Annotated in this window: 99 protein-coding genes, 3 tRNA genes and 9 pseudogenes (2 of these 111 running past the window's edge); 63 read left to right on the top strand and 48 right to left on the bottom strand. The window is 71.7% G+C overall.

All coding sequences use genetic code 11. From position 1 onward, the window contains the following. Nucleotides 1–761, bottom strand: the 5' portion of a protein-coding gene (locus ENC19_RS08635; RefSeq protein WP_281602435.1) for a sodium:calcium antiporter. The gene continues 265 nt to the left of window position 1, outside the view; 761 of the gene's 1,026 nt are visible here — the first part of the coding sequence; the start codon lies at nt 759–761; its stop codon lies off the left edge, out of view. A 117-nt stretch (nt 762–878) separates the two neighbouring features. On the opposite strand from ENC19_RS08635, the gene ENC19_RS08640 reads away from it, so the two are divergent. After that, nucleotides 879–1,658: a hypothetical protein gene (locus ENC19_RS08640; RefSeq protein ID WP_164446597.1), complete on the top strand. Its 780-nt coding sequence runs from the start codon at nt 879–881 to the stop codon at nt 1,656–1,658. 109 nt (nt 1,659–1,767) lie between these two features. Then, nucleotides 1,768–2,349, top strand: a complete 582-nt coding sequence (locus ENC19_RS08645) for a DUF1349 domain-containing protein (RefSeq protein ID WP_164446598.1) — start codon at nt 1,768–1,770, stop codon at nt 2,347–2,349. Between the two features lie 100 nt (nt 2,350–2,449). Here ENC19_RS08645 and ENC19_RS08650 read toward each other — a convergent pair whose 3' ends face one another. Further along, complete coding sequence (locus ENC19_RS08650) at nt 2,450–3,502, bottom strand: DUF2332 domain-containing protein (RefSeq protein WP_164446599.1); 1,053 nt, start codon at nt 3,500–3,502, stop codon at nt 2,450–2,452. A gap of 45 nt (nt 3,503–3,547) precedes the next feature. After that, a complete protein-coding gene (locus ENC19_RS08655) occupies nt 3,548–4,276 on the bottom strand; it encodes a TetR/AcrR family transcriptional regulator (protein WP_164446600.1) in 729 nt (242 codons plus the stop codon). Between the two features lie 92 nt (nt 4,277–4,368). Between ENC19_RS08655 and ENC19_RS08660 the strand changes: the two genes are divergently transcribed. Both ENC19_RS08660 and ENC19_RS08665 read left to right on the top strand, forming a co-directional pair. Next, the gene (locus ENC19_RS08660; RefSeq protein ID WP_164446601.1) at nt 4,369–5,085 is read left to right on the top strand and encodes a DUF4386 domain-containing protein; all 717 of its coding nucleotides are present in this window, start codon (nt 4,369–4,371) and stop codon (nt 5,083–5,085) included. 148 nt (nt 5,086–5,233) lie between these two features. Next, complete coding sequence (locus ENC19_RS08665) at nt 5,234–5,719, top strand: hypothetical protein (protein ID WP_164446602.1); 486 nt, start codon at nt 5,234–5,236, stop codon at nt 5,717–5,719. A gap of 11 nt (nt 5,720–5,730) precedes the next feature. Here the strand turns inward: ENC19_RS08665 and ENC19_RS08670 are convergent, their stop codons facing one another. Beyond that, on the bottom strand, nt 5,731–8,109 hold the full coding sequence (locus ENC19_RS08670; protein ID WP_164446604.1) for a glycoside hydrolase family 65 protein: 2,379 nt from the start codon (nt 8,107–8,109) through the stop codon (nt 5,731–5,733). A gap of 57 nt (nt 8,110–8,166) precedes the next feature. After that, nucleotides 8,167–8,970, bottom strand: a complete 804-nt coding sequence (locus tag ENC19_RS08675) for a prepilin peptidase (RefSeq protein WP_164446605.1) — start codon at nt 8,968–8,970, stop codon at nt 8,167–8,169. Nucleotides 8,971–9,554: 584 nt separating this feature from the next. Here ENC19_RS08675 and ENC19_RS08680 point away from each other — a divergent pair. The 12 genes and pseudogenes from ENC19_RS08680 to ENC19_RS31765 all read left to right on the top strand — a co-directional run bounded on the left by ENC19_RS08680 (nt 9,555) and on the right by ENC19_RS31765 (nt 18,595). Further along, nucleotides 9,555–10,124 carry a hypothetical protein gene (locus tag ENC19_RS08680; RefSeq protein WP_164446606.1) on the top strand — a complete coding sequence of 190 codons (570 nt, stop codon included), beginning with the start codon at nt 9,555–9,557 and terminating at the stop codon, nt 10,122–10,124. Then, nucleotides 10,118–11,065 carry a hypothetical protein gene (locus tag ENC19_RS08685; protein WP_164446607.1) on the top strand — a complete coding sequence of 316 codons (948 nt, stop codon included), beginning with the start codon at nt 10,118–10,120 and terminating at the stop codon, nt 11,063–11,065. Before ENC19_RS08680 ends, ENC19_RS08685 begins: the two co-directional genes overlap by 7 nt. A gap of 58 nt (nt 11,066–11,123) precedes the next feature. Further along, nucleotides 11,124–11,786, top strand: coding sequence for an SAF domain-containing protein (locus ENC19_RS08690; RefSeq protein WP_164446608.1), 663 nt, complete (start codon nt 11,124–11,126; stop codon nt 11,784–11,786). Nucleotides 11,787–11,788: 2 nt separating this feature from the next. Next, nucleotides 11,789–12,577: pseudogene (locus ENC19_RS08695) on the top strand (ParA family protein); the annotation flags it as partial. Continuing rightward, the gene (locus tag ENC19_RS08700) at nt 12,578–14,107 is read left to right on the top strand and encodes a CpaF family protein (RefSeq protein WP_164446795.1); all 1,530 of its coding nucleotides are present in this window, start codon (nt 12,578–12,580) and stop codon (nt 14,105–14,107) included. It abuts the pseudogene before it with no gap. A 4-nt stretch (nt 14,108–14,111) separates the two neighbouring features. Beyond that, a complete protein-coding gene (locus tag ENC19_RS08705; protein ID WP_164446609.1) occupies nt 14,112–15,014 on the top strand; it encodes a type II secretion system F family protein in 903 nt (300 codons plus the stop codon). Continuing rightward, nucleotides 15,011–15,874, top strand: a complete 864-nt coding sequence (locus tag ENC19_RS08710; RefSeq protein WP_164446610.1) for a type II secretion system F family protein — start codon at nt 15,011–15,013, stop codon at nt 15,872–15,874. Before ENC19_RS08705 ends, ENC19_RS08710 begins: the two co-directional genes overlap by 4 nt. A gap of 26 nt (nt 15,875–15,900) precedes the next feature. Continuing rightward, nucleotides 15,901–16,104 (top strand): hypothetical protein, encoded by a 204-nt coding sequence (locus ENC19_RS08715; protein ID WP_164446611.1) that lies wholly within the window; start codon nt 15,901–15,903, stop codon nt 16,102–16,104. Nucleotides 16,105–16,107: 3 nt separating this feature from the next. Then, nucleotides 16,108–16,551 (top strand): TadE/TadG family type IV pilus assembly protein, encoded by a 444-nt coding sequence (locus ENC19_RS08720; RefSeq protein ID WP_164446612.1) that lies wholly within the window; start codon nt 16,108–16,110, stop codon nt 16,549–16,551. After that, nucleotides 16,536–16,998 (top strand): annotated as a pseudogene (locus ENC19_RS08725) (TadE/TadG family type IV pilus assembly protein). The gene ENC19_RS08720 and the pseudogene ENC19_RS08725 overlap by 16 nt, the downstream one beginning before the upstream one ends. Next, nucleotides 16,995–17,420, top strand: coding sequence for a pilus assembly protein TadG-related protein (locus tag ENC19_RS08730; RefSeq protein WP_164446613.1), 426 nt, complete (start codon nt 16,995–16,997; stop codon nt 17,418–17,420). Before ENC19_RS08725 ends, ENC19_RS08730 begins: the two are co-directional and overlap by 4 nt. Before the next feature lie 58 nt (nt 17,421–17,478). Beyond that, nucleotides 17,479–18,595, top strand: a pseudogene (locus tag ENC19_RS31765) (LysM peptidoglycan-binding domain-containing protein). Between the two features lie 111 nt (nt 18,596–18,706). Here the strand turns inward: ENC19_RS31765 and ENC19_RS08745 are convergent. Next, the gene (locus ENC19_RS08745) at nt 18,707–19,558 is read right to left on the bottom strand and encodes a Rieske (2Fe-2S) protein (protein ID WP_164446615.1); all 852 of its coding nucleotides are present in this window, start codon (nt 19,556–19,558) and stop codon (nt 18,707–18,709) included. 86 nt (nt 19,559–19,644) lie between these two features. On the opposite strand from ENC19_RS08745, the gene ENC19_RS08750 reads away from it, so the two are divergent. Further along, nucleotides 19,645–20,409, top strand: coding sequence for a crotonase/enoyl-CoA hydratase family protein (locus ENC19_RS08750; RefSeq protein ID WP_164446617.1), 765 nt, complete (start codon nt 19,645–19,647; stop codon nt 20,407–20,409). 106 nt (nt 20,410–20,515) lie between these two features. Here ENC19_RS08750 and ENC19_RS08755 read toward each other — a convergent pair whose 3' ends face one another. The 8 genes from ENC19_RS08755 to ENC19_RS08790 all read right to left on the bottom strand — a co-directional run bounded on the left by ENC19_RS08755 (nt 20,516) and on the right by ENC19_RS08790 (nt 34,634). Then, entirely contained in the window at nt 20,516–24,106 is a 3,591-nt protein-coding gene (locus ENC19_RS08755; protein ID WP_166458178.1) for a discoidin domain-containing protein, read from the bottom strand. A 100-nt stretch (nt 24,107–24,206) separates the two neighbouring features. Beyond that, nucleotides 24,207–26,591 carry a discoidin domain-containing protein gene (locus ENC19_RS08760; protein ID WP_164446618.1) on the bottom strand — a complete coding sequence of 795 codons (2,385 nt, stop codon included), beginning with the start codon at nt 26,589–26,591 and terminating at the stop codon, nt 24,207–24,209. Nucleotides 26,592–26,712: 121 nt separating this feature from the next. Next, complete coding sequence (locus tag ENC19_RS08765; protein WP_164446619.1) at nt 26,713–28,380, bottom strand: glycoside hydrolase family 13 protein; 1,668 nt, start codon at nt 28,378–28,380, stop codon at nt 26,713–26,715. Further along, nucleotides 28,377–29,264, bottom strand: coding sequence for a carbohydrate ABC transporter permease (locus tag ENC19_RS08770; protein WP_164446620.1), 888 nt, complete (start codon nt 29,262–29,264; stop codon nt 28,377–28,379). The genes ENC19_RS08765 and ENC19_RS08770 overlap by 4 nt, the downstream gene beginning before the upstream one ends. A gap of 13 nt (nt 29,265–29,277) precedes the next feature. Continuing rightward, nucleotides 29,278–30,234, bottom strand: coding sequence for a carbohydrate ABC transporter permease (locus ENC19_RS08775; protein ID WP_164446621.1), 957 nt, complete (start codon nt 30,232–30,234; stop codon nt 29,278–29,280). A gap of 74 nt (nt 30,235–30,308) precedes the next feature. Further along, nucleotides 30,309–31,688 carry an ABC transporter substrate-binding protein gene (locus ENC19_RS08780; protein ID WP_164446622.1) on the bottom strand — a complete coding sequence of 460 codons (1,380 nt, stop codon included), beginning with the start codon at nt 31,686–31,688 and terminating at the stop codon, nt 30,309–30,311. A gap of 393 nt (nt 31,689–32,081) precedes the next feature. Then, complete coding sequence (locus tag ENC19_RS08785; protein WP_164446623.1) at nt 32,082–33,083, bottom strand: LacI family DNA-binding transcriptional regulator; 1,002 nt, start codon at nt 33,081–33,083, stop codon at nt 32,082–32,084. 72 nt (nt 33,084–33,155) lie between these two features. Next, entirely contained in the window at nt 33,156–34,634 is a 1,479-nt protein-coding gene (locus ENC19_RS08790; protein WP_164446624.1) for a dihydrolipoyl dehydrogenase family protein, read from the bottom strand. Between the two features lie 158 nt (nt 34,635–34,792). Here ENC19_RS08790 and ENC19_RS08795 point away from each other — a divergent pair, with 158 nt between their 5' ends. Further along, nucleotides 34,793–36,157 (top strand): Nramp family divalent metal transporter, encoded by a 1,365-nt coding sequence (locus ENC19_RS08795; protein WP_164446625.1) that lies wholly within the window; start codon nt 34,793–34,795, stop codon nt 36,155–36,157. On the opposite strand, the gene ENC19_RS08800 is transcribed toward ENC19_RS08795, so the two are convergent. Continuing rightward, nucleotides 36,154–37,476, bottom strand: coding sequence for a cryptochrome/photolyase family protein (locus ENC19_RS08800; RefSeq protein ID WP_164446626.1), 1,323 nt, complete (start codon nt 37,474–37,476; stop codon nt 36,154–36,156). The two genes, ENC19_RS08795 and ENC19_RS08800, sit on opposite strands and share 4 nt — an antisense overlap. Next, the gene (locus tag ENC19_RS08805) at nt 37,473–38,384 is read right to left on the bottom strand and encodes a phytoene/squalene synthase family protein (RefSeq protein WP_164446627.1); all 912 of its coding nucleotides are present in this window, start codon (nt 38,382–38,384) and stop codon (nt 37,473–37,475) included. The genes ENC19_RS08800 and ENC19_RS08805 overlap by 4 nt, the downstream gene beginning before the upstream one ends. 65 nt (nt 38,385–38,449) lie before the next feature. Between ENC19_RS08805 and ENC19_RS08810 the strand changes: the two genes are divergently transcribed. The 9 genes and pseudogenes from ENC19_RS08810 to ENC19_RS08850 all read left to right on the top strand — a co-directional run bounded on the left by ENC19_RS08810 (nt 38,450) and on the right by ENC19_RS08850 (nt 44,687). Continuing rightward, nucleotides 38,450–39,604, top strand: a complete 1,155-nt coding sequence (locus ENC19_RS08810) for a polyprenyl synthetase family protein (protein WP_164446628.1) — start codon at nt 38,450–38,452, stop codon at nt 39,602–39,604. Between the two features lie 30 nt (nt 39,605–39,634). Next, nucleotides 39,635–41,116 carry a phytoene desaturase family protein gene (gene crtI / locus ENC19_RS08815; RefSeq protein WP_164446629.1) on the top strand — a complete coding sequence of 494 codons (1,482 nt, stop codon included), beginning with the start codon at nt 39,635–39,637 and terminating at the stop codon, nt 41,114–41,116. Nucleotides 41,117–41,159: 43 nt separating this feature from the next. Next, nucleotides 41,160–41,753 (top strand): isopentenyl-diphosphate Delta-isomerase, encoded by a 594-nt coding sequence (gene idi / locus ENC19_RS08820; RefSeq protein WP_164446797.1) that lies wholly within the window; start codon nt 41,160–41,162, stop codon nt 41,751–41,753. Beyond that, a pseudogene (locus tag ENC19_RS08825) lies at nt 41,743–42,682 on the top strand (MerR family transcriptional regulator). The gene idi and the pseudogene ENC19_RS08825 overlap by 11 nt, the downstream one beginning before the upstream one ends. Nucleotides 42,683–42,829: 147 nt before the next feature. After that, nucleotides 42,830–43,621 carry a polysaccharide deacetylase family protein gene (locus ENC19_RS08830; protein WP_164446630.1) on the top strand — a complete coding sequence of 264 codons (792 nt, stop codon included), beginning with the start codon at nt 42,830–42,832 and terminating at the stop codon, nt 43,619–43,621. 154 nt (nt 43,622–43,775) lie between these two features. Then, a tRNA-Glu gene (locus ENC19_RS08835) sits at nt 43,776–43,848 on the top strand. Between the two features lie 33 nt (nt 43,849–43,881). Further along, nucleotides 43,882–43,955: transfer RNA gene (locus ENC19_RS08840), tRNA-Asp, on the top strand. A 103-nt stretch (nt 43,956–44,058) separates the two neighbouring features. Next, nucleotides 44,059–44,132 (top strand) — tRNA-Phe (locus tag ENC19_RS08845). A gap of 291 nt (nt 44,133–44,423) precedes the next feature. After that, nucleotides 44,424–44,687 carry a hypothetical protein gene (locus ENC19_RS08850; RefSeq protein ID WP_164446631.1) on the top strand — a complete coding sequence of 88 codons (264 nt, stop codon included), beginning with the start codon at nt 44,424–44,426 and terminating at the stop codon, nt 44,685–44,687. Nucleotides 44,688–44,844: 157 nt separating this feature from the next. Here ENC19_RS08850 and ENC19_RS08855 read toward each other — a convergent pair whose 3' ends face one another. Further along, a complete protein-coding gene (locus ENC19_RS08855; RefSeq protein ID WP_164446632.1) occupies nt 44,845–45,120 on the bottom strand; it encodes a hypothetical protein in 276 nt (91 codons plus the stop codon). A gap of 340 nt (nt 45,121–45,460) precedes the next feature. Between ENC19_RS08855 and ENC19_RS08860 the strand changes: the two genes are divergently transcribed. Both ENC19_RS08860 and ENC19_RS08865 read left to right on the top strand, forming a co-directional pair. Continuing rightward, nucleotides 45,461–45,658, top strand: coding sequence for a hypothetical protein (locus ENC19_RS08860; RefSeq protein ID WP_164446634.1), 198 nt, complete (start codon nt 45,461–45,463; stop codon nt 45,656–45,658). Then, nucleotides 45,655–46,059: a type II toxin-antitoxin system VapC family toxin gene (locus ENC19_RS08865; protein WP_164446635.1), complete on the top strand. Its 405-nt coding sequence runs from the start codon at nt 45,655–45,657 to the stop codon at nt 46,057–46,059. The genes ENC19_RS08860 and ENC19_RS08865 overlap by 4 nt, the downstream gene beginning before the upstream one ends. Before the next feature lie 319 nt (nt 46,060–46,378). On the opposite strand, the gene ENC19_RS08870 is transcribed toward ENC19_RS08865, so the two are convergent. Next, nucleotides 46,379–46,705: a hypothetical protein gene (locus tag ENC19_RS08870; RefSeq protein WP_164446636.1), complete on the bottom strand. Its 327-nt coding sequence runs from the start codon at nt 46,703–46,705 to the stop codon at nt 46,379–46,381. 79 nt (nt 46,706–46,784) lie between these two features. On the opposite strand from ENC19_RS08870, the gene ENC19_RS08875 reads away from it, so the two are divergent. Genes ENC19_RS08875 through ENC19_RS08895 form a run of 5 tightly spaced genes read left to right on the top strand, consistent with a single transcriptional unit; the run spans nt 46,785 to nt 49,267 of the window. Next, nucleotides 46,785–47,138, top strand: a complete 354-nt coding sequence (locus tag ENC19_RS08875) for a hypothetical protein (RefSeq protein WP_166458179.1) — start codon at nt 46,785–46,787, stop codon at nt 47,136–47,138. Then, on the top strand, nt 47,135–47,572 hold the full coding sequence (locus ENC19_RS08880; protein WP_164446637.1) for a MerR family transcriptional regulator: 438 nt from the start codon (nt 47,135–47,137) through the stop codon (nt 47,570–47,572). Before ENC19_RS08875 ends, ENC19_RS08880 begins: the two co-directional genes overlap by 4 nt. A 45-nt stretch (nt 47,573–47,617) precedes the next feature. Continuing rightward, complete coding sequence (locus ENC19_RS08885) at nt 47,618–47,965, top strand: ArsR/SmtB family transcription factor (RefSeq protein WP_164446638.1); 348 nt, start codon at nt 47,618–47,620, stop codon at nt 47,963–47,965. Then, entirely contained in the window at nt 47,962–48,657 is a 696-nt protein-coding gene (locus tag ENC19_RS08890) for a cation transporter (RefSeq protein ID WP_164446639.1), read from the top strand. The genes ENC19_RS08885 and ENC19_RS08890 overlap by 4 nt, the downstream gene beginning before the upstream one ends. A 4-nt stretch (nt 48,658–48,661) precedes the next feature. Then, nucleotides 48,662–49,267, top strand: coding sequence for a methyltransferase family protein (locus ENC19_RS08895; protein WP_164446640.1), 606 nt, complete (start codon nt 48,662–48,664; stop codon nt 49,265–49,267). Nucleotides 49,268–49,366: 99 nt separating this feature from the next. Here the strand turns inward: ENC19_RS08895 and ENC19_RS08900 are convergent, their stop codons facing one another. Further along, complete coding sequence (locus ENC19_RS08900; RefSeq protein WP_164446641.1) at nt 49,367–50,635, bottom strand: hypothetical protein; 1,269 nt, start codon at nt 50,633–50,635, stop codon at nt 49,367–49,369. Nucleotides 50,636–50,832: 197 nt separating this feature from the next. Between ENC19_RS08900 and ENC19_RS08905 the strand changes: the two genes are divergently transcribed. Continuing rightward, on the top strand, nt 50,833–51,345 hold the full coding sequence (locus ENC19_RS08905; protein WP_164446642.1) for an SRPBCC family protein: 513 nt from the start codon (nt 50,833–50,835) through the stop codon (nt 51,343–51,345). Between the two features lie 34 nt (nt 51,346–51,379). Here the strand turns inward: ENC19_RS08905 and ENC19_RS08910 are convergent, their stop codons facing one another. Next, a complete protein-coding gene (locus ENC19_RS08910; protein WP_164446643.1) occupies nt 51,380–51,769 on the bottom strand; it encodes a hypothetical protein in 390 nt (129 codons plus the stop codon). Between the two features lie 154 nt (nt 51,770–51,923). Here ENC19_RS08910 and ENC19_RS08915 point away from each other — a divergent pair, with 154 nt between their 5' ends. Further along, nucleotides 51,924–53,285: an ABC transporter substrate-binding protein gene (locus tag ENC19_RS08915; protein ID WP_164446644.1), complete on the top strand. Its 1,362-nt coding sequence runs from the start codon at nt 51,924–51,926 to the stop codon at nt 53,283–53,285. Nucleotides 53,286–53,345: 60 nt separating this feature from the next. Here the strand turns inward: ENC19_RS08915 and ENC19_RS08920 are convergent, their stop codons facing one another. Together ENC19_RS08920 and ENC19_RS08925 are read right to left on the bottom strand one after the other, a co-directional pair. After that, nucleotides 53,346–54,089 carry an enoyl-CoA hydratase/isomerase family protein gene (locus ENC19_RS08920; protein WP_164446646.1) on the bottom strand — a complete coding sequence of 248 codons (744 nt, stop codon included), beginning with the start codon at nt 54,087–54,089 and terminating at the stop codon, nt 53,346–53,348. Then, complete coding sequence (locus tag ENC19_RS08925; protein WP_164446647.1) at nt 54,086–55,000, bottom strand: 3-hydroxyacyl-CoA dehydrogenase family protein; 915 nt, start codon at nt 54,998–55,000, stop codon at nt 54,086–54,088. Before ENC19_RS08925 ends, ENC19_RS08920 begins: the two co-directional genes overlap by 4 nt. A 194-nt stretch (nt 55,001–55,194) precedes the next feature. Between ENC19_RS08925 and ENC19_RS08930 the strand changes: the two genes are divergently transcribed. After that, nucleotides 55,195–55,491, top strand: a complete 297-nt coding sequence (locus tag ENC19_RS08930; protein ID WP_164446648.1) for a hypothetical protein — start codon at nt 55,195–55,197, stop codon at nt 55,489–55,491. Between the two features lie 77 nt (nt 55,492–55,568). On the opposite strand, the gene ENC19_RS08935 is transcribed toward ENC19_RS08930, so the two are convergent. Continuing rightward, complete coding sequence (locus tag ENC19_RS08935; RefSeq protein WP_164446649.1) at nt 55,569–56,348, bottom strand: class I SAM-dependent methyltransferase; 780 nt, start codon at nt 56,346–56,348, stop codon at nt 55,569–55,571. Between the two features lie 54 nt (nt 56,349–56,402). Here ENC19_RS08935 and ENC19_RS08940 point away from each other — a divergent pair, with 54 nt between their 5' ends. Further along, nucleotides 56,403–56,783, top strand: coding sequence for a PPOX class F420-dependent oxidoreductase (locus tag ENC19_RS08940; RefSeq protein ID WP_164446650.1), 381 nt, complete (start codon nt 56,403–56,405; stop codon nt 56,781–56,783). Between the two features lie 99 nt (nt 56,784–56,882). Here ENC19_RS08940 and ENC19_RS08945 read toward each other — a convergent pair whose 3' ends face one another. Next, nucleotides 56,883–57,092 (bottom strand): BldC family transcriptional regulator, encoded by a 210-nt coding sequence (locus tag ENC19_RS08945; RefSeq protein WP_007073996.1) that lies wholly within the window; start codon nt 57,090–57,092, stop codon nt 56,883–56,885. Nucleotides 57,093–57,344: 252 nt separating this feature from the next. Further along, on the bottom strand, nt 57,345–58,184 hold the full coding sequence (locus ENC19_RS08950; protein WP_164446652.1) for a hypothetical protein: 840 nt from the start codon (nt 58,182–58,184) through the stop codon (nt 57,345–57,347). 268 nt (nt 58,185–58,452) lie between these two features. Between ENC19_RS08950 and ENC19_RS08955 the strand changes: the two genes are divergently transcribed. Together ENC19_RS08955 and ENC19_RS08960 are read left to right on the top strand one after the other, a co-directional pair. Then, on the top strand, nt 58,453–59,535 hold the full coding sequence (locus ENC19_RS08955; protein ID WP_164446654.1) for a Glu/Leu/Phe/Val family dehydrogenase: 1,083 nt from the start codon (nt 58,453–58,455) through the stop codon (nt 59,533–59,535). A 294-nt stretch (nt 59,536–59,829) separates the two neighbouring features. Further along, on the top strand, nt 59,830–60,042 hold the full coding sequence (locus tag ENC19_RS08960; RefSeq protein WP_093403828.1) for a DUF3073 domain-containing protein: 213 nt from the start codon (nt 59,830–59,832) through the stop codon (nt 60,040–60,042). Between the two features lie 146 nt (nt 60,043–60,188). Here the strand turns inward: ENC19_RS08960 and amcA are convergent, their stop codons facing one another. The 5 genes from amcA to ENC19_RS08985 all read right to left on the bottom strand — a co-directional run bounded on the left by amcA (nt 60,189) and on the right by ENC19_RS08985 (nt 64,978). Further along, nucleotides 60,189–60,425 (bottom strand): multiple cyclophane-containing RiPP AmcA, encoded by a 237-nt coding sequence (amcA, locus tag ENC19_RS08965; protein WP_164446656.1) that lies wholly within the window; start codon nt 60,423–60,425, stop codon nt 60,189–60,191. Then, entirely contained in the window at nt 60,394–61,497 is a 1,104-nt protein-coding gene (amcB, locus tag ENC19_RS08970; RefSeq protein WP_301282340.1) for a cyclophane-forming radical SAM peptide maturase AmcB, read from the bottom strand. The genes amcA and amcB overlap by 32 nt, the downstream gene beginning before the upstream one ends. 176 nt (nt 61,498–61,673) lie before the next feature. Then, nucleotides 61,674–62,828, bottom strand: coding sequence for a phosphoribosylformylglycinamidine cyclo-ligase (purM, locus tag ENC19_RS08975; protein WP_164446660.1), 1,155 nt, complete (start codon nt 62,826–62,828; stop codon nt 61,674–61,676). A 64-nt stretch (nt 62,829–62,892) separates the two neighbouring features. Continuing rightward, a complete protein-coding gene (gene purF, locus ENC19_RS08980) occupies nt 62,893–64,452 on the bottom strand; it encodes an amidophosphoribosyltransferase (RefSeq protein ID WP_164446661.1) in 1,560 nt (519 codons plus the stop codon). A 163-nt stretch (nt 64,453–64,615) separates the two neighbouring features. Further along, nucleotides 64,616–64,978 (bottom strand): sterol carrier family protein, encoded by a 363-nt coding sequence (locus tag ENC19_RS08985; RefSeq protein WP_164446662.1) that lies wholly within the window; start codon nt 64,976–64,978, stop codon nt 64,616–64,618. Between the two features lie 159 nt (nt 64,979–65,137). Between ENC19_RS08985 and ENC19_RS08990 the strand changes: the two genes are divergently transcribed. Further along, nucleotides 65,138–67,321 (top strand): carboxypeptidase-like regulatory domain-containing protein, encoded by a 2,184-nt coding sequence (locus ENC19_RS08990; protein ID WP_328824185.1) that lies wholly within the window; start codon nt 65,138–65,140, stop codon nt 67,319–67,321. A 19-nt stretch (nt 67,322–67,340) separates the two neighbouring features. Here the strand turns inward: ENC19_RS08990 and ENC19_RS31770 are convergent. From ENC19_RS31770 to purS, 4 genes and pseudogenes are all read right to left on the bottom strand, one after another. Continuing rightward, nucleotides 67,341–68,094 (bottom strand): annotated as a pseudogene (locus ENC19_RS31770) (2-phosphosulfolactate phosphatase). Nucleotides 68,095–68,342: 248 nt separating this feature from the next. Next, nucleotides 68,343–70,892 (bottom strand): annotated as a pseudogene (gene purL, locus ENC19_RS09000) (phosphoribosylformylglycinamidine synthase subunit PurL); the annotation flags it as partial. Nucleotides 70,893–70,959: 67 nt separating this feature from the next. Next, nucleotides 70,960–71,643, bottom strand: a complete 684-nt coding sequence (gene purQ, locus ENC19_RS09005) for a phosphoribosylformylglycinamidine synthase subunit PurQ (protein WP_164446663.1) — start codon at nt 71,641–71,643, stop codon at nt 70,960–70,962. Beyond that, the gene (gene purS / locus ENC19_RS09010) at nt 71,640–71,903 is read right to left on the bottom strand and encodes a phosphoribosylformylglycinamidine synthase subunit PurS (RefSeq protein ID WP_164446664.1); all 264 of its coding nucleotides are present in this window, start codon (nt 71,901–71,903) and stop codon (nt 71,640–71,642) included. Before purS ends, purQ begins: the two co-directional genes overlap by 4 nt. Nucleotides 71,904–72,296: 393 nt before the next feature. On the opposite strand from purS, the gene ENC19_RS09015 reads away from it, so the two are divergent. Together ENC19_RS09015 and ENC19_RS09020 are read left to right on the top strand one after the other, a co-directional pair. Beyond that, the gene (locus ENC19_RS09015) at nt 72,297–72,977 is read left to right on the top strand and encodes a S1 family peptidase (protein ID WP_093403817.1); all 681 of its coding nucleotides are present in this window, start codon (nt 72,297–72,299) and stop codon (nt 72,975–72,977) included. 25 nt (nt 72,978–73,002) lie between these two features. Then, a complete protein-coding gene (locus tag ENC19_RS09020) occupies nt 73,003–73,566 on the top strand; it encodes a YbjQ family protein (RefSeq protein WP_164446666.1) in 564 nt (187 codons plus the stop codon). A 105-nt stretch (nt 73,567–73,671) separates the two neighbouring features. Here the strand turns inward: ENC19_RS09020 and purB are convergent, their stop codons facing one another. After that, complete coding sequence (gene purB / locus ENC19_RS09025) at nt 73,672–75,096, bottom strand: adenylosuccinate lyase (protein WP_164446668.1); 1,425 nt, start codon at nt 75,094–75,096, stop codon at nt 73,672–73,674. Nucleotides 75,097–75,192: 96 nt separating this feature from the next. Between purB and ENC19_RS09030 the strand changes: the two genes are divergently transcribed. Next, nucleotides 75,193–75,447, top strand: a complete 255-nt coding sequence (locus tag ENC19_RS09030) for a hypothetical protein (protein WP_164446670.1) — start codon at nt 75,193–75,195, stop codon at nt 75,445–75,447. Then, nucleotides 75,444–75,788, top strand: a complete 345-nt coding sequence (locus ENC19_RS09035; RefSeq protein ID WP_164446672.1) for a type II toxin-antitoxin system PemK/MazF family toxin — start codon at nt 75,444–75,446, stop codon at nt 75,786–75,788. The genes ENC19_RS09030 and ENC19_RS09035 overlap by 4 nt, the downstream gene beginning before the upstream one ends. A 27-nt stretch (nt 75,789–75,815) precedes the next feature. On the opposite strand, the gene ENC19_RS09040 is transcribed toward ENC19_RS09035, so the two are convergent. Then, entirely contained in the window at nt 75,816–77,108 is a 1,293-nt protein-coding gene (locus ENC19_RS09040) for an acetyl-CoA C-acetyltransferase (RefSeq protein WP_164446674.1), read from the bottom strand. 54 nt (nt 77,109–77,162) lie between these two features. On the opposite strand from ENC19_RS09040, the pseudogene ENC19_RS09045 reads away from it, so the two are divergent. From ENC19_RS09045 to ENC19_RS09075, 7 genes and pseudogenes are all read left to right on the top strand, one after another. Continuing rightward, nucleotides 77,163–78,534: pseudogene (locus tag ENC19_RS09045) on the top strand (3-oxoacyl-ACP reductase). Between the two features lie 272 nt (nt 78,535–78,806). After that, nucleotides 78,807–79,688 carry a MaoC/PaaZ C-terminal domain-containing protein gene (locus tag ENC19_RS09050; RefSeq protein WP_235944631.1) on the top strand — a complete coding sequence of 294 codons (882 nt, stop codon included), beginning with the start codon at nt 78,807–78,809 and terminating at the stop codon, nt 79,686–79,688. An 84-nt stretch (nt 79,689–79,772) separates the two neighbouring features. Beyond that, complete coding sequence (locus ENC19_RS09055) at nt 79,773–80,540, top strand: NUDIX hydrolase (RefSeq protein ID WP_164446676.1); 768 nt, start codon at nt 79,773–79,775, stop codon at nt 80,538–80,540. Between the two features lie 202 nt (nt 80,541–80,742). After that, on the top strand, nt 80,743–81,510 hold the full coding sequence (locus ENC19_RS09060) for a serine/threonine protein kinase (RefSeq protein WP_328824186.1): 768 nt from the start codon (nt 80,743–80,745) through the stop codon (nt 81,508–81,510). A 10-nt stretch (nt 81,511–81,520) separates the two neighbouring features. Then, nucleotides 81,521–82,480: a hypothetical protein gene (locus tag ENC19_RS09065; RefSeq protein ID WP_164446677.1), complete on the top strand. Its 960-nt coding sequence runs from the start codon at nt 81,521–81,523 to the stop codon at nt 82,478–82,480. A 54-nt stretch (nt 82,481–82,534) separates the two neighbouring features. Next, nucleotides 82,535–83,889: pseudogene (locus ENC19_RS09070) on the top strand (adenylosuccinate synthetase). 54 nt (nt 83,890–83,943) lie between these two features. Continuing rightward, nucleotides 83,944–84,558, top strand: a complete 615-nt coding sequence (locus ENC19_RS09075) for a DedA family protein (protein WP_164446679.1) — start codon at nt 83,944–83,946, stop codon at nt 84,556–84,558. An 11-nt stretch (nt 84,559–84,569) separates the two neighbouring features. Here the strand turns inward: ENC19_RS09075 and ENC19_RS09080 are convergent, their stop codons facing one another. Beyond that, entirely contained in the window at nt 84,570–85,208 is a 639-nt protein-coding gene (locus tag ENC19_RS09080; protein WP_216592742.1) for a TetR/AcrR family transcriptional regulator, read from the bottom strand. Between the two features lie 67 nt (nt 85,209–85,275). Between ENC19_RS09080 and ENC19_RS09085 the strand changes: the two genes are divergently transcribed. From ENC19_RS09085 to ENC19_RS09095, 3 genes are read left to right on the top strand one after another with little or no spacing between them, the layout of a single operon-like run. Next, a complete protein-coding gene (locus ENC19_RS09085) occupies nt 85,276–85,728 on the top strand; it encodes an SCP2 sterol-binding domain-containing protein (RefSeq protein ID WP_093403799.1) in 453 nt (150 codons plus the stop codon). A 1-nt stretch (nt 85,729) separates the two neighbouring features. Beyond that, nucleotides 85,730–86,944, top strand: coding sequence for an acyl-CoA dehydrogenase family protein (locus tag ENC19_RS09090; protein ID WP_164446683.1), 1,215 nt, complete (start codon nt 85,730–85,732; stop codon nt 86,942–86,944). A gap of 1 nt (nt 86,945) precedes the next feature. Beyond that, nucleotides 86,946–88,508, top strand: coding sequence for an AMP-binding protein (locus ENC19_RS09095; RefSeq protein WP_164446684.1), 1,563 nt, complete (start codon nt 86,946–86,948; stop codon nt 88,506–88,508). An 87-nt stretch (nt 88,509–88,595) separates the two neighbouring features. Here ENC19_RS09095 and ENC19_RS09100 read toward each other — a convergent pair whose 3' ends face one another. The 8 genes from ENC19_RS09100 to ENC19_RS09135 form a co-directional block, all read right to left on the bottom strand. Beyond that, entirely contained in the window at nt 88,596–93,677 is a 5,082-nt protein-coding gene (locus ENC19_RS09100; RefSeq protein ID WP_328824187.1) for a DNA repair ATPase, read from the bottom strand. Next, nucleotides 93,670–95,691, bottom strand: a complete 2,022-nt coding sequence (locus ENC19_RS09105) for an SPFH domain-containing protein (protein WP_164446685.1) — start codon at nt 95,689–95,691, stop codon at nt 93,670–93,672. The genes ENC19_RS09100 and ENC19_RS09105 overlap by 8 nt, the downstream gene beginning before the upstream one ends. Nucleotides 95,692–95,833: 142 nt before the next feature. Then, nucleotides 95,834–96,466 (bottom strand): hypothetical protein, encoded by a 633-nt coding sequence (locus ENC19_RS09110; RefSeq protein ID WP_164446687.1) that lies wholly within the window; start codon nt 96,464–96,466, stop codon nt 95,834–95,836. 117 nt (nt 96,467–96,583) lie between these two features. After that, the gene (locus tag ENC19_RS09115; protein ID WP_164446689.1) at nt 96,584–97,180 is read right to left on the bottom strand and encodes a hypothetical protein; all 597 of its coding nucleotides are present in this window, start codon (nt 97,178–97,180) and stop codon (nt 96,584–96,586) included. Further along, the gene (locus ENC19_RS09120) at nt 97,177–97,680 is read right to left on the bottom strand and encodes an RNA polymerase sigma factor (RefSeq protein ID WP_164446691.1); all 504 of its coding nucleotides are present in this window, start codon (nt 97,678–97,680) and stop codon (nt 97,177–97,179) included. Before ENC19_RS09120 ends, ENC19_RS09115 begins: the two co-directional genes overlap by 4 nt. 160 nt (nt 97,681–97,840) lie before the next feature. Beyond that, nucleotides 97,841–99,091: a phosphoribosylamine--glycine ligase gene (gene purD, locus ENC19_RS09125; RefSeq protein WP_164446692.1), complete on the bottom strand. Its 1,251-nt coding sequence runs from the start codon at nt 99,089–99,091 to the stop codon at nt 97,841–97,843. An 84-nt stretch (nt 99,092–99,175) separates the two neighbouring features. Then, the gene (locus ENC19_RS09130; protein WP_164446694.1) at nt 99,176–100,114 is read right to left on the bottom strand and encodes a type IV toxin-antitoxin system AbiEi family antitoxin domain-containing protein; all 939 of its coding nucleotides are present in this window, start codon (nt 100,112–100,114) and stop codon (nt 99,176–99,178) included. A gap of 179 nt (nt 100,115–100,293) precedes the next feature. Further along, a complete protein-coding gene (locus ENC19_RS09135; RefSeq protein WP_164446695.1) occupies nt 100,294–101,583 on the bottom strand; it encodes an adenylosuccinate synthase in 1,290 nt (429 codons plus the stop codon). A gap of 125 nt (nt 101,584–101,708) precedes the next feature. Between ENC19_RS09135 and ENC19_RS09140 the strand changes: the two are divergent. Both ENC19_RS09140 and ENC19_RS31775 read left to right on the top strand, forming a co-directional pair. Then, nucleotides 101,709–102,698: pseudogene (locus ENC19_RS09140) on the top strand (hypothetical protein). A 1,071-nt stretch (nt 102,699–103,769) separates the two neighbouring features. Further along, nucleotides 103,770–104,792 carry a MinD/ParA family ATP-binding protein gene (locus tag ENC19_RS31775; RefSeq protein WP_235944551.1) on the top strand — a complete coding sequence of 341 codons (1,023 nt, stop codon included), beginning with the start codon at nt 103,770–103,772 and terminating at the stop codon, nt 104,790–104,792. A gap of 97 nt (nt 104,793–104,889) precedes the next feature. Here ENC19_RS31775 and ENC19_RS09150 read toward each other — a convergent pair whose 3' ends face one another. Continuing rightward, nucleotides 104,890–105,318 carry a DUF3151 domain-containing protein gene (locus ENC19_RS09150; protein ID WP_164446696.1) on the bottom strand — a complete coding sequence of 143 codons (429 nt, stop codon included), beginning with the start codon at nt 105,316–105,318 and terminating at the stop codon, nt 104,890–104,892. A 249-nt stretch (nt 105,319–105,567) separates the two neighbouring features. Here ENC19_RS09150 and ENC19_RS09155 point away from each other — a divergent pair, with 249 nt between their 5' ends. Then, entirely contained in the window at nt 105,568–106,812 is a 1,245-nt protein-coding gene (locus ENC19_RS09155) for an LOG family protein (protein ID WP_164446697.1), read from the top strand. Between the two features lie 54 nt (nt 106,813–106,866). Here the strand turns inward: ENC19_RS09155 and fbaA are convergent, their stop codons facing one another. Beyond that, the gene (fbaA, locus tag ENC19_RS09160) at nt 106,867–107,892 is read right to left on the bottom strand and encodes a class II fructose-bisphosphate aldolase (RefSeq protein WP_164446700.1); all 1,026 of its coding nucleotides are present in this window, start codon (nt 107,890–107,892) and stop codon (nt 106,867–106,869) included. 190 nt (nt 107,893–108,082) lie between these two features. Then, nucleotides 108,083–108,466, bottom strand: a complete 384-nt coding sequence (locus ENC19_RS09165; protein ID WP_164446702.1) for a phage holin family protein — start codon at nt 108,464–108,466, stop codon at nt 108,083–108,085. Nucleotides 108,467–108,634: 168 nt separating this feature from the next. Here ENC19_RS09165 and ENC19_RS09170 point away from each other — a divergent pair, with 168 nt between their 5' ends. From ENC19_RS09170 to ENC19_RS09190, 5 genes are all read left to right on the top strand, one after another. Then, nucleotides 108,635–108,847: a hypothetical protein gene (locus ENC19_RS09170; RefSeq protein WP_093403775.1), complete on the top strand. Its 213-nt coding sequence runs from the start codon at nt 108,635–108,637 to the stop codon at nt 108,845–108,847. 112 nt (nt 108,848–108,959) lie between these two features. Next, nucleotides 108,960–110,543 carry an LPXTG cell wall anchor domain-containing protein gene (locus ENC19_RS09175; protein ID WP_164446704.1) on the top strand — a complete coding sequence of 528 codons (1,584 nt, stop codon included), beginning with the start codon at nt 108,960–108,962 and terminating at the stop codon, nt 110,541–110,543. A gap of 229 nt (nt 110,544–110,772) precedes the next feature. Next, complete coding sequence (locus tag ENC19_RS09180) at nt 110,773–112,206, top strand: 3' terminal RNA ribose 2'-O-methyltransferase Hen1 (protein WP_164446706.1); 1,434 nt, start codon at nt 110,773–110,775, stop codon at nt 112,204–112,206. Next, a complete protein-coding gene (locus ENC19_RS09185) occupies nt 112,203–114,728 on the top strand; it encodes a polynucleotide kinase-phosphatase (RefSeq protein ID WP_164446708.1) in 2,526 nt (841 codons plus the stop codon). Before ENC19_RS09180 ends, ENC19_RS09185 begins: the two co-directional genes overlap by 4 nt. 96 nt (nt 114,729–114,824) lie before the next feature. Continuing rightward, nucleotides 114,825–115,343, top strand: the 5' portion of a protein-coding gene (locus tag ENC19_RS09190; protein WP_166458182.1) for a DUF368 domain-containing protein. Its footprint extends 417 nt past the window's final position; the window shows 519 of its 936 coding nt (coding positions 1–519); it begins with the start codon at nt 114,825–114,827; the stop codon falls past the right edge of the window.

Here is a 115,343-nt window from a genome sequence, read left to right on the forward strand (position 1 = left end):
AGCGCGCCGATGCGGACCGCCGCGATGAGCGTGATCAGCTCCGGCAGCGAGGTGATCGCCGTTGTGATGGTGAAGCCCACGAAGCCGCTGGGCAGGCCGGACGCGGCGACCACGCCGAGCCCGCCCTGCCCGATCAGGTAACCGGTGGCGGCCACCACAGCCGCCAGGGCGGCCAGCCGGAACCACAGCCGACGCAGGCTCAGCCCGGACGTCTCGGCAGCCGGCTCGTCCTGACGGGTCTCGGTGGTACGCCGGGCGAACCACATCGGTTCCCGGCGGAGCCGGCGCAGCAGCACCAGACCGTACAGGTAGATGACGGGGATAAGCAGGCTCGCCGGGTGCACCCAGAGCAGGGTGAGTTCAGGTGTGGCGTACGCCACCACGGGTAGGCAGAGCAGCGCCACCAGCACGACCGCCTGCAGGACGTTCTCCAGGGAGGCCGCCGCGTGTTCGATGTTCGAGCGGCGGTAGAGCAGGTCGGCGATGGCCAGCCACACCGTCTGGACAGCGATGCCACCGATCGGGTTGGCGAGGGCGAACTCGGCGTCCTGCCGAACCGACCCGATGACCGTGGTGGCGATGCCGGGCAGCGAGGTCACCGCGCCGAGCAGCAGGGCACCGGCCACCGCCTCGCCCATCCCGGTCCGGTCAGCCAGTTCGTCGGCCGTCCGCACCAACACCCGGCCGGCGGACAGGATCGCCGCGAGTGCGACGACCAGCGCGAGCACGCTGGGCAGGAGCGGCCAGGTACCGGTGATCACGAGGGGTCGCCTGAGGTTCGTCCGTACGCCATGCCTCCCCCCGTACCCATCTGGCGGGATTTTGTGCAGCAACGGGCCAGGCGCCCGGGGTGCGGAGGTCTGTCAGACTCGCTCGGCGTGAGGCATCAGCAGATCCTGGACAAGCTCGCCGCGCCGGTCCTCGTCCGCGCGCTGAACGAGGACCTGGCCCGGTGGGTGGGCTGGCAGCTGGTGGCCGTGCCAGAGGATCACCGCGACCTTGGGCAACGGGTGATCCCGCCGATCCTCACCCGCTGGCGGTGCCTGCTCGACGCCGCCGACACCGCTGCGGAGACCCGGCACCGTGGCTGGGTGGCGATGGCCGTCCTGTTGCACCGGTACGGCCTCGCCGACGAGGCCGTCACGGCCCACGCGTCGGCCGCCATCGACTCACTCAACCGCGATGTCGTGCTCTCCGACGCCTTCGCCCGGCAGTCTCCGGCCGTCAAGGACTTTCTGGCCACGCCGCCGCCACCGCTGACCCGCCGGCCACGCCGGCCCGGGACGCTGACGCTGCTGCGCCCCGGAGACGTGGTGTCCATCCAGGTGGAGGCCAGCTTCTACGCGGCGTTCGTACGGCAGGTCGCGGGCGGCAACGAGTACCCGGTCATCGAGTTCTACTCCGGCCGTTTCCAGCAGCCGCCGACGTTGAACGAATTGTCCGGCCGGGCCGCCGCCCGCGACCGTGGCGGAGCCCGGTTCGGGGTGGTCGGGCTCACCTACCTGCCCGACCCCGCCAACCAGGTCCGGGCCCTGGCCTCCCAGCACCCGCAGCCACCGCTGGGTAACGAACCCGGGCCGGGCGAGGGCCGGTACACGATGACCGACATCATCCGGCTGCAACGCGCCATCGTCAGCCTGTTATCCGAGCGCACGTAGCCAAGGCCACCAGGCAACTCCGAGTGGTAGCGCTCTCATCACCGGCTGACCTGGCCAAAGACGTCCGAGCGGGTTGCCTCCGTTGGGTACGCCCGGCACGCTTGCCGCCATGTCGATCGAGTCGCTTGAATGGCAGGACGTCAACGGTGATCGCGTCAAGCCGCCTGGTGTCGGAGCGCTGAGCGCTTCCGCCCGTACGGACTGGTTCGTCGACCCGGCCGGCGGCGAGCCGCTCGGGTCGGCACCGCTCACGCTGGCGCGGTTCGACGGCGACTTTCAGCTCAGTGCCCTCGTCGAGGCACCGCTGGCGGAAACCTACGACGCGGTCGCACTCTTTATCCACGGTGGACCGACGATCTGGGCCAAGCTGGCCCTGGAGCGATCACCGGCCGGTACCGACATGATCGTCACCGTGGTGACCCGCGAGGTGTCCGACGACGCCAACGGGGTTGCCGTGGCACAGCCCGGCCGATCGTGGCTGCGAATCTCCCGCACCGGTGCGGTGTACGCGTTCCACCATTCCGACGACGGCGCGCACTGGGCGCTGGCCCGACTGTTCACGCTCGGGCCGGTGGCCGGGCACCGGGCCGGATTCAGCGTGCAGTCCCCAATGGGTGACGGGCTCAGCGCGCGCCTGACGGACATCAGGATCACCCCCACCACGCTGGCCGACGCGCGGAACGGCTCCTGATTCGGCCGCCGGACAGCGTCGGGATGCGGTCGGTGCAGCGCGCCCATCCGGGCCGCCCCGGCCCCAGCGGACTCCCGCAGCGCCGATCGTGCCGGGAACGTCAGGCCAGGTCGTTCATCGCGGGTAGGGGTTCCAGCCAGGCCAGGTGGCCGTCGGCGACGGCGACGGTCCGGCTTCCTCTCGCGTCGGTGGCGGTAAGTCCCCAGCCCGACCGGCCCGACGGTGCGACGAGATGGTCATCCTCCAGGGCGAGGTGCAGCATCGGGCCATCGACTCCGAACGCGGCAACGGCGGCGTCGAACGCCGGACGATCCTCGGCGGGCACGTGGATCCGCGTCGCGGTGTGCACGACGAGTCGTGGCAGCCCCGGCGGAAGCGTCGCCGCGACCGTGGGACCGATCTCGGTGGCGTTGCCGGCCACCACGCGCGGCGGATCGGCCGCCACCACGGCCATCGCCGCCTGCAACTGCGCCGCCTGATGCGAGTTCTCCGGCCATACGAGCGCGCGCAGCCACGCCCGGTCGTCGGCGTCGGTGAGGTCCGGCGGGGCCAGGTCGATACCGACCACATCGGCGATCTCTGGCAGCCGGTCCAGGTCCGGCAGCGGGTCGGTGTCCGGCACATCAACTCCGATGTGGACCGGCGAGCTGTGGTCGCCGACCGGCGTGCCACCCACTGTGTAGGCGTACCGGTCGGCGCGGAGGTTCAGCCCCGCGCTACAGCCCACCTCGACAACGCACACGGGTGCGGAGGTGGTGCGGCGCAGCAGCGCCAGGCCCAGCCGTAGCACCAGTGCGCGCTGCACCTGGTTGGTCTGCACCAGGCGCGTGCCGAGCAGTGACGCGATCCGGTCGGAGTACGCCGCGCAGAAGCGGGCGAAGGCCAGGCCGGTGCCCCCGTCGACCGGACGAGCGGCAGCGCCGGCCACCGACGGGTAGTACTCGGCCAACGGATCGGGCGTTCCGGCCAGCAGCAGGTGGTGGACCGCGCCGAAGAGCGCGAACGTGGGCTGCTGGCCGGGGCGGGTGCGGGCCGCCAGTTCGAGCAGCGCCCTGTCCGCCGCGACGACCGCGAGCAGCCGGCCGTACAGCGGCGAGCTGCCGAAGCCACGGGCCGTGCGAAAGGCCGCCGCGACGTCACCGATGTCCTGCATGCGGCGACGGTAGCGGCGACGGGCGCGGCGGAGCGATGTCAGCGGTCACAGTGGCAGCGCGGGTGTCTCCCGGTGCGCCGGGCCGGCTGCGTCGCGAGCCTGTTCCAGACCGTCGAAGAGCAGGTCGAGGGTGAACTCGAACTCGGTCTGGCTGTCACACCAGCCGAGGGTGGGGTCGGTGGCGTCGTGCAGCTCGGCGGCCACCATCGCCGCCAGGTGGGGTAGCCGCGCGGACAGCTCGGCCAGTTCCGCCTCCGCCGCTTCGGCGTCGACCTCCTCGCCCGCGCCGGGCTGGAAGACCTCCTGGGCGAAGCCGAGGGCCAGGCTGCCGAACGCGTGCAGCGCCCGGTGGGCGATCCGGTACGAGAAGCCGCCGTCGATCAGGGTGGCGAGGATGCCCTCGTAGTAGCCGTACACCCCGGCGGGAATCGTCGAACGGGCAGTGAGCAGGGCCGGTGCCCACGGGTGCCGCAGCATGACCGTGCGGGCGGCGAGGAAACGCAGCCGTAGTCGGGTACGCCAGTCTCCGCCGGCCGCCGCGGTCTCGGCCTGCGTGGCGACCGTGGCGATCTCGGCGACGACGGCGTCGACGAGGCCGTCGAGCAGCCCTTCCTTGCCGGGCAGGTGGTGGTAGAGCGACATCGCCTCGACCCCGAGGTCGGCGGCGAGCCGGCGCATCGTCAGCGCCGGCATCCCTTCCGCGTCCACCAATGCGATGGCGGCGGCAAGTGCCCGGTCACGGCTCAGTGGCTCGCGGCGTTTCCTCGCTCCCATGCGGCTCCCATCTTCCCTTGACCTTACAACGTATGGTTGCCTTACGACGTAAGGCTGATCGCGTTACCGGAGTCGCAACCGAAGGAGCCACCATGCATCCACTGATCCGCACCGCCCGGACGACCGGGCTTTTCTACCTCGGGCTCGGCATCGCCGGCGCACTGGGCTTCCTCACCATCCGACCCATGATCTTCGAGGTGGGCGATGCCGACGCGACCCTTGCCAACCTGCTCGCCAACGAGTCGTTGGCGCGCCTCGGCGTCGCGTTCGAACTGCTCGTCGTGCTCACCCAGACACTCGCCGCCGTCTGGTTCTACCGGTTGTTCCGCTCCGTCGACAGCACCGCCGCCGGCAGCATCGCCGCCTTCGGCATCGTCAACGCCGTCGCCATCCTCGGCAGCGCCGCGATGCTCGGCACCGCGGTCGGGGTCGCCACCGACGGGACCGGCGGCGCCGCCGACACGATCCAGTTGCTCTACCTCGTCAGCGAGAACCTGTGGGCGGTGGGCGGACTCTTCTTCGGCCTCTGGCTGATGCCGATGGGCTGGTGCGTGCTGCGTTCGGGTTGGCTGCCCCGGGCCCTCGGCTGGATCCTCGTGGTCGGTGGTGTGGGGTACGTGCTGATGACGTTCGTCGGGTATCTCGCCCCCGGCGCCGGGATCGTCCGCGACCTGCTGGTGGTCCCCGCCACCGTGGGCGAGCTGTGGATTCTCGGCTACCTGGTCATCTTCGGCGTCCGGAAGCGGGCGCTCACCGAGGCACCGCGAACGACGCCGACCGCGCCGCTCACCGCCGCGTCGACCGCCTGACCGTCCCGGTCGGCCCGGGTTCGGGTCGTGCTCGCATCCGGGTACGCCCGAACCGGGGCCGGTCGTCGCGCCGTGTCGTTGATCCGGTTGTGCCTGCCACCCGCCGGTGACCACGGTGGGGGCGCCGAGAAGTCCGGGAGGGACGCCGATGACCAGCGAACGCGAGACCGTCGAGGTAGACCCCGCCCTGTTCCAAGCCGTCTACGACTCACCCGCCGCGCTGCCCGGCCGGCACCGCTGGACCACCCCGGAGTCCGACGTACGGCGGATCGAGAAGCTGCTCAACATGCCGCCCCGGACCATCGGCGCACCGCTGTGGGTGAGCGGTGACCACCCGGACTGCCCGAAGTGCGGTCGCCGGATCACCTGGTACGACATCGTCGCCTCGGCCCTGAAGGGCGTACACGACCCGATGATGATCGCCACGGTGATCCTCGGCGACCGCCGTTACGTGAACACCGGTCTGCCCGCCGCCATCCCCGGCGTTCGCTGCGCCGACTGCCGGTCGCCGATCGACGGGCTGCGCAGCTTCAAGTGCCACAACTGGGCATACGCCTTCGAGGAGCTGGACGCCGTCCGGCAGCGGATGTCCGGCGGCCCGGCCCTCGGCGACCAGGGTGAGCCGGTCCACTGACACCCAGCGGGTCAGCGGCGGGCCGGGCGGCGACCGGGTGGGGAGGGCGGCTCGGGACCGGAGTCGGGCAGCGGGGGCATGGGGCGGATGGTCGCCTCGCCAGCGGTCACCCGCAGGCGCTCACCGTGGTGCCACAGCTCGATCGCGACGTCGGCGTCGGCGTCCGGCAGTTCGTACCGGGCCTCGTCGGCGGTCAGCGTCACGTGTAGCCGGTGACCGTGCCAGAGCAGGTTGAACGCGAGGCGGTCGATCCGGTCGGGCAGCCGCGGGTCGAACGACAGCAGTTCCCGGTCGTCGCGCAGGCCGCCGAAGCCCTGCACCAGTGCCAGCCAGGCCCCGCCCAGTGAGGCCAGGTGCAGCCCGTCGCCCGTCTTGTCGCCGAGATCCTCCAGATCCTGGAGCACCGACTCGGCGAACAGGTCGTACGCCAGGTCGAGGTGGCCCAGCTCGGCGGCGAGCACGCCCTGCGGTGCGGCGGACAGCGACGAGTCCCGGACCGTCCGCGCCTCGTAGTAGGCGAAGTTGGCGGCCTTCTCCTCGGCGGTGAACTCGCCCGGGCAGCGCAGCATCGCCAGCACCAGGTCCGCCTGTTTGACCACCTGGTGTCGGTACAGCTCCAGGTAGGGAAAGTGCAGCAGCAGCGGATAGTCGTCGTTGCCGGTGTCGGCGAAGTTCCACTCCGGCCGGTCGGTGAACCCGGCGGACTGCTGATGCACCCCGCGCTTCGGGTCGTACGGCATGGTCATCGCCTCGGCGGCGGCCCGCCACCCGGCCACCTCGGCCGGGTCCACGCCCAGCCGGCCGGCCGCCTCCGGGTGCCGTTCGGCGGCGTCGGCCGCGCCGCGCAGGTTCCGCCGCGCCATCAGGTTGGTGAACAGGTTGTCGTCGACGAGCGCGGCGTACTCGTCCGGGCCGGTGACGCCGGCGATGTGAAAGCTGCCGTCGTCGGTGAAGTGCCCGAAGCCCTGCCACAGCCGGGCGGTGGCCACCAGCAGGTCCAGTCCGGGCCCGGTGCGGAATTCCTCGTCGTCGGTGGCACCGACGTAGCGCAGGACCGCGTCGGCGATGTCGGCGTTGACGTGCAGCGCGGCGGTGCCGGCCGGCCAGTAGCCGGAGCATTCCCGGCCGCTGATGGTCCGCCAGGGGAAGGTGGCGCCGGTGAGCCGCAGCTCCGCCGCTCGGTCGTACGCCTGCGTCAGGTGCGCGTGTCGCCAGCGCAGTGCCGACCGGGCCACGGCGGGCGCGATGTAGGTCAGCACCGGCAGTACGTACCCCTCGGTGTCCCAGAGCACGTGCCCGTCGTAGCCGTTGCCGGTCAGCCCCTTGGCGGGGATGGTCCGGTCGCCGTCCGCGCGCCCCGCCTGGATCAGGTGGAACATGGCGAACCGGATCGCCAGTTGCAGCTCCTCGTCGCCGTCGAGCAGCACGTCCGCGGTGCGCCAGGCGTGGTCGAGGGCGGCCCGCTGCTCGGTACGCAGCTCGCCGAAGCCGTCCGTACGCGCGGCGTCCGCCTCGGCGGTGACCTGGGCGGCCAACTCCTCGACGGTGGAGTCGTCCACGGGTGCCCACTCGAACGCCGCGAACTTGGTCAGCCGCACCCGCTCCCCGGGGCCCAGCGCACCGGTGAGGGTCAGCCGGACCCGGTCCGGGGTGGCGTCGGCGTCGGTGGTGAGCTGTGCCGGCGCCGCTGCTCGGTGGGCGACCGCGACGGCGACCCGCTGCTCGCTGCGCTCGGTACGGTGCACCAGCAGCGCGTCGGCACCGTCGACCCGGTGCAGCTCGGCGGTCAGCGGGTCCTGGATCAGCGAGGCGGCCCGAGGGTCGTCGGCCCGTTCCGGCACATGCTCGTTGGCCAGCAGGTCGGCGCAGATCCGCACGTCGACCGGCCCGTCCAGGGGTTCCACCGTCCAGTCGACGGCGGCGACCCGGCGGCGGGCCAACGACACCAGCCGGGTGCTGCGTACCCGCACCCCGTCGCCGCCCGGCGAGACCCACTCGGTGAGCCGTTCGATCACCCCGGCCCGCAGGTCGAGCACCTGCTCGTGGGCGAGCACCGTGCCGGTGCGCAGGTCCAACGGCTCGTCACCGACCCAGAGGCGTACCAGTGTGGCGTTCGGTGGGCTGATCACGGTGTCACTGAGCTGTGGGAAGGCGTAGCCGTCCTCGGGGTAGGTCAGTTCCCGGCGTTCGTGCAGCCCGTTGAGGTAGCTGCCCGGCATCTCGACCGGTGCGCCCTCGTCGAGGGTGCCCCGCCAGCCCAGCCATCCGTTGCTCAACGCGAAGACCGACTCGGTCTCGCCGAGCCGGTCCAGGTCGTCCCGGGTCCGTCGGATCCGCCACCGCTCCTCGGGCTGCGGCTCGTCCGGCTGCTGGTCAGGGGTGGGGTGCACGGTGCCTCCAGGACTCTCCGACGGTCCCTGCGGGCTGACAATTCCCCGCCGGCCCGTTCACCACACCAGCAGCAGGGCGCCGACCGTGCCGAGCACCAGGTACGGCCCGAACGGCAGGTGACTCGACAGGCGGGCCCGACGACTGACCAGCAGGCCCAGGGCGACCAGCCCGGACAGGGTCAGCGCGAGCAGCAGGCCGAACACCGGCAGACTCCAGCCGTACCAGCCCAGCAGGGTGCCCGCGCTCAGCGCGAGCTTGGCGTCGCCGATGCCGAAGCCCCGCGCACCGAGCAACAGGGTGGTGGTGGCGAAGAAGAGCGCCAGCCCGAGCCCGGCGGCGACGGCGCGCAGCCATGGTGTCGCATCGGCCCCGGTCAGCGCGGCCAGTCCGAGCAGCAGCCAGGTGCCGGCGGCGGCCGGCCAGGTCAGCCGGTCCGGCAGCCGGTGCACCGCGAGGTCGATGAAGAGCAACGGCACCGCGAAGGCCAGCCACCACCCGGCGACGACCATCTCGACGGCGGGTGGGTGGGTCAGCAGCAGCGCCGCCACGGCTGCCAGGGCGGCCAGTTCGACGGTTGCCGGCGGGGCACCGACCCGGGTGCCGCAGCCGCCGCAGCGGGCGGTCGGACCGAGCGCCGGCCAGGGACGGTGCGGGCCGATCGGCGCGCCGCAGGCGTCGCAGCCGGTCCGGCGGCCGGTGCCCGGGGGTACGGCGTGCCGGGCGACGGCGTACCGGAGCAGTGGGGTGATCGCCAGTACCGCTGCGGCGGGCCGCCATGAGCGGGCGGTGCCTCCGGACGGCGCGGCAGCCGGCGTGGCCGCCCGGTGCGGGGGTGCCGGTGGAGCCGGTGGCCGGGTCATCCGAATCGCCCCCTCACGCAGGGTAGTGTGTCCGGTCGGTTCCGGTGGCGGCCCGATCGTCGGTCGCCGGCTGCCGTCGTGCCGTCCGAACGTCGGACCGGATGCCCGGAACTGGCAGATGCAAATCCCGTCGGTGACAATTCACCGCCCATTGGCACCATTTCTGCCGGGGACGGATCGGACCGATTGCCATTTCCCGCCTCATTGCGCCCGGCCGGCCGGGCGCCCGCCAACCGGTGGGATCGTCCGCTTCGCCGCCCGCGCCCGCCCGCGTCGAACACCGGGCCGAGCAACATCGGCAACCTGTCGGTAACCATGCGGCACCACCACCCTTCCTCACTCAGCGTGTTCGATTGAATTGCCTCTGTTGCATCGGCCAGCGTCAGCCTATGCTCGCCCCTTGGATGTGACGCAACCCACGTCCACCACCGACGAGCAGCCTGGCGAGTGCATTTCTCAAGAGATCCATAACAGTAAATGTGGCTGCGCACGGAACCGGACGGAGAGATTCGTCCGGTCGCGCCGCCGCACGCCCGGAGACGCTGGTGACGGCGTACGCCGGTCGGCACCGAGGAGGGCACGAGGTGCGAGCACGGCAGCTGAGCCGCTGGACGGCCGGCCTGGTCGCGGTGGCCACGGTCGGCACGAGCACCGCCTGTGGCAACGCCCAGGAGGCGGCCACGACCGCGGCACCCGAACGGAACAGACCAGCCGGCGCCGAGCGGGCCGCCGAGGAGGCGGCTGCGGAGAAGGCGGCGCTGGCGGCCTACTCCGGCTACCTCGCGGCGTCCCGCACGGCGAGCCGGCGCAGCGATCCGCAGGAGCCGGCGCTGACCCGGTTCCTCGCCGACCCACTGCTGACCCGGGTCCGGTTCAGCCTGCGGCAGGCCCGCCAGAACGGTGCGGTGAGCGCGGGCACGCTGCGCTCCGAGGGGCCCACCGTCATCTCGATGGACCTCGACGCGACACCGCCCACGGTGGAGATCCAGGACTGCGTCGACGCCAGCAACTACCGGTTGGTCTACCTCGCCGACGACAAGGTCGTACCGGGCACCCGCGGCTCCCGCCACCTGGCCACCGCCACGGCGGCCCGCTATCCCGACGGTCGCTGGCGGATCAGCGCCGGCGCGGCCCACCAGGACCAGCCATGCTGACCGGGCCGGCCACCCGCCGCCGACCGGCCGCCGTTGTCCGGCGGATGCTGCTCGGCGGCGCGCTAATGGCGCTGCTGGCCACCGGTGGCGCGGTTCCGGCAACCGCCGCCGATCCCGGTGCCGAGTGCCCACCCGCCCAACCGAACTGCAACGTCTGGGACGACGACCCGGGTACCCCCGGTGGCGGCGGTAACGGTGGGGACAACGGCAGCGGCGGCGACAACGGCGGCGGGGGCGGCGGCGTCTGCCAGTGGCAGGGCCGCACCGTTGCCTGCTACGACGACCTGCTCGGCTGGTTCAACAGCGGCAACGGCTGCTACTACAAGCTCGCCGAGTCGCCGCCCACGGAGCCCCCCGAGGGACAGCAGTGGTACCTGAAGAGCTGTAACGCCGGTGCCCTGGGCCAGGGAACCCTTGAGCTGTTGGACACGCCACCGCCGGGCTTCGGCGCTCCGCCGGACCCGGAGGAACTGGCCCGTCGGGCGTTCGCCTCGATCACCCTGCGCGCGCCCCGCGCGTCGGTCGCGCCACGCAGGTCCATCGGCCCCGGGCTGGTCGGTCTGCCGGTCTGGATGTGGGCCGAATCGGGTGTCGAGCAGTTCGGCCCGCAGAGCGCCACCGCCGAGGACCGGGGCCTTGAGGTGACGATTTGGGCCAAGGTGAACCGGGTGGTCTGGGACATGGGCAACGGCGACACCGTCACCTGCGCCGACGCCGGTACCAAGTACGAACGCCGGGGCCCGCACGCCGGACGACGCTCCCCCGACTGCGGCTACCACGACGGCTACCCCGAGGCCGGGACGTACACCGTCCGGGCGACCACGCACTGGTCGGTGACGTGGACCAGCAACGGCGGCGACAGCGGGAGCATCGGCGGTGTCACCCGCACCACGGGCCCGGTCGTCATCCAGATCAACGAGCTTCAGGTGGTGGCCCGGTGAGCGCGAGGAGTGAGCCGATCCTGCGAGCCCCGCAGTCGCGAACGGAAGGTTGGTACCAGTGAGCGTGGCGACCCGCAACGGAACCTCGCCCGTGGACGCGCCGATCGCCCCGCCCCGGGTGGTCCGCCAACGCCGGGTCCGGCCCGGCCTGCTCGGCCTCGCCATCCTGCTGATCGCCCTCGGTGGCCTGGGTTCGGCGTTCGCGGTGACCTCGGTCCGGGCGACCGGCAGTTACCTGGCGGTGGCCCGGGCGGTCGAGGTGGGCGACGTGGTCCGCGCCGACGACCTGGTGTCGGTGCAGGTGGCCGGCGGTCAGGGACTCGAACCGGTGCCCGCCGCCCGGCTCGCCGACGTGATCGGGATGCGGGCCGCCGTCTCGTTGGCCCCGGGCACCCTGCTGACGATGGCGCAGCTCACCGACGACCCGCTGCTCGGTCCCGGGCAGCAGCAGCTCGCGCTCGGGCTGCGCGCGGCCCAGGTGCCGGCGCCGAAGCTGCGCCCCGGTGACCAGATTCTGCTGGTCAGCACGCCGAGCAACGACAGCGGCGGAGGCTCGTCGTCCGGTGCCACCCGGTTCACCGCGACCGTCACCGACGCCGTCTCCACCGATGGACGGGACGAGGTCGTCGTCTACCTGGCGCTCGCCGTCCGGGACGTACCGGCCGTGGTGGCACTGGCCGCCCAGGATCGGATCGCGGTCGTGCTGACCAAGGCGGCCTGAGCATGGCGATCATCGCGCTGGTCTCGGCGAAGGGCTCGCCGGGGGTCACCACCACCGCGCTGGCCTGCGCGTTGAGCTGGCACCGGCGGCTGATCCTCGCCGAGTGCGACCCGGCCGGCGGATCCGTCCTCGCCGGCTACCTCGGTGGCGCGCTCGACGGGCCACGCGGCATTGGTGAGCTGGCTGTCGGCGAGCTGCGGGACGGCAGCCTGGAGAGCTCGTTCTGGTCACAGCTGGTCGACCTGGACGCGCCGCGCCGGGAACGGCTCCTGTTGCCGGGAGTGATCGACCCGGCCCAGGCCGGCAGCGTCACCCCGCTCTGGCAGCGGTTCGCGGACTTCTTCACCGGCCTGGAGCGCGGCGACCCACCGTACGACGTGATCGTCGACTGTGGACGGCTGCACGTGCTCGGCCCACCCTGGCCGCTGCTGCGCGCCGCCTCGGTGGTGCTCGTGGTGTCCCGGGCGCAGCTGCCCGACCTGTCCGGTACCCGGGCCATGCTCCGGGCGATCGAGCGGGACTTCGTCGAGCACCGGGTGCCGTCGGGCACCCTGCGCCTGCTGCTGGTCGGCGGCGGCCACGGTCGGAGCGAGGTCAGCAAGGCCCTTCAGCTGCCGGTGATCGCCCGACTGCCGCACGACCCGCGTACCGCCGAGGTGTTGAGCCTGGGTGGGACGGTGCGGGCGAACCGGCCGCTGCTGCGGGCGGCCCGCGAGCTGGAGGTGCCGATCGGCGCGCTGCTGGAGCGGCGGCGGGCCCGCCTGGCATGGCCCGTGTCCCAGGGGTGCCCGATGCGATTTGAGCCGGTCTCGTCCGACCCGCGCCGGCAACCGCCGGGCGCCACCTCCACCGTCCCGCCGCTGGCCCCGGTCAACGGTTGGCACCAGCCACCGAACGGGTCGGTGCCCGTCGCGGCGCCGCCGGCGGCGCCACCCCGGCCCCGGGTCGACTTCCAGGTGGTGCGCGAGCTGCGCCGGCAGCTCAGCGAGCGGCTCACCCGGTGGCAGCGTGGCCGCGAGTTCAGCGTCGCCGAGGAGGACACCGAGCGCGCCCGGCTCGCGGTCGAGCTGGTCGCCGAGTACGCCGACGCGGTGCGCCGCGCCGGCACACCGATGGCCGCCGGCGAGGAACGGCTGCTGCTCGACCAGGTGACCGCCGAGCTGGCCGGTCTCGGTCGACTCCAGACCCTGCTTGTCGACGACACCATCGAGGAGGTGCACATCCTCGGCTGCGACCAGGTGCGCATCACCCGGCACGGCGGTGGGGTCGACTGGGCCGACCCCATCGCCGACAGCGACGACGAGCTGGTGGAGATTCTTCAGGCGGCGGCCCGCCGAGCGGGCGCGACGGAACGGTCCCTGTCCACCTCGAAACCCACCCTGGACCTGCAACTGCCCGACGGCAGCCGACTGGCCGCGGTGTTCCTGGTCAGCCACCGCCCGTACGCGGTGATCCGCAAGCACAACACCCTCGACGTGACCCTTGACGACCTGGCCGGTGGCCGGGGCGACCTGGACGAGATGATCGACCCGCTGCTGCGCGACTTCCTCCGGGCGTCGATGCGAGCCGGGCTGAACATCATGGTCGCCGGGCTGGCCGGTGCCGGTAAGACCACCGTGATCCGGGCGATGATGAGCGAGATCCCGCCGGACGAGCCGTACGTGCTGCTGGAGGAGAGCCGGGAACTGCTACCGGCCCGCCGTGGCGACCGGCACCGGGCGGTGATGAGCTTCGAGGCCCGGGAGGGGCACGGCGAACGCGGACCGGACGGTCGACCGGCCGGCGAGGTGAGCATCGCCGACCTGATCCCGGTCTCGCTGCGGATGGGAGTGCTGCGGATCATCGTCGGTGAGGTGCGGTCCCGGGAGATCGTGCCGATGCTCCAGGCGATGACCACCAGCCGAGGGTCGATGTGCACGATCCACGCGCGTACCCCGGCCGGGGTGAGCGAACGGATCATCGAGCTGGCGCTCGCCCACGGCCGGGAGATGACCGTCGACCAGGCCCGCCGGATGGCCGGCAACGCGCTCGACCTGATCGTCTACGTCACCGTCGACGACGAGACCGGCATCGGCGGGCGCAAGCACCGCTTCGTCTCGCACGTCGAGGAGGTGCTCGGCGTCGGCGAGAGCAGCCGGATCACCACCACGCAGGTCTTCGGCCCCGGTCCCGACGGCCGGGCGGTCCCCCGGCACCTGCCCGAACGCGTCCGGGACCAGCTGCTGCGGGTGGGCTACGACGCCCGGTTGCTGAGCCGCTGGATCGAGGCCGGCCAGGGTGCCTGGCGCCGGCCCCGGCAGACCCGGCTCGGGCGGCGGTGAGCCGGTGCGTACCAACATCGAGCTGATCGCCCTGGTCTCCGGCGCGGCCTGCGTGGCCGGCCTGGTGCTGGCGGTGGTGGCGCTCGTCGGCACCCGCCGGCCGCCCGGCCGGGCACCCGGCGCGGGGCCGGGGCTCGGGCGGCTCTGGCGCGGCTCCGGCAGCACCGCCCGCGAACAGCGGGCACACCAGGCACTGCTGGTCGGCGCGGTGGTCGCCGGTGCGCTGGCCTTCCTGCTGACCGGCCTGCCCGTGGTGGGCCTGCTGGTGGCGGTGGCGGTGCCGGGTGCACCGTGGCTGTTCTCGGTCGGGCGGGCCGAGCAGCGGGCCATCGCCCGCATCGAGGCGGTCGGCGAGTGGACCCGCCGGCTCAAGGACGTCTCCGCCACCGGACAGGGGCTCCAGCAGGCGATCATCGGCACCGTCACCACCGCCCCCGAGGAGATCCAGGAGGAGGTACGCCTGCTCGCCGCCCGGCTCCAGGCCGGTTGGCTGGCCCGCTCCGCCCTGCTGGCCTTCGCCGACGAGATCGGCGATCCGGTCTGCGACCAGGTGGTCGCGGCGTTGATCCTGCACCTCACCGACCGGGGTGAGCGGCTCGGCGACGTGCTCGGTTCGATCGCCTCGGCCGCCGCGGCGGAGGTCGCGACCCGCCGGGAGATCGAGGCCAAGCGCACCCAGCCCCGGTTCGCGGTTCGCTTCCTCACCGGCATGACGCTGGCCACCATCGCGTACGGGCTGCTCAACCGCGAGTACGTGCAGCCGTACGACACCCCGTTCGGGCAGCTGGTGATGGCGGTGCTCGGCGCGGCCTTCGTGGCGCTGCTGGCCTGGGTGCGCTCGATGAGCCAGCCACCCCGACCGGCCCGTTTCCTGCCGGCCCCGGATCCGAGCGAGGTGGTGGCGTGAACCTGCATCTCACCCTCGCGGTGGTGGCCGGCGCCACGCTCGGGTTGGGCGTGTTCCTGGTGGTCCGTGAGCTGGTCCCGGCGACTCCCGCGCTCGGCCCGGCACTGCGCCGGCTGCACCAACCGCCGGGAAGCGCCCGCACCGGGCCCGCCAACCGGCGGCTGGACTGGCTCACCGGGTTGGCCCGTTGGCTGCGACCCCCACACCGGCAACTGGCGCTGCTCGACCGCACCCCCGAGCAGTACGCCCTCTCCCTGCTGTTGTCCGCCCTGATCGGACTCTCCGCTCCGGCGCTGCTCAGCGTCACCCTCTTCACCGTCGGCGTCTCGCTGCCGCTGGCCGTACCGGTCCTGGGCAGCCTCGGCCTGGCGCTGCTCTGCGCCCTTGTGGCGCACCGGTCGGTGCTGACCAAGGCGGACGCCGCGCGGGACGAGTTCCGTCAGGCGGTCTGCACCTACCTCGACCTGGTCGCGTTGCAGTTGTCCGCGGCGCACGGTCCGGTGCAGTCGCTGGAGCGAGCCGCCGCGATCTGCGAGGGCTGGGTCTTCGACCGGATCTCCGAGGCGCTGCGGATAGCGCAGATGCAGATGCACTCGCCCTGGGACGAGCTACGCGATCTCGCCGATCGGATCGGCATCCCGGAGCTGGGCGATGTCGGCGCGATCATGCGCTCCTCCGGCAGTGAGGGTGCGCAGGTGCACGAGACCCTGCGCAGCCGGGCCGACTCGTTACGCGACCAGATCCGCACCGACAACCTGGCCCGGGCCGAGGGGGTGACCAGCCGGCTCGACATACCCGGCGCGCTGCTGGTCTTCGTCCTGCTCGGCTTCGCCATCTACCCGTTCCTGGCCCGTCTCTAGGCCCGACCCCCAGTGAAGGAGCCCCGATGTCCGTAATCACCTACCTGCACGTCGCGCTACGGGCGCGGCTGGCCGAACTGCGCGGCGACCGTGGCGACAGCCCGGTGCCGACCGCCGTCATCATCTTCGGCCTGGTGGCCGTGGCGATGGCGGTGACCGCCGCCGCCCTCGGCGCGGCAAACGACTGGATGGACAACATCCCGACCCACCAGGCCCCGTCGGACACCTGATCGATGTTCCGTCGCCTCTCCGTCGGCTGGTGCCGGGTGGTCGCCGCCACCCGGCACCGACTGCTGTCCGGGGACGCCGAGCGGGGCGGCAATCCGGTCGAGCTGGCGGTGGCCCTGCCGGCGATCCTGGTGATGCTGTTCGCCTCGATCCAGGTAGCCGTCGTCTTCGTCGCCCGGTCGACCGCGCTCAACGCCGCGCAGAGCGGAGTCAACGCGGAGCGGCTCTTCGACGCCCCGGCCGGTGCCGGCGAGGAGCGTGCGGCCGAGTTCCTCCAGGCCGCCGGGGACTGGCTGGTCGACTGGGACGACCCGGGACCGAGCTGCGCCGCCACGGACACCGACGTGACCTGCACGGTGAGCGGCAAGGCCCTGTCGGTGGTGCCGGGCGTCGACTTCGCCGTCGAGCAGACGGCACACGGGACGGTGGAGCGATGGACCGAGCCATGAGCCGGGGTTCCGTCTCGATCGAGGTGGCGGTGCTGGCACCGGCCTTCGTGGCGATGATGGTGCTCGGCGGGGTCGCCGGGCGTACCGCGGTGGCCAGCGCGGCGTTGGAGGCCGCCGCGCACGACGCGGCCCGGGCGGCGTCGATCTCCCGGGACGCCGCCACCGCCCGGCGGGAGGCACGCGAGGCCGCCCGCCGCCAGCTCGACTGGCGGGGTGGCCTGCTCCGGGGCCCCGCAGGTGACCCTCCGCGGCTCGGTCGACGGACGGTCCACCACCTTCAACCGGGTCTTCACCAGCCAGGTCGGGCAGAACGCCACCGTCACCGTCGAGATCGCCTGCACCGTCTCCTACGCCGACATGAACCTGCCGGCGCTGACGATGCCGGACGGACAGCGGATCACCGCCTCGTTCACCTCGCCGCTGGACCGCTACCGGAGCCGGGGATGACGGCCGGGCGCGGCGACGCCGGTCGGGTGAGCATCTTCCTCGCCGTGGCCCTGATCGGGGTGCTGGCCATCATCGGCATGGCGTTCGACGGCGCCGGTCAGCTCCGCACGCTGCAACGCGCCGAGAACCTGGCCGCCGAGGCGGCCCGCGCGGGCGGCCAGGCCATCGACCGGGCCACCGCCATCGAGGGCGGGCCCAAGCGGATCAACCGGCGCGAGGCCCGCCGCGCCGTCCGGAACTACCTCACCACCGCCGGCGCCAGCGACCACACCGTGACCTTCCCGGTGGTCGACGGCGAAACCCTGATCCGGGTACGCGTCGAGGTCACCTACGACCGGGCGGCGCTCGGCCTGTTCGGCTTCTCCAACACCGTCACCGTTTCCGGTGAGGCGACCGCACGGGCGCTGACCGGGGCCTCCTAGGAAAGGGAAGGTAGCCATGGCCGCATCAGGTGGCACCGCCGTACGGCGGGTCGGTCGGATGCTCACCGGCTTCGGTGCGCTTGTCGTGCTGATCGGTCTGCTGGTCGGCGGACCGATCGCGCTGCTGGCCTTCGCCGGCAACCCGCTCCCCGACCACGTACCCACGCTCGCGGAGATTGGCACCACGCTGACCAGCCGCGACGACGGTCAACTCTTCCTGCGGGCGCTGGCGATCATGGGCTGGTTCGGCTGGGCCACCTTCGCCCTGTCGGTGCTCGTGGAGCTGGGCGCACAGGCGCTGGACCGGCCCGCGCCCCGGCTGCCCGGCATGGGCCGGCAGCAGGGGCCGCCGCCGCGCTCGTCGGTTCGGTCGCGCTGATCCTCGCCGCCAGCCCCGCCGCCACGGCCGCCACCACGGCTTACGGCACGACGGCGTACGCCGGTGGAGCCGCTTCCGTCACCGCATTCACGCCTTCTCCCGCGATGGCGGCTCAGCCGGCGACAGGCGCGCGAGCGGACAGTGCCGGCGCCTCGACCGGAGCGCCCGTTTACCGGGTCGCCAAGGGTGACTACCTGGGTGGAGTCGCCGACCGGTACCTCGACGACTTCGACGACTACCACCGGTTGGCCGCACTGAACAAGCTGCGGAACCCGGACCGGATCCGCCCCGGCCAGCTCATCAAGCTGCCCGAGGAGGCACACGATCAGGGTTCCCGGCAACATGCCACCGGCCGGCTGGTCGCACCGAAACCCCGGCCCGTTCCCGGGCCGGAACGGACCGAGCAGACCCGCCCGACGCCGACCAACCCGGGCGACGCGGTGGAGCGGCCCGGCGAGGCGGTGGAGTCGCCCGGCGCCCGACCGAGCGACCGGGGTCCGCCACGACAGCGCCGGCCGGTCCGGAGGGACAACAGCCGGAGCCGCCGCGGAGCGAGACGCCGGAGGGTCACTCGCCGGTGGTGACGGTGGGCGCGTCCCGGGCCGGCGAGCCCGACCGGGTGAACCGTCCACTCGCCGTGTCCGCCGTGCTGGCTGTGGCCAGCATCGTCGGCGCGCAGATCGGTGCGGTGCTCGGCCTGCGCCGCCGACCGGCCGTCTCCCGCGCCGGCACCCGCCACCAGCCGCCGGCCAGTCCTCTTCGCGAGCTGCCCGTCGGCCGACACCGTAAGGACTGACGCCCCACGGGTCGGGACCTACGCCTTCGTGATGCGTGGCAGTCGAAGGAGCCGACACGCCGGCCACGGACTCCCGCTACTGCCACAGATCCAGCAAGTCGGAAACCCGGGTCAGGGCAGCCGGGCCTCCAGGCGGCCGTCGACGATCCGGGTCGGCAGCACCTGCTGGTCGTTCGCGGAAGGGCCGTGCACCACCTCGCCGCCGTTGAGTCGGAAGGTGCTGCCGTGCCACGGGCACACCACGCACGCGTGCCCGTCGACCTCGCGTACCTCGCCCTCGCCGAGCGGCCCGCTCTGATGCGGGCAACGCTCCAGCATGACGGTCACGTCGTCACCGTGGCGGTAGAGAATCACCGACACGTCGTCGACCTTGCGGGTGACGAGTTCCCGCTGCGGCAGGCTGGTCATCTCCGCCACCGGGTGCCAGCCCTCGCTGATCAGGTGCAGGTCGGAGACGCTCACGTTCACCTGAGCACCCTGCTTGTACGCCAGGTGCCCGCCGAGGTACGCACCGGCACCGGCGGCGCTGAGTCCGAGCCAGCCGAGGGTGCGCCCGAGGCCGTGCCGACCGGACAGCCGCGCGGCCAGCGAGGCACCGTACAGCGCCAGCCCGACGGAGTTCGACGCGGCGTGCACCAGGCCGACCCGACGCTGGTCACGGGAGAGTCCCGCCCAGTCGTTGAGGCCGGCCACCGCCGCCGGCAGGGCGCCGATCGTGCCGACCGCGGTCATGGTGGTCGCCGCCCTACGCTGGCCGGGCATCAGGTCCAGCACCGCCGCGCTGATCCACGCGCCGACCGGCAGCTGCACCATCGCCGGGTGCAGCGGGTGCCCCAGCCAGACGCCGTGCAACAGGTCACGGACCCGCTGTGGGCGCAGCACACCCTGCACCGTCTGCTGCAACCGGTCACCGAACCGGTCCAGGCCGGAAGCTTGCTCAATTCTCGTCAACAACGCTCGCACGGGTAACGACTTCCCGTCGTACGCCACCGCAAACCGGTCGTCGGGGACGAATAGCCAGCCGGGCGACGCCGGGGCATGCTGACGGGATGACGGTACGGGTGGAACGGGACGGGCCGGTGACCACGGTGATCCTGGACCGGCCGGCGGCCCGCAACGCGGTGGACGGGCCGACCGCCCGGGCGCTCGCCGACGCGTTCCGGGCCTTCGACGCGGATCCGACGGCGGCGGTGGCGGTGCTCTGGGGAGCCGGAGGCACGTTCTGTGCGGGCGCCGACCTGAAGGCGATCGGTACGCCGAGCGGCAACCGGGTCGAGCCGGACGGCGACGGTCCGATGGGTCCGACCCGGATGGTCATCGGCAAGCCGGTGATCGCCGCGATCTCGGGGTACGCGGTGGCCGGTGGCCTGGAACTGGCGCTCTGGTGCGATCTGCGGATCGCCGAGTCGGACGCCGTGCTCGGGGTTTTCTGTCGCCGGTGGGGAGTGCCGCTGATCGACGGCGGAACGGTCCGGCTGCCCCGGCTGATCGGTGAGAGCCGGGCCATGGACCTGATCCTCACCGGGCGGGCGGTGCCGGCCGCGGAGGCGTACGCGATGGGGCTGGTCAACCGCCTGGTCGACCCGGGCGAGTCCCGGGCGGCGGCCGAGCGACTGGCCGCCGAGATCGCCCGCCATCCACAGACCTGCCTGCGCAACGACCGCGCCTCGGTGCTGGCCACCGCCGCCCAGCCGGAGCCGGAAGCCCTGGCCACCGAGCTGGCCTACGGCCTGCACTCCCTGGCCACCGACGCGGCGGCCGGCGCCGCCCGCTTCACCGCTGGTGCCGGCCGCCACGGCACCCCCACCCCCTGACCACCCATCCCCACCGACGATCATGCAGTTGTGGCGCCCGAAGAACCGTGTTCACGGCCTTTGTCAGGTGCCACAACCGCATGATCGGCACGGCAAGGGGGTGGGGTCAGTTGCGGGTGATGGTGAAGGTGGGGGTGGTGTTGCGGATGTCCTGATGGTTGTTGTTCAGGCGGAGGTTGGTGAAGGTGACGGAGCCGACGGCGGGGCCTTGGCCCGGCTCGGGCATCTCGTTGGCCCAGATGGCGAAGCCGGACTTGGCGTCGAAGGCGTCACCGCTGCGTTGTGCGCCGCTGATCGACACGTTGCTGAAGACCGTGTCGGTGATCGGATTCTCCGGCTGGCCGCCGGTGTACTTGGTCTGGAACATGATTCCTGAGTACGTCGGGTCGACGATGTCCACGTCACTGACGCGGATGCCACGGAATTCCTTCGACGCGGAGAACACCCAGATCGCCGGGAAGGTCTGCGCGCCCCAGAAGTGGCCGCCCGACCGGATCAACGAGATGTTCTCGAAGCGGGTGGGTGGGCTGGCCCCGAACCCGATGAACGGGTAGCCGAAGTCCAGCGAGCTGATCGTGATGCCCGAGTACGTCAATTGATCGGCGATGTAGAGGTTGCGGAAGACGTTGTCGTAACCGCCGTACACCGCGATCCCGGCAGCCCGCCAGGTCAACGTCGCGGTCAGGTTCTCGAACACATTGCCGTGGTTGCCGGTGGAGGCACCCTGGTCGGTGGCGGAGAAGAGCGCGAAGGCGTCGTCGCCGTTGGACCGGCCCTCCGAGTTGCTGACCAGGTTGTTGGTGCTGCCGTTGGTCAGGTTCACCGCGTCGGCGAAGGTGTTGCGGAACCGGCTGTTGGTGATCTTCAACCCGCTGACGCTCACCCCCCAGTACGCGCAGACGGTGTGCTCGACCCAGACGTTGTCCAGGTTGAGGTTGTCGACATCCTTCAGCTCACCCCAGACCTTGCCCGGCCCGTCCTGTCGCACGGTGTAGTTGCCGAAGAAGGCGAGGTGTTCGAAGGACGACCCGCTGGCGCTGGGCTCGACCCGGAACCCCGCGTCGGTGTTCTGCTGCGACGGGGGCGTCTGGAACCGGGTGAACCACATGCCCGCGCCGACCACCTTCACCGCTTTGCCGTACACCTGGAACTTCTGGGCCGTCTCGTAGCTACCGGCGGGCAGGTAGACGCCGATCAGGTTGCCGGTGGTGTCCATCCGGACCGCGTCGAGCGCACTCTGCACGTCGGCGTGACTGAACCCGTTCGGCACCCGGTATCGCGCCGGGTCCGGGTTCGCCCGGGGCGTCACCTGCTCCAGGTTGATGAAGTCGATGGCGTACGTGGTGGAGTTCGCCGGATCCTTCTGCAAGCGGATCCGGCTGCCCGCCGGGATTGTCGAGTTCAGCAGCACGTTCGCCTCGTCGTAAATGTGCCGGGGCGGCCCGGCGCTCGGCGAGTCGCTCGGGCTGGCCTCCGCGCCGTACAGCCAGATGTGCTTCGAGGTGAGGCTGATCGGCTTGTGCAGTACGCCGTTGACGTAAATGTTCAATGTCGAGTTGATCCCGCCGCCGTTCGGAGCATCGGGCATGGAGAAGCGGGTGACCAGGGCGTTGGCCGACGCCTTGGTGGTCCACTCGACGTACGCGCCGGTGGTGTTCAGGGTGACCGCCCGGCGTCCGGACGCCTCACCGGCCAGGTCGCCGATGGTCCGGTTCGGCCCGACGATCTGCGCCCCGCCGCCGACCGAGCCCTCCTCGGCCTCGTACATGTCGTACGGCAGGTTGGCGCCGCGACCCACGAACAGCGGTCGCTCGCTTGTGTTGTTGGCCCGCTTCACCGGCAACTCGTTGGCGTCGGCGGCGATCACCACCCGGACGGTGTGCCGCCCGTTGGCGGCCGTCCAGTTGCCCAGGTTCACCGGACCGGCCGTGGCGCCGGCCCCGATGGTGCCGGTGTACGAGCCGGTGAGGGTACGCACAACCGTGCCGGCGTCGTTGAGCACGGTGAGCGTGAGGCCGTGCGCACCGCCCGCCGACGCGATGGTGCCCTGGTTGCGCAGGGTCACCGCGAAGCTGACGTTGGCACCCGCGCTCGGTGTGCCAGGTGACCAGGTGACCGCCGAGGCGACCAGGTCGGCGCTGGCCACCGGGCTGACCACCAGCGGGCCCGCCGCGGTCCGGACGTTGTTCGACTCGTCCTGCTCGATCACGGTGTTCGCCGGGTCGACAGTGGCGCTTGGCTGGTAGCTGCCAGCGGTGCGGGCCGCCACGGTGGTGGACACGGTGGTCGCGGCCCCCGCCGCCAGGGCGCCGACGTTCGCCTGGCCCACCTTCGTACCGTCCAACGCGAAGTCGACGGTGCTCGCGCCGGAACCCGCCGTGCCAGCGTTGCGGACAGTGGCGGTGAGGGTCAGCTGGTCCGTCTCCACAGGTGCGGCCGGGACGAAGGTCAGACTGGTGACGGTGAGGTCCGGGTTCGGGGCCGGCGTGCCGATCACCTGCAACTCGGCGACCTGTCCGTTGGGCGCGCCGGAGTTGGCGGTGAACTGGAGCCGGACGTCGGCGGCGGTCGCCGAGACCGGGATGGTCACCGTGTTGCTGCTCGACGGGCTGAACGAGTGGCTCGCCGAGCCGGCCAGCGTGCTGAACCCGGAGGCGGACTGCGCCCGCCCCAGGATCGAGAAGGTCTGGGCGCGGGGGCCCCAGGCCGGGTCGGGGTTGAGCTTCACCACGACCGCGCTGATGCTCGCGTTGGCGCCGAGCGCCACGGTCAGGGTGCTCGGGTACGCCCCTGGCGCACCCTCCCAGTAGGTGGTGACGTCGTCGTCGACAGCGTTGGCGGCGGCGAAGACGTGCACCATCGAGGAGGCCGTGACCGGCTTGCCGACGGCGAGGTTGGTGCCGCCGGGCATGCTGCCGGTACGGGTGACCGTGTTGCTGTTGGCCGAGACGTTGTCGGCGGCGTCACGGGCCCGTACGAGGTACGACACCGTCGCGCTCGCCGGCTGCGTGTCCGTGTACGTCAGGGTCGTACCCGACACGCTGGCCCGCAACGACCCGTTGGCGTACACGTCGTACCGGGTCACGCCGACGTTGTCGGTCGACGCCGACCAGGTCAACCGGATCTGTCCGTTGCCCGGCTCGGTGAACGCCAGGTTCGTCGGCGCGGTCGGTGCCTGGGTGTCGCCGGTGGCCGGACCGTACACCTCCAGCTCGGAGAGCTGCCCGGCGGGCCAGCCGGTGTTCGCGGTGATCAGCAGCCGGACGTGGCGGGTGGCGGCCGGGGCGACGGTTACGGTCACCGTGTTGTTGCCCGCCGGGCTGAAGGTGTACCCGGCGGAGCCGACCAGGGTGTTGAACGTCGATCCGTTGGTGCTGCCCTGCACGGTCAGCGTCTGGGTGCGCGCTCCCCAACCGGCGGGCAGCTTGAGCACCAGCCGGTCGACGGTGATCGTGGCACCGAGGTCGACCTGGATCCACTGTGGGAAGGCGTTGTTCGGGCTCTCCCAGTAGCTGCTCTGGTTACCGTCATTGGCGTTGGTGACCACGTAGACGTCGTTGTGACCGCTGGCGGACATGCTCCGGCCGGCGGCCAGGTTGGGGCCGCTGGCTGCGGCGGCGGGCGGTGCGGGGGCGGCGGTGAGGGCGAGGCCGACCGCGACGAACACGGCGGTCAACCGGGTGCGGAATCTGGACATGGGGAATCGACACCTTCTTCCGGGACGTGGAGAGGCGTTGCGGGGTGGTGCTTCTGGTGCGGCGTCGCCGGGCCCCGCCGAAGCGGAGCCCGGCGACGGGTCAGGTGGAGTGGACCTCGAACTCGGCGACCTGGGCCGCCGGCCAGCCGGTGTTGGCGGTGACGTGCAGTCGAAGGAACCGACGTTCCCCGACGGGCAGGTTGATCGACACGGTGTTGCCGGTGGTCGGGTCGAAGGTGCGGCCCGCCGTGCCGGCGAGGGTGGTCCAGGAGTTGCCGTCGGTGGAGCCGAGCACCGACAGCGTCTGGGTACGGGTCTGCCAGGCCGGCGCTGGCGGTAGCTTCAGCACCACCCGACCCACCTGCCGGGCGCTACCCAGGTCCACGGTGAGGGTCTGCGGGAACGCGTGGTTGGCGCTTTCCCAGTAGCTGCCGGGCTCACCGTCCACCGCGTTGCCGGCCAGGTAGTTCTGCGTGTGGCTGGAGGCGACGACCGGCCGGCCCAGGGCCAGGTTCCCGACGGCCGGCGGGGGCGTGGTCGGTGGCGGGGTGCTGGGCGGCGGCGAGGTGGGCGGTGGGCTGGTCGGGCCGCTGCCCCACTGCGGCTCCGGCCACGGACCGCAGTACGGCGTCGAGGTGTACCAGCCGGAGTTGCCGGCACCCTGGGTGATCTGGAAGCCGCTGCCCACGCAGTTGTGCACCGGGTTGGCCTGTGCGATGCCGGTGGCCCGGACATCGGTGAAGGAAACCTGACTCGGTGCCTGCACCTGGAGGGCGTAGGTGCCGGCGCCGTCGATGCGTACGTTGGTGAAACTGATCCCGCTGGTCGCCCCCTCGATCCAGTGCAGGGCCGCGTAGGAGCTGTCCAGGATGTCGGTGTCGCTGACCATGATCGACGCGTCGCGGATCGGTTCGTTCAACGCGGAGAACCAGATCGCGCCGACACCGAAGCGCCAGTTGTAGTCGGAGTTGCCGTTACGGATCAGCGTGTTGCGGGCGACGGTGATTGTGCCGGCGACCGCGGTCGGGCCGTGCACGCCGGTGTAGCGGTTGGCCACGTGGATGCCACCGCCGTTGGTGACCGAGTCGGCGGTCACGTTGTCGGTGATCCGGATGTCCCGCCCGCCGTAGGTGACCAGGTGATTGGCGAGGACGGTCACGCCGATGGTGTTCCGGGTGAACGAGTTGCCGACGTTGGGCACGGTGTCCGCCCACATGGCGAGGGCGTCGTCGCCGGTGTTGCGGACGAAGGCTTTCGTCACCGTGGAGTTGGTGACTCCCCAGTGGAAGTTCACCCCGTCGGCGGTCTGGTCGAGGATCCGGCTGTTGCGGATGGTGAAGTTGTCCATCGGGCCGTCCATCCAGGCACCGACCTTGGTGTGCTGCATCCAGACGTTGTCCACCACGGAGTCGGACATCGCTCCGCCGATGGCGTTGACCTGGTCGGAGTCGACCCGTTCCCGGACGTCGCCGATGATCGCGAAATCCCGCAGCAGCACGTTGCGGCTGGGGCCGCCGGCCTCGTGCGGGCGGATCTCGCCCCGGTAGCCGCCACCGGTGACGTACCTGCCGTAGATGCCGGCGGCCCGCTTGCGGTCGGTGGGGTGCCGGCCGCCGAGCACCGAGTACCAGGGGCCGGCCCCGCGCAGGGTCACCCCGTCGACCACCACGTGGTCCCAGAGGGTGAAGCTGCCCGGCGGGATCCACACCGTACGGCTTTGCGCCCGGCCGGCGTCCACGGCGGCCTGGAAGCGGGCGGTGGAGTCGGTGGCACCGGTCGGGTCGGCACCGAAGTCGGTGACCACGTCGAGGACGTTGGCCGGCTTGGTGATCGGTGCGGCGACCAGCTCGAAGTCGGCCAGGTCGATGGTGAAGGTCGGCGACTGGGCGGTCGACGCCACCTGGAGCCGGATCTTCGTGCCCGTCGGGTAGGTGGTGCCGAACAGGGCTCGGGCTTCGTCGTAGAAGTGGTGCGGGTTGATGTCGCCCGGGTTGTTGTTGAACGGGTAGCCGCCGTAGTACCAGCCGTACTTCGAGGTGACCGGCACCGCTTTGACCAACGTGCCGTTCGCCCGTAGGTCGATGGTGGCGTCGCGGCCGGTGCCGGCGGCGTTGTCCGGGATGCTGTAGCGGAAGGTGACCGCGTTCGCCGGGGCGGTGAGGGTGAATTCGACGTACTCCCCGACCGCGTCGAGGGTGACCGCCTCACGGCCGCTCGCCTCTGATGGCAGCGTGCCGTAGCGCCGGTCCGGACCGATTCTGGTGCCGCTGTGTGTCGCGTTCTCCGCCTCGTGCTCGATGAACGGTACCGTCGCACCCCGGCCGGCGATGTCGAACGGGGAGAGCCCGGCGGCGCGGGCCGGGGTCGCGGTGGTGGTGAGTGTGATCACCGAGATCGAGGCGGCGGCCAGTGTGGTGCCGGTGAGCAGGGCAAGCGTCGCACTGATCCGGTTTCTGGGCTGGTGCGGGACGGTGTGGTCGGCCATGAGCAGCGCTCCCTTTCTCAGGTGGCCAGGTCCCCCGTGGTGGTGGCGGAACGGCGGTGCGGGTACCTCCTCGTTGGCGCGGGCTGGTGGTTCGGTCGGTGGTGCGCTGGCGCGGCGGGAGTCACCCGGACCGGCCCGGGGTACGCAGCCAGATGGCGGTGTCCGGGGGTAGCCGGTCGTCGTCGAGCGGGCCGCTGGCCAGCAGCTTGTGGGTGTGCGGTGGCAGTGGCACGGCACCGCCGGACAGGTTGACCAGGCAGGTGAAGCCGGGCTCCCGGCGGAAGGCCAGCACCCCGTCGGGTGCCGGCAACCAGGTGTGCGTCCCGTCTCCGAGCGCCGCCTCGGTACGCCGCAACGCGATCGCCCTCCGGTACAGCTCCAGCATCGAATGCGGGTCACCGGCCTGCGTCCGGGCCGTGCGGTCCTTCCACTCGGCGGGTTGGGGCAGCCACGGCACGCGGCTCGCGTCGTCAGGGCTGAAGCCGAAGGGCGAAGCGTCCCCCGACCACGGCAGCGGCACCCGGCACCCGTCGCGGCCCGGGTCGGTGCCACCGGAGCGGACGAACATCGGGTCCTGCCGGAGTGCGGGTGGGATGTCCTCGACCTCCCACAGCCCCAGTTCCTCACCCTGGTAGACGTAGGCGGCGCCGGGCAGCGACAGCGACAGCAGCGCTGCGGCGCGGGCACGACGGGTACCCAGTTCCAGGTCGGTGGGGATTCCCTCGCGCTTGGCCGCGAAGCTGAACCTGGTGTCCGCCCGTCCGTAGCGGGTCACCTGCCGGGTGACGTCGTGGTTGGCAAGCACCCAGGTGGCGGGGGCGCCGACCGGCGCGTGTGCGTTCAGCGTGCCGTCGATGCTCTCGCGTAGTGCGGTGGCGTCCCAGGCGCAGCCGAGAAAGTCGAAGTTGAACGCGGCATGCAGCTCGTCCGGGCGCAGGTAGCGGGCGAACCGTTGGCGGTCCGGCAACCACACCTCACCGATCAGTGCCCGGTCCCCCGGATACGCGTCGGCGATCCGCCGCCAGTCCCGGTATATCTCGTGCACCCCGTCGACGTCGTGGAAGGGGTGCGGCCGATCTGCCACGATCTCGGGCAGCGTCGAGTCCTTGACCAGCAGCCCGGCCGAGTCGATCCGGATTCCGTCCACGCCCCGGTCGAACCAGAACCGCAGGATGTCCTCGAACTCGGCGCGCACCCGCGGATGGTCCCAGTTGAGGTCCGGCTGTTCGGGGGCGAAGAGGTGCAGGTACCAGTCACCGGGCGTGCCGTCCGGGTCGGTGGTCCGGGTCCAGGTCGGCCCGCCGAACTCGCCCACCCAGTCGGTCGGGCGCTGGTCGCCGTTCGGGCCGCGCCCCGGCCGGAACCAGAACAGCTCCCGCTCCGGTGCTCCCGGACCGCCGGCCAACGCCGCCTGGAACCAGGGGTGTGCGGCGGAGCAGTGGTTCGGCACCACGTCGACGATGGTCCGGATGCCGAGCGCGTGCGCCTCCGCGATCAGCGCCTCCGCCTCGGCCAGGCTGCCGAAGACGGGGTCGATGTCGCGATGGTCGGCGACGTCGTAGCCGGCGTCGGCCATCGGGGAGGGGTACCAGGGGCTGAACCAGATGGCGTCGACGCCGAGCGCCGACAGGTAGTTCAGCCGTGATCGGATGCCGGCGATGTCGCCGATGCCGTCACCGTTTCCGTCGGCGAAGCTGCGCGGGTACACCTGGTAGATCACCGCTCCCCGCCACCACGGACCACTGGCTGCTGCGGACACGCGCACCTGCTTTCTGGGGTCGGCGGTCATCCCTTGAGACCGCCCGTGGTGAGGCCGGACATGATGTTTCGCTGAAACACCAGGAAGATGACGACGGTCGGTATCGCGGCGATCACCGACGCGGCGATCACCACGTTCATCGGCGTACCGCCGGCGAAGGCGTAGATCCCCACGCTTACCGTGCGGGTCTCGGGAGACGGCATGACCAGCTTCGGCCAGAGGAAGTCCTTCCAGACCGCGGTCACCGCGAAGATCGAGACGACGCCGAGGATGGGCCGAGACATCGGCAGCACGATCGACCAGAGCGTGCGCAGTGGCGTCGCCCCGTCCATCAGGGCGGCCGCCATCAGATCCTCCGGAATCGAGTCGAAGAACCGCTTCAGCAGGAAGATGTTGAACGCGTTGGCGACCAGGGGAAGCCAGATCGCGAACGGCGAGTCGAGCAGGTTGATGTGCAGGATCGGCAGGTCGATCACGGTCACGTACTGCGGGACGATGAGGACCATCGCCGGGATCATCAGCGTGGCCAGCATCATGCCGAGGATCACGTTGCCGAGGACCGGGCGGAGCTTCGACAGGGCGTACGCCGCGGCGGTGTCGAAGACCAGTTGGAACAGCACCGCGCCGGTCGCGTAGTAGAAGGTGTTGAACAGCAGCTTGGCCAGCGCCAGGTTGTGCCAGGCATCGGCGTAGTTCTGCCACTGTGGATCCTGCGGGAACAGCGACGGTGGGGTCTGCGCGATCTCCTGGCCGGATTTGAGGGCTCCGGTGACCATCCAGTAGAGCGGCCCGAGGAAGACGAGCGTGAACCCGACGACCACGACGGCGAGCAGCGTCCAGTAGGCGGCCCGTCCGCGACCGCGCCGAAGCTGGGCCTGTGAGATGAGGGTCCGGGTCCCGGTGTCCGGTGCCATGGGTGGTCTCCTCCTAGTCCTGTCTCGCGGTGAGCCGCAGGTAGACGGCGGAGAACCCGGCCAGCACCACCAGCATGATCACTCCGAGTGCCGCCGCGCCGTTGAGATCGTTCTGGAAGAACCCGTGTTGGTAGATGAGGTATGCGACCGAGGTCGCCGAGTCCTCCGCGCCCGCACCGTTGGCGAGGATCAGCGGCTCGATGAAGAGCTGCATGGTGGCGACGATCTGGAGCATCGCCAGCAGCGCGAGAATCAGCCGGGTCTGCGGAATGGTGACGTGCATGATCCGCCGCCAGATCCCGGCCCCGTCCAGCTCGGCCGCCTCGTACAGCTCGCCCGGGATGTTCTGCAACGCGGCCAGGTAGATCAGCACAGCGCTGCCCATGTTCATCCAGGTCGACGCGATCACCATCGCCGGCATCGTCATCTCCGGCGACTGCATCCACTGCGACGTGGGCAGGCCGAAGGCCTTGAGGATCGCGTTGAACAGCCCCGCGTCGCTGGGGTCGTACGCGTAGAACTTGAACAGGAACAGCGCCGAGGCGGGCGGCAGCATCACCGGCAGGTAGACCAGGATCCGGAGGTACCCACGGGCGTGGCGGAACTCGTTGAGCAGGATCGCCACGAAGAACGGCACCGCGTACCCGAGGACGAGCGCGAGGCCGGTGAAGTAGAAGGTGTTCTGCCAGGCGGTCCAGAAGCTGGGGTCGTCGAGGATCCGGAGGTAGTTGTCCCAGCCGACCCAGGTGGTCTCGCCGCGCCGGGTGCGCTGGAAGCTCATCACGACGCCGCGCACCATCGGGTACCAGGAGAAGACCGCGAAGCAGAGCACCGCACCGATCAGGAACGCGTGCCCGGTGAGCTGGTCGCGTACCGTGCGGCCGAGGCTGGTCCGCCGTGCCTGGGCCGGAGGCGATGTTCCGGGGCGATCCGCTGCTCTGACCGCCCCGGGGGCGGTGGTGATCGTCAAGACGACTCCCGTGGGTGGATGACCGGACGACGGGTGCGATCGGGGGCGGGGGCCTCCGACCCCCGCCCCGGTACTCAGCTCTCGGCGGCGAGGAGCTTGTTGACCTTCTCCTCGGCGGTCCTGAGCAACGCGTCGATGTTGGCGTTCGGGTTGGTCAGCACGCCGGACATCACCGCGTCCAGCACCGCGTAGATCGCCTGCGCGTTGCGCGGTTCACCCTTGATCGGGACCGGGTTGGCCTCGAAGTTCGCGAAGTTCGCGGTGTCCACGTTCGCGTTGGCCTTGCGCAGCTCCAGCTCCTGCTGCTGCGCCTGGCTGCCGTTGGTGAACAGCAGCGGCTGTGGCAGACCGACCGGGTAGTTCTGTGGCTTGGCCCGGACGTAGTCGAGTTGGCCCTTGCCGGGCGTGAGCTTCTGGTACGCGATCCACTTGAGACCGGCGCGGACCTGCTCCGGGGTGAGGTCCTTCTTGAAGAAGTAGCCCTCGCCGCCACCGAGCGTGCTCTTGGCCGGGCCGTCCTGGCCGGGCAGCGGCCCCATCGCCCAGTCCTCGAATCTGCCCTGGAACTGGCTGACGATCGCCTGGGTGGCGTCCGGCGCGCCGATGAACATGCCGACCTTGCCGGCGCCCGCGTTGGTCAGCAGGTCGCCCCACTGGAGCAGCTGACGATCGCCCATGCTGTCATCGCCGTAGCGCATGTCCTTGAGGTTCTGGAGGACCTGCCGGCCCAGGGCGTTGTTGAAGTCGGCCCTGCTGCCGTCGGCGGTCAGCACCTGGCCGCCCTGCGAGTAGAGCAGGGCGGTGAAGTGCCAGCCGCCGGTGTTGCCGGCGCTGTATTCGGCGTAGCCGGCGATGCCGTCGCCGAGCGCGGAGATCTTCTTGGCGGCGTCCCGGACCTCGGCCCAGGTCTTCGGCGGGCTGTTCACGTCGAGACCGGCCCGTTGAAACAGCACCTTGTTGTAGACCAGGCCCATGGAGTAGTTCTTCACCGGTACGGCGTAGAGCTTCCCGTCGTCGGTGAAGACCTCCTTCAGCGCCGGGTCGACGCTGTCCCAGGTGGGGATGGTGTCCGTGGTGGCGTACTCGGTGATGTCCATCGCCTGGCCGGAGTCGAGCACCTGCTGCAGGTCGGTCATGTACCCGTAGAACACGTCGGTCACGGTGCCGCCGGCCAGCCGGGCGGTGAAGTCCGGCGGGTTGTTGCACTGCTCGCCGACGCTCACGCTCTTGACCACGATGTCGGGGTTCTGCCGCTGGAACTCGGCGACGTCGGCGTTCCAGTTCTGCAGCAGTTCTTTCTGGGCGCCGACCGGCTGGCAGTCGACGGTGATGGTGACCTTGCCGCTCGCGTCGCCGCTGGTGTCGCCGCTCTTGGTGGAGCAGGCCGCGAGGCCGAGCCCCAGACCGGCCACGAGCGTCAACGCAGCTGCCTTCCGGTACTGCGGTACGGACATCTGTCCATCCCTTCGGGAACGGGTGTCTAGGTGAAGTCGGTGATCGGCGGTTGGTGTCCCACGCCGCGAGACCTGCTGGTGATCGGTGTCCGGGCTGCACCCCTGACCCTCCGTTACCTACCGGCGGCCAGGTGTGAGTGGAGTCACTGTAGCGTCGACGACTCGATCCAGCAAGGTTTGAATCGACTCTTGAAATTAAGCGACCATCTTCTGCCAGAGGGCGACCGTGCTGGCAGGTGTCATGGGACCGAAACGACGTCACGCAGGGCGCGGCAACGACGGAAAGCCGCCGACCGCGGGTAGCGGTCGGCGGCCGAGAGCGTCGGGTTCAGCGGGGCGGAGCGGCCCAGGGTTCCACAACGGCGGGGCGGTGCCGGATCGGTGCCGGTGGAGTCAGCGGCGTGGCGTGGGCGCCGTCGAGCCGCGCACCACAAGTTCGGGCTCGAAGAGCAACTCGTCGGTGAGCACACCCCCGCCCTCGATCTGAGTGACCAGCAGGTCCACGGCCGCCTGCCCCATCGTCTCGATCGGCTGCCGGACGGTGGTCAGCGGCGGATCGGTGCAGGTCATGAACGCCGAGTCGTCGTAGCCGACCACCGAGACGTCGTCGGGCACCGAACGGCCGAGCCGGCGCACCGCGCGGATCGCGCCCAAGGCCAACACGTCACTGGCACAGATGATCCCGCTGATTCCCCGGTCGACCAGTTTGGTCGCCGCGACCCGGGCCCCTTCCATCGAGAAGCTGGAACGCTCGACCCACTCGGTCCCCGCGTCCCAGCCGGCGACCCGGCCCATCGCGGTCAGTTTCCGCCGCGACGGCACGTGGTCCTCGGGCCCCAGCACCAGGCCGATCCGTTCGTGCCCCAGCGAGCGCAGGTGGCCGTACGCCTGCTCGACCGCGACCGCGTCATCGGTGGACACCCGGGGGAAGCCGAGTTCGTCCACACCCGCGTTGACCAGCACCACCGGCAACCCCCGGTCGGTCAGCCGTCGGTAGTGCTCGTGCGACGCGTCGGCCAGCGCGTACGACCCGCCAGCGAAGATCACGCCGGAGACCTGATGGTCCAGCAGCATCTCGACGTAGGCGGCCTCGGAGACGCCGCCGATGGTGCGGGCGCACAGGGCCGGGGTGAAGCCGCGTTGCGCCAACGAGCCGGTGACCACCTCGGCCAGCGCCGGGAAGATCGGGTTCTGCAACTCGGGCAACACCAGCCCGACCAGTCGGGCACGTTCACCGCGCAGCTTGCTCGGCCGCTCGTAACCGAGCACGTCCAGGGCGGTCAGCACCGCCGTCCGGGTCGCCTCGGCCACGCCATCGCGGCCGTTGAGCACCCGGCTCACGGTGGCTTCGCTGACGCCTGCCTTGCGGGCGACCTCGGTCAGTCGTTTCGTCACGGCCGCAATAGTACGCCGACCCACTGCAAGAAAAGAACAGCAGCCTGTCGCAGGATGACGGATGCTATCCGGTCACTGTCCGAGATTGTGCAACGCGTCGGAGATCGCCCGGTGGAAGGTCGGGTACGCGTAGATCATGTGCCGGAGCTGGCTCAGCGGGACTGCCGCGTGCACCGCCACCACCAGACCGGAGAGCACCTCGCCGCCCGCGGGGCCGGCCGAGGTCGCCCCGATCAACACCCCCTGGTCGGCGTCCGCGACGAGCTTGATGAAGCCGTCCTCGTCGGTCTTGTGGATCCAGCCCCGGGTCGACGACGCCAGCCGGGTGAAGCCGACCTGCACGTTGATGCCGCGGTCGCGGGCCTGCTGCTCGGTGAGACCGACCGCGCCGATCTCCGGATCGGTGAAGGTGACCCGGGGCAACGCCCGGTAGTCGGCGCGGGGCACCGAGCCCGCCGAACCGCTCGATCCGGTGGCGGCCAACGAACTGGCCACGCCGACGGCGCCGCCGACCACGCTGGCCGTACCGCTCGGGTCCGCGCCGCCCTGCGACCGTCGCGCGTGGTCGAGTACGTCGGCGACCACGATGGACGCCTGGTACATCGCGATGTGGGTGAAGGCACCCTCGCCGGTGACGTCGCCGACCGCCCAGATTCCCTCGGTGACGTGCAGCCGGTCGTCCACCGGCAGGTACCGCCCGCCCGCGTCGACGCCCACCGTGTCCAGCCCCAACTCGTCCAGGTGGGCGCGGCGGCCGGTCACCACCAGCAACCGTTCGGCGGTGAACTCCTCGCCCCGGGCGCCGCGCAGGGTGAACCCGCCGACGCCGTGCTCGACCCGGGCGGCCTTGACCCCGGTGTGGATCTCCACCCCGTCGGCCCGCAACGCGGCAGCCGCCGCCTCGGACGACTCCGGCTCCTCGACGGCCAGTACCCGGTCGAGCGCCTCGACCACGGTGACCCGTACGCCGAAACGGGCGAAGACCTGCGCCAGTTCGAGCCCGATCGCGCCGCCGCCCAGCACCAGCAGCGAGCCGGGCAGTTCCTCGACCTCGATGGCCTCGCGGTTGGTCCAGTACGGGGTGTCCGCCAGCCCGTCCACCGGCGGCACCGACGGGCGGGTGCCGGTACCCAGCACGATGCCGTGGCGTGCCTGGAAGACCTGGTCACCGACCCGCACCCGGCCCGGTCCGTCGAGTCGGCCGCTGCCGCGTACGAAGCGCCCGCCCTTGTCGGTGAACCGCTGCACCGCCACCCGGTCGTCCCAGTCGTCGGTGGCCTCCGCCCGGATCCGCTTCGCCACCGGCGCCCAGTCCGGGGTGACCTGGGCGGTGCCGCCGAGGCCGTCGACCCGTCGGGCCTCGGCGATCGCGTTCGCTGCCCGGATCATCATCTTGCTCGGCACGCACCCCCAGTAGGGACACTCCCCGCCGACCAGGTCGCGTTCCACGCCGACCACGGTGAGCCCGGCCTCCGCCAGCCGACCGGCCACCTCCTCCCCGCCGACTCCGAGTCCGAGCACCACCACGTCGACCAGTTCCGGCTCCGCCATGCCGCCAGCATCGCGCACCGGGCCGCCCCCGGCCACCCGGCCACGCCAACGGCGCGGACAGGGAGCGGGACCGACTCGATCTGCGCCCGACCGGTACGACGCCGGGCCCCGTGGGTAGGGCCAAGGACAGCAGGAACCGACGACGAAGGGTACGGGTGATGGAAGAGGCGCTGGTCAGCAGCCGCGAACGACGGGTGACGGTGCCGGAGCCGCCGACCGGCCGGGCCAAACTCGGCTACATCGGCCCCGGTGTGCTCTGGGCGCTGGCCGCCCTGGCCACCGGAGAGCTGCTGTTCACGCCCCGGGTCGGCGCCCAGTACGGGTACGCCCTGCTGTGGGCGTTGATCGCGGCCCTGCTGCTCAAGCTCTTCGTGACCCGGGAGATCGGGCGCTACAGCGTGGTGACCGGCCGACGGTTGCTCAGCGGGATGGCGGAGCTGCCCGGTCCCCGTGGCTGGGCGCTGTGGGTCATCCTGGTACCGCAGCTGGTGGTGGGCGTCGCCGCCATCGCCGGCATCGCGAGCGCCGCTGGCAGCGCCTTCACCCTGGCCGTACCCGGTCCGATCCAACTCTGGACGGCGGTGGTGATCGCGGCGGCGGCCGGTCTGGTGCTGTTCGGCCACTACACCGGCGTGGAGTGGGTGTCCCGGGTGATCGGGCTGCTGCTGGCGGTCGGGGTGGTCCTGGCCGCCGTGCTCGTCGGCCCCGACCTCGGCGAGGCCGCGTCGGGTGTGGTGCCCACCGTGCCCGAGGATCTCGTGGTCGCCGACATCCTGCCCTGGCTGGGTTTCCTGTCGAACGGTGCCGCCGGGCTGATGTGGTACTCGTACTGGGTCGCGGCGAAGGGCGTGGGGGTCGGCGCGCTGGAGGAGCCGAGCCGGCTCGACCCGCGCGGCCTGGACGAGGGTCAGGTGGCCCGGGTACGTCAGTGGCTGCGAACCATGACGCTCGACTCGACGTTCGCCGTCGTGGGCGTCGGGATCATCACGGTGGCCTTCCTCGTGCTCGGTGCGGAGCTGTTGCGTCCGGAGGGCATCGTGCCCGCCGAGTCCGACGTCGCCCGCGACCTGACCACGCTGTTCAGTGAGGTCTTCGGCAGTGTCGGGTTCTGGTTGATGGTGGTGGGCCTCATCTCGGCCTTCTGGACGGCCACGCTGACCAACATCGACGGCTGGAAGCGGCTGTACACCGACGGCATCCGCAAGGCCCTGCCGGACCACCTCACGCAGCGGCCCTGGGCCCGACCGGCGGTCCTCGGTCGGGTCGCCGTCATCGGCTGGCTCGCGGTGCTGCCGTTCACGGTCTTCGTGCTCTTCGGCGACCCGGTGGGGCTGCTCACCGTGGCGGGGTCGATCGAGGCCCTGCACATTCCGCTGGTCGCGGCGCTCGTGCTCTGGCTCAACCGACGTACGCTCCCGGCCGCGCTGCGCGCCGGTCGGGTGGCCACCGGGCTCGTGGTGATCGCGATCGTGTTCTTCGCCGGTTTCGCGCTGTTCTACCTGTGGCAGCAGCTGCTCGGTTAGCGCAGCCAGACCGGGGTGTCACCGGGCGGCTCCAACGGCGGCGGGTAGTCGAGGGTGCGGCGCAGCGCTTCGGGCAGTCGCCACGGCTGGTGCACCGCCCCGCCGGCCACCGACGCCAGCTCGGGCACCCACCGCCGCACGTACGCGCCGTCGGGGTCGTACCGCTCGGCCTGCCGTACCGGGTTGAATCCCCGGTACGGCCGGGTGTCGTTGCCGGTGCCGGCGACCCACTGCCAGTTGCCTGAGTTGTCGGCGATGTCGCCGTCGAGCAGCCACCGGAAGTAGACCGCCTGCCCGTCCCGCCAGTCCAGCCCGAGCGTCTTGGTCAGGTAGCCGGCGGTGATGAGGCGGGCGCGGTTGTGCAGCCACCCCTGCGCCCGCAGCTGACGCATGCCGGCGTCCACCACCGGCAGGCCGGTGCGCCCCTGCGCCCAGGCGGTGAGGGCCTGCTCGTCGTAGCGCCAGTGCTCGGTCGCCCGGCGCCGGTACGCCTTGCGGGGCAGGTCGGGGAAGGCCGCGGTCACCTGGTGGTAGAAGTCCCGCCAGCAGAGTTGCCGGACGAACGGTGACTCCCGGTCGTCGATCGCGTTGGCCACGGTCAACGGTGACAGGCAGCCGAAGCGCAGGTACGGGCTGAGCCGGGAGGTGGCGTCGCCGGCCAGGTCGTCGTGGCGGTCGCCGTAGCGCGCGACGTCGGGCCGCCACCGCGCCAACCGACGTCGCGCCTCGTCCTCCCCGCCGGCGACCGCGTCCGGCGACTCACCCGACGGCAGCGCCGGGAGGCGCCCGACCGGCACGCCGACCGGCAACGTCACGCTCGTCGGCGCCGACAGTTCCGCCCGCCACTGCCGGGCACTCCACGCCCGGTGGTACGGGCTGAACACCCGGTAGTGGTCGCCGCTGGCCGGGCTCAGCTCCCCTGGCTCGACCACCGTCAGGCCGGGAAAGAACCTCAGATGGAGCCGGTTCCGGTCGCACTCGACGCCCAGGCGTCGCGCCCGGCGGGCCGCGTACCGGGAGACGTCGGCGGAGAGCGCGACGGCCTCGGCACCCACCTCGCCGGCCAGCCGGATCGTCTCGGCCACCGGATCACCGTGTCGCAGCACCAGGTCACCGCCGAGCCCCCGCAGCGCCTCGCGGAGCGCGGCGAGGCTCTGGTGCAGGAAGCGGGTGCGGTTCGGCGACAGTTCGGCGAGCGCGGGGTCCAGCACGTACAGCGGGACCACGCGGTCGAAGGCGGCGCAGCTGGTCGCCAGTGCCGGGTGGTCGTGCACCCGCAGGTCGCGGGTGAACAGCACGACGGCGGTACGGTCGCTCACCGCGGCGGCGGACCGGGCACGGCGACCGGGCTGCCGGCCGGGGACAGCAGGGCGCGGGTGGCCACGCCCAGCCGACGCCGCTGCGGCACCGTGGCGCGGCGGGCGAACACGTCGTAGTCCTGGGCGGCCACCTCGTCGAGGATGCCGCCGTAGAGCAGGTAGGCGGTACGGATGCAGGCCTGCGACGCACCGTCGAGCAGGACCACGCCCGGCGCGGCGGCGAGGTAGTGCGCCTGGGCGCGGGTCACCTCGTACCGGATGAGTTCGCGGACCGGCTCGCTGGCCCGCCCGGCGGCGGCGCAGGCGGACAGGTCGTCCCGGGTCACGCCGAAGGCGGCCAGGTCCTCGTCGGGCAGGTAGGTCCGCCCCCGGGCCAGATCCTCGCCGACGTCCCGGATGAAGTTGGTCAGCTGGAAGGCGAAGCCGAGCTGGCGGGCGGGCTCGCGGGCCGCCACCGGATCGGAGCTGCCCAGGATGGGCAGCATCATCGTGCCGATGACCGCGGCCGAGCCCTCCATGTAGTCCAGCAGGTGCTCATAGGTGCGGTACGAGGTGACGGTCAGGTCCATCGCCATGCTCTTGAGGAACGAGGCGAAGTCCTCCCGCTCGAGGTCGAACACGGCGATGGTGTGCAGCACCGCCGGAAGCAGCGGGTCGGTCACCGGCGCACCGTGCAGCCCGGCGACGAACCGGCCACCCCAGTCGTCCAGCCGGGCGGCGCGCTCGGCCGGTGGCAGGGCGTCGGTCTGGTCGACGATCTCGTCGGCGTAGCGGGTGAACCCATATAAAGCGTGCACATGCCGCCGTTTCCATGCGGGCAGCAGTCGGGTGGCGAGATAGTAGGTGCGGCCGTGCCGTCTGTGCAGCTCACGGCATCTGTCGTAGGCAGCGGCGAGATCCAGGTCCACCGGGCCCTCCTCTGATTCGACGCACCAATCGACGCAACTTGAGACCCTAGGGTACGCTCAGCGGCATGGCCAGCGACGGACCAACGGGTAACCTCCTTCGCGTGGTCCCTGAGCAGCCGGTCGGTGGCGACGACCCGATCGCTGCCGTGCTGGCCGCCTACACGCGCGACATCGTCGTCGCCGTCGACACCACGCTCGCCGAGTTCCTGACCGCCGAAGTCGACGCGCTCACCGCGATCGACCCGGCGATGGGCGGCTTCGCCGCCACCGCCCGCGACTGCGTCCTCTCCGGCGGGAAGCGGGTCCGGCCCACGTTCGCCTACTGGGGCTGGCGTGGCGCGGTCGGCGGCGACGTGCCGGTGACCCCGGTGCTGCCCGCACTGGCCACCTTGGAGTTGCTGCACACCTTCGCGCTGGTGCACGACGACGTGATGGATGCCTCCGCCACCCGACGCGGCCGACCCACCGCGCACGTGGCGGTGGCCAGCCAGCACGCCGCGGCGGGCCGCAACGGCGACTCCGGGCGCTTCGGCGAGGCGGTCGCCGTACTCATCGGTGACCTCTGCATGGTCTGGGCCGACCAGTTGCTGGCCCTGGCCGACCTGCCGGCGGACCGGCTGCTCCAGGTACGACGCGGCTACGACCGGATGCGGGTGGAGACGGTCGCCGGGCAGTACCTCGACGTCCTCGGCGAGACCGACCCGCTGAGCTGGTCGGTCGACCGGGCGCTCCGGGTGGCCCGGTACAAGACCGCCAGCTACACCGTGCAACGGCCGCTGCTCTTCGGTGCCAGTCTTGCCGGCGTCGACGGGGACAGCGAGTTGGCCGGGGCGTACACCCGCTACGGCCTGGCCGTCGGCGAGGCCTTCCAGCTCTGCGACGACCTGCTCGGTGTCTTCGGTGACCCGACCACCACCGGCAAGCCGGCCGGCGACGACCTGCGCACCGGCAAACCGACCGCGCTGCTGGTGCTGGCCCGGGAACTGGCCACGCCGACGCAGCTACGGGCACTGGACGGCGCCGGCCGGCGGGCCGACGAGCCCGAGATCGCCCGGCTCGCCGAGGTCGTGCTCGACACCGGCGCCGTGCGACGGATCGAGCGGATGATCGACGAGCGGGTCGAGGACGCGCTGGCCGCGCTCGACGCGGTCGCCGTCGACGAGACCGCCCGTACCGCACTTGTCGGCCTCGCGGCCGCCGCCACCCATCGGCGGGCATGATGGGCTCCCTGCACAGAGAGGTGGTCGCCGGTGCGGACCGTTGACGGGCGTACTGATCGGGTGGTGGTTGTCGGGGCCGGGCTCGGCGGGCTGGCCTGCGCGCTGCACCTGGCCGGCAGCGGACGCCAGGTGACCGTGCTGGAGCGCGAGCCGGTGCCGGGTGGGCGGGCCGGTCGGCTCAGCGTCGACGGCTACGAGTTCGACACCGGCCCCACGGTGCTCACCATGCCCGACCTCATCGCCGAGGCGCTGGCCGCGGTCGGTGAGGAGCTGACCGACTGGCTCGACCTGGTGCCGCTCGACCCGGCCTACCGTGCCTACTACCCGGACGGTTCCACGCTGGACGTGCTCACCGACACCACCGCGATGGCGGCGGAGATCTCCCGGGTCTGTGGGCCCCGGGAGGCCGACGGCTACCTGCGGTTCGTCGACTTCGCCCGGAACCTGTGGCGACTGGAACGGGCCGACTTCATCGAACGCAATCTCGACGCTCCGACCGACCTACTCACCGGCAACCTGCTCAAGCTCGTCACCACCGGCGCCTTCCGGCGGCTGCAAACGAAGATCAACCAGTTCTTCCGGGATCCGCGTACCCGACGGATCTTCTCCTTCCAGGCGATGTACGCCGGGCTCGCTCCGCACGACGCACTCGCCATCTACGCGGTCATCGCGTACCTCGACTCGGTGGCCGGGGTCTTCTTCCCGCGCGGCGGCATCCACGCGGTCTCCCGCGGGTTGGCCGGCGCCGCCGAGAAGCACGGCGTACGCATCCGCTACGGCACCACGGTGACCCGGGTGGAGACCGCGAACGGCCGGGCCACCGGGGTGGTGACCGCCGACGGGGAGTTCGTCCCCGCCGACGCCGTGGTGCTCAACCCCGACCTTCCGGTGGCCTACCGCGACCTGCTGCCGCCGGCCCGGCAGCGCCGGCTCACCTACTCGCCCTCGTGCGTCGTGCTGCACGTGGGTTCGACCCAGGGCTACCGGCGCATCGCCCATCACAACATCCACTTCGGGCGGGCCTGGCAGGGCACCTTCGACGAGGTCATCCGACGCGGAAACCTGATGTCCGACCCGTCCCTGCTGGTCACCAACCCGAGCCGGACGGACCCGGCGGTGGCGCCCGCCGGCCGGCACACCTACTACGTGCTGGCTCCGGTGCCGAACCTCGACCGGGCGCCCTTCGACTGGCGCGGCGACCTCACCGCCCGCTACACCGATCAGCTCATCGCCACCCTGGAGGAGCGCGGATACGTCGACTTCGGCTCGGGCGTCGAGGTGTTGCGGGCGATCACCCCGGCGGAGTGGGCCGAGCAGGGCATGGCCGCCGGTACGCCGTTCGCCTCCGCGCACACCCTGTTCCAGACCGGCCCGTTCCGACCGTCGAACCTGCACCGCTCGCTGTCCAACGTGGTCTTCGTCGGCTCGGGTACCCAGCCCGGTGTCGGCGTACCGATGGTGCTGATCTCCGGCAAGCTCGCCGCCGCCCGGATCACGGGGGAGCAGCTGTGATCTTGAGCAGTGAGACGGCGCCGAGGATCGGTGGGTGGCGCTGATGCCGCAGTCCCGGGAGAGCCACCTCGTCGAACTGGTCGACGACACCGGCCAGCCCGTCGGGGCGGCCACGGTGGCCGTCGCCCACCAGCCGCCCGGTCAGCTGCACCGGGCGTTCTCCGTACTGCTCGTGGCACCGGACGGCCGGGTGCTGCTCCAGCGGCGCGCCGCGACGAAGACCCGCTTCCCGTCGCGCTGGGCGAACTCCTGCTGCGGTCATCCGCAGCCGGGGGAGGCGCTGGCCGAGGCCGCCAACCGCAGACTGTCGGAGGAGCTGGGCGTCGGACCGGTGCCGCTGCGCGAAATCGGCGTCTACGTCTACCGGGCGGAGGATCCGGGCACCGGGCGGGTCGAGGTCGAGTACGACCACGTCCTGCTCGGCGAGTTCCAACCCGACGGGTCGTTACGCCCGGAGCCGACCGAGGTGGCGGAGCTGCGCTGGGTGGAGCCGGCCCAGCTCGCCGCCGCGCTGCACCGTGACCCCGACGACTACGCGCCGTGGCTGGGTGGCGTTCTGGATCGGCTGTGGCAGCCGGCACAACCGCCCGGGCAGCCGGCCGACGACGACGCGCCGGAGCGGCCGGGTGGCCGATGAGGCGCTGAGCGCGGGCGCGGTCGCCCAGCGCCTGGGGGTTGCGGTGACCACGCTGCGTACCTGGCACCAGCGGTACGGCCTCGGGCCCAGCCAGCACATTCCCGGCCACCACCGGCGCTACACCCCGGCCGACCTGGCTCGACTCGAAGTGATGCGGCGGCTCACCGCCGAAGGAGTCAGCCCCGCCGAGGCGGCCCGCTGGGCCCGTCAGGCACCGGACGCCCTCGCGGCTGTCGGCGCCTCCCGTGCCGTGCTCAGACGACGCGACGGCGGCGGTACGACCATCCCGGTCGGCCGGGCCGGGCCGGCGGTCCGGGGTTGGCCCGCGCCGCGATGCGGCTGGACGCCGCGGCCATCGGTGCGACGATCTCCCGCGCCATCGCCGCCGACGGCGTGGTCACGACCTGGGACCGGCTGCTGCGCCGCTGCTCGTCGGTCTCGGTGAGCGGCACGCCGCCACCGGCGACGTGATCGAGGTCGAGCACCTGGTGTCCCGCTGTGTCTCGGCGGCGTTGGGTGCGGTGGCGTCCGCCGGCCCCGCGTCCGGGCCACCGCGCGTCCTGCTCGCCTGCGCCGACGAGGAGCAGCACAGTCTCGCGCTGGAGGCGCTCGCCGCAGCGTTGGCCGAGGCCGGCGTCGGTTACCGGATGCTCGGTGCCCGGGTGCCGGTGACCGCGCTGCTCGCCGCCGTCGACCGGACCGGTCCGGCCGCCGTGGTGCTCTGGTCACAGACTCGGGCCACCGCCGACCCGGCCCAGCTCACCGCCCTGCTCACCGCGCCGAGCCGGCCGCTGCTCGTGCTCGCGTCCGGACCGGGCTGGCCGGCCCGGAGCCTGCCGGCCGGCGTGGTACGCCCGAGCGACCTGACCGAGGCGGTCGCCCTCACCGTCGCCGTGCACGACTCGCTCGACCGTCCGGCCGCCTCCTGACCGCTCGGTCCGGCAGCCTTGGGCGGCTCGGCCCGCGCCCCGGCCGTACGGAGGGCACCCGCGTCCTGACCCGGCGTCGTCCCACGTCAACCGGGTGAACTAGCGTCTGGTCGTCCGCGTACCCCGAACCCCTCTCGGGAGCGAACGATGCGTCACCGTGCCCTGTTGGCCTGCCTCACCGGCCTGGCCGTCCTGCTCGTCGCCGGCTGCGGCGGCGGTGGCGGCGGCACGCCGGCGGCCACCGCCCCGTCCAGCCCGCCACCCTCGGCCGCCCTGCCGCCGGAGCCCGCTCCGTCGCCGACCCGTGCCGTGCCACCCAAGCCGCGGCTACGGCCGCTGCCGGCGAAACTGCCGGCCGGTCTGGTCCGCACCACCGGCACCGCCAAGGTGGCCCTCACCTTCGACGACGGCCCGGATCCGGCCTGGACTCCGAAGGTGCTCGACCGCCTCAAGGCAGCCAAGGTGACCGCCACCTTCTGTGTGGTGGGTACCCAGGTCCGCAAGCATCCGGGCCTGCTGCGGCGGATCGTCCGGGAGGGGCACCAGCTCTGCAACCACAGCTGGAACCACGATCTCGACCTGGCCCGGCGGCCGGTCGCCGAGATCCGCGCCGATCTGGTGCGCACCAACCGGGAGATCAGGCGGGCGGTGCCGAAGGCGAAGGTGCCGTTCTACCGCCAGCCCGGGGGCCGGTGGACCGCCGAGGTGGTGAAGGTCGCCAAGCAGCTCGACATGCGCTCGCTGCACTGGACCGTCGACCCGCAGGACTGGGCCAAGCCGACGGCGGCCACCATCGAGAAGCGGGTGAAGCGCTCGGCCCGTCCCGGAGCCGTGGTGCTGCTGCACGACGGGGGCGGCAACCGGGCGGCCACCCTCGCGGCCTGCGCCAAGGTGATCGCCGGTCTGAAGCGTGACCACGGCGTCGCCAGGCTCACCTAGACCGACTCTGAGCTGGTGTTTTCCGTGCCGTTGTGGCTGCCGCCATACCGGTTTGGTTGACCGGTACGCCATCACGTATGCTTTCGAAGCCTCCGGCGGGGCCGGATGGGAGCAAGTCCGCTCAACGTTGCGAGTGTGCAATGATGGCGGGGCCGCCCTCATCGTCTAGCGGCCCAGGACGCCGCCCTTTCAAGGCGGTAGCACGGGTTCGAATCCCGTTGGGGGCACGGTTCGGCTCAGGCCGGAGGCAACACCAGCAAGGTCCTGTGGAGCAGTTGGAGTGCTCGCCGCCCTGTCAAGGCGGAGGTCGCGGGTTCAAGTCCCGTCAGGACCGCAAGCGCTGACGCCGCGCAGCTAGCGCGGCGTTCTGCGTATCGGGGCATGTGACCCGTCCCAGCGGCGATCCCGCAGGTTGGGTAGCATGAGCCGAGCACCACGGCCAGGTAGCTCAGTTGGTACGAGCGTCCGACTGAAAATCGGAAGGTCGGCGGTTCGACCCCGCCCCTGGCCACATAGCCTTTCGCCGGGCTATTGCAACGCCGACCAGCGGAAACGCCGGTCGGCGTTCTGCTTTGCGCCCTCGGCTGGCCAGCCGTCCGGTCTGACTCTCGTTGCCCCGGACCAACCAGTCGTTGCCCCTATCGCACGTGGATCGCGCGCGGCCAGATCTCGTATGCGAGATCAGGCTGCCTACCAGGAATGAATTGGTGGTTCAATCGTCGCCGTAACCGAAGGATGGCCGATCCCGCTCCGCACCGCGCTCCGGCGCCGGCAGCAACTCGTCGCTGAGGTCCCCGCCTCCGTGCCCGGACGCCGAGCCTGGGTCTCCATCTACCCGATCCGGCCCTCCGCCCACGTCGGCGACAAGCAGGCCTTCAACCTGTTTCACCGCGAGTTCGAAGCCAGCCACATTGACAACGACTGGTGCATTGGGCCAGGTGACGGCATGACCGACCTGCGGGCCGCGCAGGCTCAAGACGAGAACGACCTGAAAGAGCTGCTCATCAGTTGGGGCGTCGACCCGGGCCAGCTCACCTACGTCCATCGGACCGACTACCCCGTCTGACTCCGGCCGACAGCCAGGAGGTCGACTAACAACCGCTCCATTTCGACAAGGGAAAGCCCGGCGTGGTGTGCCTCGTACGCTGTCTCCCAGGCCGCGACCGACGGCTCGCCGATCGCCTGCTCGACGGCTGCGGCGGCACGCGCACGTCGGAAGGCAGTCAGATACGCCTGGCCGCCATGTCAGCCAGATCCCAGGCGACGACATCCAGCTCACAGACGATTGCGGTGACGGCGTCGCGCCCACTCTTCAACACGTCGCCCTTTCTGATCTTCTTCACCGTCTCATGAAGCACGGAATAGGTAACGCCGGTACGAGAGAGCGCCGCCTCACAAGCCGCCGCACATAAGGCGCGCCTGGTGGACTTGGGCACATCCCGTAGCTGCTCGGCAACGGAGCGGCCAATGCCATCAGGGTCTGTTTCGAGCCGAAACACGCTGATCCCTTCTCGGACCCGAAGTGTGACGACCCGAATGGGATCTGGGCAAGGGCCAGCACCACCAGTTTGGAAGGTCGTTCTCGGCTGTCATGATCTGCCCGGATCACGTGGTCAGCGGGGGTGTGCCGGATCATGACCGCTGTTGACCGCCTGGGACGCGCTACCGGCACGTGGCCGGCACGGCCGCGTGGTTGTCCGGCGAACGTGGCTTACCTCCGGGCTGCCGGGCCGGGGCGGTTGGCCGCGTCTCCGGCTCTCCGCGCTGCCGAGTGACGGTGGGGCCGGTGCTGACCGTGCGACAATGGGCAACGGTGTGTGTTGGAGGAGGTGGGTCGTGATGTCGAGCAACGCCGAGCGGATGTCCGAGTGGCCGACCGCTGAGCATGTGCCGGCGGAGGAGTTGGCCCGCCGTCAGGGCGTGCGGCCGGTCGCCTCCGTTGACGATCTGGCCCGCCCGGATCTGTTCGAGTCCGACGAAGAGTTGGATGACTTCCTCGCCGATCTGTACGCCTCTCGGCGGACCAGTGCCGCGTGAGCCTGGTCGTCCTGGACACCGACGTCGCGTCGGCGATCCTGCGAGGCCGACTGCATGACCGGCTTCGTGCCCGGCTGGCCGGTAAAACCCCGTGCATCACGTTCGTCACGCTCGGAGAGTTGACCAAGTGGACCGTGCTGCGGAGCTGGGGGCCGCGCAAGCTCGCTGATCTCGCGCAGTGGCGATCCGGCGTGGTGCTGCTGCCCTTTGACGAGGCGGTGGCGACCACCTGGGGCCAGCTCCAGGCGAGGGCGCAGCGTCGGGGGCGTCCTCGGCCGACGAACGACTCCTGGATCGCGGCCTGCTGCCTGGTCGACCGGCTTCCGCTGGCGACCTTCAACGGCAAGGACTACGCGGACTTCGCGGAGTACGACGGCCTGCGCCTGTTCGACGTCTCTTAGCTGCACCGTCCCGGCCCGCCGCGACCGAAGGGCAGTCGCTGGTCCTGGCAGTCAGCCGCCGGCAGAACTCATACACCCGGTGGCAAGCCGCAGAGAGGCGCGGCAGTCGATCGCCCCTACCCCGGCGGTGGCCGACCACCCCGCGATCGTGCCTCCGCCAGCGGTTCGGCGGCAGAGCCGAGTGCCGCTCGTGCCTGAAAATAGGAAGGTCGGCGGTTCGACCCCGCCCCTGGCCACATAGCCTTTCGCCGGGCTATTGCAACGCCGACCAGCGGAAACGCCGGTCGGCGTTCTGCTTTGCGCCCTCGGCTGGTTGCTCTCAGCGGCGGAGCAGGGCGAACCATCCCACCGCGCTCACGACCAGCAGCAGTGCCAGGGCGAACAGGACCCGTCCGACCGCGACGGGCACGGGGGCGAGAAACGGCACCTGCTGCACGAGCAGGCTCGCACCGCACAGGGCGAGGAAGCCACCGCGACGGAGCGGCTGGGACCGCTGCCTCTCGGTCAGCCGAGCGGCCCGCGTCCAGACCACGGGAAACCGCCGCGTCACCGCGACCCGCACGCCGAGTAGGACCACGGCAAGGCTGAGGACCGCACCGACGAGACGCAGGGCGGCCCATGCCGGGTCCGGGTCAATCATGGTCACGGAGCGATCATGCATCTGGGTGTCAACGCCCGACCTCGGAGCTTGCATCCGGTACCTGGGTACCGGCTTACCGTGGGGTATGAGTTCCCAGGACATCACCGGAGCGGCGTGGGTGCCGGCTGCGTGCACCCTGCCGACGGCGGACCGGCCCCTGCGGCTCGCCGAGTTCGACCGGTTCTTCGGCGCGGCCGTACGAACGGCGGAGCGGGTGTCGGCGCAGCATCTGCGGTTGCGGCTGGACAGCGCGACGCAGGTGGAGCAGACGGCCCGCGATCTGACGGCCCGCGAGTCGTCGTGCTGCTCGTTCTTCCTCTTCGACCTGCTCCGGACCGATCCGGATGCGCTGACCCTGGACGTTCGCGTGCCAGCCGGGCACGTCGACGTGCTCGACGCCCTCGCCGACCGGGTCGCGGCCGTACGGCGGCGGACATGACGTCGTACGGGCTGCGCAGTGGGGAGTTGGCCGACGCGGCCGGCGTAAACCGACAGACCCTGCGCTACTACGAACGACGCGGCCTGCTCGCCTCCCCCCAGCGGTCACCGGGTGGGCACCGGATCTATCCGGCCGAGACGGTCGATCTCCTGCGGGTCATCAAGACGGCGCAGCGTCTCGGCTTCACGCTCGACGAGGTCGCCGACCTGCTGGACGCCGGCCGCCACCGGCACGGCCGTCGACCGGACGGCGGCCTGCGGGCCCGGGCCAGGAGCAAGCTCGCCGAGATCGAGCAGAAGTTGGCGGACCTGACCGTCATCCGCGACACCCTGCGCGCCGCCATCTCCGCCGGCTGTGACGACCTGGTCGCCTGCGCCGACAGTCCCTGCTGCCCACTGCCCTTCGCCGAACTCGCGGAAAGAAGCCCGCGATAGCGCCCGCCGGCCTAATACATCCTCGGATCCGGCTATCATCGCTTCGTGGCGATTGATTGCACGTCAGCACCGACCTCGGCCGTGGCGCTGTTCCGCTCCCTCGGCGACCCGACCCGGCTGGCCATCGTGCGCCGCCTCGCGGCCGGCGAGGCGCGGGTGGTGGACCTGACCAGCGAGTTGGGCATGGCCCAGTCGACGGTCTCCAAGCACCTGGCCTGCCTGCGCGACTGCGGCCTCGTCGACTACCGGGTCGAGGGCCGCCAGTCGTTCTACGGCTTGACCCGACCCGAGCTGCTGGACCTGCTGCGCGCGGCGGAGCTGCTACTGGCGGCCACCGGCGCGGCGGTCGCCCTCTGCCCGGTGTACGGCGCCCCCGCCGAGGCGCGGGCGTGAGCACGTCGACCGTCACGCCGCGACGGCGGGCGGTGCTGTCCCGACGCAGCCTGTGGCTCGCCTACGCCACCGCCGGCTACAACCTCCTGGAGGGCCTGGTCGCCATCGCCGCCGGAGCGGCGGCCTCCTCCACCGCGCTTGTCGGCTTCGGCCTGGACTCGTTCGTCGAGGTGTCCAGCGCGGCGGTGCTGATCTGGCAGTTCCGCTCCCGGGTCCCCGAGGACCGGGAACGGCTGGCGCTGCGGCTGATCGGCCTCTCCTTCTTCGCCCTGGCCGCCTGGGTGAGCGTCGACGCCCTCCGGTCGCTGCTGGGCAGTGCTGACGCCGAGGCCAGCCCGGTCGGGATCGGCCTGGCCGTGGCGTCGCTGATCGTGATGCCACTGCTCGTCGCCGCCAAGCGGCGCACCGGACGCGAACTCGGCTCCGCCACGGTCATCGCCGACTCCACCCAGACGTTGCTGTGCACGTACCTGTCCGCGGTGCTGCTCGTCGGCCTGCTCCTCAACGCCCTGTGGGGCTGGTCCTGGGCGGACCCGATCGCGGCGCTCGTCATCGCCGGGGTCGCGGTCAGGGAAGGCGTGCAGGCATGGCGCGGCGAGCACTGCGACGACTGCGCACCGGTCGCGATCGCCGAGACCACCGGGCGGACCTCGGGCTGCGCCGACAACTGCTGCACCAACCGGGAGGTGTGACGCCATGGCCTGGCTCGCGCTGCTGCTCTACCTGCTCGGCCTGCTGCTCGCGTTCGGCTGGCGCACGTTCGCGCAGTGGCGGCGCACCGGAGACACCGGCCTGCGTCTCGACGCCGGCCCGGTCGGCAGGCTTCGGTGGTGGGCCAAGCTGCTGTTCGTCGCGGCCCTCGTGCTCGGCCTCGCGGGCCCGACCGCCGCCCTCGCCGGCCTGCCCCCGCTGCCCGGTCTGGATCACCGACCGTTGCACGTGGCCGGCTTCGTCGTCACCGCCGTCGGCATCGGCGCGACGCTCGCCGCCCAACTCGCCATGGGCACCTCGTGGCGCATCGGAGTCGACCCGTCCGAACACACCGAACTGGTGACCGGAGGTGCGTTCGCGTACGCCCGCAATCCCATCTTCACCGCCATGGCCCTGACCATGCTCGGCCTGACCCTCATGGTGCCCAACGCCGCGGCACTCGCCGCCCTGGGCGTCCTGATCGTGGCGCTGCAGGTGCAGGTCCGTGCGGTGGAGGAGCCGTATCTGATCGCCACCCACGGTGACGCCTACCACCGCTACGCGGGACGTGTCGGCCGTTTCCTGCCCGGGTTGGGTCGGCTCACTGGCTGAAAGACAACCTCCTGCCGTTCAAGCGCTGCGGATTGCGGCAAGTCGCGGCCTCCGGGGCGGTGCAGAGCGCGACTCGCGGTGTCTCGTGCCGTGGCGAGCTCACCGGTCCTGCTGTCGGCGCTGCGCCATGCCGCTCTGGATCGCCTCCCACACGCTGCGCCCGGCTCGTAGAAGCGTCTCCCCCGCCTGCTCGGCCAACTGCCGAGGGCTGGACGTCTCGTCGTGGCCGGCCGGGCCCTGCTCCGACGAGGCAGCCCTCTCGCCGCCCCGGCCATGCTGCTCGGCCGGTTCCTCCGCCCCCGCTCCCCGGCCCACGTCCCGACCTCGACTCGCCTCCCGGTCCTCGGGCCGTTCCGTGTGGCGACCCTGGCTCTGGTTCCGGTCCTGGCCGCCCTCCCGGCCTTGACTCCGGTCCCGGTCCTCGGGCCGCTCCGTCTGTCGGCCTTGGCTCTGGTCCCGGTCCTGGCCGCCCTCCCGGCCTTGACTCCGGTCCCGGTCCCGGGCCTGGGTGTCCGGTTCGCGGCCGGGTGCCCGGTCGGCGACCGCACCGATGGCACCTACCTGCTGCCCCAGGTCGTCGGTCGCACCACCTGGTTGCCCCGCCGCCGCACCCGACTCGCCCGGCCGCCCCGCCACCGGACCCGAACCGCCAGCCGCCGCACCCGGCCCGCCCGGGCGCCCCGCCACCGGACCCGAACCGCCAGCCGCCGCACCCGGCCCGCCCGGGCGCCCCGCCACCGGACCCGAACCGCCAGCCGCCGGCTCCGCAGGGACGGTGGGATCTCCCCGCTCGCCGATCAGCCGGCCAACTCGGTCGGGCGTCCGGCCCGCCCTCTCGGTGGACCGGGCGGTGACCGGTACGGCCTGGTCCGCCATCAGGCCAGGCTGCCGGACAGCGGGTTCGGCCCGGACCACGGTGGGTCCGGCGGCGGGCGCAGCAGCGGAAGCCACCTGTTCGACCACGCCGGCAGCGTCGTCCGCCACCCGGTTCACGTCCGCCAAGGCCGCGCTCGCGGTGCGGGCCAGCGCGTCGATCACCTGCGGGTTCCGGTCGATGGTGGTCAGCGCGCGGTCGAGGATCGTCACCAGCTTCTCCAGGCGCACCTTCAGCAGGGCCTGCGCCTCCACGCCGTCGATGTCGAGTTCGACGCCCTCGACGTGTACGCGAACACCGGCGTCGAGCTGGAGCAGACCGGCAAGCCGAGCACGCAGGGACAGGTCGGCGTCCAACCGGTCCACGGAGAGCTGGATCGAGTTGACCGAGACCTTCGGGACGTCGAGCAGCACGTCCGGCTCCGGCCCATCGCCGCTGTCCGGACCGGTCGACCGCTCCGCACCGGGCACCGAGAACTCTTCGCTGTCTGTCATGTTCCCGCTCCGCCTCACCGTCGCGGACCGCCCGGCGACGTCCCGCCGCGCATACCCGCTCTCCGGACGGCCATCCCGGCGCGGAGGCGGATCGACAACGCATGATCAATCGACGCCGACGAGTACGGCGATCATCAGGCGGGACAGACATCGGAGGAAGCTGCGCACGGGGGCATGAGCCGGTATGGTCCGGGCCTATGGGACAGGGGATGGCCGATCCTACCGACATCCAGCAGGAACTTGAACGGTTCGCACTCCGCAGCACCCTGTTCGTCCCCGCCTCCGCCGACCGGGCGTACGAGGTCTTCACCGGACGGCTCGCCGACTGGTGGGTGATGGAGTACACCTGGTCGGGCCCCACCCTCCTGGCCGAGCTGGGCATGGAGCCGCGCCCTGGCGGGATGCTCTACGAGGTCGGGCCCTACGGGTTCCGCACCGACTGGGGGCGCGTGCTGACCTGGGATCCGCCCCGCCGCCTGGTGTTCACCTGGCAGATCAGCGCGGATCGCGCACCGGTGCCCGACCCGGCGCGGGCCAGCGAGGTCGAGGTGCTCTTCACCCCCGCCGAGGCCGGCACCCTCATCGAGGTGGCGCATCGGCACTTCGACCGGCACGGCAGCGCCGCCGAGGGCTACCGGCGGGCGCTCACCGCCGGCTGGCACGAACTGCTCTCCCGCTACGCCGCGACACTGATCCACTCGCCCGCATGAGCGCCGAGCCGGGCGCGACCACCGACGCGGACGGTCAGGCGGCCCGCTGCCGCAGCGTCGCCACGGTCGAGCCGGCGAGCGTGAGCAGACACTCCGGCAGCAGCCCGTCGGCGGCCGCCGCGCCGAACAACGCCCGGGCGGTGTCCAGGTCGGCGTTGGCGTACGCGCTGACGAAGCGGGCCACCCACCGGGCGTCGTACCCGGCCTGGTCGATGCCGGGAAAGTCGAGCGCGCAGGCTCCGGGCGGCACCGGATCCCCCACCATCGTCGCGGCCAGGCACCACGCCACGTCGTACGCGCCGGCCAGGCCGGCCCGGTCGACCACCGCATCGAAGGTTCCCACCACCGCGTCGGAGTCCCCGTCGAGGGCCGAGCTGAGGATGGCGGCGGCGTCCTCGAACAGCTGCTGTGGCGAGTCGGTCACGGACCGCACAGTACGGGTGCCGGTCAAGGAACCCACCACGGTTACTCTCCGCACATGGTGGAGGCGACCTGCGGATAGACCGGCCTCCACGGTCCCGCCGCCCGTCACGGCACGCTAGTCTGCGCAGCGGACCTTCGCCCGAGGAAGGACGACCATGTACATGTCGCGCGGCTCGCGGACGGCCATCCTGGCTGTCTGCGCCACGGTCCTGCTCGCCACCAGCGCCTGTGGGGAAGAGCAGCCCGAGGAGGCGACCACCCAACAGGTGCGCCTCTACGGCACGGACGGCAACATGCTCAACTCGTACCCGGAGGAGTTGCAGGATCGCGCCGGCCTGGTCGACGGGATGAAGGGCACCACTCCGCTCACGCCGCTGCCGGACAACTTCAAGAACCGGCTACGGTCCGTGGACCCGAGGTTGACCGACTACCTCTACTCCGCCGAGGCGTACGACGCGGTGCTGATCAGCGCACTGGCGGCGCAGCTCGCCGGGTCGACCGACCCCGCGGACATCGCCAAGCAGATCGTGGGCGTCACGAACAACGGCACCAGCTGCACCACCGCGAGCCAGTGCCTGCGACTGGCCCGCCAGGGCACCGACATCGAGTACCGCAGCGTGTCGATCACCCGGGCCGGCTTCACGGAAGCGGGCGAGCCGGCCACCGCCAGTTACGCGACCCTGCACTTCGACGGTCAACAGCTCAACGACGCCAAGACGGAGTTCGTCGGCGCCGGTGACGAGTCGGCGGCGAGCAAGAAGAAGCCACCGAAGGCGAAGCGGCAGAACGGCAGCTTCCCCGACCCGAACAGCGGCGCCCCGCTGGTCCTGGGTGGCCTGCTCCCCAAGACCGGTGACCTGGCCATCGCCAACCCGCCGATCGCGGCCGGTGCGGCGCTGGCCCTCAAGGAGATCAACGCGGCCGGCGGGGTGCTCGGCGAGGACGTGGTCTGGATCGACGGCGACGACGGCACCAGCCCGACCGTGGCCAAGGCGACCGTGGCCAGTCACATCGACGCCGGCGTACACGTGATCATCGGTGCCGGTGGCTCGGGCATCTCCGCGGCCGTGCTGCCCGACGTGGTGGACGCCGGCCTGATCCTGTTCTCGCCGTCCAACACGGCCGCGGATCTGACCGAGGCCGACGACAAGGGTCTCTACTTCCGCACCGCCCCGCCGGACAGTCTCCAGGGTCGGGCGCTGGCCGACGTGATTCTCCGGGACGGCCCGCAGAAGATCGCCATCGTGGCGCGTCAGGACTCGTACGGCAAGGGGCTCCAGGAGGTCGTCCGGGCCGAGTTGGAGCGGGCCGGCTTCGGCGGCGACAAGGTGAAACTGCTCGGCTACGAGCCCGGCGAGGACGCCGAGGCCGCCCCGATCAACTTCGGTGAGGGCGCCAAGCAGATCAAGCAGTTCGGGGCCGACGCGGTGCTCATCATCGGCTTCAGCGAGTCCGCCGCGGTGATCCGGGCACTCGCCGACGCCGACGTACCGCTGGCGGCGCTCACCGCGTCCTGAGCCAGTCGACACCGACGGCCGCACCGTGACACGGTGCGGCCGTCGCCTTTTCCGGGCGCGTCAGCGCCCGCGCCGCCGGTCCAGGAACTCCGTCATCCGGCGGTGCTTCTCCTCGTCGGTGAAGAGCACCGCCTGGCTGACCAGGTCCAGCTGTGGATGCGCGGCGGTCGGGGCGTCGACGGCGAGCTTGGTCAACCGCAGCGCCAACGCCGAGCCCTTGGCCATCTCGTCGATCAGACCGTGGGCCGCCGGCAGCAACTCGTCGGGTGTGGTCACCACCCGGTTCACCAGGCCGATCCGCAGCGCCTCCGCCGCGTCCACCCGCCGCCCGGTGAACAGCAGTTCCTTGGCCAGCGCCTCGCCCACCAGCGCCGGCAGCCGGTGGGTGGCACCGGCACCGGCCAGGATGCCGAGCCGCACCTCCGGCTGGCCGAACACCGCCCGCGCCGAGCAGACCCGAAGATCGCAGGCGTACGCCAGTTCGGCGCCGCCGCCCAGCGCCGGGCCGTCGATCGCCGCCACGGTCGGCATCGGCAACGCCCGGATCCGGGCGAAGGCCGCCGAGTTGATCGCGGCCAGTGCGTCCAGCCGGCCACGCTCCCGCAACTGGGCGATGTCCGCCCCGCCGGCGAAGATCCCGTCGGTGCCGCCGGTCAGCAGCAGCATCCGGGGGTGTGCCTCCAACTCGGCGCAGACCTCGTGCAGCGCCGCGATCAGGTCGGTGTCGATGGCGTTGCGCTTCTCCGGCCGGTCCAGCGTGACCACCAGCCGGTCCGGTTGCTCCTCGACCCGCAGTCCGCTCATCGTGCCGCCTCCGGCGACTCGGCACCGCCAGTGGTCGCGACCGGCTCGCTGCCGCCCGAGCGAACCCCGTCGGTCCAGCGGTAGAAGCCGTGCCCGGACTTCTTGCCGAGCCGGCCGGCGGCGACCAGTTCCACGAGCAGCGGCGGCGGCGCGAACCGGTCGCCGTACGCGGCCTGCAACGTCCGCGCGATGTCCAGGCGCACGTCCAGACCGACCAGGTCGGTCAGTTCCAGCGGCCCGATCGGGTGCCGGTAGCCGAGCACCATCGCCTTGTCGATGTCGGCGGGGCTGGCGACCCCGTCGGCGACCATCCGGATCGCCTCCAGCCCGAGGGTCACGCCGAGTCGCGACGTGGCGAAGCCCGGCATGTCGCGTACCACGACGGGATCCTTGCCCAGCCGGCCGGCGAGCGTGACGGCCGCGTCGGTGGTCTCCACCGCGGTGGCCGGGCCGACCACGATCTCCAGCAGCGCCATCGCCCATACCGGGTTGAAGAAGTGCAGCCCGCAGAAGCGCTCCGGCCGGGTCAGCCCCGCCGCGAGATCGGCGATCGGGATGCTTGAGGTGTTGCTGCCCAGCAGCGCCGGGCGCAGCGCCTCCGCCTCGGCGAGCACGGCCCGCTTCAGGTCGGCCCGTTCCGGTACCGCCTCCACGATCACGTCCGGTGCCGGTGCGACCTCGGCGAGCCCTGCCCGCAGGGTGATCCGCGCCTGGTTGGCGTCCGCCTGGTCGGCGTCGAGCCTGCCCCGCCGCACGGCCCGCTCCCAGAGGTCGGCGAGTCGCCGCAGCGCGGCGTCACCCCGATCCCGGTCCACCTCGACCAGCTCCACGGCATGTCCGCTGCCGGCCGCCACGTACGCGATGCCGAGACCCATCGTGCCGGCACCCACCACCACGAACCGTTCCGTCATCGCGACACCACCGCACAGTGAGAATCGGCCCCTCGCTGACGCCTGCGGCGCGCGGGGTCGCCGCCACGCCGGGAATCAGCCCGTACGCTCCGCTCAGTCATGCTGCGACCCTATGCAGCGCCGGCCCCGGTCCCATGCGTGGGGGCGGACGAGATCGGGTACAGACCGCCGACAACCGAGGGAAGGACGAGCAGATGAGCCAGGCACCGGAGACCGTGGACGGCGCGGGCGCCGAGGGAATCGTCGAGACGCGCGGCGACGAGCGCGTCGAGCTGCTGCGTGCCGACACCAACAACGACGGCCGCACCGACGTGTGGGTGGTCGACACCGACGGTGACGGGAAGGCCGACCTGTTCCAGTTCGACACCGACGGCGACGGCAAGGTGGACGTCACGATGGTCGACATCGACGAGGACGGCCAGCCCGACGAGATCGTCGACGGCGACGGCGGGCTCCCCCCGGAGCCGCTGCCGCCGACCATCACTGTCTGAGGTGTCAGGAGGGCCCCTGACACCGCCTCCGGTGCGACAGGGGCCCTCCTGACGTTTCCACACGCGCTGCGTCGAGGTCAGCGGGCCAGCCGCAGGGTTGCGAGATAGTACGGCGCGTCGCGGTTGTCCACGTCGACCAACTGCCAGGGCGAGCCGTGCACCAGCTCGGCGAGTTCCTCCGGCGAACAGACCAGATAGTCGAACCAGGGCGTGCCCAGCTCGCGGTAGCGCAGCCGCAGCCGCAACTGCCCACCGAGGCGGCCCCGCCGCCGGTTGTGCTCGTGGTACGCGGTGTGCACCGGATCGCGGGTGCCGTACGGGTCGGTGCCGTGCGCGATCACCTGCGCGCCGGGTCGGGCCACCGCCGCCAGCGCGGCGAGGAAGGCCGGCGCCCGTTCCCGCCCCTCCAGCAGGCCGAGGTTGTTGCCGAGCAGCAGGAAGGTGTCGTACCGCCGCCCGCTCGCGGCGTGCTCGTCCACGGTCGCGTGCACCAGGTCGCGTACGCCCCGGCGGCGGCACACCCGCAACGCGCCGGCCGAGGTGTCCAGCCCGGTGACCGGTACGCCCCGCTCCTGCAGCAGCAACGCGATCCGTCCGGCGCCGACACCGACGTCCAGCGTCGCGCCGCGCACCCGGTCGACCGCGCGGTGGTCGTGCGGCTGCCAGTCCTGCGGTCCGTCGAGATAGTGGGCGGCCGGTGCGCCGTTGACCAGCCCGTCGTCCCGCTCGATGATCTCGATGACCGGGCGGGGCAGGCGCCCACCGGCCAGCGGCCGGGGACCGATGCCGGTCGCCACCGCCAGCGCGTCGCGCAGCAGTTCCCCGAAGACGTCACCGGTTCGTGGTTCCCCCGTCACACGCTTCACGCTATCCGGCCGGTCAGTTGGCCGCAGCGCCCGTATCCTGGCGGCGTGACCACGTTGGACCGCCTCTCCGCCGAGAAGTACATCCTCCTGACGACGTTCCGGAAAGACGGTCGTGCGGTGCCGACCCCGGTCTGGGCGGTCCGCGACGGCGACGCCCTGGCGGTGTGGTCGGCGGCCGACGCCGGCAAGGTGAAACGGATCCGCCGCAGCGGGCAGGTCACCGTCGCTCCCTGCGACGTACGCGGCCGACCACACGGCGAGGCGGTGCCGGCCCGGGCGAGCCTGTACGACCCGGGCGCGACCAATCGCATCCGTGGCCTGATCAAGCAGAAGTACCGGGTGATCGGCCGGCTGACCCTGCTCGGCAGCCGGCTGCGCCGGGGCGAGGGTGGCACGGTGGGCATCCGGGTGGAGCTGACCGACTGACGTTCCGGCCCGATGCTCGGGGCACGCCGGCCCGGACATGGCGAAGGGCGACGGAACAGGTCCGCCGCCCTTCGTGAAGCTGTGTTATCAACCGTGTGGTCAGTCCCCCTGGCGCTGCTGCGGAATCTGTCCCTGCAGCAGTGCCCTGACCTCAGACTCGCGGTATCGGCGGTGACCGCCGAGCGTCCGGATGGCGCTCAGCTTGCCAGCCTTCGCCCAACGGGTCACCGTCTTCGGGTCGACACGGAACATCGACGCCACCTCGGCCGGTGTGAGTAGCGGCTCTGGTTCGTGCGTTCGCGATGCCATCGGTCACTCCTCCACATGTATAGACATCGGCCGGGGTCCCGCCGGCCGACGCGTCTCCCATGGTCCGGCTAGTCCCCGATGTCCGACATGGGCCGAACGGCCGAACGTCCCTAGACGGACGGATGAACCATGCCCGATTTATACGACTTTTACACGCCACAAAGTAACTTATTCGGACTCATGATCACGGTTCGTGATGCGTCAACTACGAAGCAGCCTCGCGTTGGGCCCGGAAATTGGGACATTAAGGCCCTAGTTGCAACGCTCCAGAAGTTGCACCGCGCGCCATCGCGCGACCAACTTGTCGTACGCCGCCGACGCTTCCTCCGCCTCGCCCCGGGACAGCCCGGCCAACCCGGCCGCGACCAGTTCCGGTGAGTCGTCCTCGGCCAGCGTCTCGTCCGAGAGCAGCTCGACCAGCCCGCCGTAGTCGAGTTCCACCACCGACCGCGGGTGGAACTCCTCCAGCCAGCGGGCCGCCTCCTCGACCGCCTCCGTGATCGGCGCGTCGCCGACCGACTTGCGGAGCACCGCGAGCGCCCGGGACGAGCGACGGCGGGCCTTGGAGATCTCCGTCCGGAAGCGCAGCGAGCGCCGGTCGGGGACGGTCACGTGGTTGCGCTCCTCCGGCTCGAACAGCACGAACCAGCGCAGCGGTACGCCCCAGGTCGCGATCTGTTCGTGCACCCGGGGAACGCCGTGCTCGAGCACCCGGGCACCGCTGCGCCAGTCCTCCACCACCGCCTTGGCCTGCCCGGCCAGCACCGGCGGCACGAAGGCATCGGCCAGCACCGGCGGCACGCCGTCCCGCGCGCTCAACGCCGCCTCGGCCACCCGGATCCGCAGGTTCCACGGGCACACCAGCAGCGTCTCGTCGGTCTCCAGCACGTACGCCTCGTCCGGCAGGTCCGGCAGCCGCGTCCACCCGGCACCGAGCGCCTCGATGACCGAGGTCCGCTGCCGGCCGGGCCCCTCGACCGGCGCCACGGCCCGCCCCTGCTCGACGTAGCGCCGCCAGTAGGACTGGCGGTCCCGGTCGAAGGCGGTCAGCGGCTCGTACACGCGCAGGTATGAAGCGAAGAGCGACGGCACGGCGCGATCCTCCCACGAACGGCAAGCCGAGCGTTGCTCGGCGTCACCGGGCGACCTGGCGCGGCGCAGGAGCAACCCGGGCAAAGCGCTGCGCGCCGCCTCGTCCGCGGCGGAGGTGGGGCCGGGACGGGCCGCCCGAGGGGCGGGACGGCGACCACTGGGGTACGGCGCGACGCCCGCCGATACTAGGCTCGCAGCACCGGCAGCATCCCCGCCGGCTGACCAGGTCCGCGCCTCACGAGGGCGCCCGCCGACACAGGAGCCAGTCATGGGCGTATTCGCCACCACGGACGACCCGGAGGCCACGGGTCACGAACAGGTCGTGTTCTGCCAGGACAAGCAGACCGGCCTGAAGGCGATCATCGGCATCTACTCCACCGCGCTGGGTCCCGCGCTCGGCGGCACCCGGTTCTACCCGTACGACAGCGAAGAGGCCGCGCTCGCCGACGTGCTCGACCTCTCCCGCGGCATGGCGTACAAGAACGCCCTCGCCGGCCTGGACCTGGGCGGCGGCAAGGCGGTCATCTGGGGCGACCCCGAGCAGGTCAAGAGCGAGGCGCTGCTGCGCGCCTACGGCCGCTTCGTGGAGTCCCTCGGCGGTCGTTACTACACCGCCTGCGACGTCGGCACCTACGTGCCGGACATGGACGTGATCGCCCGGGAGACCCGGTACGTCACCGGCCGCAGCGTCGAACACGGCGGCGCGGGTGACTCCTCGATCCTCACCGCCTGGGGCGTCTTCCAGGGCATGCGGGCGGCGGCCGAGCACGTCTGGGGCGTGCCGACGCTGCGCGGTCGGCGGGTCGGCGTCGCCGGGCTGGGCAAGGTCGGCAAGTACCTCGTCGGTCACCTGTCGGAGGACGGCGCCGAGGTGGTCGCCACCGACGTGAACCCGCGGGCCCTGGACTGGGCACGCACCACCCACCCCGAGGTCCACCTCGTCGACGACGCTACCGCCCTGGTCGCCGCCGACATCGACGTGTACGCCCCGTGCGCCCTCGGCGGCGCGCTGGACGACGACACGGTGGCGGCGCTGCGGGCCAAGGTCGTCGCCGGGGCGGCCAACAACCAGCTCGCCCACTCCGGCGTGGAGAAGCTGCTCGCCGACCGGGGCATCCTCTACGCGCCCGACTACGTGGTGAATGCCGGCGGTGTGATCCAGGTCGCGGACGAGATCGAGGGCTTCGACTTCGAGCGGGCCAAGTTGCGGGCCACCCGGATCTACGACACCACGCGGGAGATCCTCCGCCTCGCCGACACCGACGGCGTGCCGCCGGCCGTGGCGGCGGACCGGCTGGCCGAGCGGCGGATGGCCGAGATCGGCCGACTGCGCGCGATTCATCTGCGCTGACGACACGCCGTCGGGGCGGGGCCCGGTGGTCCCGCCCCCGACACCCTGGCCGGCTAATCTGAACATACGACGTGTTCGTGGAGATTTGCCCTCATGTCACGGCCGATCCCAGTATCGCTCCTTACCGGGTACACTGGGTGACGTCCTGACAACCGCAACGCGCGGTCGCGGTCGTAGGTAACCCGAGGTGCCGAACGGTGGCATCCCCATGTACCGTAAGAGCCACGAGAGATGCCTGACGTCATCGGGGCCCGCCTTCGGGCTGCCCCGCATTCTGTGCGAGGGGGTCGAGCCATGGGGCGCGGCCGTGCTAAGGCCAAGCAGACAAAGGTGGCCCGGGAGCTGAAGTACCACTCCCCGAACACCGACCTCGCCGCCTTGCAGCGAGAACTCGGCGGCAGCGGCAAGTCGGACCGCAACTTCGACGACGACTACAAAGAGTACGTCGACGATGACGAGGACCACTCCGACGACGACCCGGACAACTGGGTCCGTCCGACCCGCTGACCCCCGGTCACATCTGAGCACGCGGTGACTCCCCGCGTGCTCACGCATGTGCCCGCTAGGCGGCGGCGTGCAGCACCCGACGAGTCGAGGGCCCACCATGGCCGGATGCTGTTCCGGCGGCGTGGCGGGCCCTCGGCACCGACGGGTCAGCGGGGACGGTTGTTCCAGTTGTAGAACGTCGGGATGTTCTCGAAGTGGTTCCAGGCGCAGACCGCACTGGCTCCGTCGCCACCGGCCACCTCCGCCCGTAGTCGACGCGCGACCTCGGCCTCGTGGAGCAGGGCGTTGAGTCCGGCAGCGACCGCCCGCACCCGGTCGGCGACCCGGTCGGGCTCGTCTCCCGTCGCGGTCTCAGGCTCCCGGTGACTGGTGGTCTCGGGCATGCTCCAACACTCCCTCCAGTAGGCGGATCTTGCTGTTGCGGCAGTGCTCGGTCTCCGTACCGTCAAAACGCCCCAGCTCGAAGTAGCGGTTCGCCGCGTGGCCTCCGCCACAGAAGCCGAAGTACGGGCAGGAGGAGCGACACGCCTCCACGCCGTCGATGAACTCACCGACCCAGGTTGTGCGCTCCGCCGCGGCCAGGATGGTGTGCAACGGGGTGGTGAGCACGCTTCCGCTGGAGAAGTCGCCGTAGCGGGAATCGGTGAAACCAGCCAGTTCGGGCGAGAGCACCACGACCGAGCCGTCGTACGCCACGGTCGGTATCGGGTCGAGCCGGCCGGGCAGCAGGTCGTCCGCCGTACCGTCCAGCACCGCCGCGGCGTACCGCAACGACCACTCCACCTCCCGCAGGTGGATCCGGGGATCCCGCCGCCAGGCCGAGACCAGCTCGGCCCAGAACCCGGTCACGGCCGGGGCGGCATGGGCGTTGTCCCGGGTGTTGACGCCCTCGGTCTCCTCGATGTTGACGCCGAGCACCTCACAACCGAGGTCGAGGAAGTAGTCGTACAGTTCGGTGGCCCGGCCGGGGGACGGGTCGTTCACCACCGCGAGCGCCGAGAACGGCAGCCCGTGCCGACGCAACGCGGCCACCCCGCGGACGATCCGGTCGTACGCCGGCCGACCCGCCCGGGTGACCCGCTCACCGTTGCGTTCCCGAGGCCCGTCCACGCTCACGCTCACCCGCATCCGGTGCCGGGCGAAGAACTCGCACCAGGCGTCGTCGATCAGGGTGGCGTTGGTCTGGACGTGGTGCTCCACCTCGGGCCCGAAGGGTGCCATCAACGCCGCCAGCCGCTCCCGGCCGGCGGCCAGCGGCTCCCCGCCGTGCCACACCACCGAGAACCGGTCGGTGGCCGCCCACCGGTTCACCGAGGCGGCCACCGCCTCGGCCACCGCCACCGGCATCTGCCGGTCCGCCGCCCGAAACGGCAGGTAGCAGTACGCGCAGTCGAGATTGCAGAGGGTGGTGGGCTGCATCACGACATACGACGGGACGGTGGCCAGGCCCCGCATCCCGCCCAATGACCGTCCCCGCGCAGCCATCGCCCTCCTCCGTAGCGGTCTTGGGCTGCCGGGCGCGACCCGGCCTGGGCCCGCCCCACAGCTCTCGAGGGTGCCCTTCAGGCTAGGCGGCGACGGCCACTCGGGTGAAGCCCTGATCAGGTGGTCGGACGATCAGCGCAAAGTCATCATCCTCGGGTGTGCTGGCCGACCATCCGCACCTCACCGGTGCCCTCGATGATCTCGCCGACCTGCCAGGCGTCGACGCCCCGTCCGGTGAGCGTGGCCAGCGCCCGGTCGGCGTCCTCCGCCGACACGATGGCGAACATGCCGACGCCCATGTTGAAGGTCGCCTCCATCTCCGGGTCCTCGATCCGGCCCTTGGACTGGACCAGGTCGAAGACCGGCTGCGGCTTCCACGTCGACCGGTTGACCACGGCGTCCACGTGTTCCGGCAGGATCCGCACCAGGTTGCCGGGAATGCCACCGCCGGTGACGTGGGCCAGGGCCCGTACCTCGGCCTCGGCGATCAGCTTGAGGCAGTCCTGCGCGTAGATCTTGGTGGGGGTGAGCAGTTCCTCGCCGAGGGTGCGCTGGCGGCCGAAGTCGTCGATCACCACGTCCAGTCGCATCCGGCCGGCACCGAGCAGGACGTGCCGGACCAGGGAGTAACCGTTCGAGTGCAGGCCCGACGACCGCATCGCGATCACCACGTCGCCCACCTCGACCCGCTCGGAGCTGAGGATCTCGCTCTCCTCCACCACACCGACACCGGTGGCGGAGATGTCGTACTCGTCGGGGCGCAGCACACCCGGGTGCTCGGCGGTCTCCCCACCCAGCAGCGCGCAGCCCGCGTACCGGCAGCCGTCGGCGATGCCGGCGCCGATCTCGGCGACCTTGTCCGGCACGACCTCGCCGGTGGCGATGTAGTCGAGCAGGAACAGCGGCTCCGCACCGCAGGCGACCAGGTCGTCGACGACCATCGCGACGAGGTCGATGCCGACCGTGTCGTGGATGTCCATCTGCTGGGCGATCACCAGTTTGGTGCCGACGCCGTCGGTGGAGGAGGCCAGGATCGGGTGCTTGTACTTCGTGGTGTCCAGCCGGAACAGGCCGGCGAAACCGCCGAGGTCACCCATCACCTCCGGCCGGCGGGTCTGCTTCACCTTCGACTTGAGCAGCTCCACGGCACGGTCACCGGCCTCGATGGACACCCCGGCGTCCGCGTACGAGACCGCGCGTTTGCGCGCCGGACGGCCGGAACCGGCCGTCCAGGGCTGACGGTCCCCGCCAGCGCCGCTCGGGCTGCCTCCTGCGCCGCTGCGCTCGGACACGTGCGTCACGGTTCTCCCCTTTGTGGTTCTCGGCTGTCGCGTCGACGGTGACCGGCGCCGCAGCCGGGTGGTGCTACGGGCGGTTTGTGGTCGCCGACGGTTGGCGGTTGCCGAAGTTGTCGAGTTGCGGGACGAGTTGCTCGGCGGATCCGATCTCGTCGGCCGAGTGGTTGGCGACCCGGCGGCCGATTCCTTCGAGCACGTGCTTGCCGATCAGGTTGCCGACCGGCAGTTCGATCGGGTACTCCCCGTCGAAGCAGGCGCGGCAGAGTCGGGTCTTGGGCTGCTCGGTCGCGGCGATCAGGCCGGACAACGAGACGTAGCCCAGCGTGTCCGCGCCGATCGAGCGCCGGATGCCGTCGTTGTCGAGGCCGTTGGCGAGCAGTTCGGCACGGGTGGCGAAGTCGATGCCGTAGAAGCACGGCCAGGAGACCGGCGGCGAGGAGATGCGTACGTGCACCTCCACCGCGCCGGCCTCGCGCAGCATCCGCACGATCGCGCGCTGGGTGTTGCCGCGGACGATGGAGTCGTCGACCACGACCAGACGCTTGCCCCGTACGTTCTCGCGTAGGGGGTTGAGCTTGAGTCGGATGCCGAGCTGGCGCAGCGTCTGCGACGGCTGGATGAAGGTGCGGCCGACGTAGGGATTCTTCACCAGGCCGGCACCGTAGGTGATGCCGGATCCCTCGGCGTAGCCGATCGCCGCCGGCGTGCCCGACTCGGGCACCGGGATCACCAGGTCGGCGTCGACCGGGTGTTCCTTGGCCAGTTGCCGCCCGATCTGCACCCGGGCGGCGTGCACGTTGCGGCCGGCGATGGTGGCGTCCGGGCGGGCGATGTAGACGTACTCGAAGAGGCAGCCCTTGGGCTCGGGGGCGGCGAACCTGGTGGACCGCAGCCCCTCCGCGTCGATCGCGATCAGCTCGCCCGGCTCGACCTCGCGGACCACGCTGGCACCGACGATGTCCAGCGCGGCGGTCTCGCTGGCCACCACCCAGCCGCGCTCCAGTCGGCCCAGCACCAGCGGACGCACGCCGTGCGGGTCGCGCGCGGCATAAAGGGTCGACTCGTCCATGAAGACGAAGCTGAACGCGCCCCGCAGTCGCGGCAACACCTCCAGCGCGGCAGCCTCGACGGAGAGATCCGGCCGGCTGGCCAGCAGCATGGTGACCAACGAGGTGTCGTTCGTCGAACCGTCGGTGCCCAGGCCGCGCTCGGCCACCTCGCGCTGCAACTCGGCGGTGTTGACCAGGTTTCCGTTGTGCGCCAGCGCGATGGTGGTGCCCGAACTGGTCGCCCGGATGGTCGGCTGGGCGTTCTCCCAGGTCGACGCGCCGGTGGTGGAGTAACGCGCGTGCCCGATCGCGACGTGACCACGCAGGCTGGCCAGCGTCGGCTCGTCGAAGACCTGGGCCACCAGGCCGAGATCCTTGTAGACCACCACGCCGGAGCCGTCGCTGACCGCTATCCCGGCCGCCTCCTGCCCCCGGTGCTGCAACGCGTACAGCCCGAAGTAGGTCAGGTTGGCGACCTCCTCCCCCGGGGCCCAGACGCCGAAGACACCACACGCGTCCTGGGGGCCGGGTCGCTGGGGATCAAGGTCGTGGCTCAGCCGGCCGTCGCCTCGGGGCACCTGCCGCTCCCTCTTGCTGGTCTGGACTGGCCTGGCGGAACCACGGGGGTTGCTCCGCACCTCTCGGCCGGGGACCACACTGTCGTCGCCTGACAGTGTACGCGAATCCATGTCGCCACATACAGTCACATTATCGGCGCTCTGTGTCATCCAGTCTCAGCCGTCACCGCAGTTCGAGGGGCAGATACGCGGACAGGTCCGCGCGAGCACCACTCGCCTTTACGCGACCCTCCGTGACCGCCCGCACCCAGTCGAGTCGTCCCGTCGCCAAACCGAGCCAGGTTTCCGGATCCATCTCCACCGTGTTCGGCGGAGTACCGCGGGTGTGTCGCGGCCCCGGAACGCACTGAACTGCACCGTAAGGTGGGACTCGCACCTCCACCGATCGGCCGGGGGCACCGTCCGCGAGGAGGGTCAACAGGGCCCTGACCGCCTCGCGGAGCACCGACCGTTCAGGTGTACGCCCCTCATCGAGCGCCGACAGTGCCGCCGCGACCGAGGCGGACTTTATGTACGGAGAGGACACGACGGGACGATACGGCGTGACCGCGCCGGCCGTCACGCTGGCCCTGGGTCGCGCCGATCCGGCCGGACAAGGCATAGTTGCCGACGGCGTATTCGTACCGTGATATTCCCCCGCCCGGCACCCGCCGGACAGGGGAGGTCAGTCCGGAAGGCGGTGGACGTGTCAACACACCGACGAGCCTGGCACAAGCGGGCCGGTGTGGTCGTGGCGCTGATGATCGGTGCCCTGCTCGCCGTCCCAGCCACACCCGCCTCCGCCGCTTCCGTCAACGTCGTGCCCGGCTCGGTGACCGTCAATGCCGGAAGCGACGCCACGGTGACCTTGCAGATCACCCCAGGCGAGGATGACACCAGCGCAGAGATCAGTCTGACCGGGCTTCCATCTGGCGTGAGCTGCGCCAGGGGCTGCGGAAGCATCGAGTTCAACGGGCCAGCGCCGAAAACACAACTACTGACGCTGCGGGCCAACGACAACGCCCGGAATGGCTCCAGTGGCGTCACCGTGCAGGTAGAACCGGACAACTCCGAGCCCGACACCGCCAACCTTCAGCTAACCGTCCGTGGTGAGCAGGCACCGCCACCGCCGCCGACGACGCAGGCGCCGCAGACGGTGCGGTCGATCTCCGGCAAGGTCGTCAACCAGGGCGGCGAGGCGGTGCCGAACGCGTACGTCCTGCTCAAGGACAGTGCCGGAAAGCAGCGGGACACCACCACCAACGGCGACGGCAACTTCCGGTTCACCGGCAGCAGCGACAACCCGATCGCGCCCGGGCGGATCGACATCGGCGCGAGCGCCGACAACAAGAACGCCGTGGCGAGCTTCACCGCCAACGCCGGGCAGAGCATCACCGGTCGGCGGATCACCCTCCCGATCGCGGCGGCCTCGGAGAGCCCGAGCGCCAGCCCGTCGGCCAGCGAGTCGGCGGTGCCGACCGAGGACCCGTTCGAGGACGAACTCGGCGAGGACGAGGAGACCGCGGCCGAGAGCGCCGCCGCCCAGGCCGCGGCCTCCAACGAGGACTCCGGCGGTTTCGGCAACTGGCTGCTCATCCTGCTGGGTGGTCTCTTCGTGGCCGTCGGTGTCGGCACGATCGTGCTGCTGTGGATGAAGCGCAAGGAGAACGAGGACGGCGAGCCGGACGGTGACGTGCCCGCCGGTGCTCCGGCCGGCGCGGTCCCGGCCGCCCGTGGCTCGTTCGCCGGCGCGGACGACCAGACCCGGGTGGTGAACCGGGTCGGTGCCGCACCGGACCCGACGATGGTCGGCGGTCCCGGGTTGGCCAACGCGCCGACGATGATGCACCAGCCGGTGGTCGACGATGTCCCGCCGGACCCCTACGGCGCACCGCCGCAGCCCTACGGCGCGGCGAGCGGACCGGGTGGCTGGTCCGGTGCCGGCGGCTACGGCGACGAGCCGGGCGGTTACGGCGCTGCGGGCTACGGCAACGCCCCCTCGTCCGGCGGCGGCTACGGCAATGCCCCCTCGTCGGGCAGCGGCTACGGCAACGCCCCGGCCTCCGGCAGCAGCTACGGCAACAGCCCGTCGTCCGGCAGCGGCTACGGCAGCCGCGACTACGGTGCCGGCAACGCCGGCCCGGACTATCCCCCGGCGGGTGGCGGCTACGGCGAGCGGTACGACGAGCCGACCGGCCGCTACCAGGGTGAGGAAACGGCCTACCCGGCTCCCGCCGACCCGTACGCCACCGGGATGTACCAGCCGGACGCCGGCGGGCCGGGCTACGGCCAGACCGAGTCGGGCGGCTACGGGCGGAGCGAGGCCGGCGGCGACTACGGCCGCAACGAGCCCACCGGCGGCTACGGCCAGAGCGACCCGACGCGGGGTTACCGGCACGGCGAGTCGGGCGGGTACGGCCAGAGCGACGCGACTCGCGGCTACGGCGAGGGTGAGCCGGGCGGCGGCTACGGTCAGGCCGACCCGAACCGGGGCTACGCTGCGGGTCAGTCGGGTGGCGGCTACGGCGCGTCGCCGAATGGTGGATACGACCAGCCGGCCGGCGGCTACGGCCAGGATGCCGGGCACCAACGCGGTGGCTACGACAACACCAGCTACGACGGCGCCTACGAGCAGGGTGGCTACGGCGGCGCATACGGCCAGGACGCACCGTCACGTGGTGGGTACGACCAGGGTGGTTACGGCGGCGGCCAGGCCAGCGGCGGGTACGGCCAGGAGCCCCCACGCCAACGTGGTGGCTACGACGAAGGCTATGACCAGGGTGGCTACGGCCAGGGTGGCTACGGCGACCCGGCACAGGCCGGCCGCGGGCGACCCGACGGCGCACCCCAGGACCGTGGCGGCCGCCGCTTGGACTGGCTCGACGACTAGCGCCGGGCACCGCGGGCGGTCAGGCGGCGGAAAAGACGCCCTGCCGCAGCAGTGGGATGACGTCGGAGGTGCCGAGGCGTACCGCGATCTCGACATCCTCGGCGAAGCCGCCCTCGATCAGCTCTCGGCCGGAGACACAGCCGCGGATCGCCGCCGGTACGTCGGGGATGCTGGCCAACGCGGCCAGTGCCGTGGCCGCCTCCACCGAGAGCCCGCCGGGCGCCCCGGAGAGGGCATCCAGCACGCTGGCCGCGCCCAGCTGGTCCTCCACCGACGGGCGCAGCGATCCGTCCGGCCACCGTTCACCGGCAGCCACCACGCCAATGGGGGCGGCAGTCGAGCCGTACCCCCGGCTGGTAAGCCAACGCCCGACGGCGCGGGCGTTGCGCAGGTTGGCCGCGACCACCGGTAGCCCGGTGGCGCTGGCGGCGGCGCTGATCGCCGATCCGTTCGGCGACGGCAGCACCAGGTCGGTCACCACCGGAGCCCGGCTCAGCGCGGCCGGCGACAGCGACCACGGATGGTCACGGGTGACCTGCCGGCGGCCGGTCGCGGCGACCGCGCCGACCCGGCGGGCGTACGCGGCGGCCTGCTCACCCCAGGGGAACGGATGCACGCGCATCCCCGACCCACCGCCACCTCGACGGTGGTGGTGAACGACAACACGTCCACCACCACCAGCGCGGCGCAGACCCGGCCGAGTTCGGCCGCACCCGCCAGGCCCCAGTCGAACCGGACCCCGATCCCGGTTGGGCGGATACGGCCGCGGCCAGCGCCTCAGCGCTCGTCGGGCGCGGGGGCTGCTCGGTGTCACCGTGCTGCGGAGCGTCCGCCCCGGATGCCTCGTGGCTGCCCGCCGAGTCAGCCGGACCGGCGACCCCGGTCGACGGCGGGGTTGCCGCGACGCGACCGGTACGCACCGGCGGAGTGGCCCGCTCGGCCGGCCGGTCGGCCGCCTCCTCGGTCGGGTCCACCGACGGCGCGGCCTCGGCCGACGCCGGTACGGCCGGTGTCGGCTCGTCGGTCGCCTGCTCGGCACCGGTCGTCGTGGTGCCGGCCGGGTCGACCCCGACGCGGTGTCGGAGTCGGCGGCCGGGTCGACCGCACCGACCGGTTCGTCGGTGACGACGTCGGCAACCGCCGGAGCGGTCACCTCGAACGGCTGCACGCCGCCGAACAGCGCCGGCAGGGTGCCGGTGTACGCCTCGCGCAGCTCGTCCAGGCCGATCCGGAACTGGCCGTGCACCTCCAGCGCGCCGGCCGTCGGGTCGGTGACGCCGATCAGCTCCCACGGCACGCCGTGCTCACCGCAGAGCGCGGTGAACGCCTTCTCGTGACCGCGCGGCACCGAGACGAGCACCCGGCCGGCCGACTCGCTGAACAGGAAGACGAACGGCATCGAGGTGCCCTCGAAACGCTCCGGCACCGCGATCCGCGCCCCGACGCCATGGCGCAGGCAGGACTCCACCAGGCTCTGCGCGAGACCACCGTCGGAGAGGTCGTGCGCGGAGCTGAGGTGCCCGACCCGGGCCGCGTCGGCCAGCAGGCCGGCGAGCTGCTTCTCGCGGGCCAGGTCGACGTGCGGGGGTACGCCACCGAGGTGCTGGTGGACGACCCAGGCCCACTCCGAGCCGGAGAGCTCCACGTGCGTCTCGCCGAGCAGGAAGAGCTGGTCGTGATCGGCACCGGCGCGCGGGACGAAGCCCGACGCCACCCGGTCGGCCACGTTCTCCAGCACCCCGAGCACGCCGACGACCGGCGTCGGGTGGATGGCCGCCGCCCCGGTCTGGTTGTAGAAGCTGACGTTGCCGCCGGTCACCGGGATGCCCAGCTCGGCGCAGCCGTCGGCCAGGCCGCGTACGGCCTCGGCGAACTGCCACATCACGCCCGGGTCCTCGGGCGAGCCGAAGTTCAGGCAGTCGGTGACCGCGATCGGCGTCGCGCCGGTCACCGCCACGTTCCGGTACGCCTCGGCCAACGCCAACTTGGCGCCCTGGTACGGGTCGAGCCGGGCGTGCCGGCCGTTGCCGTCCACGGACAGCGCCACGCCCAGCCCGGTGCGCTCGTCGATGCGGATCACACCCGAGTCCTCCGGCTGGGCGAGCACGGTGTTGCCCAGCACGTAGCGGTCGTACTGCTCGGTGACCCAGGTCTTGTCGCAGAGGTTGGGTGAGGCGATCATCCGCAGCACGGTCTCGCGCAGCGTGTCCGGGTCGCCCGGCCGGGGCAGCGTCTCGGCCCGGTCGGCCTGGAGCAGGATCAGGTCCGCCGGCTCGCGCATCGGCCGGGCGTAGACCGGCCCGTCGTCCACGAGCGAGCCCGGCGGCACATCCACCACCAGGTGGTCCCGCCAGGTGATGTGCAGCCGGCCCGGTGAACCGTCCGACTCGGGCGCGGTGACCTCGCCGATCGCGGTGGCCCAGACGCCCCACTTCTCGGCGGTCTTGAGCACCGCCTCAAGCTTCTCCGGCGCGACGACCAGCAGCATCCGCTCCTGGGACTCGCTGGCCAGGATCTCGTGCGGCTCCATCGAGGGCTCACGCAGCGGCACCCGCTCCAGCCACACCCGCATGCCGGTGCCGGCGGAGGCGGCCGTCTCGGTCAGGGCGCAGGTCAGGCCGGCACCGCCGAGGTCCTGGATGCCGACGACCAGTTCGGCGTCGTACAACTCCAGGCACGCCTCGATCAGCAGCTTCTCCATGAACGGGTCGCCCACCTGCACGGACGGGCGACGCTGCTCGCTGCCTTCGGTGAAGGTGGCGCTGGCCAGCACCGAGACGCCGCCGATGCCGTCCCGGCCGGTCTTGGCGCCCATCAGCACCACCACGTTGCCGGGGCCGGTGGCGTCCTTCTTCTGCAGCCGGTCGACCGGCAGCACGCCCAGGCAGAGCGCGTTGACCAGGGGGTTGCCCTGGTAGCAGGGGTCGAAGACCACCTCGCCACCGATGTTGGGCAGACCGAGACAGTTGCCGTAGCCGCCGACACCGGCGACCACGCCGGGGAGCACCCGGGCGGTGTCGGGGTGGTCCGCGGCGCCGAAGCGCAGCGGGTCCATCACCGCCACCGGACGGGCGCCCATCGCCAGGATGTCGCGGACGATGCCGCCGACACCGGTCGCCGCGCCCTGGTACGGCTCGACGAAGCTCGGGTGGTTGTGCGACTCGACCTTGAAGGTCACCGCGAGTTCGTCGGAGATCCGCACGACCCCGGCGTTCTCCCCGATGCCGGCGAGCATCCGGTCGCTCGGCGGGGCCTTCTCCCCGAACTGCCGCAGATGCACCTTGCTGGACTTGTAGGAGCAGTGCTCGCTCCACATGATCGAGTACATCGCCAGCTCGGACTGGGTCGGCCGGCGGCCCAGGATGTGCCGGATGCGGTCGTACTCGTCATCGGCGAGCCCCAGCTCGGTGTACGGCTGAAGTTCCTCCGGGGTGCCCGCGGCGCGCGGCACGGTGTCCACCCCGTGGGCCCAGTCGGTGGCCGCCGGGACAGCGGCGTGCCGGGCCGGAGCGACCGGCTGGGCCGGCACCGCCTCCGGGTTCTCCCGCACCGGGTCCGGGTGCGTGGTCATGACGTCTCCTTGTTGCGCTCGCCGCCCGACGGGCGGGTGAGCCGACCGATGATCCCGCCGCGCACGGTCACGCCGGCGCCCCCACCAGGTGCTTGAGCACCGAGGTGAAGAAGCCGAGACCGTCGAGGGAGGGGCCGGTGAGCGCCTCCACCGCGTGCTCGGGATGCGGCATGATGCCGACCACGTTGCCGGCCTGGTTGGTGATCGCGGCGATGTCGCGCTGCGATCCGTTGGGGTTGCCGCCGACGTAACGGGCGACGACCCGGCCCTCGGCCTCCAGCTGGTCCAACGTCGCCGGGTCGGCGACGTAGCAGCCCTCGCCGTTCTTGACCGGGATCAGCACCTCCTGGCCCGGCTGGAACGTGTTCGTCCAGGCGGTGCCGGTCGCCTCGATGCGCAGGATCTGGTCGCGGTTGCGGAAGTGCAGGTGCTGGTTGCGGGTGAGCGCCCCGGGCAGCAGGTGCGCCTCGCAGAGGATCTGGAAGCCGTTGCAGATGCCCAGCACGGGCAGGCCACCACCGGCCGCGTCGATGATCTTCTCCATCACCGGCGCGAACCGGGCGATGGCGCCGCAGCGCAGGTAGTCACCGTAGGAGAAGCCGCCGGGCAGGACGACGGCGTCCACCCCGTGCAGCTCCGCCTCGCCGTGCCAGAGACGGACCGGTTCGGCGCCGGCGATCCGTACGGCCCGGGCGGCGTCCCCGTCGTCGAGCGAGCCGGGGAACGTCACCACACCGACCCGGGCGGTCACGGCCGGGCTTCCGCGGGCTCGTCGGTCTCGACCAGATGGACCGTGAAGTCCTCGATGACCGGGTTGGCGAGCAGCTTGTCGGCGATCTCCCGGGCCCGGTCCAGGTCCGGTTCACCGGTAAAGTCGATCTCGATCCGCCTGCCGATCCGTACCGAGGCGACGTCGTTGACGCCGAGCCGGGGCAGCGCGTTTGCGACGGCCTGGCCCTGAGGATCGAGGATCTCGGGCTTGAGCATGACGTCGACGACGACGCGAGGCACTGGGCACTCCTGACTGTGTACGCAGTTGGGTGCCGACCCACAACGGGCGAGCGCAGCCAGCCTACCTGGCAGATGCCGCACCGGACGCACCGGCCGGACGCCGCTGGAGTGCCGCTCGACCCTAGCCGCACGGACCGATCGGGACCGATACGGGTTCGTTGCGATCCCGATACGGCTTCGTTGCCCGCCACCGATCGATCGCGGGTGGCCTGGCGACGGGAAATCGAGCTGTCACATCACCTTGTTTCAATGAACCTCTTGTGAAACACCTCACCGGGCCCTACGGTACATCGTCAGACGTCGATGTAACGACGTCGCGGTGGCGGATCACCCCCGTCCGTCGCCGCAGGCCGGCCCGGTGAACCCGGGTCCTGGGAACCCCGAAGGAGTCCCATGCGCATCCGATCCCTGATCGCGGTCCTCGCCACCGCCATGGCCGCGGTGATGGGCGCCAGTTCAGGCGCCGTCGCCTCACCCGTCGCTCCCCTCATCATCGGCGGCGGCACCGTCTCCTCGGCGCCGTGGGCCGCCGCGGTCTTCAGCAACGGCTCGTTCACCTGCTCCGGCACGATCATCGCCCCGCAGTGGGTCCTCACCGCTCGGCACTGCCTCGGCGGCTCGATGTCGGTCCGGGTGGGCAGCGTCTACCGCTCCTCCGGTGGTGTCACCCGCACGGTCAGCGCCACCTACGGCCGGTACGACCTGGCCCTGATGCGCCTGTCCAGCTCGGTGAGCACCAGCTACGTCACGCTGGCCTCAAGCAACCCGCCGGTCAACTCGACCAACTCGATCTACGGCTGGGGCATGACCTGCTACAGCGGCTGCTCGGCGTCGAGCCAGCTCAAGACCGCGAGCGTCCGGGTCACCAGCACGAACGTGAGTGACGCGTACGGCGGGCAGGCGATCCGGAGCACCCGGATCAACGGCAACGCCTGGCGTGGCGACTCGGGCGGCCCGCAGTTCTACAACGGCCAGCAGGTCGGGGTGGCCTCCACCGCCGACGGCCAGAGCATCCAGAACTACGGCAGCGTCGCGTACAACCGTGCCTGGATCCGGTCCGTTTCCGGCGTCTGACGCGTTAGCGCCCGTGGCGGCGCGGATGGTGGGCCCTGCGCCTGCCGTCCGCGCCGCGCGGTTTTTCAGCATCCGGGCAGGTGAACAAGGCTCACGATGTACCGCACCCGGGCCTGCCAGCATCGGAATCGTGCTGGTCGTGACGACGGATCAACTTCCCGGCTACGAGATCCGCCAGATCCTCGGCGAGGTGGTCTCCTCCATGGCCAGAACCCGTAACCCGTACCGCGAAGGGGTGAAGAACCTGCGCGGTGGCGCGTACGACCCGATGGCGCCGGACAACCTCACCCGCTGGCGTACCGACTCGGTGGCCCGCCTCGGCGAGGAGGCCCGGCGGCTCGGCGCGAACGCGGTGGTGGGGATGCGGTTCGACAGTCGCGACTGCGGCGAGATGTGGATGGAGATCTGCGCCTACGGCACGGCCGTCATCGTGGTCCCCAAGGTCCCCGACGTGATGCCCCCCGACCAGCCCCTGGTGGCTGCCGAGACCGCCCAGGAACCAGCCTTCGCCGAGGAACCTGGCAAGATCGCCGAGCCCCCCAGCGCCCCCACCCTCGGCACCGCCCCCGAAACCCCCACCCGCGACTAACCCCACCCCGCCTCAGCCGCGTCGATCATGAAGTTGTTGCCATCCCGCCCGGCGTGGCGCGACAACAACTTCATGATCAACGAGAGATGTCCCCGGGGCGCCGAGTTAGAGGATGGGGGGTGGGGAGTAGGTGGCGGCCTGGGGGTGGGACTCGACGATTTTGGTGATTCGTGCGGTGACTGCCTGGATCTGGGCGGGGGTGGCGCCTACGAAGGCGGCACGGTCGGCCACCAGGGCGTCGATCTCGGGGCGGGACAGGCCCAGGCGAGGGTCGGCGGCCAGACGGTCGAAGAGGTCGTTGTCGGGGGTGCCCTGCTCGCGCATGGCCAGGGCGACCGCGACCGCGTGCTCCTTGATCGCCTCGTGGGCGGTCTCCCGACCCACGCCCCGGCGCACCGCCGCCACCAGGATCTTCGTGGTGGCCAGGAACGGCAGGAACCGCTCCAACTCCCGGTTGATCACCGCCGGGTACGCGCCGAACTCGTCGAGCACGGTCAGGAACGTCTGGAACAGCCCGTCGGCGGCGAAGAACGCGTCCGGCAGGGCCACCCGGCGCACCACCGAGCAGGAGACGTCACCCTCGTTCCACTGGTCACCGGCCAGCTCGCCGACCATCGACAGGTAGCCCCGGATGATCACCGCGAAGCCGTTGACCCGCTCCGACGAGCGGGTGTTCATCTTGTGCGGCATCGCGCTGGAACCGACCTGGCCGGGCTTGAAGCCCTCGGTGGCCAGCTCCTGACCGACCATCAACCGGATCGTGGTGGCCAGCGACGACGGTGCCGCGGCCACCTGAGCCAGCGCGGAGAGCACGTCGAAGTCGAGCGAACGCGGGTAGACCTGCCCGACGCTGCCCAGCACCCGACTGAAGCCGAGGTGCTCGGCGACCCGGTGCTCCAGCTCGGCCACCTTCGCCGCGTCGCCATCGAAGAGATCGAGCTGGTCGGCGGCTGTGCCCACCGGCCCCTTGATCCCCCGCAACGGGTACCGGACGATCAGGTCCTCCAGCCGCTCGTACGCGATCAGCAGCTCCTCGGCGGCCGACGCGAAGCGCTTGCCCAGCGTGGTGGCCTGCGCCGCCACGTTGTGCGATCGGCCGGCCATCACCACGTCGGCGTACTCGTGGGCGTGCCAGGCGAGCCGGGCCAGCGTCGCCACCACGCGGTCCCGGATCAGCTCCAGCGAGCGGCGCACCTGGAGCTGCTCGACGTTCTCGGTGAGGTCCCGGGAAGTCATCCCCTTGTGCACGTGCTCGTGCCCGGCGAGCGCGCTGAACTCCTCGATCCGGGCCTTCACGTCGTGCCGGGTGACCCGCTCCCGTGCCGCGATCGAGGCGAGGTCGACGTCGTCGAGCACCCGCTCGTACGCCTCGACCACCCCGTCCGGCACCGGCACGCCCAGCTCCCGCTGCGCCCGGAGCACGGCGAGCCAGAGCCGTCGTTCCAGCCGGATCTTCTCCTCCGGCGACCAGAGGGTGACCAGCTCGGGCGAGGCGTACCGGTTGGCAAGCACGTTAGGGATCGTCGTCACCCCGCCATTCTCGCGATCCCGCGGCACAGGTGGCCGGGCGGGTACCGGGGTGATGTCACCCCACCTCGTTCGTTTACGGCGACGTATACTCGATGGATGACGACGATGATGCGGGTCAGTCCGGAGACGCGGGAGCAGGTGCTCCGGGTCGCAGCCGAGGACTTTGGCGGGGTGACCGCCGACGAAGCGGTCAAGCGTCTGCTCGAAGAGCACTGGCGGGTCAAGGCAGTCGCCGCGATGGATCACTATCGGGCAGCCGACCCGGACGGCTGGGCGGAGTATCTGGTCGAATCGGAGGGGTGGCACCGGACCGACGCGCCCGTCAGCGACCCGTGGGACGAGCAGGAGTGACCCGCGTTCGCCCCTGGGAGATCTGGTGGCTCGACTTCGACCCGACTGAGGGCCGTGAGCAGGCCGGGCAACGTCCGGCCCTGGTCGTCTCGTCCCGTTTCCATCTTGATCTGACCGCAGGCGCATTGGTCAGCGTGCTGCCTCTGACGACCCGGGAGCGACCCGGCTGGCTACACCGGGTGGCGATCGAGGTACCGGGCCGTAAGGCAGGGTGGGTGATTACCGAGCAGGTGCGGACGGTGTCGGCGAACCGGCTGACCGGTCGCGGGCCCGTGTATCGACTGCGCTCGGAGCAGGTCAACGACGTGCGTCGGGTACTCCGGCAGATGATCGACCTTTGAGCCGTCCGCCAACCTCCCGGCCCGGCCTTATCGCTCCAGGATGGCGGTGACGCCCTGGCCGCCGGCGGCGCAGATGGAGATCAGGCCACGTCCGCTGCCCTTCTCGGCCAGCAGTTTGGCCAGGGTGGCGACGATCCGGCCGCCGGTGGCGGCGAACGGGTGACCGGCGGCCAGCGACGAGCCGTTGACGTTGAGCTTGTCGGTGTCGATGGCGCCGAGCGGGGCGTCCAGGCCGAGCCGGTCCTTGCAGAACTCCGGTGACTCCCAGGCCGCCAGGGTCGCCAGCACCTGCGAGGCGAACGCCTCGTGGATCTCGTAGTAGTCGAAGTCCTGGAGGGTGAGCCCGGCCCGGTCGAGCAGCCGGGGCACCGCGTACGCGGGCGCCATCAGCAGCCCCTCCTCGCCGTGCACGAAGTCCACCGCGCCCGTCTCGGACCAGGAGAACCAGGCCAGCACCGGCAGGTTGTGCTCGCGCGCCCAGTCCTCGCTGGCCAGCAACACGGTGGAGGCGCCGTCGGTCAGCGGCGACGAGTTGCCGGCGGTCATGGTGGCCCGTTCGGCGTCCGGCCCCTTGGCGCCGAAGACCGGCCGCAGCGTGCCCAGCTTCTCCAGGGTGGTGTCCGGGCGCAGGTTCTGATCGCGGGTCAGCCCCAGGTAGGGGGTCATCAGGTCGTCGAAGAAGCCCTTCTCGTACGCGGCGGCCAGCCGCTGGTGCGACCGCAGCGCCAACTCGTCCTGCGCCTGCCGGTCGACGTTCCAGCGCAGCGCGGTCTGCGCGGCGTGCTCACCCATCGACAGGCCGGTACGCGGCTCGGCGTTGCGGGGGATCTCCGGCCGGAACGGCTGGGCCGGGCGCAGTTTCGCGGCGATCCGTAGCCGCTCGCCGAGGCTGCGGGCGGAGTTCAGCTTGAGCAACGTGCGGCGCATGTCCTCGTTGACCGCGAGCGGAGCGTCGGAGGTGGTGTCCACGCCACCGGCGATGCCGACGTCGAGCTGACCGAGGGCGATCTTGTTGGCGACCAGGATGACGGCCTCCAGGCCGGTGCCGCAGGCCTGCTGGATGTCGTACGCCGGGGTGCGCGGGTCGAGCTTCGAGCCGAGCACCACCTCACGGGTGAGGTTGAAGTCCTTCGCGTGCTTGAGCACCGCACCGGCGACGACCTCGCCGACCCGCTGCCCGGCCAGACCGAACCGGGCGATCAGCCCGTCCAGGGCCGCACCTAGCATGTCGGAGTTGGAGGCGCTGGCGTAGCGCGAGTTGGAGCGGGCGAAGGGGATCCGGTTGCCGCCGATGATCGCGACCCGTCGAACGTTTTGCACGATCCGCCTCCTCGAAAGTGTTGCCCGCACCTTACTCACCAGTAGGCTACGCCTATGACCGACAGGTATGCGAGCTTCGTCCAGTCGGGGGCCGGGCGGGCGCTGGTCAAGCGCCTCGGGCTGCCCGACCCGCCGCGACTGCGCCGGCACGCACCCGGCGAGCCGATTCTGCCCGGGCTGGTCCTGCTCGGTGCCGCCCCGGCGGGCGGCTCGCCGAACCGGTCGGCAAGGCCCTGGCCGCCGCCGGGCTCGCGTGCGCGACCCGGCCACCGCCGTGCCCGATCCGGCAACCGGTCGTACGCCGGAAAGTGCCGCCCTCGTCTTCGACGCTACCGGCATCACCGAGTCGTCCCAACTGCGCCAGCTCTACGACTTCTTCCACCCGCAGGCCCGGGCGGTGCAGCCCAGCGGCCGGGTGATCGTGCTGGGCACCCCGCCGGCCGAGTGCGGCACGCCCCGCGAGGCGACCGCCCAACGGGCGCTGGAGGGGTTGACCCGCAGCATCGGCAAGGAGTTCGGCCGGGGCATCACCGCACAGCTGGTGTACGTCACGCGCAACGCCGACGAGGGGACCTGGACCAGCCTGGAGGGGACCCTGCGGTTCCTCCTGTCGGGCCGTTCGGCGTACGTGTCGGGACAGGTGATCCGGGTCGGCGCTGGCCAGGCCACCGCTCCGGCCGACTGGGACCGCCCTCTCGACGGGCAGGTGGTGCTGGTCACCGGTGCGGCCCGGGGCATCGGTGCGGCGTTGGCCCGGGTGCTGGCCCGCGACGGGGCGACCGTGGTGGCCCTGGACGTCCCGGCCGCCGGGGACGAGTTGGCCGCGGTGGCCAACGAGATCGGCGGCAGTGCCGTGCAGCTCGACCTGACCGCCGCCGACGCACCGGCCCGGCTCGCCGAGCACCTGGCCAACCGGCACGGCCGGGTGGACGTGGTGGTGCACAACGCCGGCATCACCCGGGACAAGACCCTCGGCCGGATGGACGCCGACCGGTGGGACCAGGTCATCGACGTCAACCTGTCCAGCCAGGAGCGGATCAACGACCTGCTGCTGGAGCGCGGGCTGATCCCGGCCGGCGGGCGGATCATCGGCGTCTCCTCGATCGCCGGGATCGCCGGCAACCGGGGCCAGACCAACTACGCCACCAGCAAGGCCGGCGTCGTCGGGCTGGTCGACGCGCTCGCCCCGGCGTTGCGCGAGCGGCAGATCAGCGTCAACGCGGTCGCCCCCGGATTCATCGAGACCCGGCTGACCGCCCGGATCCCGTTGGTGCTGCGGGAGGCCGGCCGCCGGATGAACAGCCTCTCGCAGGGCGGGTTGCCGGTGGACGTCGCCGAGACCATCGGCTGGCTCGCCTGGCCGGCCTCCGGTGCGGTCAGCGGCAACGTGGTCCGGGTCTGCGGACAGAGCCTGCTGGGGGCGTGATGGCCAGACGTAGACGTGGCGACGAGCCGGCCGACGACCTGTCGGTCGGCGAGCTGATCGACGGGCCGACCGAGATCCTGACCCCGGAGATCCGGGCTGCCGCGCTCGCCGGCGCGGCAGGCGACGCGGACCTGGAGAAGACCCGCGACCTGTCCGGGCACGTTCCGGCCGGTGGTGGCGACGCACCGACCGTCTCACCGACGGCGGATCCGGCGGCGTCAACGTCCTCCGGCGCGCGCCCGACCGGCACCAGCGGCGGCGTCCCGACCGGCCTGACGGCGAGCGGGCATCCGGCGGCTCGGGCCCGGGTGGAGTTGCCCCGGTTGCCGGCGGCCGGGCCGTTGTACCGGCGGGCGTTGCTGAACGCGGTGCCAGGGCTGGGTGGGCGGCGCGGTGAGACGGTGCCGGCGGTGGAACTGGCGGTGAGTGGCGTGCCGGTGGATCCGGAGCGGCTGGCCGACTACGACCGGGTCTGCGGGTTCCGCCTCGCCGACCGGCTGCCCGCGACCTTTCCGCACGTCCTGGGCTTTCCGCTGGCGCTGCGTCTGATCACCGCGCCGGAGTTTCCGATCCCGCTGACCGGGGTGGTGCACGTCGGCAACCGGATCACGGTGCGCCGACCGGTCACCGTCACCGATCGGCTGGACTTCACCACCTGGGCGGAGAATCTGCGTCCGCACGACCGGGGGCGGCAGGTGGACGTCGTACTCGTCGGGTCGGTCGATGGGGAGGAGGTGTGGCGCGGTGTCTCGACGTACCTCGGCCGGCAGCGCACCCCGGACGGCGGTGAGCGGCGCGACCACGGTGAGCGGCCCCCACCGCCGGCCGCCACCGCCCGCTGGCAGGTCACGCCCCGGGTGGGTACGGACTACGCGCGGGTCTCCGGCGACCACAACCCGATCCACACCTCGCGGCTGGGCGCACGGCTGCTCGGCTTCCCCCGACCGATCGCGCACGGCATGTGGAGCAAGGCACGGTGTATCGCGGCGCTGGAGAGCCGGCTGCCGGACGCGTACACGGTGGACGTGGCGTTCAAGCTGCCGGTGCCGCTACCCGGCACGGTGGCCTTCAGCGCCACCGCGCTCGATTCGGGCTGGGATTTCAGCCTGCACGACCGGCGGGGCCGCCCACACCTGGTGGGCACCATCCGCTGAGCGGGGCCGGGCACTTGCCCGGCCCTGTCTTTTCCGCTAGGTTATTCTCAAGTCGAGATGTTCTCAGAATGAGAGTTACCAGACGTGAACGAGCAGGATTTCCTCGCCGCCTACGACCCGCACGCCTACCCGGCGGTCGCGGTCACCGTCGACGTCGTCGCCCTGACCATCCGCGACGGCGCTCTGCACCTGCTGCTGATCCGCCGGGGCGAGCAGCCGCACGCCGGCCTCTGGGCCCTTCCCGGTGGTTTCGTCCGGCCGGACGAGGACCTGGTGACCGCCGCCCGGCGAGAGCTGGCCGAGGAAACCGGTCTCGCCGGCGAGCCCCTCCGTCGCGTCCACGTCGAGCAGTTGGCCTCCTACGGCGCGCCCGACCGCGATCCCCGGATGCGGATCGTCTCGATCGCCCACCTCGCCTTCGCGCCCGACCTGCCGGACGCGACGGCCGGCACCGACGCCGACGAGGCGGCCTGGGTGGCGGTCGCCGAGCTGACCAACCGGCAGCTCGCCTTCGACCACGGCCAGATCGTCGCCGACGGGCTGGAGCGGGCCCGCTCCAAGCTGGAATACACCCCGCTGGCCACCCGCTTCCTCGCACCCGAGTTCACCATCGGCGAGCTGCGGGCCGTCTACGAGACGGTCTGGGGGCACCAGCTGCACGCCGGCAACTTCCACCGCAAGGTGCTCTCGGTGCCGGGCTTCGTGGAGAGCACCGGCGCCAGCACCGAACGCGGCGGCACCCGGGGCGGCCCGCGTGCCCGGCTCTACCGGGCCGGTGACGCGCGGCTGCTGCACCCGGCGCTGCTGCGCCCGGCGCTGCTGCGCCCGGCGCGCGAGGAGACGGTGCGATGACCACCGACGAGGCGATCCGCCTGGTGACCACCGCCCGTGACGACGACGAACTGTTCGGTGGCGACGCGCCGGAGCGGCGCTACCGGGAACTCGTCGGCGCCCTGCACCCGGACCGGCTCGGCTGGGCCGGTCCGGGATCCGGGCCGCCGCCACCGCCGCCTTCCTCCGGGTCACCAGCCGCTGGCGGGCCCGGCGGGTCACCGTGCTGCACGGTTACCGGTGCGGGCGGCCCGCGTACTCCGGCGACCTCGCCGACCTGTACGACGTCGGTGCGGACCGGCTGCTCAAGTTGCCGCGCGACGCGGCCGACAACGACCTGATGGTGCGCGAGCAGCACGCCCTGCGCACGCTCGCCGAACGGGGTGACCCGCGCTGGCTGCCGTACGTCCCCCGGCTGGTCGACAGCTTCACCCACCGCGACGCCGACACCGGTGCGGAACGCCGGATCACCGTGCTCGGCACCGCGACAGGGCTGCACAGCCTGGTCGAGGTGCGGCGCGCCTATCCGGACGGGCTCGACGGCCGGGACGTGGCGTGGATGTGGCGGCGACTCCTGGTCGCCCTCGGCCTGACCCACCGCGCGGGTCTGGTGCACGGTGCGGTGCTGCCGTCACACGTGCTCATCGACCCCGACGCCCACGGCCTGGTGCTCGTCGACTGGTGCTTCTCCACCGCGCCGGGCGGCCGGGTGCCGGCGATGGTGCCCGACCACGACACCTGGTACCCGCCCGAGGTGCCCGACCGTGGCCCGTGCGGGCCCGGCACCGACATCTTCATGGCCACCCGCTGCATGACCTGGCTGCTGAACCGCGACGCCCCACGCCGGCTGCTCGACTTCGCCCGGGGCTGCCGGCAACGGTTCCTGCGGGCCCGCCCCGACGACGCCTGGCTGCTGCTACGCGAACTGGACGAGGTGCTGCACCGCCTCTACGGGCCGCGCACCTTCCGTCCCTTCACCCTCAACCCCTAAGGAGGCTGCCATGGGCAGCGGAGCATGGTCCACCGATGTGTACGACGCCGCCGACCGCTACCGCCGGGCCACCGGCACCAGCGCCTTCTCCTACAGCGACAGCGGAGCCCGGGTGGTGCACCCGGCGCTGGACCCGCGCGGCGCGGTCCGGGAGAGCCGGGACAGCGCGGAGCACCCGCAGTCGACCCCCGTCGCGGTCCTGTTCGACGTGACCGGCTCGATGGGGCACGTGCCCCGCGTTCTCCAGGCCAAGCTCCCGCAGTTGCTGGGGCTGCTGCTGCGCCAGGGCTACGCCCGCGACCCGCAGATCATGTTCGGCGCGATCGGGGACGCCACCTGCGACCGGGTGCCGTTGCAGGTGGGGCAGTTCGAATCCGACAACCGGATGGACGACGACCTCGGCCGGATCGTGCTGGAGGGTGGCGGTGGCGGCCAGATGCGGGAGTCGTACGAGCTGGCGCTGTACTTCATGGCCCGGCGCACGGTCACCGACAGCTGGGAGAAGCGTGGCCGGCGGGGCTACCTGTTCGTGATCGGCGACGAGCTGGCGTATCCGCGGGTGAAGGCCGGCGAGGTGAGTCGACTCGTCGCGGACGACCTGCGCGAGGACGTGCCGGTGCGGCAGATCGTCGACGAGGTCACCCGCCGCTGGGACACCTACTACCTGCTGCCCGCCGGCAGCCACTACGCCGGCAACCGCCGGGTGCTCGACTTCTGGCGTGACCTGCTCGGCCAGCACGCCCTGGAGCTGGACGACCTGGCCGCGGTCTGCGAGACCATCGCGCTCACCGTCGGTCTCGGCGAACAGGCGATCGACCTCGACCAGGGTCTGCGGGACCTGGACCGGGCCGGCTCGTCCGCCACCGGCACGGTGTCGAAGGCGCTCGCCCGGTTGGGCGGGAGATCGCGGGCCGAGGTGTCGGAGCTGCCGACGGGTCGGACCACCGGTCGCGGAGTGGTCCGGCTGTGACCCGGACGGCGGCGGGTGTGGTCCCGGGCGGCCCGGTGACCGGCGAGCCGGCGGATGCCGTGGCGGGTCGGTGGTCGACGGGCGGGCCGGCGGCGAGGGCCGCGCGGCCAGCACGTGATCGTGGTCGACCTCGGGTACGGCGACGCGGGGAAGGGCACCGTCGTGGACTGGCTCTGCGCGACCCGGCCGGTACGGACGGTGGTGCGGTTCAACGGGGGCGCGCAGGCGGCACACAACGTCGTGCTGCGCGACGGCCGGCACCACACGTTCGCCCAGTTCGGCGCGGGCACCTTCCGGCCCGGGGTACGCACCCACCTGTCCCGGCACGTGGTGGTGGACCCGCTGGCCCTGGCCGCCGAGGCGGACCACCTCGCCGCCGTCGGGGTGCCCGACGCGCTCGGCCGACTGACCGTGGACGGTGCGGCGCTGCTGGCCACCCGTACCACCGGGCCGCCAACCGGGCCCGGGAGCTGGCCCGCGGAGCCGACCGGCACGGTTCCTGCGGGCTGGGGGTGGGTGAGGCCGTCGCGTACGGTCTCGCCCACCCCGACCAGGCGCCCCGGGTGGCGGACTGCCGCAGCCCGGAGTTGCTGCGCCGCCGGCTGACCGTGCTGCGGGACCGGCTCAGCGCCGAACTCGGCCCGCTGGACGCCCCGCCGGTCGCCGACTGTCTGCCCGCGTACCGGGCCTTCGCCGAGCGGGTGGAAATCGTGGACCGGGGCTGGCTCGTCGCGGAGCTGCGCGCCGGCACCTGCGTGTTCGAGGGCGCGCAGGGGGTGCTGCTGGACGAGTGGCACGGCTTCCACCCGTACACCACGTGGAGCACCACCACCGCCGCCAACGCGGAGGCGCTGCTGGCCGAGGCGGGGCTGGCCGGGTCGGCGACCCGGCTGGGCGTGCTGCGTACGGTCACCACCCGGCACGGGCCGGGTCCGCTGGTGACCGAGGATCCGGCGCTCGGGTTGACCGATCCGCACAACCCGACGAACCCGTGGCAGGGCCGTTTCCGATTCGGCCACTTCGACGCCGTCGCCCACGCGTACGCCCTGGCGGTCGCCGGTGGGGTCGACGGCCTGGCGCTGACCCACCTGGATCTCGTCGGTCAGGGTCTCGACCTGCGGATCTGCCACCGCTACACCGACTCGGACGGGCTGGTGCCCGGCCCACCCGGCGACCTCGACCGGCAGGCGGCGCTCACCACCCGCCTGCTGCAGGCCAGACCGGTGTACGACCGCCCGTCGCCGGTCGACTGGCCCACGGCGGTGGAGCAGACGCTGGGCGTGCCCGTCGTGCTCACCTCACACGGTCCCACCGCCGAGGACAAGCGGGTGCGGGCGGTTCAGCTCGACGCCGCCCGTTCCGACCGCGGCACGGTCACCCGGTCGGCGGTGGGTGGAAGGCCCCATTAGCGGTGATCCGTCCGTCCCGCCCCGATGTCCCCGCCCGACGGCGAGCATGTAGCCATGGAGGCCGCGCTCGACCTGCTCCGGCACACGCTCACCTCGCCGTGGGTGTATCTGCTGCTGTTCGGGCTCACCGCCGTCGACGCGGTCTTCCCGCTGGTGCCGGCCGAGGCGGCGGTCATCACCGTCACCGTCCTCGCCACCGGCGGCGAGCCGAATCTGGTGGTGGTGTTCATCGTGACCATGCTCGGTGCCGTGCTCGGCGACCACATCTCCTACGCCATCGGGCGCGGCGGCGGCTCCGGTCGGCTGGATCGTTCGCCGGAGAACAGCCGACGCCGGGCCGGATCGCAGTGGGCGCGGCGGGCGGTGTGCCGGCACGGCGGCGTCATCCTGACCTCCGCCCGGTACCTGCCCGGCGGGCGGACGGCGGTCACCCTGACCATGGGGGCGGTGCGCTACCCACTGCGCCCGTTTCTGCTCTACGACCTGATCGGCGGCGGCACGTGGGCGCTGTACTGCGTGCTGCTCGGCCTCGTCGGCGGGCTGGCCTTCGAACGCGAGCCGAACTACGGCATCCTGGCCGGCATCGGCCTGTCGATCGCGGTCACGTTGCTGGTGCAAGTGACACGCAGGCTACGCCGCCGCGCCCACCACCGGGCCGCCCGGCGCTGAGGCCCGGCCGGTCAGGCCACGGGCGGATGCCAGGTCAGGCCGTGCAGCAGTTGCCCGGCGCCGAGCCAGGCGACGTTCATCATCTGGGTGGCGGTCTTCTCCGGGTCGGCCTCCGGATGGTCGGCCAGCCAGTCGGCAAGTGACTCGCTCGCACCGACCAGCGCGTACGCGACCACCTCCAGCTCGGTGTCGGCCACCTCGCGCCCCTCGGCGCGCAGCGCGTGGTCGAGCATCCCGGCGACCACCTCCACCAGCCGGGCCCGCATGACGGTCAGCTCACGCGCGAAGGGCTGCTCGGCGCGGGCCTGCCGGTAGAGCACCGCCCAGCCGTCCCGGTGCGCGCCGACGAAGCCGAGGAAGGCACGTAACCCGCGCCAGAGTCGCTCGTCGGCGGGCAGGTCGGGGGCGGCGGCACCGGCGATGGCCTCCACCATCCGGGTGCCCTCGCGGTGCAGACAGGCGACGAAGAGTTCCTCCTTGCTGCCCAGGTACGCGTACACCATGGGCTTGGAGATGCCCGCCACCTCGGCGATCTCGTCCATGCTGGCACCGTGGTACCCACGCCGGGAGAAGATCCGTACCGCGGAGTCGAGCATCTGCTGCTGCCGTACGGCGCGCGGGAGGCGCTTGAAGGCGGGACCGGTGGACACCTTGCGAGCATACCTACTCGTGCGTAAGGTTACGCACGAGTAGCCAATGTCCGAGAGGTGCCTTCCCATGACTGACTTCGACCCGGCCAACTTCGCCAACGTCGGCCCGAAGGAGTTCGCCCAGCTCGTCAAGAACACCCCGGAGAGCAAGCTGGCCGAGGTGATGTCCGGTGACCTGCGCGGCAAGATCCTCGGCGAGGTCTTCGGGCGGATGCCGCAGCTGTTCCGCGCCGACCGGGCCGGCTCCACCAACGCCGTCATCCACTGGAACATCACCGGCGCCCCGGACGGCGGTACCGACACCTACGAGGTGGTCATCGCCGACGGCACCTGCACGGTCAACGAGACCCCGCAGCACGACCCCCGGCTCAGCCTGACCATGGGCCCGGTCGAGTTCCTGAAGATCGTCTCCGGCGGCGCCAACCCGGTCATGATGTTCATGACCGGCAAGCTCAAGGCCAAGGGTGACCTGGGCCTGGCCGCCAACATCGCGAACCTCTTCGACATCCCCAAGGCCTGACATGGCCGAGTTCTCGCTCGACCTGAACGAGGAACAGCGGGATCTACGGGACTGGGTGCACGGCTTCGCCAGCGAGGTCGTGCGCCCAGCCGCGGCCGAGTGGGACACCCGCGAGGAAACCCCCTGGCCGATCATCCAGGAGGCGGCGAAGGTCGGGCTCTACGGCTTCGAGTTCCTCGCCACCTGCTGGGCCGATCCCACCGGGCTGTCGCTGCCGATCGCCAGCGAGGAACTGTTCTGGGGCGACGCCGGCATCGGGCTGAGCATCTTCGGCACCTCGCTGGCGGTCGCCGCCATCTACGGCGCCGGCACCCCGGACCAGCTCGTCGAATGGGTGCCGCAGTGCTTCGGTGACGTCGACTCCCCGGCCGTCGCCGCCTTCTGCAGCTCGGAGCCGGAGGCCGGTTCGGACGTCGCCGCCATGCGTACCCGGGCGACCTACGACGAGTCCACCGACGAGTGGGTGCTGCGCGGGCAGAAGGCGTACGCCACCAACGGCGGGATCGCCGGAGTGCACGTGGTGACCGCCTCCGTCGAACCGGAACTGGGCTCGCGGGGACAGGCCGCGTTCGTCGTACCACCGGGCACCGCCGGCCTCAGCGCCACCCGCAAGCTGCGCAAGCTCGGCCTGCGCGCCTCACACACGGCCGACGTCTTCCTCGACGACGTCCGGGTACCGGGCCGGTGCCTGCTCGGCGGCAGGGAGGCGTTGGCGGAACGCCTGGCCCGCGCCCGCACCGGGCAACGCGCCTCCGGCCAGGCCGCGATGCGTACGTTCGAGCTGTCCCGACCCACCGTCGGCGCGCAGGCGCTCGGCGTGGCCCGGGCCGCCTACGAGTACGCCCTGGACTACGCGAAGGAACGCGTCCAGTTCGGTCGCCCGATCATCACCAACCAGGCGGTCGCATTCACGCTCGCCGACATGAAGATGGAGATTGACGCCGCGCGGCTGCTGGTCTGGCGGGCCTCCTGGATGGGCCGGAACAACCGACCGTTCACCGCCGGTGAGGGCTCGATGTCCAAGCTCAAGGCCGGCGAGGTGGCCGTCTCGGTGACCGAGAGGGCGGTCCAGCTGCTGGGTGGTGCCGGCTTCCTACGGGACCACCCGGTCGAGCGCTGGTACCGGGACGCCAAGATCTACACCATCTTCGAGGGCACCTCGGAGATCCAGCGGCTGGTCATCTCCCGGGCGATCTCCGGGATGCAGATCCGCTGACATGGATCTGCCGTTCATCGTCACCACGCTGACCCGGCGGGGCCTGCTCGCCCCGGGTCGTCCGATCCGCGTCGCATCGCAGCTCAGCGCGCTACGCAAGTGGGGTTGGAGCCTCGCCGGTGAACTGCGCCAGGCGGCGGCCCGGGACCCGGGCCGGGTCGCCGTCATCGACGAGCAGGGCACCGAGCTGACGTACGCCGAACTGCTCGACCGGTCCATGCGGCTCGCCCGCGCGCTGCGTGCCGCACTCGGCGTCCAGGCCGGCGACCGGATCGCCGTGCTCGGTCGCAACCACCCGGGGCTGATCGAGACCATCGTCGCCGCCACCCTGCTGGGCGCGGACGCGGTGCTGGTCAACACCGGTCTCTCAGCGGCGCAACTGGCCACCGTGGCGCAGGAGCAACGACTGCGGATCCTGGTGCACGACGACGAGTTCACCGAACGGACCCTCGGGCTGCCGGCGGACCTGCACCGCCTCGACGAGCAGGCCCGAAACGAACTGATCGACACCGCGCTCCCCGGCGAGCTGCACCCGCCCGAGCGGGACGGCCGGATCATCGTGCTCACCTCCGGCACCACCGGTGCGCCCAGGGGCGCCCGCCGACCCACCCCGAACGGCTTCGGCCCGCTGGTCTCCATCATCGACCGGATCCCGCTGCACGTCCGGGACCGGGTGCTGATCGCCGCCCCGATCTTCCACACCTGGGGGTACGCGGCCCTACAGGTCTGCTTCGCCCTGCGGGCCACGATCGTGCTGCACCGACGCTTCGACCCGGCCGCCACCCTCGACGCCCTGGTGCGGCACCGCTGTCAGGCACTGTTCGCGGTGCCGGTGATGCTGCAACGACTGATTGAGCTGCCGCCGCCGGAGCACCGACCGCCGCTGAAGGTGGTCGCGGTGAGTGGCTCGGCGCTGCCCGGCGGGCTGCCGGCGGCGTTCATGGACACCTACGGCGACGTGCTCTACAACCTCTACGGATCGACCGAGGCGTCCTGGGCTTCCATCGCCACCCCCGCCGACCTGCGCCGGGCACCCACCACCGCGGGCAGGCCGCCGCACGGCACCCGGCTGGAGATCGTCGACGACGACGGTCGACCGGTGGCCGCCGGCCGGGTCGGGCGGATCCTGGTCGGCAACGAGATGCTCTTCGAGGGCTACACCTCGGGCGCCGACCGGGCTCGGCACGACGGCCTGCTGGACACCGGCGATCTGGGCCGGGTCAACACCGACGGACTGCTCTTCGTGGACGGCCGCGCCGACGACATGATCGTCTCCGGCGGGGAGAACGTCTTTCCCGCCGAGGTGGAACAGCTGCTCACCCAGCTCCCCCAGGTGCGCGAGGCCGCCGTCATCGGCGTACCCGACCCCGACTACGGCCAGCGGCTCGCCGCCTTCCTCGCGCTGTACCCCGGCGAGACCCTCGACGCCGAGGCGGTCCGCGAGTACGTCCGGCACTACCTGGCCCGTTTCTCGGTGCCCCGCGACGTCGTCTTCGTCAGGTACCTGCCCCGCAACGCCACCGGCAAGGTGCTCACCCGCGAACTACGCCGCTACTACGGCTGACGTCGGCAGAGGTACCACGACTTGCGGCAACCCGGGCCATCACCTCGGCGGGAAGGCCCCACTTGCCGCAAGTCGTGACGTCGGGGATCAGCGGTCGGTGGCGCGGCCGATGGCGGCGGCGACGCCGCCGACCCGGTCGGCGAGCAGGCCGAGCGCGCCGACCGCCCGGTCGACCGGGTCGTCGCCGGTGCCGCCGAGCGCCCGCGAGCGCTGGAAGGCGTCCTTCACCTCGGCCCAGCGGGCGGCCTGCTCCGGCGTGAGCCGACCGCGTAGCTCGGCGAGCTTGAGCAGGTTGGCCTCCGCGCCGGCCGCCAGGGTCTGCGCCTCACCCAGGTAGTGATCGTCGATCACCGCCTCCAACTCCTCGTCGGTGAGCACCGGGACGATCCGTTCGGCCAGCTTGTTCATGTTCCGGTACGACCCCTGTAGCTGGAACGGCGGTTCGGTGCGGGCGTCGTCGGACTGCGCCGCCGAGGCGATGTACGCCTGGTTGTTGGCCAGCACCACCTGCTGCACCCGCAGCAGCTTGCGCAGCACCGAGACGACCTGCTCCAGCTCCACCGGCTGGTACGGGTGGGACAGCTGGTCGGCGCGGACCGTGTCGTCGCCCCGAGCCATCCGCACCAGCAGCTCCAGGTCGGCCCGGTCCCGACCGGACAGCGGTGCCAGCACCGGGTTCGCGGTGAGCGCGTTCTCGACGTAGCTGAGCGCGAAGACCTCCTCCCGGCCGGAGAGCACGTCGCCGAGGTTCCACACGTCGGCCCGGTTGGCGAGCATGTCCGGCACCCGGAACCGCTTCCCCGACTCGGTGTACGGGTTGCCCGCCATGCACACCGCGAACCGCTTGCCGCGCAGGTCGTACGTCCGGGTCCGGCCCTCCCAGACGCCCTCCATCCGGCGTTGCCCGTCGCAGAGCGAGATGAACTTCTGCAACAGCTCCGGGTTGGTGTGCTGGATGTCGTCGAGGTAGAGCAGCACGTTGCTGCCCAGCTCCAGGGCGAAGGAGATCTTCTCGACCTCCTGCCGGGCGGTGGCGTCTGGCGCCTCCGCCGGGTCCAGCGAGGTGACCTTGGTGCCCAGGGCCGGCCCGTTGACTTTGACGAAGACCAGGCCGAGCCGACTGGCCACGTACTCCATCAGGGTGGTCTTGCCGTAGCCGGGCGGTGAGATCAACAGCAGCAGGCCGGACTGGTCGACCCGCTTGCCGTCGCCGGTCGCGCCGAGCTGCCGGGCCAGGTTGTCGCCGATCAGCGGCAAATACACCTCGTCGAGCAGCCGGTTGCGGACGAAGGCGTTCATCACCTTCGGCCGGTACTCCTCCAGCCGCAGTCGCTCCCGCTCGACCTCCACCAGCGCGTTGCGTCGCCGCTGGTAGTCCCGGTACGCCGGCACCAGGTCGGTGCGGAACGTGCGGGTCCGGGCCAGCATCTCGTCCAGCCGTACGTCGAGAGTGGAGCCGTCGATGCGCGGATGCGCGCCGAGCAGGCCGCCGACCGTTTCCGTCATCGTCGCCGCGCTGTCCTCCCGCGCCAGGTCGGGGCCGCACAGCTCGACGGCGACCGCCTCCGGCAGGTCGTAGCCGGACAGGCCGCCGTCGTCGGTGGCCAGGAAGGCGGTCAGCCACGCCTCGATCAGCTGGTATCGGCCGGCCAGGTCGTCACCGAGCGCCCTCAGGTCGTCGTCGAACTCGCGGGAGGAACGGGACTGCGGGCCGCCGAGCGCCCGGCGGAACCGGTCCAGCAGGGCACGCGCCCCACCGCCGGTGACGAACCGCACCGGCGGTGCGGCGAGTTCGGCGAACAGGTACTCGCCGGCGAGCGCGGTGCCGCCGGGCGGCACCGGCAGTCCGGCGTCGCGCAGGAACACCTCGATCGCCTCGGCCAGTTGGCCGCAGAGCTGGTCGGTGGCGTCCGCGCCGTCAGGGCGACCGAACCGCGCCCGGGCCCGGGCCAGCGAGGCGGCGCGTGCCGTCCAGGTCGACCGGGCCGACTCGTCGGTGGCGTACCGCCAGAAGAGTTGGGCGGCGGCGCGGTCGGCCGGCGGGTAGCGCAACAGCCCCGCGCCGGCGTGCAGGCGCAGCAGTACCCGCAGGATCTCGGCCGCGTCGTGGTCGTGCACGCCGCGCTCGTAGCCCTCGTCGTAGCGGGTCTCGGCGATCCGCCGGACCAGTTCCCGCAGCCCGTCGACGTCCACCGCCGCCGTGTGCAACTCGTCCAGTCCGGGGCCGTCGCGACCGGCCTCGGCGGCGGCCAGGATCGAGGTGGCCAGGTACTCGGCCCGGTACACCTGCGCCGACTCGGAGACCAGCAACTGGTCCCAGAACCGTCGGGTCTGCTGGAACTCCTCGTCGCGTACCGGGGCGCGGTAGTCGGTGCCGGTCACCGCCACCACCATCCGGCCCTCGGCTGGCACCACCGCCACGTCGATCGGTTGGGTGTTCACCGCGAAGCGGTGCCGACCCAGCCGGATCGTCTCACCGCCGTCGGCGTACAGGTCGAGCCGGTCGCGCAGGCCACGCCCGGCCTCCTGGCGGGCGGCCCGGACCCGGCCGACCAGCTCCTCGGCCCGCACCGCGTCGCCGAGGGTACGCAGCTCCTCGACCACCGCGCGCAGCTTGTCCACCATCGGATCGGCCGCGAAGTAGGTGTTGATGTCGTCGAGCGAGCCGAGGGTGCCGGCTCGCCGGTGCACGCTGACCAGGATCCGTTCGGCGGAGGCGACGAGCCGGTCGGCGCGGCGGGCCCGCTCGTCGAGCAGCGCCTGCTTACGGGAGGAGAACGCCTCGTAGATGTCGGTGCGCCGGGTGGCCAGTTCGGCGAGGAAGTCGTCGAACTCGCCGAATCGGGACTCCAGCTCCTCCACCCGCAGCAGCAGCCGGCCCAGTTGCTCGTCGCAGCGCTCGGCGGTGTCCGCCGCCGCCAGCGCCCCGGTGACCGCCTGCCCGAGCAGGGCGAACTCGGCGGCGAAGCCGGCCCGGCCCTCCGCGGCGGCCAGCTCCCGGCGGCGCTTGTCCAGCACGGCGCGGGCCCGGTTGACCGCGCCCAGCACCTCACCGACGCGGCCCAGGATGCCGGTGCGGACGGTCGCGTCGGCGATGTCCAACCCGCCGACCACGTCGGTGATGGTCTGTAGTCCGTCGGTACGCGCGGCCAGCTCGTCGTGGACGGTGCCCGCCTCGGCCACCGTGCCGATCTCGGCGGCCTTCGTGGCGAGCCGCGCGACCTCCTGCTGGTAACCGGTGAACGCCTCGTCGCGGCGCAGGAACTCCACCGCCCGGCGACCGGCCACCGCCAGTTCCTCGTCGAGTCGACCGGCCAGCTCGTCGATCCGGGCGTGGTCGACGTAGCGCAGCTCCCGCAGCGTCTCCAGGTGCCCCCGGGCGCGGCGCAGGCCACCCAACTGGGTGACCCAGTCGTCGGCGGTCAGCGGCGCCTCGCCACGCGCCCGACGGGCCAGCGAGGCGATCTGCTCGGCGCTGTCGTCCAGTTCGGCACGGGCCCGCTCGGTGAGGGTCCGGACCTTCTCGTGCTCCTCCAGCACGGCCGCGGCGGTGCGACGCAGCCCGGCCAGCGGGGTGGCCAGGTCACCGAGGTCGTCCTCGCCGAGCCAGTGGTAGTGGTCGGTGATCCGGGCACAGGCGGCGAGCAACGCGTCGTAGACCTCGGCGGTGGCGGTGCCGTCGACCATCCGGGCCGCCGAGAGGCAGTCGGAGATGCCGCGTACCAGGTCGGCGTTGCCGATCCGCTCCAGCGGCCCGGTGCCGGCCGGCTGCGCCGCCGCGTACGCGTCCGAGACGTACGGCGTCTGCCAGACCTGCATCGGGTGGACCCGGGTCGGTTCCTCGGACACGGCCCGGAACACCACGAGGGTGCCGTCGTCGAACAGCGAGAAGCCGTGGCACGGGATCGGTGCGGCCACCTCCTTGCGGATCGCGTTGTACGGCAGCAGCAGGCTGCGGCCGTCGGCGCGGGCATGGAAGACGTAGAGCACGTCCTCGCCGTTCGGCGAACGCACCACCCGCTCAAACTCCAGCTCCGACACGTCGGTGTCGAACGTCCTGGTGACGCCGGTGACCAGGTGGTATCCGCCCGGAAAGATGATGCCGTGGTCCTCGGGGAGCCGCTGGCAGGCGACGCCGATGCCGTCGAGCCGGACCACCTCCCGGGTGAGCGTGTTGAACACGAGGTGCCGCCACTGCGTCTCCTTGTACGGCCGCAGCCGCAACAGGATCAGCGGCCCCACCCGGGCCCAGTGCACGTCGGCGTCGGCGAGACTCTGCAACGGCTCGTCCACCGGCTCGCTGTAGACGCCCTCGCCGACCTCGGTGTTGTTCTCCACCTTGACGGTCAGCGTGCCGCCGACCGTCTCCACGAAGACCTGGCCGTCGATCGAGATGTGCGGATGCCGGCCGAGGACGTGGTCCTCGCGGGTCGTCTCGGTCCACTCGAAGTCGTGTGACGGCGGGAAGACGTGGTCCCGCTCGCCCCGGCTGTCCAGGTACTCGGGCACCCCGTCGACGCCGACCCGCCACCGCAGCACCCGGATGTCCTCGGTGCGCGGACCGGTCTGGAACACCGCCAGCAGCCGACCGTCGACCCGACGCAGCTGCAGCAGGCGGGCCTGCCGGTAGTAGCGGTACAGCTCACCGAAGTCGCGGACGAACTGCGGGTCGCGGAGCAGGCCGGGCAGCTCGTCGTGGCCCGCCTCGTCGAACCGGAACCCGGCCACCTCCGGTCCGTCGTCACCGCCTTCGCCGGCTTCTCGGGACTCGCGACCGAACCGGTGCAGCGAGAAGACGTCGTCGACGGAGGTCTCCGGCTTCAACCCGATGAACACGTTGTAGCCGAACAGCATCAGCCCGCCCACCGAGACGATGTCCCGGGGTACGCAGTTGTGCTCCGTACGGATCCGTTCGGTGCTCAGCAGCCGCAGCTCGGTGCTGCCGAAGACCTCCAGCCGCCGGGCGTTGAGCGCCTCCGCCCGGCGGGCCAACTCGCCTGCCTGGGTGGCGAGCCGCCGACGCAGCACCTCGTAGCTGCCGTCGTCCAGGCCCGGCCGGGTGCCGACGTCCGCGGCTCCCGGCCCGGTCGGGTCCGAGACGGCCGGGGCCGGTCCGGCGTCGCCGGGCGTACGCCCGACGGCGGCCGGACCGGTGGTCGGCTCACTCACCGGCGCGCTGCCGTGGGCCGGTCAGGGCGGCGACCGGGGTCTCCGCCACGCCGAGGCGCTGCGCGGCCTTCAGCAGTTCCTGGAGCTTGCCCTTGTCCCCGCCGCCGGAGCGCATCTGCTGCATCAGGAACGCCGAGAGGGTGAGGTTCTGCACGTCGGCGCTGTCGATCGAGCCGACCATCCGGGCCAGGTCGTCGGTGAAGCTGGCGCTGCCGTCCAGCCACGGCTGGGCGAGGTTCTTCGCCACGTCGGAGTGGGCCACGAAACCGTCCACGCTCTTGCCGTACGAGATCGAGCTGAGCAGCCGGTCGAAGAAGATGCTGTCGCCGCCGACGATGTCGATGTTCGCCTTCTCCAGGCCGGTGGCGACCAGCTTGGCCTGCGCCTCGGCGACCTGACGCTGGGTGTCCAGCCCGGCCAGCCGGACCTCCTTCTCCAGTTCCAGGCGCAGTCGGTACTCCTCGTGCTCCCGGGTCGCGTCGTCGAGCGCGGCCATCGCGGCGGCCTTCTCGGTGAGACCCTCGGCCTCGCCCTTGAGCTTCTCGCGTACCGCCTCGGCGGCGGCCACGGCCTTCTCCCGCTCGACGGCGGCCTCGGCCCGTCCGACCTTCTCGATCGCCTCGGCGCTGCGCTCCTGGACCTGCACCTCGGCCAGCCCGGCCGCGGCCGCCTCGGCCTGGACGCCTTCGGCCAGCCGGATCTTCGCGCGGGTGTCCAGCTCGGCGGCCTGCTGCCGGGCCTCGGCCAGCACCAGTTCCTCGCGGGCGCGGTGCTTGGCCGCCGCCTCGGCGGCCTCCGCCGCCTTGATGTCCTTGACCAGGTTCTCCTGCGCCTCGGCCTCGGCCTGGATGACCAACGCCTGCCGGGTCCGCTCGGCCTCCTCGACCACCCGCAGCCGCTTGATGTTCTCCTCCTGCTCGGCCACGGTCTTCTCCACCGCGATCCGCTCCCGGATCACCTCGGCGATGGCCCGCTTCTCGGCCTCGACCTCCTTGTCCTTCGCGATCGTGCTCAGCTCGGTCTCCCGGTCCCGGCCGATCACCTCCAGCAGGCGGTCCTTCTCGATCCGCTCGGTCTCGATGGCGATGACCCGCTCACGGTTCTTCTCGGCGACCGCGATCTCCCGGGCCCGGTTCTCGTGCTGGATGCCCAACTGCTCGTCGGTACGGATGTTCGCCGTCTCCGCCCGCAGGCGCTCCTCCGCGCGTACCCGGGTGACCTCGGCCTCTTCGCGGGCCCGTACCGTCTCGATCTCGCGGCGCTGCTTGGCCTCGGCGTCCGCCTGCCGGCGCTCCAGCTCCAGAATCGCCTCCCGAGCGTCGACGTTCTGCCGGGTGATCTCCTTCTCCTCGCTGCGGCGGAACTCGTTGGTCCGCACGTGCTCCAGCGCGGTCAGCTCGGTGATCTTCCGGATGCCCTGGGCGTCGAGGATGTTCTTCGGGTCGAGCTGCGCCATCGGCGTCTGCTCCAGGAAGTCGATCGCCGCGTCCTCCAGGCTGTAGCCGTTGAGGTCGGTGCCGATCACCCGGATGATCTGGTCCCGGAACTCGTCGCGCTTGGTGTAGAGGTCGACGAAGTCGAGTTGCTTGCCGACCGTCTTGAGCGCCTCGGAGAACTTCGCGTTGAACAGCTCCTGGAGGGTTTCCCGGTCGCTGGCCCGCGCGGTGCCGATCGCCTGCGCCACCTTGATGACGTCCTCGACGGTCTTGTTCACCCGGACGAAGAAGGTGATCCGGATGTCCGCCCGGATGTTGTCGCGGCAGATCAGACCCTCGTTGCCGGTCCGTTCGATGTCGATCGTCTTGACCGAGATGTCCATGATCTCGGCCTTGTGCAGGACGGGCAGCACGACCGCGCCGGTGAAGGTCACGTCGACCCGCCGCACCTTGGACACGATCAGGGCCTTGCCCTGCTCGACCTTGCGGAACAGCCGGCTGACCATGAACACCACGCCGAGCGCGACGAGCAGGACAACGGCGAGGAGTACGCCTATACCGGTGGTGATGACATCCATGGCTGGGCGCGCGTGCGATGGCGACCGGCCGAGAAGGCCGGACGGGACGCCGCGCATCCTCCTTTCGGGGCGGCTCAGGGGCAGCGTGGGGCGGGCCGGCCGAAGGGGGTTGACCGGCCGCACTCGGCGGGTTGGTGGTGAACTATTCGGGAACGTGTCTCAGCGGGTCGAAGGCGGGTCCGGCGGGCATCACCCAGAAGAACTCGCCGTCGGTGTCGTAGTCGTAGATCAACGCGGAGCTGCCGGCCGGCATCCGCTCGTCGCCCGGTTGCCGGATCTGCACCACCGCCGACGAACCGTCGGCCGCGGTCACCTCGGCCTGACCGAAGTCGGCGGTGACCGTACCGGTGCGTACGACGCAGAGGCGGCCGACGAAGGCGTGCCGGGTGGCGTCCGTCTCGGTGGGGAAGAGTCGGCTCAACGGCACCGCGACCAGCCGGGTCACCAGCCACGCGCAGGCCGCGGCGCCCAGCAGGACACCGACCGAGACGGCTATCCGGGTGCCGGAACCGAGCCCGAGGCCGTCCAGCAGGGCGGTGCCGGCGAGACTGACGAACCAGGCCACCGCCACGAGCAGGGAGAAGATGACGGCACTGGGCACACCGCCCAGGCCGAGACCGGCAAGTACGGTGCCCGGCACGCCGTCGACGTCGAGGTCGTCGCCGAGATCCAGCACGCCGGTCAACACCAGCAGCCAGTAGCCGACGACCACCACCAGAAGGAAGCTGAACAGCACGGTCGGAAAGCTGAGCGCCGCGCCGAGAAAGCCGGTCACCGCGTCCTCCTTCCCCGTCCCGATGGCCCTGGCCGGCCACCGGCACGATGATCGTGACACGGGATGTCAACGGCCCACGGTGGCCGATCGGCCGGTCCAGCCGGCCTGAACGGTCGCCTAACCGAGATTGGCCTCGATGAGGGCGTCCAGCGTCGACCACCGGGTCTTTGCATCTGCTGCCGTCACCGCCAGGAACCAACAGCGCCCGTCCGGTGCCCACGCCGACAGGTACGCCGTGGACGTCGCCGGCTCGTCCGTGGCCAGCACCTCGGCACTGGTCGGGACGGTCACCTCGCGCGGTGTGCCGGGCAGGCCCGGTGGAGCCTCGAAATCGGTCACCGCCACCACTCGGGAAACCGGGCCGGCGCCCTCGTACGCCGACCGGGTGCCGGCCGGCACCACCTCCGGCCGGGCCATCCGCAGCACCGCGTTGGTGGCGTCGACCGGCAGCAGATCGGGCGGCAGGCCCCGCAGCTCGGGTGCGACCGGGCTGGCCGGAGGCCCGACGGAGGACGGCGAAGGTTCGTCGTGCCGTGCCGTCGCGGCCATGACCACCGCCAAGCCGACGACCGCGCACGAGGCGAGCGCGGCGGCGGTGGCCCGCACCCGGCGGCGACGGCGCAGCCGGGCCCGCACCGCCGGCAGCGGATCCGGCGCGGGCGCCCCGGGCTCGGTGGTCCACACCCGACGCAGCGCGTCCCGGACGTCGGTCATCCCGCCGCCTCCATCTCCGGGCGTACCCGGGCGATCGGCAAGCCGTCCCGCACGGTGCCGAGGGCGCGATGACGCAGCGATCGGACGGTCCCCGGGCGGCGCCCGATCGCCGCCGCGATCGACTCGTCGTCCAGGTCGTCCAGGTAGGTCATGACCAGTACCACCCGCTGCAACGGGGCCAGCCCGGCGAGCAGCCGGCGCAGGTGACCGTCGTCCACCCGACCGACCTCGGCACCCACCGGCCTTCCGGCGGTCGGCAGCGACCGGACCCGACGGGCGATCCTCCGCAGCCGGCTCACGTGCAGCCGGACCATGGCGACCTTCGCGTACCCGAGCGGACTGCCGTCGGCCAGGAGCCGATGCCACGACGTGGCCACCCGCGCGTAGGTCTGCTCGAGGAGCTCCTCGGCCTGGCCCGGATCGGCGGTGACGGCGCGGGCGTACCGACGCAGCGTCGGTGCGGATTCGCGTACGAACGTCTCGAACTCGTCGGCGTCCATCCCACCTCCCTCACCGGTTAGAGACGCCACCACCGATGCGTCGAGTTGCCGTGTCGGCGGTTGGTTTTCCGACGCGTCACGGCACCGGTGAAACGAGCACCCTCGGCAACGGTAGGCATACCGACAGTGTCCCTTATCGACCTGCCCCGGCACCTGCCCATCAGCCGGGCAGGGTGATCCGGCCGTCGATGGCGGTGGCGGCGATGTCCCGGCGGTAGTGCGATCCGGGCAGCTCGATTCCGCGTACCACCTGGTAGACGGCGTCGCGGGCGGCGGCCAGGTCCGGGCCGGTGGCCGTACCACAAAGGACCCGGCCGCCGGCGGAGAGCAGGGCGCCGTCGGCGGTCCGGCGGGCGGTGCCCGCGTGGATCACGCCGGGCTGTTCGCCGCCGGTGATCACGTCGCCGGTACGCGGCCCCGCCGGATAGCCCTCGGCGGCGACCACCACCGTCACCGCGGCGCCGGTACGCCAGCGCAGCGGCGGATGGTCGGCAAGAGTGCCGGTGGCGGCGGCGTGCAGCAGCCCACCCAGCGGCGTCTCCAGCAGCGCGAGCACCACCTGGGTCTCGGGGTCACCGAAGCGGGCGTTGAACTCGATCACGCGGGGGCCGTCGGCGGTGATCGCCAACCCGACGTAGAGCAGGCCGGAGAAGGGCGTGCCCCGGCGGCGCATCTCGGCGAGCGTCGGGTGCACCACGTCCCGCATGACCTCGTCCACCAGATCCGGCGGCGCCCACGGCAGCGGCGCGTACGCTCCCATGCCGCCGGTGTTCGGCCCGCTGTCACCGTCGCCGACCCGCTTGAAGTCCTGCGCCGGCAGCAGCGGCACCGCGGTCTCGCCGTCGGTGACCACGAACAGCGACACCTCCGGGCCGGCGAGGTACTCCTCGATCACCACGCGACCGCACTCGCGCGCATGAGCCTCGGCTGCGGCACGGTCGTCGGTGACCACCACGCCCTTGCCGGCGGCGAGCCCGTCGTTCTTGACCACGTACGGCGGGTCGAACCGGTCCAGGGCGGCAGCCGTGCTCGCCTCGTCGGTGCACGGGTAGGCCCGTGCGGTGGGTACACCGGCGGCGGTCATCACCTCCTTGGCGAAGGTCTTGGAGCCCTCCAGGCGGGCCGCCTCGGCCGACGGCCCGAAGACCGCGATGCCCTTCGCCCGAACCGCGTCGGCAACCCCGGCGACAAGTGGCGCCTCCGGCCCGATCACGACCAGGTCCGCGCCCACCTCGACGGCGAGCCCCGCCACCGCCACCGGATCGACCGGATCGACGGCCCGCAACTGCGCCACCGCCGCGATCCCCGGATTACCAGGTGCCGCGATCAGCGCCTCAACAGACGGATCATCGGCCAACGCCAGGGCGAGCGCATGCTCCCGCCCACCACCACCAAGAAGAAGAACCCGCACGCCGAGTCATCCTACCGACCCCGCCGCCGATCCCGTTGATCATGAAGTTATTGCCTCCGACACGCCGTAGCTTGGGCAACAACTTCATGGTCGGCCGCGCTCGGCGGCCATCTGCATGGCCTGTCGCACGGTCCAGGGGATGTACTCGGCCTGGAGTGTGTCAGCCCAGGTGAAGCGAAGGACGGCCCATCCCGCGTTGAGCAGTCGGTTCTGCCGACGGCGGTCAGCGAAGACAGCGACGGGGGCGCTGTGCGAGCCCTTCCCGTCAGCCTCCGCGATGATTCGGTGCCGCCGCCAACCCAGATCACCGATGCCGAGCAGATAGCCATCGTGGTCTCGTACCTCCAACTGAAGGACGTCGGGCGGGACCCGTCCGTCAACGCACCGCAACCGGGTGCGCGTCTCCAGCGGAGACTGTGCCCGGCAATCCGCCTCAGCGAGGTAACCACGGGCCGCTACCGCCCCACGCCGTCCCCGGATGAGGCGATGGATGGCGGGCAGGTCTTCATCCCGGACCAACCTCTGGTTGAGCGCAGAGTCGACGAGGCACACCGCCGGATAGCGGGGCAACCTCAGGATGAGATCCGCGACTGTTCGTACCGGCACGGTGGCGGCGATCCCGGCAACCTCACCGAGTTGTGTCGGCTCGATCGCGAGTTGGTGCAGCGTAACCTGCGAATCGTTCGGTCTCACCGGCCGCGCGGCGATGCCGGGCACCGAAACGTGGATTTCCTCTGACCTCTGGACGCCGGCGATGTCATACAGCTCGGCGGCCGTCGCCAGCACCGCAGCGGCACCGGGGCCGAATGACGCGACCGCCGCCCTGATCCGCGCCCGGCGCGGCACCCCGTCGTGCAGATCAGCATCCACCAGGTAGGCACCTCTGGCCACCGTGCGCCACCGGCCGGCGCGGCAGAGCCGATGCACCTCGTGCACTGTCAGCCCGGCGGCACGGGCCTGAGCCAACGTGACCACCGAGTCCTGCCTGGCCGCCACCTGTCGGACCACCGTCAACGCATCCACCCGACTGACTGTCCAGGGCCACGGAGATCGACGAAACCCCCTGTGGAAAACCAGCCCCCGCCTGTGGATAACCCCACCACCCTAATGCGTTGATCATGAAGTTATTGCTCCCGACACGCCGTACGGGTGACAACAACTTCATGATCAACGCGGAGGTGCGGGGTGGGGTGGGGTGGGGGTTAGGGGAGGAGGGGGTGGCGGGTTACGTTTTCTTCGCGGCCGGGGCCTACGCCTATGACGCTGACGCGGGTTCCGCAGAGTTCTTCGATGCGGGCGATGTAGCGCTTGGCGTTGTCGGGGAGGTCTTCCTCGGTGCGCGCCTTGGTGATGTCTTCCCACCAGCCGGGGTGCTCTTCGTAGATCGGGACGGCGTGGTGGAAGTCGGTCTGGGTCATCGGCATGTCGTCGACCCGCTTGCCGTTGATCTCGTAGCCGACACAGATCGGCACCGTGGGCAGGCCGGTGAGCACGTCCAGCTTGGTGATCACCAGATCGGTGACCCCGTTGAGGCGGCAGGCGTACCGGGCGACGACCGCGTCGAACCAGCCGCAGCGGCGTTCCCGGCCGGTGGTGGTGCCGTACTCGTGGCCGACCTTGCGCAGGTGCTGACCGTTGTCGTCGAACAGCTCGGTGGGGAACGGTCCGGAACCGACCCGGGTGGTGTACGCCTTGCTCACCGCGATCACCTTCGTGATCGCGGTCGGTGGGATGCCGGCACCCACGCACGCCCCGCCGGCCGTCGGGTTGGACGAGGTGACGAAGGGATAGGTGCCGTGGTCCATGTCGAGCATGGTGGCCTGGGCACCCTCCAGCAGGACGGTGTCGCCACGGTCCAGGGCGTCCCAGAGCATCGCCCGGGTCTCCGCGATGTACGGCCGCAGCCGCTCCGCGTACTCCAGGTACTCCTCGATGGTGGCGTCGACGTCGATCGCCTTGCGGTTGTAGACCTTGAACAGCACCTGGTTCTTCTCGCGCAGCGCGAGTTCCAGCTTCTTGCGCAGGATGCCCGGGTCCAGCAGGTCCTGCACCCGGATGCCCATCCGGGCCACCTTGTCGCCGTACGCCGGACCGATGCCCCGGCCGGTGGTGCCGATCCGCGAACTGCCCAGGTACCGCTCCACCACCCGGTCCAGCGCGCGGTGGTGCGGCATGATCAGGTGCGCGTCGCCGGAGATCCGTAGCCGGGACACGTCGACACCCCGCTCGGCCAGGCCGTCGATCTCGGTGAGCAGCACCTTCGGATCGACCACCACACCGTTGCCGATGACGATCACGGCGTTCGGGGAGAGCGCACCCGACGGCATCAGGTGCAGGGCGTACTTCTGTCCGTCCGGGGTGATCACCGTGTGGCCGGCGTTGTTGCCGCCCGAGTAGCGGACGACGTAGTCGACCCGCTCACCCAGCTGGTCGGTAACCTTGCCCTTGCCCTCGTCGCCCCACTGAGCGCCGATGAGCACGATCGCTGGCATCTTCTCGCCTCCAGAAGGCTCGGGTGCCAGATGGCGACCGGTCAGCGAGCCCGGGGTGTCAGGTTAACAAGTAGTGACGGCACGACCGGCAGGGGTCGCGTCGGGAACAGCAGGAGGAGCTACCCGTGTACGACGTGGTGCTGCTCACCCTCGGCTCCGAGCGGGATGCTCCGGGAGCCGGGTGTGGCAGCGGCGGAGCCTGCTGTGGTGGTGGCGCCGCCACCACCGACGATCGCGAGGAACGCTGCGAGACGCCGCGCGTGCCGGTGCTGGCCTGCGCCGATGCGCTGACCGCCCGGGGTGCCCGGGTCGAGACGGTGACCGCCCGGTCGGACGCCGAGATCGACCAGGTGCTGGCCCGGCTGGACGGGCCGTCGCGCCCCGACGGCCTCACCTGGCCGGACGCCGATACCAAGACCCGCCTCGTCGTCGCCGTGGCCGGTGACGCACAGTTGCGCGCGGTGCTCCGCCGGATGGTGCGGCGGTACGCGCCACCGCCCCGATCGCCGCCCAGCCGACTGGCCGGCCGGACGGTGCCGGACCTGCCACCGTGATTGCTGCCGCGATCCGGCCTGGCACGACGCACCGCGACCTCGCTGCGCAACTCCGGGCTGCCCCGCGACCCGGCGGCGGTGGCCGCCGCGGTGCTGGACGGCACACCACGCCGACTCGACCTGCTGCGTCACGACGGTGGCTCGGTGACGCTGGACGGCGCGCTGCTCAATTGCCGCCGGTGAGGACAACACCCCGCTGCGCTGGCGCGGCAGCCGGGTCGAGGTGGACGACGCCGTGCTGTCAGGCGGCGACGAACCGTTGCTCGCCTGCGCGATCGGCAACGCAGGGCGGCTACGCCCGACTCGACGACGTGACGCTGCTGGCTGGCCCCGACCCGACGGCCTGGTCGAGGTGGCGACAGCCCGTACCGAGTGGTCACCGGTCGCGGTGGGGTCGGCGCCGGGTACACCTGGAGAGGTCCGGCGGGCCCGCGGCGGAGCCGCGTCGAGGTGCCCAGGACAAGGCTGCTGCCGTATCTGGACGACGGTGTGGCTGGGCAGCTGACGCGCAAGCGGTCCTGGTGGACCGAGCCGGGTGCCTGGGCGGTCTGGGCGGCCTGACCTGAGCCGGCCGGCGCACCGGAGGCCCGGGTCGGCCACTGGGCCTATCCTCGTCAGGAGGAATGGGGAGGACACCGTGGTGGACGACAACGCCGACCGGGTGCACGTGCCCGGCCAGCATGGCATGCCGGAACGGGACATCGAACCACTCTGGCCGCCGGAGCAGATCGACGGCTTCGGCGCGCCGACGTGGGCCGCCCCGCCGGTGCCACCCACCGTGCCACCTCCGCCCGCGCCGCCGTCGCCCGCACAGCCGACCAACCAGCCTCCGGTCACGCAGCCGACCGATCCGCCCCCGGTCGCGGGACCGGCCTATCCTCCCCAGGTCGCAGGACCGGTCTATCCATCCACGACGGCGGAGCCGCAGCACGTGCCCGGACGGCCGACGCACGCACCCGGTGCACCTCCCTCACCCGCTGACTATCCGTCGCTGACGAACGGCGCGCCGAGCGCCACCGGCTGGGAGCCGGCACCCCGACCCGGGCCCGGCCAGGTCGACCTGGACCTGCCCTTCACCCTGGACCGGCCCACCGCCGTCGCACCCACCCGCGACGGTGGGCCGACCGACTCCCATCACCAGGACCCGGCGGACGACGCGGCGGACCTGGTCGACACGGGTGCCGAGGATGACGCGGCCCCGCCGGTGGCCCGACCGCAGACGGAGTCGCCGTGGGCACATCCACCGCAGCGTTCCGGATCCGACCCGCTCACGCCCGCCGAAACGTCGGTCGGGCCGCCCCGCCCCACCTGGGCCGGGCCGGCCCAACCGCTGCCCCCGATTCCGCAGCCGCTGCCACCCCAACCCAACCCAGCCCGTACCCCCTTCGTCGCGCCGCAGCTTTGGCAGCGCCCCGGTGCCGCAGCCCGGTGCTCCGCTGCCGCCCGTGTCGTCGGATGCCGATGTGCCGCCCGCGTCACCACCCCGCCGGCCCCGCAGCGGCGGACCGCCAGACCCGGCGGGCCGCCGCAGCCTGAGCGCCGCCCCACCGTCGTACGCGCCGGCGCCTCGGCCCGTTCCCACCACAGCCGGCCTGGCATCCCGCGCCGTGGCAGCAGGGCGCCCCGCCGACCATGCCGCCGGCACCCCAGCAGCCCTATCCGCAGACCAACACCGCGCCACCGGTGCCGTCGGCCTACCCGGAGCCGGCCTGGAATCCGGAGGCCGGTGCGGCGCCCACCGCCGAGGACTTCGCCCGCCGTCGGCAGGTACGCCCCGCCGACCCGGTCGCGACGACTGGGCTCCGCGCCGTGGTCAACAAGACGGGCCTGGTGAAGCTCCCGCCGGGCCGGCACGAGCTGGAACGCAAACGGGACATCGAGATGGTGCGCCGCAACTTCGGTGGGCTGCGGCAGGTCACCGTGGTCAACCCGAAGGGCGGCGCCGGCAAGACCGTCGCCATCCTGCTGCTCGCGATGACCTTCGGTCAGAATCGCGGTGGATACGTGCTGGCCTGGGACAACAACGAGACCCAGGGCACCCTCGGCATGCGCGCCCAGCAGGACTTCCATTCGCGTACGGTCCGGGACCTGCTCCGGGATCTCGGCCAGTTCCACGGCGCGCAGGGGCGGGTCGGCGATCTGTCGCAGTACGTCCGCTCGCAGGGCGAGGGAATGTTCGACGTGCTCGCCTCCGACGAGTCGGCCACCGGCGGCGAGATGCTCACCGCCGCCGCCTTCGGCGAGATCCGCGAGGTGGTCAGCCGGTTCTACAAGTTGATCTTCGTGGACACGGGGAACAACGTCCGGGCACAGAACTGGCAGGCCGCCATGGACGCCACCGACCAGCTGGTGGTCACCATGTCCGCTCGGAACGACTCGGCGGAGACCGCCGCCCGGATGCTCGACCACCTGGAACAGAGCGGACGGCACCGGCTGGTCCGGCAGGCGGTCACGGTGGTCTCCATGCCACCGTCCCGTAAGGAGATCGACCTGCCGGCGATCCAGGAACACTTCGCCGCGCGTACCCGGGCGGTGCTGCTGGCCCCCTACGAGCGGCTCATCGACACCGGCGAGCCGCTGCGCTACGCGCACCTGTCGACGGCCACCCGCGACGCCTGGCTCAAGATCGCCGCTTCGGTGGCCGAGGGCCTGTAGCGACCGCCGTCGCGCGCCGCCGGCCCGGGCGTACCCGGGGCCGGCGGCGGCACGTCGACGGTTCGGAGCCGGTGCGGGTGGTCCGGCCCGGCACGCGTCAGTTGCTGGCCAGCGCGTCGGCGGCGGCCGGGTCGCAGTCGCGGAGGAACTGGGCGCAGCGGGCCGCCTCGTCCGCCTCGGCGATCGCGTCCGCCGACCGGGACAGCACGTAGAGGCAGCGCAGGAAGCCACGGTTGGGCTCGTGCGACCACGGCACCGGCCCGTGCCCCTTCCACCCGCTGCGGCGCAGCTGGTCCAGTCCCCGGTGGTAGCCGGTACGGGCGTACGCGTACGCCGGCACGACCTGGCCCTGTGCGAACGCCCGGGCGGCGAGCGCCGCCCACGCGCCGCTGTGCGTCGGGTACCGGGCCGCCACCTCGGCGAACGCCTCGTCGCTGCCGCTCTGCTCGGCTGCGACCAGCGCGGAGTCGGCCTCGACGTGCGCGGGCAGGAGCGTGGCGGGCGGCTCAGGTAGGAGGTTCTGCATCGCCCCATTCAACCCGCTTCGCACGGCGGCCCGCGAGGGGGTCCGGCGAGCCGGTCGGCTGAACGGCCGAGAGGTCGGTCACGCCTGCGGCCCATGCCGTCGCCGGGTCGCATCCACTACAACTATGGATCCGGAGCCTCCCCAGGAACCGGAACGCGGGAGCCCGGCCAGGCCGCCGGGCTCCCGTCTCATCGCTCGGTCACCCGGGGCCCCGTCCACGGCGTTGCGCCCGCCCGGCAGGATGACCCGATGCCGACTCCACCTCCCGCGGACGTGATCGAGCCGCACACCTGGACCGACGAGATCCAGACCCGGGCGGAGTTCGACCGGCGACTGGCCGCCGGCAGCCTGGTCGGGCTCACCGTGCAGGGGCTCCGACTGGACCTGGAGCCCCCCGACCTCACCGGGGTCGAGGTGACCGGGACGCTCTTCGTCGGCTGTCGTTTCGCCTCCCGGCGGGTCGGCGCCGACCTGGTCCGGCGCGGCGCCAACGTGGTGCCGCCGTTCTCCGGGCTGCCGTACCCGACCCAGCCGTCCCACCTCTACACCCCGGAGGAACTCGCCGCCGGCTTCACCGAGGGCGGGTTCGCGGCGATGTACGACACCCGGGTGTACGCGCACTTCCGTGCGCACGGTGGCGCGCTACCCGACGTCCGGGAGGCGCTCGGCCAGCGGCTGCACGACCACGGGGTGGACAACGCGCTCGCCGACGCCACCCGGGCCTGGCTGACCACCCACGGGCCGCAGTCGGTGGTCGGGGTGATGGGCGGGCACGCGGTCCGCCGGGGCAGTCAGCCGTACCGGATGGCCGCGGTGCTCGGCCGGGAACTCGCGCGGGCGCACCGGCTGGTGGTCACCGGTGGCGGGCCGGGCGTGATGGAGGCCGCGAACCTGGGTGCGTACCTGTCGACCCGGCCGGCGGAGGACCTCACCGCGGCCATCGACCTGCTCGCCGCCGCGCCGGACTACACCGATCACGACCGCTACACGGCGGCGGCGCTGCGGGTACGGGAACTCTTCGGCCGGTCGGTCACGCCGCCGGCGAACGGCACCGAGCCGGTGACCGCCTATCGGGCCGACTCGGCCGCGCTGACCACCGGTGACCTGGACTGGGCGGGCTGCGGTGGACTCGCCGTGCCGACCTGGCTGTACGGGCACGAGCCGGCGAACCTGTTCGCGGGCCGGATCGCCAAGTACTTCTCCAACGCCATCCGGGAGGACACCATCCTGCGACTGGCCCGGGGCGGCATCGTCTTCGCCCCCGGCCGGGCGGGAACCGTGCAGGAGGTGTTCCAGGCGGCCACCAAGACCTACTACGGCACCGACGGCGCCAGCGGCGCGTACGTCTTCCTGGACCGCGCGTACTGGACGACGGAGCTGCCGGTGGAGTCACTGCTGCGCCCGCTGCTGGCCGCCTCCCCCTTCGGGGATCTGTCGGACACCGTGCACCTGACCGACGACGTCCACGAGGCCGCCCGCCTGCTGACCCGGTGAACGACGGCGGCCGGCCCCGCGAACGGGGCCGGCCGCCGTCAGGACGTCAGAACGTCACTTGGTCATCGTGGTGCCGGTGGAGCGCAGGTGCTCGCAGGCCTCCGTCACGCGGGTGGCCATGCCCGCCTCCGCGGCCTTGCCCCACACCCGCGGGTCGTACATCTTCTTGTTGCCGACCTCGCCGTCGACCTTGAGCACCCCGTCGTAGTTGCGGAGCATGTGGTCCGCCGCCGGGCGGGTGAAGGCGTACTGGGTGTCGGTGTCGATGTTCATCTTCACCACGCCGTAGTCGAGCGCCTCGCGGATCTCGGAGAGCAGCGAGCCGGAGCCGCCGTGGAAGACCAGGCTGAGCGGCTTCTCCTTGCCGTACTTGGCGCCGACCGCCTCCTGGATCTGGTTGAGGATCTCCGGGCGGAGCTTGACGTTGCCCGGCTTGTAGACGCCGTGCACGTTGCCGAAGGTGAGCGCCGCCATGTAGCGGCCCTTCTCACCCAGACCGAGCGCCTCGACCATGGCCAGACCGTCCTCGACGGTGGTGTAGAGCTTGTCGTTGATGGCGTTCTCGACGCCGTCCTCCTCGCCACCGACGACGCCGACCTCGATCTCCAGGACGATCTTGCCCTTGGCCGCCTCGTCGAGCAGCTGGGCCGCGATCTCCAGGTTCTCCGCCACCGGTACGGCCGAGCCGTCCCACATGTGCGACTGGTACAGCGGCTCCTGGCCGGCCTTCACCCGCTCCTGGGAGATGGCCATCAGCGGCCGGACGAACTTGTCCAGCTTGTCCTTCGGGCAGTGGTCGGTGTGCAGGGCGATGTTGACCGGGTACTTCTTGGCCACCTCGTGCGCGTACGCGGCGAACGCCACCGCGCCGGTGACCATGTCCTTGATCGAGGGGCCGGAGAGGTACTCCGCGCCACCGGTGGAGACCTGGATGATGCCGTCGCTCTCCGCGTCGGCGAAGCCCTTGAGCGCCGCGTTCAGCGTCTGCGAGGACGTCACGTTGATCGCCGGGTACGCGTACCGGCCGGCCTTGGCGCGGTCCAGCATCTCGGCGTAAGCCTCGGGGGAAGCGATGGGCATGTCGAACGCTCCTTACTTGCCGCTGTCGGCCGTACGGCCGCTGTTCTCCGTAGGGGCCCGGCCGTGCGGCCGCCTGTCCTACCTTGGGGGCCGGCCGTGCGGCCGCCTGTCCTACCGTGCTGCGCCGGACCGCGCTGTCCTCCGCGGGCAGTATCCCGTAGCGGCACCGGACCGGCACAACCGGGCCGGTTCACCGCCGGTCCGCTGAATCCGGCACCGCGACGCTGATCAGCCAGGTGACCACCGCCATCACGATGGCTCCCCAGAAGGCCGCCCAGAAGCCGTCCACCTGGAACGGCAGGTCGAGCGCCCGAGCGATCCGGTCGGTCAGCAGGAACAGCAGGGCGTTGACCACCAGGGCGAACAGGCCGAGGGTCAGCAGGTAGAAGACACAACCCACGACCCTGATGACCGGCTTGAGCACCGCGTTGACCAGACCGAAGATCAGTGCCACGACGAGCAGGGTGAACGCCGTGTCGTAACCGGTGCGCCCGGTCACCTCGACCCCGGGCACGATCAGCGTGGTGATCCACAGTGCGATGGCGGTCGCCGCCAGTCGGATGAGGAAGCCCACGGCAACCATCCTGGCACCGGCGACTGCCGCCGGTGGGTCGATTCGGCCGACTCGACCGCGACGGCGGCGTACCCTCGACGGCTCGGTGGCCGGCCGGTTGCCAGCACTGCGCCGGCACAACCCTTACGGTGGGTGGGTACCTGTCCGCCGACATCCCGGAGGCATCGAATGGGCCAGCCCGACGAGGACTTCGCCCCCGGCGACCACCTGAGTCCGGAGGAGCGCGACCTGGAGGCCGAGCCGGCCGACGCCGTCGAGCAGGCCGCCGTGGTCGACCCGAGCCAGGTCGACGTCGAGCCGCACCGTGGCCTGGAGGTCGACGACTGGGACGCCATGGAGCAGGCCCGCGTGGTCGGCGCCGACGAGGACGACTACCGCTGATCAACCTTTCGGTCGGACTTCACCCGGAACGGTCGGCACGGGCAGCGAGGATCTTGAAACTTCCTTAGCATCCGGGGGCTTCACCTGCACCCTCACGGGAGGACCCCCCTCAATGCTCACCCACTCCACCCGGCGCCGGCTGGCCGGGTTGGGCGTGGCCGGCGCGCTGATCGCCGCCGTCGCCACCCCTGCCACCCCCGCCTCGGCCGAGGAGCCCGACATCTCCTTGGGCGTCTACTTCGGCGACAACACCCTCGCCGCCGGCTCGCCCGGAAAGGTCGACAGCCCGGTCCTGTTCGCCTCCTCCACGGTGGTGGTGCACGACCTGACCGTGCGCTACGACTTCACCGACCTCGCGGGCAAGGCGACCGTGACGTCGGAGAGCGACTCCAGTTACTGCTCGACGCCCGAGCCGAACGTCCTGGTCTGCACGGACCCGTTCGAGGTCGAGCTGTACGAGGACGGCTTCGGCGGCCTCTACTCCGTGGTCATCGCGCCCACCAAAGACGCCAAGGACGGCGACGAGGGCACCGTCAAGGTGAGCCTCAGCGCCACCGGCTACGCGGCCGTGACCCACGAGGCCCGGGTGCGGATCGGCGAGGGCGTCGATCTGGCCGCCGGCCCCGAGGAGGAGCATTCCGGTAAGCCGGGCTCGGCGTTCACCATGCCGCTGCGGGTCGGCAACCCGGGCGACACCGTCGCCAAGGGTGCCGTCGCCGTCTTCTACAACGACTACGGGATCCAGGCCAACAAGCAGTATTCGAACTGCACGTACGAGGGAAGCTGGCTGCGTACCTGCCACTTCGACCGCCCGTTGGAGCGGCGTACCAGCTACGTCACCACCCTGTCGTACCGCATCGCGAAGGACTCGTTCGCGCCGAGCCGCGCGTACGGAGAAATCCTCTGGATGACTCCGGCCGAGTTCGAGGACTTCGAGGCGTACGCGAAGGCCCGTGGCGCGAGCTTCGGTGAGCCGGGCACCGGCGGAAAGCTGGGGTTGGACGAGGCTGGCCCGAGCATCGCGGCGCGGAGCTTCCAGGCGGACACCCAGCCGGACAACAACTGGTCGAGCCTGCGAGTGAAGGTCACCGGTAAGAACGGAACCGATCTGGCGGCGGTCGGCGACGAGGTGTCCGGCGCGAAGGGCGACGAGGTGGTGGCCACCGTCGGTTTCCGCAACAACGGCCCGGCCACCCTGGATTACAGCCGCGCCGGATCCTCGGTCACCTACCTGGAGATCGGGATTCCGAACGGCGCCAGTGCGGTCAAGGTGCCGGACAACTGCTTCCCGGTGCGCAGCGAGAACGAGTGGGGCGAGCCGGGTGAGCCCGGTGCCCGCATCTACCGTTGCTACGCCAGCTCGTTCATCAAGGCCGGTGACGCCGAGACCATGGAGTTCGGGCTCCGGATCGACAAGGTCGTGCCGAACGCCACCGGTGACGTCAAGGCCAACGTCGCCTGCCAGTGCGACGGCGGCTTCTACGCCGACCTGAAGCCGGCCAACGACATCGCCAAGCTCGTCGTCAACCCGAGCGGCGGCCAGGGTGGCGACGGCGGTAGTGGTGGTGATGGCGGCGAGCTGCCGATCACCGGCGCCAACACCGCGCTGATCGCGGGCGTCGGCGGCGTGCTGCTCGCCGCCGGTGTGGCCGGCTTCGTGCTGGCCCGCCGCCGCCGTACCCACTTCACCGCGTAGCCCGACGCACCCGAACCAACAGCACCACCGGTGCCCCGCCGACCCCTCGGCGGGGCACCCCCCTTTCCCCGCCGCCGCAGGCCGGACCCCAACGGGTTTGCGGGGCAGCCCCGCCCGCGCAGGGATCAAGCCTGACCGCCCGGAGCGGGTGGGGCTGCCCCGCAAACCCCACCGCAACCACCGAAAAAACAGGACGGCGCAAGATCGAGAGAGCTGACACCATGGGCGGGTGCTGCTCACCCTCACCACCACGCACCAGCCGGCGACGGACCTCGGTCACCTGCTGATCAAGCACCCCGACCGGGTGCACTCCTTCGACGTGCCCGTCGGCACCGCGCACGTCTTCTACCCGGAAGCGGACGAGCAGCGCTGCACGGCCGCGCTGCTGCTCGACGTCGACCCGTTGAAGCTGGCCACCGCCCGGGGTCGCGGCCGGAAGTCGACCACCGCTCCGGAGAGCTTCACCCTCGGGCGGTACGTCAACGACCGGCCGTACGCCGCGTCCAGCCTGCTCGCCTCGGCACTGTCGAAGGTGTACCGCTCGGCGCTGCGCGGCGCCTCCAAGGAACGCCCCGAGCTGGCCGTCCGAGGCATCCCGCTGGAGGTGCGGGTGCCGGTGCTGCGCTGCCGTGGTGGGGCCGATGTGGCGGAGCGGGTGTTCGGTCCGCTCGGCTGGGCGGTCACCGCCACCGCCATCCCGCTCGACGAGTTGCACCCGCAGTGGGGTGACAGTCGATACGTGGACCTGACCCTCACCGGCACGCTGCGGGTCGCCGACGCGCTCAACCACCTGTACGTGCTGCTACCCGTGCTGGACGACGCGAAGCACTACTGGGTGGCTCCGGACGAGGTGGACAAGTTGCTGCGGGCCGGCGCGGGTTGGCTGGCCGACCACCCCGAGCGTGGGCTGATCATCCGCCGCTACCTGGCGCACCGGCGGGCACTGGCGGGTCAGGCGATGGAGCGGTTGGACGCCCAGCGGCCCACCGACGAGCCGAGCGTCGACGACGAACTGGAGGACGCGGTACCGGCCGGGTCGGCGCCCCGGGCGTCGCTGTCCGCCCTTCGCCGGCAGGCGGTGCACGCCGCCCTTGTCGACGCGGGCGCCCACCGGGTGCTGGACCTGGGCTGCGGCGGGGGTGCGCTGCTGGCCACGCTGATCGGTGACCGACGGTTCACCGAGATCGTCGGCACCGACGTCTCCACCCAGGCCCTCACCCTGGCTGCTCGGCGGCTGCGACTGGACCGGCTGCCGGAACGCCAGCGCACCCGGGTCACGCTCCGGCAGTCCGCGTTGACCTACCGGGACGAGCGGCTGTGCGGGTACGACGCGGCGGTGCTGATGGAGGTCGTCGAGCACGTCGACCCGCCCCGGCTGCCGGCGTTGGAGGATTCCGTCTTCGGCTACGCCCGACCGACGACGGTCGTGGTGACCACGCCGAACGTGGAGCACAACGTGCGCTACGAGGGGTTGCCCGTCGGCGCGTTCCGGCATGCCGACCACCGGTTCGAGTGGACCCGCGCCGAGTTCGCCGACTGGGTACGGCGGGTCGGTGCCACGTACGGCTACTCGGCCGTGGTGCATGGTGTCGGCCCGGACGATCCGGAGGTCGGCGCACCCACCCAGATGGCCGTGTTCACCCGTGCGGAGGCAGCCCGATGACCGTCCTCGACATTCCCGAGCTGGCCCTGGTGGCGCTGGTCGGCATCTCCGGCTCCGGCAAGTCGACATTCGCCGGCCGGCATTTCGCGTCCAGCCAGGTCCTCTCCTCCGACGCCTTCCGGGCGATGGTCGCCGACGACGAGAACGACCAGTCCGCCTCGGCGGAGGCCTTCGACGCGCTGCACTACGTGGCGGGCAAGCGGCTGCGCGCTGGCCGGCTGACCGTGGTCGATGCGACGAATCTTCAGCCACACGCCCGAGCCGCCCTGGTCCGGGTGGCCCGGGAACACGACGTGCTGCCGGTGGCGATCGTGCTGGACGTGCCGGAGGCGCTGGCCTGGGAGCGTACCGAGGCCAGGTCCGACCGCACCTTCGGCCGGCAGGTGCTCGCCCGGATGTCCCGGGACCTGCGGCGCAGCTACGGCCAGCTGGCGCGGGAGGGCTTCCGCAAGGTGCACGTGCTGCGCGGCACCGAGGAGATCGAGGCCGCCGAGATCCGCTACGAGCGGCTGTTCAACGACCGGCGCGAGCTGACCGGGCCGTTCGACATCGTCGGCGACGTGCACGGCTGCCGGGTCGAGCTTGAGGCGCTGTTGACCCGGTTGGGTTGGCGGCTGGACCGTGACGACGCCGGCCGGGCGGTGGACGCGACGCATCCGTCGGGACGTACCGCCGTGTTCGTCGGCGACCTGGTGGACCGTGGCCCGGACTCGCCCGGGGTGCTCCGTCTGGTGATGGGCATGGTCACCGCCGGGCACGCGCTCTGTGTGCCCGGTAACCACGAGCAGAAGCTGCTGCGCAAGCTGCGCGGTCGCAACGTCAAGGTGGCCCACGGTCTGGCCGAGACGCTGGCGCAGCTGGACGCGGAGCCGGCGGAGTTCACCGCCGAGGTGGCCGCCTTCGTCGACGGACTGGTCAGCCACTACGTGCTCGACGGCGGCCGGCTGGTGGTGGCGCACGCCGGACTGAAGGAGGAGTACCAGGGCCGGGCGTCCGGCCGGGTACGCGCGTTCGCGTTGTACGGCGAGACCACCGGCGAGACCGACGAGTACGGCCTGCCGGTGCGCTACCCGTGGGCCCGGGAGTACCGCGGTTCGGCGATGGTCGTCTACGGCCACACCCCCACCCCGGAGCCGGAATGGGTGAACAACACCATCTGCGTCGACACCGGCTGCGTCTTCGGCGGCCGGCTGACCGCGCTGCGCTACCCGGAGCGGGAGCTGGTCTCGGTGCCGGCGGAGCGCGAGTGGTACGCCCCGGTCCGGCCGCTGACCGCCGCGCCGGCCCGGCCCGACGAGGTGCTCGAGTTGACCGACGTGACCGGTCGGCGGCACGTGGAGCACGCGTACGGCTCGCTGACCGTGCCGGCGGAGAACGGCGCTGCCGCGTTGGAGGTGATGAGCCGCTTCGCGGTCGACCCGCGCCGGCTGGTGTGGCTGCCGCCGACCATGGCGCCCTGCTCGACGTCGCAGTTGGCCGGCTACCTGGAACATCCGGCGGAGGCCTTCGCCGACTACCGGGCGGCCGGTGTGGACCGGGTCGTCTGCGAGGAGAAGCACATGGGCTCCCGGGCCGTGGTGCTGGTCTGCCGGGTGCCGGACGGTGGTCCGTTCGGTCCGGGCGGCGGGGTCGTGCACACCCGCACGGGTCGGCCGTTCTTCGGTGAGCCGCTGGACACGGAGCTGCTGGACCGGGTACGCGCGGCGGTGACCGGTGCCGGGCTCTGGGATGAGTTGGCGACCGACTGGCTGCTGCTCGACTGCGAGCTGCTGCCGTGGTCGGCCAAGGCCACCGGCCTGATCCGCGAGCAGTACGCGGGGGTCGGCGCGGCTGGTCGGGCCGGCCTGCCGGTGGCGGTGGCGACGCTGGACGCGGCGATCGGGCGCGGACTGGACGTGGCCGAGCTACGCGACCGGATGGCCCGCCGCCGTGACGACGTGTCGGCCTACACGGCGGCGTACCGGGCGTACGTGGGCCCGACCGACGGGCTGGGCGGGGTGCGGCTCGCGCCGTTCGCGGTGCTCGCCGGCGCGAAGGGCAGCTACGGCGACCGCGATCACGGTTGGCACCTGGCGATGGCCGACCGGCTCTGCGCGGCCGACCCGGATTTCTTCCTCCCGACCGGGCGGCGGGTCGTCGACCTGTCCGACGGTGCCGCGGTGCGGGAGGCGACCGAGTGGTGGCTGGCGCTGACCGGGACCGGCGGCGAGGGCATGGTCGTCAAGCCGTACGCGGGTCCGGCCGCCCGCAGCGGGCGGGGCTCGCTGCTCCAGCCGGGCATCAAGTGCCGGGGGCGGGAGTATCTACGGATCATCTACGGTCCCGAGTACACCGAGCCCGAGCAGCTGGCCGCGCTGCGGCGTCGGTCGTTGGGCCGCAAGCGGGGCCTGGCACTGCGCGAGCACGCGCTCGGCCTCGCCGCCCTGGACGCCCTGGTCGACGGTGCCCCGCTGTGGCGTCGCCACGAGTTGGTCTTCGCGATCCTGGCCTGCGAGTCGGAGCCGGTCGACCCACGGCTGTGACCTGGCCGGGCGGGCGACCGCGCCCCCGGTAGCCTGATTGACCGTGGCGGACGCCACACGGGCCAGTGATCGAGCGATTCACGGAACGGAATCTTCATGGCATTGGGCGAACGGGTAGGCCATGTCCTGCGCGGCGCGGCCATCGGCGTGGCCGAGGCCGTGCCAGGGGTCAGCGGCGGGACGATCGCGCTGGTGACCGGCGTCTACGAGCGGGTCATCGCATCCGCCGGGCATCTGGTGAACACGGTGCGGTACGCGGTGACCGACGTCCCGCGCGGGCGCGGGTGGACGCGGGCGGGGCACCAGCTACGGCAGGTGCACTGGGAGGTGGTCATCCCACTGCTGATCGGCATGCTGCCCGGCCTGCTGATCGCGGCGAAGCTGCTCGAACCGCTGCTGGTCGACCATCCGGAGCAGACCCGGGGACTCTTCCTCGGGCTGGTCCTCGCCTCGGTGCTGGTGCCGATCTCGATGGTCGGCAAGCCGTGGCGGGGGCCGGAGGTGGTTGCGCTGATCGTCGCCGGGGTGGCGGCGTTCGTGTTGACCGGACTGCCGCAGGCCACCATCGAACCGCACCCGTTGGTAGTGCTGGTCGCGGCGGCGGTCGCGGTCTGC

This window comes from Verrucosispora sioxanthis, from assembly GCF_010560025.1.
Lineage (GTDB): Bacteria > Actinomycetota > Actinomycetes > Mycobacteriales > Micromonosporaceae > Micromonospora > Micromonospora palythoicola.

Excerpts from the sequence above, each read along its gene's own strand:
- ENC19_RS08660 (WP_164446601.1), top strand. The coding sequence starts at position 4,369 with ATGCATCCACTGATCCGCACCGCCCGGACGACCGGGCTTTTCTACCTC.
- ENC19_RS09155 (WP_164446697.1), top strand. The coding sequence starts at position 105,568 with ATGCCGACTCCACCTCCCGCGGACGTGATCGAGCCGCACACCTGGACC.
- ENC19_RS08790 (WP_164446624.1), bottom strand. The coding sequence starts at position 34,634 with ATGGCGGAGCCGGAACTGGTCGACGTGGTGGTGCTCGGACTCGGAGTC.
- ENC19_RS08945 (WP_007073996.1), bottom strand. The coding sequence starts at position 57,092 with ATGGCATCGCGAACGCACGAACCAGAGCCGCTACTCACACCGGCCGAG.
- ENC19_RS08655 (WP_164446600.1), bottom strand. The coding sequence starts at position 4,276 with ATGGGAGCGAGGAAACGCCGCGAGCCACTGAGCCGTGACCGGGCACTT.
- ENC19_RS08925 (WP_164446647.1), bottom strand. The coding sequence starts at position 55,000 with ATGACGGAACGGTTCGTGGTGGTGGGTGCCGGCACGATGGGTCTCGGC.
- ENC19_RS09170 (WP_093403775.1), top strand. The coding sequence starts at position 108,635 with ATGGGCCAGCCCGACGAGGACTTCGCCCCCGGCGACCACCTGAGTCCG.
- ENC19_RS08665 (WP_164446602.1), top strand. The coding sequence starts at position 5,234 with ATGACCAGCGAACGCGAGACCGTCGAGGTAGACCCCGCCCTGTTCCAA.
- ENC19_RS09185 (WP_164446708.1), top strand. The coding sequence starts at position 112,203 with ATGACCGTCCTCGACATTCCCGAGCTGGCCCTGGTGGCGCTGGTCGGC.
- ENC19_RS08760 (WP_164446618.1), bottom strand. The coding sequence starts at position 26,591 with ATGGCCGACCACACCGTCCCGCACCAGCCCAGAAACCGGATCAGTGCG.
- ENC19_RS08900 (WP_164446641.1), bottom strand. The coding sequence starts at position 50,635 with ATGACAGACAGCGAAGAGTTCTCGGTGCCCGGTGCGGAGCGGTCGACC.
- ENC19_RS09150 (WP_164446696.1), bottom strand. The coding sequence starts at position 105,318 with ATGCAGAACCTCCTACCTGAGCCGCCCGCCACGCTCCTGCCCGCGCAC.
- ENC19_RS08685 (WP_164446607.1), top strand. The coding sequence starts at position 10,118 with ATGCTGACCGGGCCGGCCACCCGCCGCCGACCGGCCGCCGTTGTCCGG.
- ENC19_RS09085 (WP_093403799.1), top strand. The coding sequence starts at position 85,276 with ATGACTGACTTCGACCCGGCCAACTTCGCCAACGTCGGCCCGAAGGAG.
- ENC19_RS08875 (WP_166458179.1), top strand. The coding sequence starts at position 46,785 with ATGAGTTCCCAGGACATCACCGGAGCGGCGTGGGTGCCGGCTGCGTGC.
- amcA (WP_164446656.1), bottom strand. The coding sequence starts at position 60,425 with ATGCCCGAGACCACCAGTCACCGGGAGCCTGAGACCGCGACGGGAGAC.
- ENC19_RS09105 (WP_164446685.1), bottom strand. The coding sequence starts at position 95,691 with ATGGATGTCATCACCACCGGTATAGGCGTACTCCTCGCCGTTGTCCTG.
- ENC19_RS09120 (WP_164446691.1), bottom strand. The coding sequence starts at position 97,680 with ATGGACGCCGACGAGTTCGAGACGTTCGTACGCGAATCCGCACCGACG.
- ENC19_RS08675 (WP_164446605.1), bottom strand. The coding sequence starts at position 8,970 with ATGACCCGGCCACCGGCTCCACCGGCACCCCCGCACCGGGCGGCCACG.
- ENC19_RS08930 (WP_164446648.1), top strand. The coding sequence starts at position 55,195 with ATGAGCCAGGCACCGGAGACCGTGGACGGCGCGGGCGCCGAGGGAATC.
- ENC19_RS08645 (WP_164446598.1), top strand. The coding sequence starts at position 1,768 with ATGTCGATCGAGTCGCTTGAATGGCAGGACGTCAACGGTGATCGCGTC.
- ENC19_RS08860 (WP_164446634.1), top strand. The coding sequence starts at position 45,461 with ATGTCGAGCAACGCCGAGCGGATGTCCGAGTGGCCGACCGCTGAGCAT.
- amcB (WP_301282340.1), bottom strand. The coding sequence starts at position 61,497 with ATGCGGGGCCTGGCCACCGTCCCGTCGTATGTCGTGATGCAGCCCACC.
- ENC19_RS08750 (WP_164446617.1), top strand. The coding sequence starts at position 19,645 with ATGACGGTACGGGTGGAACGGGACGGGCCGGTGACCACGGTGATCCTG.
- ENC19_RS09020 (WP_164446666.1), top strand. The coding sequence starts at position 73,003 with ATGGTGGGCCCTGCGCCTGCCGTCCGCGCCGCGCGGTTTTTCAGCATC.
- ENC19_RS08920 (WP_164446646.1), bottom strand. The coding sequence starts at position 54,089 with ATGAGCGGACTGCGGGTCGAGGAGCAACCGGACCGGCTGGTGGTCACG.
- ENC19_RS09065 (WP_164446677.1), top strand. The coding sequence starts at position 81,521 with ATGGGCAGCGGAGCATGGTCCACCGATGTGTACGACGCCGCCGACCGC.
- ENC19_RS08780 (WP_164446622.1), bottom strand. The coding sequence starts at position 31,688 with ATGTCCGTACCGCAGTACCGGAAGGCAGCTGCGTTGACGCTCGTGGCC.
- ENC19_RS08755 (WP_166458178.1), bottom strand. The coding sequence starts at position 24,106 with ATGTCCAGATTCCGCACCCGGTTGACCGCCGTGTTCGTCGCGGTCGGC.
- ENC19_RS08915 (WP_164446644.1), top strand. The coding sequence starts at position 51,924 with ATGTACATGTCGCGCGGCTCGCGGACGGCCATCCTGGCTGTCTGCGCC.
- ENC19_RS08720 (WP_164446612.1), top strand. The coding sequence starts at position 16,108 with ATGTTCCGTCGCCTCTCCGTCGGCTGGTGCCGGGTGGTCGCCGCCACC.
- ENC19_RS08650 (WP_164446599.1), bottom strand. The coding sequence starts at position 3,502 with ATGCAGGACATCGGTGACGTCGCGGCGGCCTTTCGCACGGCCCGTGGC.
- ENC19_RS08765 (WP_164446619.1), bottom strand. The coding sequence starts at position 28,380 with ATGACCGCCGACCCCAGAAAGCAGGTGCGCGTGTCCGCAGCAGCCAGT.
- ENC19_RS09075 (WP_164446679.1), top strand. The coding sequence starts at position 83,944 with ATGGAGGCCGCGCTCGACCTGCTCCGGCACACGCTCACCTCGCCGTGG.
- fbaA (WP_164446700.1), bottom strand. The coding sequence starts at position 107,892 with ATGCCCATCGCTTCCCCCGAGGCTTACGCCGAGATGCTGGACCGCGCC.
- ENC19_RS09030 (WP_164446670.1), top strand. The coding sequence starts at position 75,193 with ATGACGACGATGATGCGGGTCAGTCCGGAGACGCGGGAGCAGGTGCTC.
- ENC19_RS08905 (WP_164446642.1), top strand. The coding sequence starts at position 50,833 with ATGGGACAGGGGATGGCCGATCCTACCGACATCCAGCAGGAACTTGAA.
- ENC19_RS08770 (WP_164446620.1), bottom strand. The coding sequence starts at position 29,264 with ATGGCACCGGACACCGGGACCCGGACCCTCATCTCACAGGCCCAGCTT.
- ENC19_RS08730 (WP_164446613.1), top strand. The coding sequence starts at position 16,995 with ATGACGGCCGGGCGCGGCGACGCCGGTCGGGTGAGCATCTTCCTCGCC.
- ENC19_RS08955 (WP_164446654.1), top strand. The coding sequence starts at position 58,453 with ATGGGCGTATTCGCCACCACGGACGACCCGGAGGCCACGGGTCACGAA.
- idi (WP_164446797.1), top strand. The coding sequence starts at position 41,160 with ATGCCGCAGTCCCGGGAGAGCCACCTCGTCGAACTGGTCGACGACACC.
- ENC19_RS09015 (WP_093403817.1), top strand. The coding sequence starts at position 72,297 with ATGCGCATCCGATCCCTGATCGCGGTCCTCGCCACCGCCATGGCCGCG.
- ENC19_RS08700 (WP_164446795.1), top strand. The coding sequence starts at position 12,578 with ATGCGATTTGAGCCGGTCTCGTCCGACCCGCGCCGGCAACCGCCGGGC.
- ENC19_RS08715 (WP_164446611.1), top strand. The coding sequence starts at position 15,901 with ATGTCCGTAATCACCTACCTGCACGTCGCGCTACGGGCGCGGCTGGCC.
- ENC19_RS08810 (WP_164446628.1), top strand. The coding sequence starts at position 38,450 with ATGGCCAGCGACGGACCAACGGGTAACCTCCTTCGCGTGGTCCCTGAG.
- ENC19_RS09175 (WP_164446704.1), top strand. The coding sequence starts at position 108,960 with ATGCTCACCCACTCCACCCGGCGCCGGCTGGCCGGGTTGGGCGTGGCC.
- ENC19_RS08880 (WP_164446637.1), top strand. The coding sequence starts at position 47,135 with ATGACGTCGTACGGGCTGCGCAGTGGGGAGTTGGCCGACGCGGCCGGC.
- ENC19_RS08795 (WP_164446625.1), top strand. The coding sequence starts at position 34,793 with ATGGAAGAGGCGCTGGTCAGCAGCCGCGAACGACGGGTGACGGTGCCG.
- ENC19_RS31775 (WP_235944551.1), top strand. The coding sequence starts at position 103,770 with ATGCCGCCGGCACCCCAGCAGCCCTATCCGCAGACCAACACCGCGCCA.
- ENC19_RS08895 (WP_164446640.1), top strand. The coding sequence starts at position 48,662 with ATGGCCTGGCTCGCGCTGCTGCTCTACCTGCTCGGCCTGCTGCTCGCG.
- ENC19_RS09135 (WP_164446695.1), bottom strand. The coding sequence starts at position 101,583 with ATGCCAGCGATCGTGCTCATCGGCGCTCAGTGGGGCGACGAGGGCAAG.
- ENC19_RS09095 (WP_164446684.1), top strand. The coding sequence starts at position 86,946 with ATGGATCTGCCGTTCATCGTCACCACGCTGACCCGGCGGGGCCTGCTC.
- ENC19_RS09115 (WP_164446689.1), bottom strand. The coding sequence starts at position 97,180 with ATGACCGACGTCCGGGACGCGCTGCGTCGGGTGTGGACCACCGAGCCC.
- ENC19_RS09090 (WP_164446683.1), top strand. The coding sequence starts at position 85,730 with ATGGCCGAGTTCTCGCTCGACCTGAACGAGGAACAGCGGGATCTACGG.
- ENC19_RS08960 (WP_093403828.1), top strand. The coding sequence starts at position 59,830 with ATGGGGCGCGGCCGTGCTAAGGCCAAGCAGACAAAGGTGGCCCGGGAG.
- ENC19_RS08830 (WP_164446630.1), top strand. The coding sequence starts at position 42,830 with ATGCGTCACCGTGCCCTGTTGGCCTGCCTCACCGGCCTGGCCGTCCTG.